Source organism: Pedobacter glucosidilyticus DSM 23534 (assembly GCF_000425145.1).
GTDB classification, from domain to species: Bacteria; Bacteroidota; Bacteroidia; order Sphingobacteriales; family Sphingobacteriaceae; genus Pseudopedobacter; species Pseudopedobacter glucosidilyticus.
Genome location: NZ_AULF01000011.1, coordinates 1 through 115,343, shown reverse-complemented (window position 1 = coordinate 115,343; position 115,343 = coordinate 1). Strand labels below are relative to the sequence as shown.

Sequence of the window (115,343 nt, the reverse complement as noted above, 5' to 3'; positions counted from 1 at the left end):
TTTCATCAGCGCAAGCGGTAACCGTTTTTACACCAACTAACGGGCAGCCTAATTCAAGAAATATTTGGGCACCAGAACTATTCTTCTTAGATAACAAATGGTATATCTATTACACAGCGGGTAATGGCGAGGACAGAACACAGCGTACTTGGGTACTAGAAAATAGTAATGCCGACCCAACTACCGGAACTTGGGTAAATAAAGGTAGAATTTTTAATACCGATACTGATTTTTGGGCTATTGATGGTACCGTTTTAGAACATAATGGCCAAAGGTATTTTCTTTGGTGCGGAAGACCAGACCCAAATAATGCAGATTTAACACAAAACATTTACATCGCAAAGATGACCAATCCTTGGACATTGGAAGGCTCATCTACCCGTTTAACTACGCCGCAATTTGCTTGGGAGAGAAATGGTTTTGGCGTTAATGAAGCTCCTCAGGTTTTAACCATCAATAACAAAGTATTTATGGTTTATTCTGCAAGTTTCTGCGGAACAGATGATTATGCATTGGGGATGATGAGTTTAAATGATGGCGGTAATCCTCTAAATTTAAACGATTGGGTAAAACGCAATCAGCCTGTTTTTACTAAAAAGCCGCAAAGTGGAGCTTACGGGCCAGGGCATAATTCTTTTTTTAAATCGCCAGATGGCAACGAAAACTGGATAATTTACCACGCAAATAGTAATCCTAACCAAGGTTGCGCAGAACAAAGAAACGTGAGGATGCAAAAGATAACGATAGGTACAGATGGCTTCCCAAATTTTGGAGAGCCTGTAGCTATAGGTTTACAAATTACAAAACCTTCAGGAGAGAAATAATATGAAAATACAATCTAAATATATACACAGTTATGTGTTGGTGTTGATGCTATTCTTTTGGTACCAGCCCCTAAAAGCCCAAACATTTACTAATCCATTGCTAGAGGCCGGTGCAGACCCTTGGAGTATTTATAAGGATGGTTATTACTACTATACCCATACTTTACAAGACAGCATAGTAATTTGGAAAACCAAGAATTTATCTGAATTAAAAAACGCAGAAAGAAAAACCATTTTTGTACCTCCGGCAGGAACCAACTATTCTAAAGAAATATGGGCACCAGAAATTCATTTTATTGAGGGTAAATGGTATGTGTATTTTGCTGCTGATGATGGTAATAATCAAAACCATAGAATGTATGTTTTGGAAAATAATGCTGCCAATCCTTTTGAAGGAAATTGGGTATTTAAAGGAAAAGTACATGACAAAACAGATAAATGGGCTATAGATGGTTCTGTATTTTACCACAAAAATAAGTTGTATATGGTGTGGTCTGGTTGGGAGGGAGATACCAATGGAAAGCAAGAAATTTTTATTGCCAAAATGAAAAATCCTTATACCATAAAAGGTAAACGCTATAAAATATCAACACCACAATTAACATGGGAGCTTCATGGAGATTTAAACGACCCAAATAATCCGCCACATGTAGCTGTAAATGAAGGTCCGCAAGTCCTGAAAAATGGAGCTAAAACCTTTATCATTTACTCGGCAAGTGGTTGTTGGACAGATTTTTATGCCTTAGGGATGCTTAGTCTAAATGGTAAAAACATCCGTAAAGCTAGTTCATGGGAGAAAAACCAACAACCTGTTTTTAAACAATCGCCAGAAAATGGCGTGTATGCACCGGGGCATAATTCTTTCTTTAAATCTCCTGATGGTACAGAAGACTGGATATTGTATCATGCAAATTCGGCTCCGGGTCAAGGTTGCGGTGGTCACAGATCTCCACGAGCACAAAAATTCACTTGGAATGCAGATGGTACACCAAACTTTAACACCCCTGTTAAGACAGGAATAGCACAAAAAAATCCCTCTGAAAATAAATAGGAAACAAAATTTTAGCAGATATGAAAAAGAAAAACATCATTAAACTGATACTTTTATTCTTGTGTTTAAGCAGCGCCATCAAAGCACAAGATACTACGGTAAGTGTTATTGGCAAAGTATGGCCAATAGAAAAAGCAAAAGCTTGGTATAGTAAACATAAATGGATAAACGGGGCTGATTTTTTACCAAGTACCGCTATCAATCAATTAGAAATGTGGCAGGCCGAAACTTTTGACCCAGCTACCATAGATAAAGAATTGGCTTGGGCAAAAAACATTGGCTTTAACACCATGCGAGTATATTTACATAGCATAGCTTGGGAAAAAGATCCATCGGGTTTTAAAAATAGGGTAGGACAATACCTTTCTATAGCTCAAAAACATGGTATCAAAACCATATTTGTTTTTTTTGATGATTGCTGGAATAAACAAGGCTTCGCAGGCAAACAACCAGAACCTAAAATAGGTATCCATAACTCTGGTTGGGTACAAGACCCCGGAGACCCAGCTTCAAAAAATGCCAGTAATTTTCCGGCTTTAGAGAAATATGTAAAAGATGTGATGACGCATTTTAAAACCGATGAAAGAATATTATTATGGGATTTGTATAATGAACCGGGAAACTCAGGTAAATTAAATACATCATTCCCATTATTAAAAAGTGTTATAACTTGGGCTAGGGCAGTAGAACCACAGCAACCTATAAGTATTGGTCTTTGGGCATGGAATTTTCATGCATTAAATGCCATGCAAGCTTTAAACTCTGATATCATCACCTATCACAATTACGAAGAGCCAGATTTACATAAAAGAGTAATAGATATGTTAAAAGCTTTTGGCAGACCCATGATATGTACAGAGTATATGGCAAGAACCAGAAATAGCAGATTTGCGAACATCATGCCGATGCTTAAGAGAGAAAATATAGGCGCCATAAACTGGGGTTTGGTAGCAGGTAAATCTAATACCATTTATGCTTGGGATACACCTTTAGAAAACGGAGAACAACCTATAGAATGGTTTCATGATATCTTCAAAAAAGATGGTACACCTTACCGTAACGATGAAGTAGAACTGATTAAAAAGTTAAACGAAATCAAGTAAATGCATTAACTTAGAACACATACTATTTAAAGCCAATTTAATGCCTCCATATTTCGTAAAATCATGTTTTATTTGGTTGCTTTTGCTTTGCCTGGGCTCTCAGGATGCACTAGCACAAAAAATGTTTTTCAGAAATTATACCGTTTCAGACGGTTTATGCGCCAATACCATTTGGGATATTGCGCAAGACGAGCAAGGCTTTATGTGGTTTGGTACTAAATATGGCTTAAATAGGTTTGATGGTTACGAGTTTAAATCTTTCCAGTTTAACAAAAATGTAGCAGGTACTATTGGGAATAACTTTATCAGAAAAATTTTTAAGTATGATAAGTTCACCTTTTGGATAGGTACGGATGAAGGTATTTATATTTTTGATCTTAAAACAGAAAAATTTAAGCTTTTTGAGCCCTTGGGGAAGATATTCATCAATGATATTTTTAGGTCTAAAAAAGGACAAATTTGGATAGCAACTAAAGAAAAAGGCGTTTATAGCTATCAGCCTAGTTCAAATAAACTTATTCAGTTTAGTCATCGCCCAAAGGTAAATAACAGTATTTCATCTAATGAAGTATCAAAAATTATTGAAGATAAGGCTGGGCATATTTGGATAGGAACCTATGGCAAAGGTATAGATGTGCTTAACCCCAAAACCAGAGAGATGAAGCATTATAAAGCTTCTTCTGCACCCGGTAGCCTTTCTAATGATGTTATTTTAGATTTATATCTTGACCATGAAGGGCATATTTGGGTGGGTACCATGTCTGGTGGACTTAACCTATGGGACGAGGAAGCCCAGAAATTTAAGGTTTACCAAAAATCTGGAAAGCAAAGTATCAGTGATAATATCGTAAGAAGTATCTATCAGCCAAAACCAGGACTTCTTTATTTAGCAACAGAAAAAGGGCTTAATATCTTCGATATCAAAAGCAATAAATTTGTTAATTATCAAAATAAAAATAATGACCCCTACAGTTTAAGTGATGATGCAGTTTACCGAGTTTTTAAAGATAAAGAAGGTGGTATTTGGGTTGGGACTTATTTTGGTGGTTTAAACTATTATCATGAAAAAGCCCTCGGTTTAGAGTATTATTACCCTTCTGGGGTTAGCAATTCGCTTTCTGGAAATGCCGTAAGTGCTTTTTTAGAAACCAGAAACGGAAATTTTTGGATAGGTACAGAAGATGGGGGCTTAAACTTATTTAACAAGACTGATAAGACTTTTCAGAAATATCCTTTTAGTAAAAATCAGGATTCTCTTTCTTACCATAATATTCATGCCCTTTACGAAGATAAAGCTGGCCATATCTGGATAGGGATGTATACCGGTGGATTGAATATTCTTAATCCCAAAACAGGGAAAATAAAGCGTTATAAAAGTAAACCATCAAACCCAAAAACTTTAAGCGATAATAGTATTTATGCTATAGATGAAGACCGCGAAGGAAGAATTTGGGTATCAACCATATCAGGTTTAAACCTGTACCATCCAGAAAGCGATTCTTTTATTCGTATACAAGAAAAATATTTAGCTAAAAGCTGTATCTATCAGGTTTATCAAGATAAAGATTTGGTTTTATGGATAGCTACTTATGATAATGGCTTAATCAAAATTGATAAAAAAGGTAAGCTTAAACAATACGCCTATGCCCCCAAAGAGGGCGCTATAAGTTCTAATAAAGTTATTTCTATTTTAGATGATGATAAAGGCAATTTATGGCTAGGTACAGATGGTGGTGGCTTAAACGTTTTTAATAAAAAAGCAGAGAAATTTACCGTTTACGACGAACGTTATGGCATTACAACAGATGTTGTTTATGGAGTGCTAAAAGATGAAAAATCTAACCTTTGGATATCTTCCAATAGTGGTATTTTTGAGCTCAATACTCTTAATAATACCACTCGTAATTTTGGACGATGGGATAACCTGCAAAGCCAGCAATACAACTATAAATCTTATTACAAAAGTAAAGATGGCAAGCTGTATTTTGGAGGTATAAATGGTTTTAATGCTTTTTATCCGCAGAAAATTAAAACTGCTACACAGCCTACTAAGGTAGCATTTACCAATTTCCAATTGTTTAATAAAGATATTGATTTATCAGATGATGATAGCCCTATCAAGCAAACCATAAATTTTGCTCAAAATATAGTCCTTAATCATAATCAATCTGTTATCAGTATAGAATATGCCGCTTTAAGCTATGTTTCGCCAAACAAAATCAGATATTCTTTCATTATGGATGGTTTTGATAAAGATTGGAATAATGTTGGTTCGCAAAGAAAAGCTACTTATACCAATTTGCCTGCCGGAGATTATGTTTTTAAAGTTAGAGAGTCTGATACCGCCACGGGAAATACCACCAATATCTCTACTGTACAATTAACCATTTTACCACCATTTTATAAAACCATTTGGGCTTACATGGTTTACGCCATTTTAGCCATCCTATCCTTTATCCTCTTCAAAAAATACGCTACAGAAAAAGCTAGAAAAGAAAATGAAATTAAGCTAGAGCGACTAAAAAATAAAAGCGAGCAGGATTTCTACAAGCAAAAGATAGAGTTCTTTACAGCAATGGCACATGAAATTAGAACGCCACTTTCTTTAATTATAGCACCATTAGAAAGGTTATTAGGTAAAAAACAAAAAGACCCAGAAAGCGAAGAGCAACTTCAAATTATGGAAGAAAACTCTGATAGACTGTTAACTTTAGTTAACCAGCTGTTAGATTTTAGAAGAATAGAAAGTGATATTTTTGAGATACACAAAGAACAAATAGAGCTGGTTTCTTTTATCAATAATTTAAAAGAGCGCTTTTCTTCTATTTCTTATCAAAAAGGTGTCGATTTTTCTTTAGAAACTGCTCACCAACATTTAGAAATGATGGCAGACCCAGAAGCCTTGATGAAAATCATGAGCAACCTCTTGATTAATGCTTTTAAGTTTACCAGAAAAAAAGTCAGTATCAGTATTAATGGTATAGCAATGATAGATAACCAAGCTATGGTTTCTATTTCTATTGAGGATGACGGTATTGGTATCCCTAAAGATCAAATCAACTCTATTTTTACCAAGTTTTTTAAAGTAAGCACTGCAGAACATCAATACAGTAATCTAGGCGGTACAGGTATAGGTTTGGCATTAGCTAAATCATTAATAGAAAAGCATCAAGGAAAATTATTGGTAGATAGCCAAGAGGGTTTAAAAACTGTTTTTACCATTTTAATTCCTTTTCAGGAGAAAGAAGAAGTACAACACGCTTTAGATAGGGTTGAAGAACTAGAATCAGAGCATCATGATGGTAAACCAATTGTTTTAGTGGTGGAGGATGATCAATCTTTACTCAATTTCTTGTCTCAAAGTTTGGTTTCAGAAGGTTATCATCCTATTAAAGCAAATAACGGGCAGGAAGGTTTAAAACTGTTAGAACAACATCATGTAGATTTAATTATTTCTGATGTGATGATGCCTGTAATGGATGGCATAAGTTTTTGTAAAGAGGTTAAAAACGATATCAATTACAGTCATTTACCTATTATTTTACTTACAGCAAAAACCAATTCAGATGCAGAAATAGAAGGTCTAGAAAGTGGTGCTGATGCATATATTGCTAAACCTTTTAAATGGAAGCAATTATCTTTAATAGCTCGTAATTTAATAGAGCTTCAGGCTAATTTAAAGCAACGTTTTGCGCAACATCCTTTTGAGAGTACAGAAATTTTAGCGTCGGGTACTAAAGATAAAAAGTTCTTAAATAAGCTTATAGAAGCTATAGAGTTGCGTATATCAGACCCATTACTTTCTGTAGAAGAGTTAGGTAAAGAACTGGGTTTAAGCAGGTCAAGCTTATATAAAAAGGTAAAAGGTATGACAGGCCATGTACCTAATGAGTTCATCAGAGTTATAAGGCTAAAGAATGCTGCTAAATTATTAACTACTCAAGATTATAATATCTCTGAGGTTGGTTATATGGTTGGCTTTAGTTCGCATTCTTACTTTTCTAAATGCTTTTATCAGCAATTTAAATTAACACCAACAGAATTTGCCGACCAGCATCGAACAACAATTCAAACTAATACTTAATGAAAATGAATATTTTAAAAATAAGCTTTATGGCTATGTTAGCTTTGCTGATATATGCTTGCCAACAACCCAAAACAACACAAAATAGTACACAAGAACAGCTACCTAACTACGCAGCAGCTTTTGATACCTTGATAGATGGAAAAGAAGTTAAGCTTTATCAATTGGTGAATAACAATAAGATGAAGGCGGTATTTACCAATTATGGTGGTAGGTTGGTGAGTTTATTAATCCCAACAACAGACACTTCTTTTGTAGATGTTGTGGTAGGCTTTAAAAGTATTGATGATTATATAACATCTACAGAACCTTATTTTGGTGCTACCATTGGGCGTTACGGCAACCGTATAGCAAAAGGTAAATTCTCTATAGATGGGGTAAATTATCAGCTAGCCATAAACAACCCTCCCAATAGTTTGCATGGTGGTAAAAAAGGTTTTCAATATGTAGTTTGGGATGCTAAACAAATAGATAATCAAACTTTAGAACTTAGCTATCTATCTCCAGATATGGAAGAAGGATATCCTGGTAATCTAGCTGTTAAAGTAATATATAAGCTTAATGATGATAATGAGCTAATCATGCAATATGAAGCATCAACAGATAAGAAAACTGTTGTTAATTTAACCAATCATGCTTTCTTTAATTTAAATGGCGAGGGAAGCGGAGATATATTAAACCATCAATTACAAATAAACGCTAAAGCTTTTACGCCTGTTGACAGTACTTTAATACCTACCGGAGAAATAGTACCTGTAAAAAATACTCCTTTTGATTTTACAGAGCTAACGGCTATTGGAGCCAGAATTAATTTACCTGATGAGCAATTAAAAAATGGTAAAGGTTATGACCATAATTATGTTCTACAAAGCAAGCCTTCTGAAAAAATGATTTTGGCGGCTAAAGTTATGGGTGATAAAACTTCAATCAATATGGAAGTTTTTACAACCGAGCCGGGCTTGCAGTTTTATAGTGGCAATTTTATGATGAGTAAAAACTCATTTAAAGGAGGGGCTAAAGATGATTTTAGGACAGCATTTTGTTTGGAAACACAACACTTTCCAGATTCCCCTAATCAGCCAGCTTTTCCTTCCACTATATTAAAGCCTGGGGATCTTTATAAAACACAGTCTAAATATCGTTTTAGCTGGTAAAAATAATACCATCTAACTTTCTGCTTTTTAGAGTTAGTTAGATGGTTCTTTGGTGAGATTGTTAGACTTAAATATTATTTAATATTATAAAACGATACCTTAAACATAAAATATTAATTTTCTGGCATCTTTCTACCTATTACTTATACTCCTAAAAAAGAGCCCCTCAGGCGATAGAGGCAGACAAATACCATCACAAAGAAAACTAAGCTAACAAACATAATTTTTATCCTAACAAATAACAATCACCACCCAGCTCCGTGTCCTCTGCGCCCTCCGCGGTTAAAGCATTAAAAGATAAAAACTCACCGTTAAGTTAATACCTAACCAACCACCTAACCATCTAACCACCTAACCATCTAACCATCTAACCACCTAACCATCTAACCACCTAATCCCTAATCACACTCCGGAACGGTAAAAGTCCAGGTTTGTACTTCACCATCAGGTACTAGATAGTTCTCTGTTTTACTGTACTGCCACCAAAATTTACCTCTAGGTTGTATGTTCTCGCCTAGCTCTCGCATGGTTTCGCCTTCAAATAAGCGACCATTTACCATCACATACTGTATGCTTTCTGTATTTCTGATATCTTCCAGTGGATTTTCATTCAATACAATTAAATCTGCTAGTTTGCCTTTCTCTAGAGAGCCAATTTCTTTGCTCATACCTAAATAATCTGCACCGTTAATGGTAGCAGCTTTAAGAACTTCATGAGCGCTCATTCCGCCTTGTACTAGCATCCATAATTCCCAGTGGGCACCTAAACCTTGTAATTGCCCATGCGCACCTAAATTTACTTTGGTACCACCAGCAGCTATTTGATTTACGGCTTTAGAGACTTCTATATGGCCATAATCGCCATATTCAGAAGTATTTCTCCTTCTAGATCTCGGGTCTATGATAGAACGAGGAACAAATTCTGCAAGTTTTTCATTCTCCCAAACATTGGTTCTATCGTACCAGTAATTCTCTCCAGACTGCGCCCCATAAGAAACAATTAAAGTTGGGGTATAAGCCGTTTTACTGGCATTCCAGAAAGTGGTAACATCTTTATAGATAGGCACTATAGGGATATTGTGTTCTATACCGGTATGCCCGTCGGCAATCATATTCATGTTATGGAAAAAAGTAGAGCCACCTTCTGGCATCACTTCCATTTTAAGTTCTCTAGCAGCTTGTAAAACTTGTTGCCTTTGCTCTCTTCTAGGTTGGTTATAAGATTTTACAGAAAAAGCACCAACCGCTTGCATCCTTTTTAAATGAAACCTGGCATCGTCTATATTATTGATAACGGCTTTAAAATCACCATCTGCACCATATAATATGGTCCCTGTAGAATATAATCTCGGACCTACTAAACGGCCTGATTTAATCATTTCTGCCTGACTAAACACCATTTCTGTATTGCTTGAGGGGTCATGAGCGGTGGTAACCCCGTAAGCCAGATTGGCAAAGTACGACCAATCTTGTTGCGGACTGATACCATCCGGACTGGTGTGTAAATGTGCATGTACATCAATAAAACCAGGGATAATGGTTTTGCCATACATGCCATAAACTTTTGCATCAGCCGGGATATTAACTTCGCTTTCTTTGCCCAACGCTATAATTTTGTTGTTTTCTATAAGGATAGTGCCGTTTTCTATCACTTCTTTATCCTTCATGGTAATGATTCTGGCACCTTTTAAAGCAATTTTACCGCTAGGTACAGCTGTTTTAAGTTTTAAATCAATAGGTAAACCTAAGCTATCTGTTTTGGTGATTTTGCTGCCCGGTTCATCTACAAAATCAAAAGCATCTTTAATTTCTCGGGTATAATATTTCGGCCCTAAGGTCCAGTGGATAGCTTTACTATCTTTACTCCAATGTACATAGCTGCCTGCATCTTTGCTAAGCTTTTTAAGGGGATAGGCTTTTTGATTGGCAGATAAATCTATGTTTTGAACGTTTTGGAGTAAAGGTACTAGATACACATTAAACAATTCCTGAAAAGCTAGCCATTTACCATCCGGACTAGGGATAAAATCTGTTGTGTAGGTAGAGGTATAATGAGTTTTGTTGTGGTTACCATTTAAATCGCAGCTGCTTAATGTTTTTTTACCATTTTCTCTGGCTTGGTAATAAATGCGGTTATCTTGCTCATTAAACATGGGTTTTGTACCTCTCTTGGTGATGAATGTTGCTTGTCCGCCATTAGCAGATACCACATAAATTCCGGGGTTCTTACCAAAAGTGTACCCTAAAACATCATTCCCAACACCTTTTACATATACAATTTGGTCTCCTTTGTTATTAAATTTTGGCGAATAGTAAAAGCCACGCTCCGGACTGATGGTGGTGCTTCTTTTTGTTTTTAAATCTATTTTTTGGATAGTTCCACGGAGCTCATCGTTCCAGGTAGTGTACACGATAAATTTTCCGTCAGGACTAAAAGAGGGTTCAAACTCCCAATCGCTTCCATTGGTTAACCTTTCTACTTTTCCGCTGGGCAGGGTTTTGGTGTAAATATATCCTGCAGCATTAAAAGCTACCATTTTACCATCGGGAGAGGTAGCCAACTGCCGGATCATTTTAACATCAAAATCATCAGTAAAAACAGTTTGGTTAAACCTTACAGCATCAGCTATATTTTGTTTAACGTTTACTTGGAAAGGAATTTCAGAAACCATTAAATTTTGTACATCAACTTTTTTGATTTTCCCTTTGGCATAAAAAATTAAAGAGCGGTTATCTGGTGTCCAGTTAAAATTGGGGTATACGCCAAAAATTGCCCAAGCTTCTTGCTGGTCTCTGGATAAATCATCATAAACAGGATATTCTTCTCCGGTTTCTAGGTTATGCACAAAAAGCTGAGACTTTAAACGTACTCGTTTTACAAAAGCTAGCATTTTACCATCTCTGGAAACTTGCGGACGAACAGCACCACCTGGTCCTCCCACTATTGTTTCTATACTACCGTCACTAAAATTGAGTTTTTTTATGGCATAAATATCACCGTTAGGATCTTTATTGTATTGGAAATAAGGGCCCGGACTAACATCCTCGCTAAAATAAACCGATGCGCCATCTGGTGAAGTATGTGGTTCGCCTAAATCTTGCTGGTCGTTTTTCCTTTTGGTGAGTTGGATACCTTCTAAGCCGCCAGAAATATGATACATCCATAGCTCGCCAGCACCTAAAGAGCGGTAGCCGGTATAATGCTTTCTGGCGATGATATATTTGCTATCAGATGTCCAAACGGCATTATTTAGCAGGCGGAAGTCTTCTTTAGTAACTTGTTTTTTTCCTGTACCATCACTATTCATCATCCAGATGTTATCGCCACCACTTTTATCGCTGGTAAAAGAAATATATTTTCCATCGGGCGAGTAGCGTGGTTGTACTTCCCAAGCAAAGCCGCCAGACAAAAGCTCTGCAGTGCCTCCCATAGCTGGCATCCTGTATATATCGCCTAATAAATCAAATATGATGTGTTTTCCATCCGGACTAACATCTAAATTCATCCAGGTTCCTTCATCGGTAGTAAAAGATAATGGTTTTAAAGCAGTACCCGGTTTTTCTATATTCCATTTTTGATTTTCTTGTGCTAACGCTGCCGTAGCAAAAGCACAAAGAAAAAGACTTAGTTTTAGAAAATTTTTCATCACAAATACATCTTAATAAAGCTGCAATTTAATAAATTTTATAGCTTTGGTAGGCTTGGCTTCTTATGACGATACATGAAATTTTAAAGCAATATTGGGGTTACGATAGTTTTAGACCACTTCAAGAGGATATTGTAACTGCCGTATTAAACAAAAATGATACATTGGCACTGCTACCTACCGGAGGAGGTAAATCTATATGCTTCCAGGTTCCGGCTATGGCTATGCCCGGTATTTGTATTGTAGTTTCGCCATTAATTGCCTTGATGAAGGATCAGGTAGAGAATTTACAAAAAAAAGGAATCAATGCCATAGCCATCATATCAGGCATGGGAAAACGGGAGATTGATATTGCTTTAGATAATTGTGTTTATGGGCCTGTTAAATTCTTATACATATCGCCAGAAAGATTAGCTACCGATTTGGTGCGGGAGCGCATCAAGCACATGAAGGTAAATTTGTTTGCGGTAGATGAAGCCCATTGTATATCGCAATGGGGCTATGATTTTAGACCTCCTTATCTACAGCTTACCGCTATCAGAACTTTGCATCCAGAGGTACCCATGTTGGCTTTAACAGCTTCGGCTACAGAGCAGGTACAGGCAGATATCATGCAAAAGCTGGATTTTAAACATCCAAAGGTTTTTAGAAAAAGCTTTGAGCGTACTAACCTTTCTTACTCGGTTTTAAACCTGGAGAATAAGCTTCAAAAATTAATTGAAATATGCCAAAAAGTACCCGGAAGTGGTATTGTTTACGTAAAAACCAGAAAAGATACCGTAGAAATTGCCAAATATCTTTACCAACATGGTATAAGCGCTAGTTATTACCATGCAGGTTTAGATGCCGATGCTAGAAGTAAAAGCCAACAAATGTGGATTAGCAACCAGCTCAGGGTAATGGTGGCTACCAATGCTTTTGGTATGGGGATAGATAAGCCCGATGTGCGTTTGGTGATACATTATGAGATGCCTGAAAGTTTAGAAGCTTATTATCAGGAAGCAGGTAGGGCAGGCAGAGATGAGCAAAAAGCTTTTGCCGTTTTACTCTATCAAAAAATAGATAAATTGGTGTTTGAAAAACGCTTTGAGCAAAATTTCCCACCACTGGATGAAATCAGGAGATATTACCACTTATTATGTAACTATTTACAGATACCTTTTGAAGCCGGTGAAGGCGTGATGTATGAGTTTCATGTGGGTGATTTTTGTCAGAAATTTCAGCTCGATGTTATTACCGCTTTAAGTGCTATAAAAACCTTAGAGCAAAATGGTTATATAACTTTAAGCGAGCAGGCTTTATTGCCCAGCAGAATTCAGTTTTTGGTTAACGGAGAGGATTTATACAAATTTCAGGTAGAGCAAGCTCGTTATGATTTATTTATCAAAAGTATTTTAAGAATATATGGTGGTGCTTTTGATTATTTTGTGGCTATCAAAGAGGTTGATTTAGCCTCTAAAAACCAAATCAGGTTTGATGATGTGGTGAAGATGCTGCAAGAACTGCATGATTTGGGGGTGATTAGCTACATCAAAAAAACAGATAAGCCTTTGTTAACTTTCTTAAAACCACGTTACAAAACTGAAGACTTATACCTTGATTTTAACTTTTACAAAGAAAGGAAAAACGTTTACCAAACTAAGATGACTGCCATGCTGGCTTATGTAACGCAAGACAAATGCAGAAGCGAGCAAATTCTATCTTATTTTAACGAAACAGATACCAAAGCTTGTGGCATTTGCGATGTTTGTATCCATAAAAAAAGAAGCCTTTTAAAAGCCAAAATGATGGCAACAGTTTTAGAAAACCTGGCCGTTAAACCATTAAGTTTGGAGGATTTGGTAAAAACTATAAAAATGGGTTCAGAGAAGGATAAACTAAACGTGATAAGACTTTTACTAGAAGCCGGAGATATTTTTAAATCTGAAGAGGGATATCAGCTTAAGCAATAATGTAAATGTAATAGCTTGTATAACTGTAGCTTTTTGATGCTTGTTGCGTTTGGTTTTTCTTGTTCCATATTTTTTCTTAAACGAGACTTTAAACCTGCTAACAAATGCCATAAACCAGTTTTCTTAAATAATAAGTAAATACGGATAAGCGGTATTTCTTTCAAAATAATTTCATATTGTGGCAATTGCATCAGTTGTGCCAGATTTTGAACAGCGTCCTCAGTATCTGCCATAAATTGCTGATTTGTTTTTAACTGTAGATGGATAACTGGATTATCGAAATTTTTGATGGTATAACCTTTAGCCTTTGCCGTTAAGCCAAAAACAACATCTTCATAACCATAATGGGTTAAGCGTTCATCAAATTGTAGGGCTTTAAAAACTTCCTTTTTGATAAGGAAATTAGAGCTATGAAAAGCTTGTTTTGAGGCAAGCATTTCTACTTTAGTACCGTAATAATGGTGTAATAAATATTCCTTATTTAAGCATTCGGGATAATTGCGTAAGCCACAAACAAGATCGGCAGCAGGGTTTTGTTGAATAAAATTGAGGTAGTTTTTGATAAAGTTAGGATTTTTGATACAGCTATCACCATCTAAAAATAATAAAAAAGGGTAGGAGGCTTTTGCTGCTAAAAGATTTCTAATGGCCGATCTTCCGATGTTTTTATCCAAAAAAATAATGTTAAAATATGGCTTATTAAACTGGTTTAAGTAGTTTTTATAGGAACTTAAAGAGGCATCATCAATAACAATAATTTCGAAATCTAAGGATAAGCTTAAACACTGCTGTTCTAATTCTGTAAACAGCGTTTGGTTAATGAAATTATAATGCGGAACAAGTATAGAAAGCACTTTGCAAAATACAACTCTTTAAGCTTAATTAGATAATGCTCTAAAACGTAAAAATTTTATCACTATTCAATTTATTGATAAAGAATATTTTATAATTGTTTTAAAGATGCTTAAATTTATATTATAAGTTACAGTACCCGATATGCAAAGGTTAAACAAAGGGTGTCGTAGCTTATTTTAATTCGTTTTTTATTTCTATCTATCCAGAGAGAGCACTCTGTTTCTGGAGTGCTCTCATTTTTTCATAATAACCTTAATGATAAATATAACCAGTAGGGTAAAAACAATCCAAAAGCTTAAGATTAAATAAGCTATGTCATGCGTGTAAAGCTGGCTAGAAGCCATTAAAAAAATAGAAATGGTGATAATAAGTAAAATGATAACAATGCGCATATAAATAGACATGCTGCAATATTAAGGGTATCTTACTTATTACTTAAGCTTTTGCTTAATTAGACTATTATTAATGTGCTTATGAGTTATAAATTTAAACGATTTGACTTTTTAGATATATTTTTTATTTGTTGAGATAACTCTTTAGGATTTAATCCGTAAGCTTCTTTAAAAATTCTAGAAAAATAACTTTTATTAACAATACCTATTTGGGCTGCTATCTCACTAATATTTAATTCTCCTAAGATGAGCTGATCGCGGGCAAATTCTAATCTCAAATTTCTAAGATAATTATTAACAGATGTGCCAAACAAATGCTGGAAACCTTCTTGTAACTTGGTTGTATTGGTACCTACTCTTTTAGCTAAATCTTTAATTGTAATAGGGTTGGCTAGTTCTGTTTTAAGAATATGTGCTGCTTCTTCAATTTGTCTTAAATCTGCTTTCCTAAGTATTTGTTTTCTCGAATCGTTACGCTGGTCGTCTTCAAAATCTTGAATCTGTATGCTTAAAATTTCGTTAGCTTTACCTTCTAAAAGCAATCTTCTGGCAAAGCCTGTTTGTTTAGACGAGTTAATATCTTGTATACATTTAGCCATGGCCAAACTATAATTACCATGGTAATAAAATAAATGTTTAGCTCTTAAATCCTTAAAAACACTTCTTAACCTTTTATCTAAATTATTAATATCGCAGTCTATTTTGGCTTTAAAATCAGTACGGTTTATTTCCAAACTATTCATCCTAATTTGGATGTTTTTAGGGTAGATTAAAACATGTCCGTTTTTAGAAGAGCTGGAAACAACCACATTCTGGAATTGGTCTATTTGATGGAGGTCTTCTTTTTCTTCAAATCTATGTTTTAAAAAGCCCTCGCTGCAATAAATAAATTTTAAAGGGTGGATATTGTTCAAAGAGAAATGAATACTTACCTCTTCCTTAAAAAAGCAATTATATTCTATAAGTCCAAAACCTTGCGTAAAATTAATTCCTCTAATTAATCCTTTACCATAGGCTGTGGGGATGTTTAAGATATATTCGTTACAGTTCTTATCATAAGAAGTTTTCATTTCTTCTGCTAGGTTGGCTATTACATCTTTAAGAGGTAACGATCTTACATAGAGCTCTATCATGGGATTAGTAGTTATAAATTTGTTATTTAAATCAAATAAATACTTACAATTCAATTGCCAGAAATGCCAAAAAGGTTTAAAAACGAAGGATAAAATGTTTGATTTAAAGCAGTTTAGATCTTGGAATGATTTTTTAAGTATTTAATCAACATTTACTAAATAATTGATACACTTATGAAAACATCCATTTTAACAGCAGCAATACTAGCAGGTTCTTTTGCTTGTGCTACAACAGTACACTCATTGTATGATAATACAGTCATTTATAGTCATCAGCTTCGGGCGGATACTGTAGATATGGGGAAGAAGAATAAAAATAACCAAAGTAGTAGAGATACAACAAGGAAGCCTATTTTAAAATCGGCACCTGTACCTGGTGGTTCTTCTATTCCTGATCCTAAATACCCTATACCTCCTTATCCAACGGATACGGTTAAAGTAAACCCCGATGCAACTAAAAATCCCAATAAACAGCCGGTTTTGCCTACTCCTGTACCTACTCCAAGTCAGCCTAATCCGCCAACATCATCTCCTGTTCCTATACAGCCTGGTACGCCACCACAACCTTAATGGCATTAAAAAAAGGGATAGCTGATGATAAGCGTATCCCTTTTTCTATAATCTAACAAAAATGTTTAGAGCGCCTCAGAAACTACTTCTTTAACTTCTGGAACCATTCTTTGTAGTAAACTTTGGATACCCGATTTTAAGGTAATGGTAGAAGAAGGACAGCCACTGCAAGAGCCTCTTAATTCTACAGTTACGATACCATCTTCAAAAGATTTATAACTGATAGCACCACCGTCTTGCTCTACAGCAGGCCTTACATAATCATGTAAAATTTGCTGAATTTTAACTTCTACCTCTGTACCTTCAAAATTCACATTCTCATCCTGTACTTTTTCTTGTACGTTGTATTCTGATTCTACAGCACCCTTAACAAATTCTTTTAAAATAGGCTCAATATCATTCCATTCCGCATCTTCTGTTTTGGTTACCGTAACAAAATTACTAGCGAAAAACACGCCGTTAACAAAACTGAATTTATATAACTCTGATGCAAATCTTGATGCAGATGCACTTTCTTTATTAGGGTAATCTACACTGCCGTTGATTAATAATTTATTAACAATGAATTTCATTGTTGACGGATTAGGTGTTGATTCTGTATATACGGTAATATTCATATCCTTAATATTTTTAACAAAAATACTATCCAAATACCTAACCCTATCATGTAGCTTTAGTTTTTACTTCATCATGACTGTTTATATTAAACTAAAAAAGCCAATCATACCATAGTCATGGTTGATGATTGGCTTTTAAGAACTTTATGCGCTGATATGCTTTAGGATTAAGTCTTCAAAAAGACATTTTGAAGAAAAAATCTATGATTTACGTATTTTCAGTAGCGAAAATCATCATTTTAAGTTTTTCCTCTGCCTCGTGTAATTCTTTAAGCATCTTGTTTTTATACACATCCGTTTGGTTTTGAATCTCCGGAATAAGCTGTTTATAGTAATGGATACCTTGTTCTAACTGCGCTCTAAACTTAGTGTAGTATTTAACCTTTTTGTCAGATAAATCTTGCCAGCTCATACTGATATCTTTTTTTAGATGCTCTATATACAAATTAAGCTCGTTAATAAACATGTTAGAGCGCTCTATACCAGCCAGTAAATTGATTTTTCCATAAATGTGTTTTACCATCTCATCTAAAGAAAACTTGCCAGAAAAATAAGCAATATTAGGACCAGGGCAAATGGTTACTGCTTTGCTTTCTTTAGGCTTTATCATCTCGTTTTTTAAGTAAGCAGAGGTTACTAAACCTTCGCAAAGGCAAATTTTCTCTGTTACTTCATTTATTTTGGTTTGTAACGCTAGTTCATCTAAACCACTGTTTTGAAGCGATTTTATTTTTAAGTTTTGATATTTTCTAGAAGCCGTACAAATAGGTTCTTTGGTAAATTCGGTATTAGAAACTAAGTATTTTTTGGTACAAGGGCTTCCAGGTTTTCCTTTTGCAATACGCTCTAAACGAAGTTTTTCGGCAGTAGTTTTTCTGAAATTATTGAAAGGAACACCCAAAGGCGATGAGCCGCTGATGTAAAAATCCTCTCGGGTAGCTTCAGATAAATTGTTAAGTGTTTCTTCATCCACATTGGTAGCATCCGGAACCAATAAGAACGGACTGCCCCAGCCCGTAGCATCTAACTCATAATGCTTTAATAAAAAACTGTCTTCTGCTGCTGTACCTATACCACCTTGTACACTTATTTTCATTTGTGGTATTTCTATATCGCCAGTATAACCTTTTGCCAATAGCGCATTTTTATACATCCCGGCAAGCTCGGCAAGCATTTCTTGTCTTTTTACCTTAAATTCTTCTAAAATAGGGCCTAATAAATAACCCTCAGTAGCAAAGGCATGGCCCCCACAATTTAATCCTGATTCTATCCTAAATTCTGAAACCCATAAACCTTTTTTAGCTAAGAATTTAGCTTGAATCAGAGCCGACCTAAAGTCAGAAACTTTTAATATGATTGTTTTTTGAAGCTTTTGATGTTCATCAGGATAAAAATCCTTAAAATTCTCTAGATGAGCATATAGTTTTGGATTCATCCCGGCAGATAAAACCACGCCAGCATTTAATTTACTCTCCGCAAAACCTTGTAAAGAAGCCAACGCATCACTCAACTGCTCTTCACCATGGATAGGGCTATTCATTTTATCCACTTTAGCCATAATATTTACATCTATGGCTCCTTTTTGCATGTTATCTTTTAATTGCTTTTGTACAATCGCTTTTATTTCATCATCTTGAATGTTAAGCATTTGTAAATAAGTTTTTTTAAGTACAGCGTGATCTGGTTGTAAATCAAAATACCTTGTCAAATCTGTACCGGGCTCAAAAGCTTGTTGTTTTAAAGCTTCAAACTGTTTATCAAGCAAGTCTTGCATCAAATTTAAATAAGCAGTAATTCTTTTGGCTCTAAAATGCGGTTCGTTATCTTGAATAGGGATATAGTTTTCCTGGTTTTGCTTTGCGTGGTATGCTCTCATTCTTTCTATTAAATGATCATCAACAATAGATACAACAGAAGAAATACCATAACGGCCTACTTTTAGCGGCGTATCAACAGAATATGCTAAACCTAAAACAGGAATATGAAATGTATGACTCATTAAATTATTTTTTTTTACGAAATACCGATTAATAATCCTTTTAGAATATGATTTTAGTCACTTAAGCTTTATTTTTTGGTCATATTTAGAGATAAAAGAAACCTTTTTTGATGACGATTGTCATTTTTTATAAGCTTAAAATAAAGCTATTTTGAGCCATAAAATTTAGCCACATGGATGTTCATTATATCAGTGCCGCAGAGGCCGTTAAAGCAGTAAAGTCAGGAGATAGGGTGTTTTTACATGGAAGTGCTGCAACACCTGTACACCTTATAAAAGCCTTACAACATAGGTATCAGGAATTGGAAAATGTTGAATTGGTTAGCATCACCACTTTAGGAGATGTCAATTTTAATGATGAAAAATACAGAAATAGTTTTTTCTTCAATTCCTTATTTGTATCGGCAAATTCCAGAGCGGTAGCTAATAGCCAGTTTGGCGATTATGTACCTGTATTTTTAAGTGAGATACCTATCCTGTTTAACGAAAACTATTTACCTATTGACGTAGCCATTATTCAAGTATCCGTACCCGATAAACATGGTTATTGTTCTCTAGGAACATCGGTAGATATTGCCAGAGCAGCCATAGAAAATGCGAAGTATGTCATCGCTCAGGTTAATCCTTTTATGCCCAGAACACACGGAGATGGTTTTATCCATATCAATAAAATAAATGCCTTAGTTTGGCAAAAGGCAGAGCTTCCAGAAGTAGATTATGCTACAAAAGCCAGCGATGTAGTGGTGCAAATTGGTAAAAATGTGGCTTCTTTGATAGAAGATGGTTCTACCTTACAATTAGGAATTGGTAGTATTCCAGACCAAGTTCTAAAAAATTTGGTAAACCATAAAAATTTAGGTCTGCATACCGAAATGCTTTCTGATGGAGTAATCCCATTGATAGAAAGTGGCGTTATTGATAATAGTATGAAGAAGCTTAACAGAGGTAAAACGGTTACCTCTTTTATGGTTGGTACCAGAAAATTGTATGATTTTGTGGATGATAATACATCGGTAAGGGTGATGAATATCAATTATGTAAATGATACGAGTGTTATCCGCCAAAACCCTAAAGTAATTGCTATCAATAGTGCCATAGAAATTGATTTAACAGGTCAGGTTTGTGCAGATTCTATAGGAACGTACCAATTTTCTGGTATTGGTGGGCAAATGGATTTTATCAGAGGTGCATCTTTATCGCAAGGTGGTAAACCTATTATTGCTTTGCCATCAACTACCAATAAAGGAATCTCCAGAATTGTTCCTTTCTTAAAAGAAGGTGCAGGTGTGGTAACCACCAGAGGACATGTACAATGGGTGGTAACGGAATATGGTATAGTAAATTTGTATGGAAAAAGTTTAAAACAAAGAGGAAGAGCTTTGATAGAAATAGCACATCCAGACCATAGAGAAGCTTTAGAGAAAGCATTTGAGGAGCGATATAAATAATCTTCATAAGTATTTTTATTAGTAATACTTTTAAGATAAATTAGCCAAATGGATAAAGAGGCTTTACTGGAAGCAATTATTAATAACGCTATTGATGGGATCATTACCATTGATACAACAGGATTAATAGAAGCCATTAACCCATCGGCCTGTGAACTGTTTGGTTACCAGGTTAATGAAGTAGTAGGTAAAAATATATCGATGTTGATGCCAGAACCTTATAGGTCTCAACACGATGGTTATATTCATCGTTACCACCAAACGGGCGAAGCACATATTATTGGGATTGGTAGAGAGGTAACTGGGTTAAGAAAAGATAAAAGCCAATTTCCATTCAGGCTAGCCGTAAGTAAAGTGCAGTACAAAGGTAGGATAGTTTATACCGGATTTATACACGATTTAAGCAGAGAAAAAGACGCCGAAGAGCAATTAAGAAAATACACATCAAGACTAGAGCATTTAGTAGAAGAGCGAACAGAAGCTTTACAATCTATTGTTGCACAGTTACAAAATGCCAAAGAAGAGGTTAGTTTATCTCTTGAAAAAGAAAAAGAACTTAACCAATTGAAAAGTCGATTCGTATCCATGGCATCGCATGAGTTTAGAACACCTTTAAGTTCTATACAACTCTCTGCATCGTTGATAGAAAAATATGCACAGGAGTATCAAAATCCTAATATTGCCAAACATGTGGGCAAAATAAAAGTTGGTGTGGGCAACCTTACCAATATCCTTAATGATTTCTTATCTCTGGAAAGGCTAGAAGCTGGTAAAATTAATCCACAAGCAGTACCTTTTGATTTGGTGAAGCTGGCAGAAGAAATTACCGAAGAAATGCAATTGATAGCCAAGCAAAATCAAAATATCATTTATCAACATACAGGAAAAAGCAGCTTGGTTACTTTAGATGCAGCCTTATTAAAAAATTGTATCATCAACCTAATCGCTAACGCTATTAAATATTCTGGCGAAAACACCTTTATAGAGTTTAATACCGAGCTGGATGAAAAACGCTGTATGGTGATGATTAAAGATGATGGTATTGGTATTCCTGTAAATGATCAAAAACATTTATTTGAACCTTTCTTTAGAGCCAATAATACGGGGAGCATCCCGGGTACTGGTTTAGGATTAAATATTGTTAACCGTTATATTAAATTGATGAATGGCGAGGTGGAGTTTGAGAGTGCAGAAAACAAAGGCGCTAAATTTACCCTGATTTTTAATCTTTAGCATGAAAAAGAAAATCCTGATTATAGAAGATAACGAGGATATTAGAGAAGGTACAGCCGAAATTTTAGGCTTGGCTGGTTATGAAGTTGAGACTGCTGTTAATGGCAAACTTGGTGCTGATAAAGCCCAAAAATACCTTCCAAATTTAATTATTTGTGATATCATGATGCCAGAACTTGATGGTTATGGTGTTTTATACCTGCTGAATAAAAATCCGGAAACGGCTAATATTCCTTTTATTTTTCTGACGGCCAAGGCAGAAAGAGCAGATATGCGTAAAGGAATGGAGATGGGAGCAGATGATTATCTGATTAAGCCTTTTGACGATATGGAGCTTTTAAATGCTATAGAAAGTAGGCTTAATAAAAAGCAAAAACAAGAAGCCTTTTACACAAAAGGTTTAAAAAGTTTAGAAGACTTTGCCTCACAAGTAGAAGATAAGCAGGACTTAAAATCTTTAATCTCGCAAAAGAAAATAAGACAGGTTAAAAAGGGTCAGATTATTTATTACGACCAAGACCATGCTCAAGGTATCTATTTAGTGCTCGAGGGTAAAATTAAAACAGTTAAGTTAAGTGAAGATGGTAGAGAACTTTTAACCGGAATTTACCATGCCGATGAATATTTTGGTGTGCATGATGCTTTGATAAGTCAGTTGCATACAGAAACTGCCGAAGCTATAGAAAATAGCAGCATTTGTATGTTGCATAAAGACCAAGTGAATGCGCTGTTAAATAATAATACAGCGGTTGCCATGCAGTTTATCCAGTTACTTTCTGCGCACATTCATCAAAAGGAAGAGCAGTTGGTTCAATTAGCTTATCATTCTGTAAGAAAGCGTTTGGCAGAAACTTTAATGCGTATCAGAGAAGTAAATAAAAATCAGGATATTTTTAAAATTTCTAGAGATGATTTAGCCGCGATGGCCGGCATGGCAACAGAAACGGTGAGTCGTACCTTAAGCGATTTTAAAGAGGAAAAACTGATAGAGAAAAAAGGAGGTGAGATACACATTATAGATGTAAACCGTCTAAAAAATATGAAAAATTGATTTTTATCACTTTTCTTGCTGACTACACTCATGTTACAATAGGAATATAGCAGGTAGCTTTGCTTGTATAAAGCGAAGCAAATGAAAGTTGTAGTTTACAGTACGAGGTCTTTTGAGAAAGAGTTGCTGGCAAAAGCCAATCAAAAAAAGCATGATATTACGCTAATAGCTAATCCTTTAACTGATGAAACTACATCTTATGCAGAAGGTAAGGATGCAGTTGTAGTTTTTACAAGTGATGATGTTTCGGCATCTGTTATCCAAAAGCTTGCCCATTACGGTGTTAAGTATATTGCCACACGTTCTGTAGGTACAGATCATATTGATAAACAAGCAGCGGCTGCAGCCAATATTAAAATAGCTAATATCCCTTCTTACTCGCCACACAGTATTGCAGAACACGTGTTAACGCTTGTATTGGCTTTAAATCGTAAAATTTTATTATCAACAGAAAGAAGCAAAAACTTCGATTTTAGGTTAGATGGTTTGGTAGGTTTTACCTTGTATGGTAAAACTGTAGGTATAATAGGTTTAGGCGAGATTGGCTTGATTACAGCAAAAATATTTAACGGTTTTGGCTGTAAAGTTTTGGCTTATGACCAAGTAAAACATCAGCATACCGGTATAAAGCATGTGGGTTTAGAAGAGCTTTATGCTAAATCAGATATTATTTCTTTACATGTTCCTTTAACTGATGAAACTAGGCATATCATCAATGCAGAGCATCTCGCGAAAATGAAAACTGGTGTAATGCTCATCAATACCGGAAGAGGTGGTTTATTAAATACCAACGATGTTTTGCAAGCACTTAAATCTGGCAAGATTGGAGCTTTAGGTGCCGATGTTTATGAATATGAACACGGCTTATTCTTTGAAAATCACCATCAAGACAAACAAAAAGATTGCTTATTGCAGCAATTATTGGCTTTCCCTAATGTGATGATAACACCACACCAGGCTTTTTTAACTAAAGAAGCCTTACAAGAAATAGCACAACTTACCATAAAAAGCTTAGACCTTTGGCAAGAAAATAAATGTGTAGGTAAGGCCTGCGCATGTGCTAAAAATTGTCAAAAGGAAGCTGCCAAAATAAAGCAATTATCACCACACCAATCCTAATATGCTTAGTCAAAATATCACAACTAAATATACGGTACCTGTACCTAGGTATACCAGTTATCCTACGGTTCCGTTTTGGGATGAAAGTACTTTTAACAAATCTTTTTGGTTGCAAAAAGTTAAACAATCTTTTGATATCAGCAATCAGAATGATGGTATAAGTATTTATATCCATTTACCTTATTGCGAAAGTTTATGTACTTATTGTGCCTGCAATAAGCGTATTACTAAAAACCATGGGGTAGAAGAACCATATTTACAAGCTGTTATAAAGGAGTGGAAATTGTATAAAGCTATTTTTGGTGCTCAACCTCAGTTAAAAGAAATACACTTAGGCGGTGGGACACCAACATTTTTCTCGCCAGAAAATCTAGCGCTTTTAATCTCAGGTATTTTAGAAGATTGTATCATTCATGAGGATGCAGAATTTAGTTTTGAAGCGCATCCGGCAAATACCACTCTCGCACATCTTGAAGTATTACACGCTTTAGGTTTTAAAAGATTAAGCTTAGGTATACAAGATTTTGATGAGCAAGTACAAATCATGATCAACAGAATACAGTCTGTAGAAGAGGTATATATCGTAAGTAAACAAGCCAGAGCCGTAGGTTATACTTCTATAAATTTCGATTTAATATATGGTTTGCCCTTACAAACCGTTGCTAGCCTTACAGCTACGATAGAAAAGGTTATCGGCTTAAAGCCTGATAGAATTGCTTTTTATAGCTATGCGCATGTCCCTTGGGTAAAATCTGGTCAGCGCAAATTTACCGAGGCCGATTTACCTGATACCCATTTAAGGCAAAAATTATATGAAAAAGGCAGAGAAATGCTTCTTGCTGCTGGTTATTTAGATATCGGTATGGATCATTTTGCTTTTGCCAATGATAAGTTAAACATAGCTGCACAAAACAAAAAGTTACACCGTAATTTTATGGGTTATACCCATCAGTACACCCGTTTATTGGTTGGTTTAGGCGTTTCTTCTATTAGCGATACCTGGGATGCCTTTGCCCAAAATGTTAAAAGCGAAGAGGAGTATTTGACTTTGATTAATGCCGGAGAAATACCAGTAGTAAAAGGACATGTGTTAAATGAAGAGGATTTATTAATCAGGAGGCATATTTTAAATATCATGTGTAAAGGTGTAACCACCTGGACTAATGAAGATTTACAAAACAATGCTTTCAGAGAAAATTTATCAGGATTACCAGAGTTGGTAGAAGATGGTTTGATCATTCAGGAATATCAATCTATAAAAGTTACCAAAATAGGAAAACGCTTTTTACGAAATGTTTGTGCTGTATTTGATGCTCGCTTGCAGGCAACTAAGCTAAATAAGCCACTATTTAGCATGGGCTAAGGTTATAGAAATAAAATCTGAATGTCATTTAATAAATGGCATGATTGTGGTTTCTTGTTTCTTTAAAATATCTCTACTAAATTAGTAGAGAATTAAAATTTTAGAATTATGTTAAGACTAGGTGATGTAGCTCCAAATTTCAAGGCAAAGACCTCTGAAGGAGAAATTGATTTCTATGAATATTTAGGTGATAGCTGGGGTGTGTTATTTTCGCATCCGGCAGATTATACACCGGTTTGTACAACAGAATTAGGTCGTACAGCAGCTTTAAACGATGAGTTTGCTAAAAGAAATGTAAAAGTAATGGCTTTAAGTGTTGATTCTGTTGAATCTCATAAAGGTTGGATAAGTGATATTAATGAAACACAAGGTGTAGAAGTAAATTTTCCTATCATTGCTGATGAAGATAAAAGTATTTCTGAAGCCTATGGTATGTTGCATCCTAATGCATCAACAACTTTTACAGTAAGGTCTTTATTTATTATAGCACCAGATAAAACTGTAAAACTCATTATATCTTACCCTGCATCAACAGGTAGAAATTTCCAAGAAATTTTAAGGGTAATAGACTCTTTACAGTTAACCGCTTACCACAGTGTTGCTACACCAGCAGATTGGAAAGATGGGGAAGATGTAGTGGTTGCGCCAGCTATTAAAACAGAGGATATTCCGGCTAAGTTTCCAAAAGGTTTTAAAGAAATTAAGCCATATTTAAGAACAACTCCGCAACCTAATAAGTAATTTTTATTAAATCTGTTGTTTTTAGAATATATTTTATATTTTAGAGATTAAGAAATAAATAGAATTACAATCTTTCTTAAATTATTTTACCCAATCAGTAAGAAATTTAGGTCTGATTATTATTAAAACACTAAAATTAATTATGAAAACGGGTAAAGTAAAATGGTTTAACGCTCAAAAAGGTTTTGGCTTCATTATTTGCGATGGAAAAGACATTTTTGTTCACTTTAAAGATGTTATTGGAGGGGTAAATGCCATCTCAGACAATGATGATGTAGAATTTGAGATTGCTGATGGTAAAAAAGGTCCTCAAGCTATTAATGTAAAGAAAGTTTAAAAACATAAAGCTTTAAAATGTTCCGAAAGTCCTGAATAATGTTCAGGACTTTTTTATTTAACATCCATCCTAATAGGGTTTAACACGATTTGTTTCTGCATAAATCATCAGATTTTTAAATCCTCAACTTTAAAATGTTAGAAGGTGTTTTTAAACCGTTAATGAAAAATATGTTTAGTGATGAGATAATTAATTTGATAAAAATTAATAAATAAGTTTTTAATCGGTTGTATGTAGCAAAGGTTTTAATAAAGCTACATTGTATTATTAAAAATATTCAATAAATTTGAATAAATCTGATCTCCAAGAAGATGTTGCTAAGCCATAAAGAGGAAGATAAATTATTGTTATTACAAATGCAGGAAAACGATGATAATCTTGCGTTTGATACCCTTTATGATAAATATTGGGAGCAAATGTATAATGCAGCTTACAAACGCCTAAAAGATGCTGATTATGCAAAAGATATTACACAAGATATTTTTCTACAATTATGGCTTCGCCGCAAAGAGCTTTCTATTGATAATCTGGTTTCTTATTTACACACATCAGTAAGAAATAATGTTTTTAAATGGATGGAAAAGGAGCAAAGATATACACCAATTCCTGAAGTTTTAATTCAATTAGGCATAGCTAAAGACCAAACTGACGCTGAAATACTAAGAAAAGAGTTTTTAATTAAGTATGAGCGATTGATAAACTCTTTAACGCCATCACAACAAGAAATCTTTAGGATGAAATATCAGGAAGATTTAACAACACAACAAATAGCAGATAAGCTTCAAATCAGTAGAAAAACGGTTCAAAACCAATTAGGAAAGAGCATGGCTCAACTAAGAGAATCTCTCGGACCTTTATATTTGATGTTCTTACTTCAAAATCTTTAATTTTTTTTATTTCTCGTGGGACTTTTCGTTTCTCGGCGGTCATATCTTTAAAGGCTCATTAAACTAAGAGTCGATACAAGATGAATCCAAAGGAATTTTATAAAATTCTTCGAAAATATAGGCTAGGAGAAGCAAGTCAGGAAGAAATAGACTTTCTAGATGCTTACTATAACCTTTTTGAGGTAGAGGAAAATGTGTTAGATGGAATGCAAGATGAGGCTAAAAGCCAATTAAAAGATGCTATAAAGGCAGGTTTGAGTGAACAAATTGCTGCGGAAGAGCGTAAAAGCTCTTCCAAAGTAATTTGGATGAAAAAATGGTTGATTGCTGCATCTGTGTTATTATTTACGGGTGTTGCTTCTTATCTGTTTTTTAAGCAAAGCGGTAGCATAGAAACAGGTAATCCAAAAGTGAAACTTGCAAAAGTTGAAATTAAACCTGGTGGGAATAAAGCTGTTTTAACTTTAGCAGATGGTTCATCAATAATCTTAAATGATAAAGAAGATGGTTTAATTACACAAGATGCCGGTGCAGAAATAGTAAAAACTAAAGATGGTCAAATTGTATATCATACCAAACAAGCAAACCAATCTGCGGCTATAAATATGATCAGTACGCCGCGTGGAGGGCAATATCAATTGACTTTAGCAGATGGTACCCAAGTATGGCTTAATGCGTCTTCATCTATCAAATTTCCTACAGTTTTTACCGGAGCAGAACGTAAGGTTGAAATTACCGGAGAGGCCTATTTTGAAGTTGCTAAAAATATACATAAACCTTTTAAAGTGGTATCAGCTCATCAGGTTATTGAGGTATTAGGTACGCATTTTAACATCAACACTTATGATGATGAAAGTGCTGATAAAACCACGCTTTTAGAAGGCAGCGTAAGGGTACACAAGCTTAATATGCAAGGAAAAGAAGAAAATATTTCTGCTGTGCTTAAGCCTGGCCAGCAAGCTGTTTTAGCCAATAACGCTAAAAGCTTCAAAGTATCAGCAGCAGATGAAGAAGCCGCCATAGCTTGGAAAAATGGATATTTCAAATTTAACAGAGATAATATCCAAACCATTATGAGGCAGGTTTCCAGATGGTATAATGTGGATGTAGAGTATCGTGGAAAAATATCAGAAGATTTATTTGTTGGAAAAATTAACAGAAGCGAAAACGTAACAGAAGTTTTAAGAATTCTAGAACTAAGTAAAATCAATACAACCATAAAAGGTAATAAAATTATTATAACCAATTAATCATGTTTAACCTAATTTATAAATGATATGAAGACATAAGTACTGTTATTAATAATCCAACAAAAAAACCGGATGTGCTACCAACACAACCGGCTTAAAGGAAGCTTTATAAAAAAGCTATTTCCGGTTTGGATTAACCCTTAAAAAATTCTGTGGAAGGAACTTAATCTATTAACCCAAACTTTACAAAAGTATGCAATTAAATGTTTACGGTAAAATCCGGAATGTATCCGGATTATTCCCTTCGAAAATGTTTCGTATTATGAAACTGACGGCCATCTTATTAACACTTGGATGTTTACAGCTTAGCGCAAAAAGTTTTTCGCAAAGTATTAGTATTTCTGGAAAAAATATCTCTTTAGAAAAAGCACTTACTACCATTGGCGAGCAAAGTGGCTATTTCTTTTTTTATAAGTATAATGAGTTGGTAAATGCCAAACCAGTTACTTTAAATTTAAAAGCAGCAAGTCTTGAAAAAGCCTTGCAGGTAAGTTTTAAAGGCCAGCCTTTTAGTTATTCTATTGAAAATAAAACGATTATAGTTAATAAAATTGAAATTAAACCTGAGCCTAAATTACCTGTAGATATTAAAGGTAAAGTTACCGACAACACTGGGCAGCCCTTACCAGGTGCATCCATAAGAGTTAAAGGTTCTGATAAAGTTACCCAAACTGATATCAATGGTAACTTTAGCTTAAATGGTCTTGCAGATAATGCAGTTATTGTAGTAACCTATACTGGTTTTGTGTTGCAAGAAATTGCTGTAGCTGGTAAAACTAATATCAACATAAGTTTAGTAGAAGATAGCCAGAATTTAAATACAGTTGTAGTAGTAGGTTACGGAACTCAACAACGTAAAGATGTAACAGGTTCTATCAGTTCTATCAATGCACAAAGAATTAAAGACCAACCTGTAGTGAGTTTAGATAACGCTATGGCTGCACAAATGGCGGGTGTACAAGTTACCCAAGCTACAGGTGCACCAGGTGGTGGTTCTACTGTTAGAATTAGAGGTGCAGGTTCTTTAAGCGCCGGAAACGAGCCTTTATATGTGGTGGATGGTTTTCCGGTTACTAATGATTATAACCAAAGAAATAATCCTTTAAATACCATTAACCCTGCTGATATTGATAATATTCAGGTTTTAAAAGATGCATCAGCAACAGCAATTTACGGTTCCAGAGGGTCTAATGGTGTGGTTATCATTACTACAAAATCTGGTAAAAGTGGTGTTTCTAAAATTGATTTTAGCGTAAATACAGGCGTACAACAAGTAGAAAAAACTTTAGATGTATTAAATGCTAGGGAGTATGCTTATTTTATTAATGAAGCTAGAAATAATGCTTGGGTAAACTCCGGACCTGGTCGTTCTGCTTCAGATCCTAATTCAGCTCGTTTAAATAACGTGATGTACTTATTGCCAGCTGTATTCTCAGATCCAGAATCTTTAGGCGAAGGTACTAATTGGCAGAATGAGATTTTTAGGACTGCACCTATGAGCAATTATCAACTGAACTTTTCTGGTGGTAATGATAAAACCAGATTCTTTGTTTCTGGTGGTTATTTAGCACAAGATGGTATTATCCTAAATTCAGACTTAAAACGCTACTCTTTTAGAGCTAATGTAGAATCTCAGTTAAATAAAAGAGTAAAAGTAGGAGCAAATTTAACGCCATCGTTCACTTTCTCTAATCAAACTTTAGCAGAAGGAAACTGGCAGGGAGGTGGCATTATCCAATCGGCCCTAACAGCTGCTCCTCATTTAACGCCATACGATGCTAATGGAAATTATACACAAATTACAGGACAAGGAGTAGGAACTAGCGAGGTTGATAACCCGGTAAAAATTGCTAAAGAGTATTTCCAGCAACAAAACACTTTAAGGCTATTAGGTACTGCCTTTGTGGACGTAAACTTAGCTAAAGATTTAAATTTCAAAACTTTAGTAGGTGCTGATTTTAGAAATTTTGATCAGGATGTATTCAATCCATCTATCATTAACCCTAATAGTACCAATGCAACAAAACTTCCTGTAGGTTCTTATGAAGAGTCTAACAGCAGAAACTGGTTATCAGAGTTTACTTTAAATTATAAGAAAACATTTGATAAACATGCTTTTGATGTATTAGCAGGTTATACCATTCAAAAAGAAAGAACAGATTTAACTAGTTTAAGTGGAAGCAACTATGCCAGCGATGTTGTAAGAACAATTAATGCCGCTGGTTTAGTAACTGTAGGTGCAGCCTCAGGTCCTCAAGAGTGGTCTTTATTATCTTATATCGCTCGTTTAAATTATAGTTATAACGATAAATATTTGTTAACTGCAACTTTCAGACAAGACGGTTCATCTCGTTTTGGTGGTGATAATAAATGGGGAACTTTCCCTTCGGTATCTTTAGGATGGAGGGTTTCTGAAGAAGATTTTCTTAAAGATGTAAATTGGTTAAGCGAGTTAAAAGTTAGAGCTAGTTATGGTTTAACAGGTAATAACTTTATCACTAACTATGGCTCTGTAGGCTTAACAGGAATAGAAAATTATATTTTTGGCCCTAGTGGAGGTATCGTAAATAACGGTATCAGACAAACCACCATTGCTAACAGTCTTTTAGGTTGGGAGAGAAACAAACAGTTTGATGCTGGTCTAGAGTTTGGTTTGTTACAAAACCGTTTCTCTATGTCTTTTGATTATTACAACAAAACTACCTCAGACTTATTATTAAACGTACCTGTACCTACTTTAACAGGATATAGCGAGGCTTTAAGAAATATTGGAGAAATTAATAATAAAGGTTTTGAGTTTACTTTAGTTAGCCGTAATATGGTTAAAGAATTTAAATGGACTACTGATTTTAATTTCTCTACCAATAACATTAAAGTGGTTGCATTAGGTCCTGATGGTTCTCCTATTTTAAGAAGACAGCCTACTTTTGCGGCTGGTAATACCCACATTACTGAAATTGGTGGAGCACCTGGCTCTTTCTTTGGTTACAAAGTTGTGGGTATTTATCAAAATGCTGATGATGTTGCTAATAACCCAGCGGTAGAAAACGCTTCTGGTGCAAAAATATCTAAGCCAGGTCAGTTAAAATTTGCTGATGTTAATGGTGATGGTAGAATTACTGCAGACGATAGAACAAGTTTAGGAAGCCCTTTCCCAGACTTTACTTACGGCATGACTAATAGTTTCGCCTACAAAAACTTTGATTTCGCATTTACACTACAAGGCGTACAAGGTTTTGAAGTTTTAAATGCAGCTAGAAGGTTTTATGGTAATTATGCAGGTTCTTACAATGTATTAAGAAGTACTGCAAATGGTTGGAAATCAGAAACCGACCGTGGAGATGGTGTAAGCCCTCAAATTGATCGTAATTTTGGTGCTTTAGGTGTTGCGTCTGTAATTAATAACGTTACTTCTCAGTTTGTAGAAGACGGTTCTTTTTTAAGAATCAGAAATATCACTTTAGGATATAACTTACCAGCATCAGCTCTTAAAGCCTTAAAAGTAGCCAATGCCAGATTAAGCTTTACCATCCAAAACGCTTATACCTTTACTAAATACGAAGGCTATAACCCAGAGGTAAGTTTTGAAGGAGCTAATCCTTTAGTACCAGGTGTTGATTCAGGAGGTTATCCTTTAGCTCGCACCTTTATGTTTGGATTAAATTTTGGATTCTAATACAGTTATAGACATGAGAAATATTAAAACATTATTCACTGCAGGCGTAATTGTATTACTTTCTGCAAGTAGTTGCAAAAAAGATTTTTTAGAATTAGCACCTATTGCCCAACAAAATGCTAATAACTATTACAAGACTGGAGATGACATGAAAAATGCACTCACAGCAGCTTATGGAGGTTTACAGTATGCGGGCTTATACTATTCTTCTATGCACATCATTGGTGATTTGCGTTCTGATAACACAGAAATTACCAATGTAAACGCCGGAGCAGATTTAGACGCTGTAGACAAGTTTGTAAACTTACCTACAACCTCTATCAGTAGTACTACATGGGCGGGCCATTATCAGGCTATACAAAACACCAATATTGTGATAGAGAAAATACAGGCTGTAACCATGGATGAAAATTTAAAAGCCAGATACATTGGCGAAGCTAAATTTTTAAGAGGTTTAATGTATTTTAATTTAGTTAGGATTTTTGGTGGTGTGCCCCTTGTAACAAAAGTAATTGTTAATCCACAGGAAGGTTATGATTATGGTAGAGAAACAGTTGCAAATGTATACAACCAAATTATTACAGATTTAACTGATGCCGAAGCAGTTTTACCTTTTGAGTATACCGGAGCGGATATAGGCAGAGCTACAAAAGGCGCTGCGATGTCTTTATTAGGAAAAGTATACTTAACTCAAAAAAGATGGGATTTAGCGGCTCAAAAACTTAAACAAGTTATTGATGCGCAGGCACAAACCAAATATCAGTTATTACCATCTTACGCTAGTGTATTTGGTATAGCAAATGAGAATAGTCGTGAGTCTATTTTTGAAGTTCAATTCAAAAGAGCATCTAACGGAGAAGGAAGTCCGTTTACTAACCAATTCGCACCTATAGGTTCTGGTGCAGCAGTTGTTACAGTTGGTAATCCACTTGGGCAAAACATTCCAACAGCAGAAATGAACAATGCTTATGAAGCTAATGATGCTCGTAAAGCTGTTTCAATGCGTACTAGTTATGTACTTAACGGAAATACAGTTAACCATAATTACATTGTTAAATATTCTGGTACTCCGGCAGCTAACATAGATGGTGATAATAACTGGATTGTTTTAAGATATGCTGATGTACTTTTAATGTATGCAGAGGCTTTAAATGAGTTAGGTTATATTGCTGATGGACCTGCATTTACTTATTTAAATCAGATTAGAACAAGGGCGGGTTTACCTAGTAAAACCAGTAATAATGCTAATTTAGCTTTAAGAGTAGCAGACCAAGCAGCTTTCAGATTAGCTATAGAGCAAGAGAGATTTGTAGAATTAGCTTTTGAAGGTCACCGTTGGTTTGATCTGGTGAGAACAGATAGAGCTTTAACACTTTTAGCGTCTAAAGGAATGGAAGCTCATGAAGCTTTATTCCCAATCCCGCAAACACAAATTGATATTAATCCATCTAAGATTACACAAAACCCAGATTACGATTAATTTCTAATATTTAAATAGGGGCTAAAATCGTTCTTTACGTTACAAACAGTATTTGTAATTGTTAAGTAAAACGAATGATTTTAGCCCTTTTTATATAGTTTATTTCCCCCAATTTATTTATTCTCATGAGAATTTTAAGTCTGCAATTGCTTATTTTAATTAGTATGAGTTTTATTGTTAAAGCTCAAAACAACCCACTTACACTTAACCAAAAAGATACTGGTTATAGAGGGATATGGTATAGCAACCAGCCTTCTAATGATGAATATGTATATAAGTATAGCGGAGGTTTAGGTACCTATCCAGCCAACCACTATCCGTTTTCTATTTATGTTAAAGAAGTTGATAAAACTTTTTTTTGTTATGGAGGAAGTGATTCTTCTGGGAAAACATTATTACACACCATTTCTTATTTTGACCATAAAAAAGGATTAGTCCCAAAACCTACGGTAGTTTTAGATAAGAAAACAGATAATGCCCATGATAATCCGGTGATGAATATTGATAAAGACGGATATATATGGCTTTTTTCTACAGCACATGGCACCAATAGTCCTTCTTACATCCATAAAAGTAAAAAGCCTTACGATATTAATGAATTTGAAGAAATTAAAGCTACCAAACTAATTAACGGAGAAATAGTAGCTATGAATAATTTTTCTTATTTACAAACTTGGTATCAGCCTAATAATGGTTTTATTAATCTGTTTACGCATTATGATAGAAAAGTTATTCTTGGTCAGCCATCTAAACCAAGAAGAACAATCAGTTACATGACGAGTAAAGATGGTGTTCATTATTCTGAATGGAAAGATATAGCAATTATAGAAGAAGGACATTACCAAACCAGTGGAAGTTATAGGAACACTGTGGGCACAAGTTTTAATTTCCACCCTATTAAAACAGGAGAGAATGGTTTAAACTATAGAAGTAACCTTTACTATATGCAAACTTCTGATTTTGGTAAGAGTTGGCAAAATGCAAAAAACGAGACACTAAGCGTACCCTTAAAAGAAATTAATAATAGTGCTTTAGTTAAAGATTATTACAGCCAAGGATTAAATGTTTATATTAATGATTTAGCTTATGATGAAACAGGGAAACCTGTTATTCTATACCTAACCAGTAAAGGTTATGAAGCAGGACCAGAAAAAGGTCCGCGTACTTGGCATACCGCTAGATTTACCGGAGAAAACTGGGAAATTAATCCGATAACTACTTCTGGTAATAATTATGATATGGGTTCTTTATATATAGATGATAAAGGTATCTGGCGAGTAATTGGACCAACCACCATGGGGCCTCAACCTTATAATACAGGCGGAGAAATGGTAATGTGGACGAGCAAAAATCAAGGTAAAAGCTGGAAGAGTAGGGCTTTAACTGTTAATAGTAAATATAATCATTCTTATGCCAGAAGACCTGTAAATGTTCATCCAGATTTTTATGCTTTTTGGGCTGATGGACACGGGAGAGAAAAATCAGTTTCCAGATTATATTTTTCTGATATAAAAGGGCGTGTTTATCAATTACCAACAGAAATAAATACTGATTTTGTTAAGCCAATCCGTGTAAAAAGAAAGAAGTAGCATCATAACTTTAAAAGGATAGTCAAAAAAAAAATATTAAAGAATTTTCAGTTGCTTTTTAATTTTTTTTATAACTTTCAAATCTTAAATAATTAAATGTAAAAGATTAGGTTATGCCAATTATACCTACAACCCTTACAAACAGAGCTTTAAGCTTAATAATATTGCTTTCTGTTGTATGGTGTTCCTGTTCTAAGCCAGAAAACAAGGATTTAACTTTCTTAGATAATGTAAAACTAGAATCTAGTATTTTAAAGGTAGAGACTCTTCAAGATAGTTTAGAAGTACCTTGGGATATTGCTATAACGAATAATAATTTTTTATTTTTTACAGAGCAATATGGAGCTATATCTTACATCAATCTAGAAACACATCAACAACAAAAGTTATTGGTTATACCAGAAGTTTGGCATCAAAGAACTGCGGGTTTATTAGCCATGGCAGTTCATCCAGATTTTAAGCAAAATCCTTATGTATATGTGCATTATACTACAAAAACCGATACTTTGATATTTAATAAATTGGTAAGATATACTTTTAAAGGCGATACACTAGAGTCTCCAAAAGAGTTGTTAAAAGTTAAAGGTTTTAAAGCACATAATGGAGGGCGTATAACTTTCTCAAAATCTGGTAAAATACTTTGGGCAACTGGCGACGCTTATCATGGAGATGAATCTCAGGACTTAAACTTTTTGAATGGTAAAATTTTGCGTTTAAACCCCGATGGCAGCATACCAGCAGATAATCCAGATCCTAAAAGTTACGTATGGGCCAGAGGTTTTAGAAATATGCAAGGCATTACCGTTACCAACAAAGGAAACGTATTTACATCTGAACATGGAGATGCCATCGAGGACGAAGTAAATTTGATAGAAAAAAATAGAAATTATGGTTGGCCAGCTATAGAAGGTCTACATAATTTACCAGAAGAAATTGTTTTTGCTAAGGCAAATAACACCAAAGAGCCAGTTAAATCTTGGACTCCCGTAATTGCTCCTGCTGGTATCGCGTATTATGGTTCTGCAAGTATTCCCGAGTGGAATAATAGCCTACTATTAACTACCTTAAAAGGTCAAAGTTTACGTGTTTTAAAATTAAATGAAGAGGGTAAAGCCATCGTATCCGAAGAGATATTTTTTGAGAATTATTATGGGCGTTTGAGAGATGTATGTGTGGATGCAAATGGGGTAATTTATATTTCAACAAGTAACAAAGATTGGAAACCTCAAGTTGATTTTCCTTTACCGGGAGATGATAAGATATTAAAGATAAGTATATCCGATAAGGTATTAAAAAATCCTTTGACAGGTTTAAAGGCCCAAGCAACGCTACAACACTTAAATGCGGCACAACTGTATCAAAGTTATTGTGTATCCTGTCATCAGGCAGATGGAAAAGGCGTAAAAGATGTTTTTCCAGCTTTGGCAGGTTCTGCTATGGTAAATGGTCCTTCAACAGGTCTTATAAAAGCGGTGTTAAACGGAATCAATAGAAAGGAAAACCCCCAGAAAATGCCAAATTTCGCTTTTTTAAAAGATCAGGAGTTGGCAGATATTCTTAATTATATCAGACAAAATTGGGGCAATCAAGCCTCTAAAATTAACGAAACAGAAATCGCACAAAACCGCTAGTATGGAAGAACAAAATCAGCAAAATAAGCTGGTGAAATTATTAAAAGGCCTAGGGCCAGGTATTATTACAGCAGCTCTGGTTTTTGGTCCAAGTAAAATGACCATTACTTCAAAACTTGGTGCAGAGTATGGCTACTCAACCCTTTGGGTGGTTGTAATTGCTATCTTCTTTATGCTCATTTTTACCAATATGGGGGCTCGTATAGGCTTAAGTAGCGAAAATAGTCTCTTATCTCAAATTAAAGTAAAATGGGGTAACAAAGCTGGATTAATGATAGGGTTCGGCGTGTTTTTAGTCACCACATCTTTTCAAGCAGGAAACTCTATAGGTGTAGGTATTGCCATTGCAGAAGCCAGCGGTACTAAAGCGTGGATATGGGTTTTAGTCTTCAATATCTTAGGCATTGCATTGTTATTTTTTAGAAGTTTTTATAAAACCCTAGAACGTTTAATGATTGCATTGGTAGGATTGATGCTTTTCTCATTTTTAACAACTTTGTTTTTGAGTAAACCTTCTTTAACTGGTATTGCTGGTGGGTTTATTCCAAGTTTTCCAGTGGGTTCAACGGGTTTGCTAATAGCTTTTATGGCTTCTTGTTTTTCTATAGTAGGGGCTTTTTATCAGGCTTATTTGGTACAAGAAAGCAGAAAGCCTGGCGCCAAACCTCAAAAAAACAGAAGCGCAACAGGGATATATATTTTAGGGATTATGAGTGCAGTTGTCATCATTTGTGCTGCTGCTGTATTACATCCGCAAGGAATAAAAGTAAATTCTGCATCAGAAATGTCTAAAGCTTTAGAGCCATTATTTGGGACATACGCAGCTGATTTATTTTTAGCAGGGTTATTTGGCGCCTCTTTTTCATCATTAGTAGGTAACGCTACCGTTGGCGGTAGCCTTTTGGGCGATGCTTTGGGTTATAGCAGTAAATTAAGTTCTAAAGCAGTAAGGTTACTGATAGCTTTAGTAATGGTTTGTGGAGCCAGCATTTCTCTCATCTTTGGAAAGTTACCTTTAGAACTTATCATTTTTGCACAAAGTGTTACCATATTTTTAGTTCCCATTATAGGTATAGCCATGTTTTCTATTGCCAATGACAAGAAAATGATGGGTGAAAATGTGAATAATAGTTTTGCTAAAGTAGGTGGAGCTATAGGCTTAGTACTATTAAGCTCATTGGCAATTTGGAATTTTTACGAGCTATTTATTAAATAATTATAAGATTAAGCAAGAAACGAATGAAAGATTTAGAAAAGTTAGAATCTGAATTATTAGCACCATCGGCAGCATTAATTGCTGATATGGCTAAAATAGAAGGAGATATTATTCTTTTAGGCATTGGTGGTAAAATGGGCCCAAGTATGGGTAAACTAGCTGTTTCAGCAGCTAAAGCCGCGGGTATAAACAAAAGAATTATTGGTGTTTCGAGATTTTCTGATGCCAAAGCAAAAGCAGCATTAGAAGCTGTAGGTATAGAAACCATTTCTTGCGATTTATTAAATGATGCGGAACTACAAGCACTCCCTGATGCCAAAAATGTGATTTACCTAGCCGGAAATAAATTTGGTACAACAGGTAAAGAAGGTTTTACTTGGGCTATGAATGCTTATTTACCGGGTAGGGTAGCAGAAAAATATAAAAACTCAAATATCGTAGCATTTTCATCAGGTAATGTTTTACCTTTTGTACCAGTAACATCTGGCGGTGTTTCTGAAGAAACTACACCAGAGCCTATTGGCGAGTATGCGCAGTCTTGCTTGGGCAGAGAACGCATTTTTGAATATTTCTCTCAAAAAAATCAAACACCTACACTTATTTATCGCTTAAACTACGCTGTAGATTTTAGATATGGTGTGATGATGGAGCTTGCAAAATCTGTTTTAGAAGGAAAAGAAATTGACCTGCGTACAGAAAACGTGAATGTGATTTGGCAAGGAGATGCTAATGAAATTGCTATACGTTCTTTATTACATTGTGAGGCGCCAGCAAAAATGTTAAACGTAACAGGTCCTGAAACCCTATCTATTAAATGGATAGCCAATCAATTCGGGAAAATTTTTGGTAAAGAGCCTAAGTTTATTTATGAAGCAGAAGGTACAGCATTACTTAATAACGCATCAGAATGCCACAGGTTATTTGGTTATCCTAAAGTTACGGTAAGAGAAATTATAGATATCACAGCAACCTGGTTACAACAAGGTGGTGAAGAGTTTGGTAAAGCAACACATTTTCAAGAAAGAGGAGGTAAATTCTAATGAAATTATTATCAGAAGAGCTAAAAAGACATTTACATTTTGGAACGGTTATTCCGGCTCATCCATTGGCATTAAATGCAGATAGAACATTAAACGAATTTAAACAAAGACAATTAGGCAGATATTATATGTCCAGCGGTGCTGGGGGTATAGCCGTTGGCGTACACTCTACCCAGTTTGAAATCAGAGACCCAGAAGTAAATCTTTTTGAAACGGTTTTAAGATTAGCGTCAGAAGAAGTTGCCAAAGCAAATTTAGACCGACCTTTTATCAAAGTTGCAGGTATTTGTGGGCCAACAGCACAAGCCGTTAAAGAAGCAGAAATAGCTTTAAAATACGGTTATGATATTGGCTTGCTAAGTATGGGAGGTTTACAAAACTGGTCTGAGGAACAAATCTTAGAGCGTGTTAGAGCTGTTGCTGCTGTAATGCCAGTTTTTGGTTTTTACTTACAGCCATCTGTAGGAGGTAGAATATTTAGCTATGATTTTTGGTTACAATTTGCTGAGATTGAAAATATTGAAGCCATTAAATGTGCTTCTTTTAATCGCTACCAAACGTTAGATGTTATGAGGGCGGTAAGCCATTCCTCAAGAAGAGACAAAATAGCGATGTACACCGGTAATGATGATAATATTGTGGCTGATTTGTTAACTACCTACCGTTTTGAGGTAGAAGGAAAAACTTTTGAAAAACAGTTTATTGGTGGCTTATTAGGTCATTGGGCAGTTTGGACACAAAAAGCTGTAGCATTACTTGAAGAGATAAAAGAACATCGGGCAAACCCAACAGCACAAAAGGCACATGAACTCCTGATTAAAGGTATTGAAGTTACAGATGTTAATGCCGCATTGTTTGATCCATCGCATGCTTTCCACGGCTGTATACCAGGAATTCATGAGGTTTTAAGAAGACAAGGTTTACTAGAAGGAAGGTGGTGCTTAAACCCTAAAGAAGAACTTTCTGATGGCCAAATGGAAGAAATAGATCGTGTTTATAAGGCATACCCTCACTTAAACGATGACGCTTTTGTAAGCGAATTTTTAAAAAACGATAAGTAAATTATGAACTTAAAATATATGCTTACGCTAGTAATAGCGACTGGTATTTCTTTGGCTACTTTTGCGCAACCTAAAACAGGTAAGTTTACCAACTTGGGTCCGCAAGTATTTGCTGCCATGATACAAGGAAGTATCTTTGTTGAAGATACACTAGGAAACCCCTTGGTTTATACCGTTGTTAGAGGGGAGCCAGCCCATTTACTGGCTTTTGATGTTAAAAGTAAAAAAATGCTTTTAGATAAAGCTTTACCAGAATCTGATGGTGTTTGGGATATGGCACAAGCTAGTGATGGTTATTTATATATCCCAGGTGCAGGTGGTAATCTTTTTAAACACAAGCCCGGTACACAAGAGGTTGAAGATTTGGGTACCGCTTTAAAAGGCGAAACTTATTTGTGGAACCTTACGGCAGGTAAAGATGGTGAAGTTTTTGGTGCTACCTATCCTGGCTGCAGGGTTTTTAGATATCACCCTAAAGATGGTTTTTCTGATGTTGCAAAAGGGCCTTTGGTTGCTGGCGAGAATTATGTAAGAAGCTTGGCCTACCATGCCAAAACCGGACTTTTATATGCAGGTATTGGTTCTCATGCTCATTTAATAGAACTTAATCCGATAAGTGGCGAAAAAAAGGAACTTTTACCCAAAAAATATCAAGACAAAGAGTTTGTATACAGTTTAGAAATTGTACCGGGTAAAAACGGATCCGATCGTCTTCTAGCGCTCTTAACCGCCGGAAGTACCACATTGGTATATAATTTAAAAACTAAACAAATAGAGCAGGAAATTCAAGATATAGACATGAAAGCTGTTGCTTCTGACCAAAAAGGCAAAGCAGCTTTTTATACAGCTAAAGGTTCGTTAATGAGTTTTAATGCATCAAAATCTGTTAGTTTAGCAGAGAAGCTTTTGGCTGATGTTGGTACGGCTAATGCAATAAAAATTATTAAAGATGATGTCTATATATTAACATCAGGAGCCAATTTAGTTAAATACAGTCTTAAAAATAAAACCTCAGAGAAAACTAAATTAGCTATTCCGGCACAACCTATTCCTATCAATGCTTTGCTTTACGGTCCTGATGGTAATATCTGGATGGGAGGGTATTTAGCTGGCGGACATGCAACTTACCATCCGGTTAGTGGTCAGAAAAACAGATTATCCGGTTTAGATCAAACCGAAGGTATGGCCTCACAAGGCGAAAATATCTATTTCGGAATTTATCCAAAAGGTAAATTTTACCAATACCATACGCAACAGAAATGGGATTTGAAAGCTAATAATCCAAAAAAGCTTGGTGAAATAGAAGGACAAAGTAGATCTTTTGCGGTATTAAGTATTCCAGAACGCCAGCAAATGGTTTTTGGAATGATACCTGAGTATGGTAAACTAGGGGGGGCTTTGATTACTCTTGATGTGAAAACGCAAGAATTAAAAGCTTTTCATGAGCCTATAAAGCAACAAGCTATTTCTAGTTTAGCTTATACAGGCAAAGAAATTTTAGTAGGTACAACCATTTCTGGAGGTTTAGGTATTATGCCAGCCACCAAAGAAGCAGTTCTTTTCTCATGGGATTTAGATAATAATATGAAAACCCATGAACTAGTACCTGTACCTAATGCCACTGCAATAACTTGTTTAATAAACGGACCTGATGGACACATTTGGGGAGTTGCCGATGGTACTTTGTTTATTTACGATGCTGTTAAAAAAGAAGTACAATCAACCCATAAATTATATGATTTTCCGTCTTTTAAAAGCCATATCTGGAGAAGTGCTTTCTTAGCTATTCATCCTTCGGGGATGATTTATGGGACAGGAAATAGCAACTTTTTTAAACTCGACCCAAAAACTAAAGAAGTTACCATTTTAGATAAAGGAGCTAGTTTATTAGCTATGGATGCTTTAGGAAATATATACTTTAAAAAAAATACCGATTTATGGAAATATACGCCATAAATTAAACAAGCGTTTGTTTTAAAAGATGCTTTAAGATGATATCAATACCTAAATTAAATCATGATGAATAAAATATTTTTAAGCTGTTTAATCCTACTATCAGGTTTTGGTTTAAAAGCACAACCCATAGACATAAACAAATTAGAAGTAGAATGGACTTTATTATCCAATAATTATGAAGGTAAAAATCAGTTTACAGCATCTTTTATTATCCATAATAAAAGTCAACAAATTTTGCCAGCCAGCGGTTGGAAGCTTTATTTTTCGCACCCTAGAAAAGCTACCCAAGTAATTACTAAAAATGCTGTTATAACAACTATTAATGGTGAGTTTTGTAGTTTAACACCTCATGCAAATTTCAAAGCCGTTTTGCCTGCAACAAAAAGTGTGATCACTTATGTGGCAGAAGGTAAAGCTTTAACTTATTCTGATGGACCAGGAGGCTTATACTTGGTTTTTGATAAGGATCCAAAAAAAACTTATAACATTGTAAATTTCAAAATTAATGCTGTTCCAAATCAAGAGAAAGCTAAATTGAAATTATCTCCAGCATCCATCTATCAAAAGAATGAAGCCATAAAAAATGAAACATTATCAGCCAGTAGGATAATTTTACCATCTCCAATAAATACTGTTAAACTACAAGGGCAATTTGTTTTAAGTGCAAAAACTGTTTTAGTTTTTGATGAATTTTTTAGTCATGAGGCTAAACTTTTACAAGATGATATTGCCCAGTTTTTAGGCAAAAAACTGACAACTAATAAAGATTTATCAACACCTGTTATCATCTTTAAAAAAGTAAATGGTTTAGCAAAAGAAGCCTATCAGTTAAAGGTTAAACCTGATTCTATCATCATTACGGCAACACAAACAGCAGGTGCTTTTTATGCCATACAATCATTAAAAATGCTGATGCCTTTATCAGTTTGGAAAGCAAAACAAACTCAAATTGCTATTCCTGCTGTAGAAATTACAGATGAGCCGAGGTTTGGTTACCGCTCTTTTATGTTAGATGTAGCCAGAAATTTCCAAACTAAGGCTCAAGTATTAAAAGTTTTAGATTTAATGGCACTTTATAAGTTAAACAACCTGCATTTTCATTTAAATGATGATGAAGGCTGGCGCTTAGAAATACCTGCTTTGCCAGAACTTACGCAAATAGGGGCAAAAAGAGGTCATACTTTAGATGATAAGCAAAATTTGCAACCTGCTTATGGTTCTGGACCAGATACGAGTGCTCTCCCTGGAAGCGGTTTTTATAGCAAAACAGATTTTTTAGAAATTTTACGCTATGCAAAAGCCAGACATATCAATATCATCCCCGAGATAGAAACCCCTGGACATGCCCGAGCAGCTATAAAAGCTATGGATGCCCGATATGAGCGTTTCATGAAAACAGGTAATCCATTAGAAGCTAAGCGTTATTTGTTAAGAGATACAGCAGATATTTCTATATACAAATCTGTTCAGGGCTATCATGATAATGTCATGAATATTGCCTTACCATCTACATATACCTTCATAGAAAAAGTTGTGGATGAAATTATAGCTATGTATCAGCAAGCAGATGCGCCATTAAAAACTATCCATTTAGGTGGGGATGAAGTTCCAGCGGGTGTATGGCAAAAATCGCCAGCTATACAAAACCTTATGCAAAAAGAAAACATCAAAGAGTATGATGATTTATGGTACTATTATCTGGCAAAAGCCAACACCATCTTAAAGCAAAAAGGCTTATACCTTTCTGGTTGGGAAGAAGTAGCTATGCGTAAAACTAAACTAGATGGTAAAAATCATTATATCGCTAATCCAGATTTTACGACACAAAATTTTCATACTTATGTATGGAATAACGTTTGGGGTTGGGGACAAGAAGATTTAGCATACCGTTTAGCCAATGCAGGTTATAAAGTTATTTTAGCTCCTGTAACAAATTTTTATTTTGATTTGGCTTATGAAAAAGACGCTGATGAACCCGGTTTATATTGGGGTTCTTATGTTGATGTAGATAAACCTTTCTATTTCAATCCGTTTGATTATTATAAAAGTGCTAAAGAAGATTTACAAGGCAATCCGTTAGATAAATCTATTTTAAAAAATAAAGAACGCCTAACAGCTTACGGACAAAGCAATATTGTTGGTTTACAAGCCCAAATTTGGTCTGAGAAAATAAGTGGTCCGAAGCAATTAGAATATATGCTATTACCTAAATTATTAGGTTTTGCAGAAAGAGCGTGGGCTGCCGAACCTGTTTGGTCTTCTACAGCAGATAGTGTATTGGCACAAGAAGCTTATACACAAGACTGGAATTGGTTTGTAAACCTTTTGGGTAAAAGAGAGCTACCACGTTTAGACTATTTAAATGGTGGTTATCAGTATCGAATACCTGCAGTTGGTATTCATAAAGAAAGCGGATGGATAAAAGCTAATTTTCAATTTCCGGGTTTTACCCTAAGATATACAACAGATGGCAGCTTGCCAGATGCAAATAGTACAGTATACACCAAACCTTTTCTGTATAAAGGAACTGTAAACTTTAGAGCTTTTGATAGTAAAGGCAGAGGAGGAAGGGTAAGTAGTATTTTAAAAGATTAATAAGCTTGATGTTGACCTTGTCTTTTACAAAAGCACCTATAAAATAGTATATAAACAAATTTTGACTAATTGTTAGATAATACCGTAAATGTTGGAGTTGTGCTACCTGATACAAATAAAGTATAGTTTTTATTAGCTAAAAAGTTATAATTGGTGGTTAAAATAGGATTTGTAACCCCAGAAACAAATATATTTAAGGTTGAGCCAGGTTCTACCTCAATATAATTAGATGCTGTTTTAAAACTTAAATTGCTAATTAAAGCAACATCATTATTGTTTCTGATGGTAATACTTGAGTTTTGGTTGGCATAGCTAAAATGTATAAATCTTACTCTGGCATTGTTTAGTGCAGATGGTGTACGATTATCCTCAACCTGTAAAGCTGTATTTTGAGTCCCTCCTGTAAAGAAAAAAGTATAATACCTATTTGCATTAATGTTTAAAGAGGAAGATGAGCTTACCAAAGAAGTACCCATATTTTTAAACTCTATTTTGCGATTGCCAGCAGGTAAAGCGCTATACCCCGTACTTTCTAAATATCCTAAAGGTATAATGGTGGATTTTATATCATCGAAATAAATATCTTGCTTTGCAGAGCCCTCTAAAACGTTTATAATGTTTACCTGTGCAGTACCACCAGTGATAGCACCATCATCAGAACTACACGAAGCTAGTAAGAGTGTGAAGATGAAAAGTTTAAAAATATGTTTCATAGTATTTGGTTATTTATGGAGTTTACTAAAAAAATCCCAAAGTACAATACCCGTACTGATAACGATATTGAAAGAATGTTTAGTGCCAAATTGAGGGATTTCTAAACAAGTATCTACTTCTTTCATTACCTCATCACTCACGCCATTTACCTCGTTTCCAAAGAATAAAGCAAATTTCTGATTATTTTCTGGTTGATAATCTAATAAAGAAATGCTGTTTTCTGCTTGTTCAATAGCTACAATTTGATAAGACTGTGCTTTTAATTCTTCAACAGCACCAGCAACATGATCAAAATATTTCCATGGAATAGATTGTGTTGCACCCAAGGCGGTTTTTTCTATTTCGCGGTGTGGTGGTTGGGCTGTAATACCGCATAAATATAAAGCTTCAACAGCAAAACCATCTGCTGTTCTAAAAGCAGAACCTACGTTATGCAAGCTTCTTACATTATCTAAAACCACAATAATGGGTAGTTTTTCTTGTTGTTTAAATTCCTCAATTGATGGTCTGTTAAGTTCATCAAGCTTAAGTTTTCTCATGCCCTAAAGATACTATGCTTTTTCTTTATCAAATTGCTGTAAACAGATAAATTTAAAAGATATTTGCAACCTAAAAACTTGATATGCTAGAAAAGCTCCTTCAAAAATTACAAATCACAAAGCTAAATGAGATGCAAAATGCAGCTTTAGAGGCTATTGCACAAAAAAATGATGTGATGGTGCTGTCTCCAACAGGTTCTGGTAAAACATTAGCATTTCTACTACCAATAGTAGAAAAATTAAATCATCAAATAAAAGGTGTACAAGCTATTGTAGTGGTTCCTTCCAGAGAATTGGCGATGCAGATAGACCAAGTTTTTAGGCAATTACAATCAGGATATAAGATAACATGTTGTTATGGTGGGCATTCTACGAAAGTAGAAAGAGGCTCCTTATCAGATGCTCCTTCGCTTATAGTAGCTACTCCAGGCAGATTAGCCTACCATATCAGAGCAGGTAATTTTGATGTTTCATCTGTTAAAACTTTGGTTTTAGATGAATTTGATAAATCATTAGAGTTGGGTTTTGAGGATGATATGGCAGAAATTGTTTCATCCTTATTTAAATTAGAACAAAAAGTGCTTACTTCTGCCACTCAGTTAGCAGATTTTCCAGCATTTTTAGAGCTTCAACAATTAAAAATACTTAATTTTTTAAATGATACAGAGGCTATACCGGATATTAAAACGGTTATCTTACAATCAAAATCAAAAGAGAAGTTTAATATCTTAATGGATGTTCTTTATAGAAGCAAAGAAGGCCAAAGTTTAGTTTTTTGTAATCATAGAGATGCTGTAGAACGCATTACTTTAATGTTGGCAGAGCGAGGCATTGTAAATGGGGTTTACCACGGAGGTTTAGTACAGCAAGACAGAGAAAAAGCACTTTTTAAATTCAGAAATGGTACTTATCATATTTTAGTTACTACAGATTTAGCTTCCAGAGGGTTAGATATCCCTGAAATAGAAACAGTTATTCATTACCAAATTCCGCATACACTTGATGCTTTTGTGCATAGAAACGGCAGAACAGCAAGAATGAAAGCCAGTGGTAAAGCTTATTTATTGCTATCAGAAGAAGAAACTATTCCGCCTTACTTAAAAGAATACGAGTTTACTGATGCCATAGTGGAAACACATGAGATTACCTTAAAAGCTACAGAATGGCTTACATTTTATATCGCAGGAGGAAAAAAAGATAAGTTAAGTAAGATAGATATTGCAGGTTTATTGCATAAAAAAGGTGGTTTATCTAAAGACGAGGTAGGCTTAATAGCTGTTTATGACCAGATGTCTTATGTAGCTGTAAAAAGAGAAAAAGCAAAAGAAGTCTTAAAAAAAGTTATCCAAGAAAAAATTAAAGGCAAGCGCTATAAGATGGGGATAGATGAGTAAATAAATATGAATATATTTGATGCCACATATTTACTAAAAGTATGTGTGTTAGCCAATATTTTTAGCTCTAATCAATTAAATGACACAAGAGGAGTACATCAATCTTTATGAAAAATATCAGGAAGGAAAACTTACTGATGAAGAAATACGTGATTTTTTAGCATATAAAGACGAGTTTGAATTGGTTGATTACCCTTGGGACAATCAGAAAATGGGTTCCAAAGAAAATATCCAGGCTGATATTTTTAACCAAATTTCAAGTCAGATCAATCAAAAACCAAAGTCTAAAAATGTTATATGGCTAGCAGCAGCCTCTATTTTATTAGCTGTTTTTTCTTTACTTTTTTATTTCCAACTTAAAGATACCGATACAAGTAAAAATAAGATTGTAGAAAATAAATTGAATCAAGGTGAAATAAGACCCGGTAAAAATACAGCAGTTTTAAAACTTTCTGATGGTTCTGAAATAGCTTTAAGTAAAACCAAAGATGGTTTTATTAAATACGATGGTAATGCTAGTATTAATAAAAAAGCTAATTTACTGAGTTACAAAGGCAATGAAAATCGTGGCGAAACTGTATATAATGTAATTTATACTCCAAAAGGAGGGCAATATCAGGTTGAGTTAGAAGATGGAACTAAAGTTTGGTTAAATGCAGCTTCATCTATACGCTTTCCTACTGTTTTTAATGATGATAAAAGAGTTGTTGAACTAAGTGGTGAAGCTTATTTTGAAGTAGCTAAGGATAAAAGCAGGCCATTTAAAGTTTTGGTTAAAGATGCTTCTGCTGCAAATAAAATGGATGTAGAAGTTTTAGGAACTCATTTTAATATACAAGCATACCATAACGAAGATTTTAAAACAACTTTAGTTGAGGGTGCTGTAAAAGTTAGCAATCCATTACAAAAAAGTTTTATTCTTAGTCCAGGAGAGCAATCGAGTCTCTCCGCTAAATTAGAAAATTTAACAGTTAGCAAGGCTAATATCAAAGAGGCTTTAGCTTGGAAAAACGGTTTATTCATTTTTAATAAAGAACATATTACAACCATCATGAGTAAGATAGCAAGATGGTATGATGTAGAAGTTGTTTATGAAGGTAATATGGATAAAAAAGAGTTTGTAGGAACAATTTCAAGAGAGGAAAATCTTTCAGAAGTATTAAAAACACTTGAGCTCACTGGAACCATAAAATTTAAGGTAGAAGGTAGGAAAGTTATTGTAAAATAGCGTATCTTGCTGTAGTACAATTACTATTAACCAATTTACATAAAAGGTCTTATTTCGTGAATTACTTTAGAGATGGCGACCGCTTTAGTCAACTTTATGGCTTGTTTAAAATTTTAATAAGCTCCAACTTCCGGAGGCTTATCCTGATGGTATTTTTCTTTTTGTTAGCAACAACAAAAAATTATGCCCAAAAGATCTCTTTGTCAGAAAAAAAAGCCTCTTTAGAAACTATATTTCAACTTATAGAGCAGCAAACTCTCTATCGTTTTACTTTTAATACCATAATTCTTGAAAAAAGCAGACTGGTAGATATTAAAATCAAAAATGCTGAGATTGGAGAGGTATTAGATTTGGTTTTTAGAAATCAGCCTTTAACTTACACCATAGTAAAACAAAACATCATCCTTAAAGAAAAAGAACCAAGCAACCAAGAGTTGATAGTAGTTTATGGAGTAGTATCAGATGAAAAAGGAGTTGTATTTCCAGGGGTCAGAATCAGTATCAAAAGTAAAAACATCAATACTTTAACAGACCAAGAAGGGAAATATAAACTTGTTTTAGCAGATATAAGAGACCAGATTTTGAGTTTTGAAGCCCTTGGCTATCAAAAGCAAGAATTCATCATTCAAGATAATTTTAATATAGATGTACAATTAAAACCAGACCTTAAAATACTAGAAGAAATTATTATTGTTGGTTACGGTGAGGTAAATAAAAGAGATTTAACAGGCTCGGTTGGGGAGGTTAATATGAAAGACCTTACTAAGGCACCAGTAAAATCTTTTGACGATGCTTTTGCCGGACGTGTTGCCGGCGTACAAGTTACCTCTCCAGACGGACAACCAGGTGCTGTACCCACCATCATTGTAAGAGGAGGAAACTCTGTTACACAAGATAATTCGCCATTGTATGTTATTGATGGTTTTCCTATAGAAGATTACAACATCAACGCCATCCATCCGGATGATATTGCTTCAATAGAAGTTTTAAAAGATGCTTCATCAACAGCAATTTATGGTGCCAGAGGCGCTAATGGAGTTGTTATCATAAGTACTAAAAAAGGAGTAAAAGGAAAATCTGTTTTTAACTTTAATAATTACTATGGTTTGCAGGGAAATACCTCGCAAATAGAACTTATGAAGCCCTATGAATTTGTTAAATACCAACTGGAATTAGATTCGGCCACAGCCACAAGTATTTACCTGCAAAATGGTAAAACATTAGAAAGTTATAGAGATGAGAAGGGCATCAATTGGCAAGATGAACTTTTTAGAGAAGCACCCATGTCTAGTTCTTATTTTGCCGTAAGAGGGGGTAATAAAGACAATAGTTATGCTTTTTCAACTTCATTATTTGACCAAAAAGGAACTGTAATAGCTTCGGGCTTTAAGCGTTATCAAGCCAGATTAGTTATAGAACAAAGTTTAAATAAACGCTTGAAAGTTGGGGTAAATGCTAATATGAGTGGTTTAAAAAGTTATGGCACCATCTTTACCGGAAGCAGAAATACATTTCTTAATGTTTTAATCAATACCTGGCAGTACAGGCCAATTGCGGGTAATTTAGCTATAGATGAGCTTTTAAATAATGCACAAGACCCAGCAGTTGTATCTGCCACCAATTACCAGTGGAATCCGGTGCTTACCGCAACCAACGAACTAAGAGATAGGGTTAATAACCTCCTAACTTCCAATGTTTATGGTACTTATGATATCAGTTCCTCTTTAAAATTAAGGATGACAGCAGGCTTAAACTTAAGTAAATTAAGGAACGATGAATTTAATAACTCAAAAACTAGACAAGGAAACAGCTCAAGCCCATTGGGTCAGCGTGGTGTAAATGGTTCTGTTACTTTTACAGAGCTTAGTAATTTGATTAATGAGAATACACTTACTTACCAAAAATCAATAAATAAGAAGCATTTTTTTACTGTACTTTCTGGTTTTACAGTACAGGAGAATAAATTTTCTTATTATGGTTCGGGCGCTATCAGAATACCAAATGAAGCTTTAGGGATTGGAGGTTTAGCCCAAGGTGTACCAGTGGCCATTGCATCAGAAAATGCAGAAAACAGGTTACTTTCTTTATTAGGGAGGGTAAACTATAATTATAAATCAAAGTATTTGTTTACAGGTAGTTTTAGGGCTGATGGCTCATCAAAATTTACCGGAGATAATCAATGGGGGTATTTCCCATCAGGTTCTTTTGCATGGAATATAGCACAAGAAAAATTTATGCAGGGGCTTCATTTTGTTTCAGAAACAAAATTAAGATTAAGCTATGGTTTAACTGGAAACAATAGAATTAGCGAGTATGCTTATTACGGTGCCATTACCCAAGGAGGTAGCAATTCTTACATACCAGGCGGAACTTTTATCAATGGGGCTTATGTTTCTAATTTAAGTAACCCTGATTTAAAATGGGAGAGTACCGCCGAATTTGATTTAGGCTTGGATATAGGTTTTCTTAACCAGCGTTTCACCTTAACTGCCGATATCTATAAGAAGAAAACAAACGATTTATTGTTGAATGCACAATTACCCACATCCAGCGGTTTTAGTAATGTTTTTCAAAATATAGGTGCGGTAGAGAACAAAGGTTTAGAGCTTACTTTACAATCTTTCAATATCAGAAAAGATAAATTTAAATGGAGTACCTCATTTAATATATCTTTTAGTAGAACTAAGCTGGTTGGTTTGGCCCAAAATCAAAAAGAACTATTAAGTACAGTAAGATGGAACTCTGGAAACGATTATGCACAAAATCCAGCTTATATAGCCAAAATTGGCCGTCCCGTAGCCATGTTTTATGGTTACATTTGGGATGGTGTTTACCAGTTTGATGATTTTGATAGAACTGCTAACGGGGCTTATTTATTAAAAGCAGGTATTCCAAACTATGGTAATCCAGGACAAAGTATACAGCCTGGAGACATCAAGTATAAAGATATCAATGATGATAAAGTAATTGATATACAAGACAGAACAGAAATTGGAAATCCAAACCCTAAGTTTTTTGGTGGCTTAGCCAATAATATCAACTATAAAAATTTTGATTTACATATTTTTATGCAGTTTGTTTACGGTAATGAGGTAATGAATGTAAACCGCTATTTAATGGAAGGTGGCACAACTACGTTGGGTGCCAACCAATTTGCAAGCTACCAGAACCGTTGGACACCAGAAAATCCATCAAATGAATATTTTAGAACAAGAGGATGGGGCCCATCTGTTTATTCATCAAGAGTTATAGAAGATGGTTCCTTTATTAGATTAAAAACCATAAATTTAGGTTATAAAGTAGAAAATAAATTTTTACAACGTTTAGCAATAGCCAATTGTAGAGTTTATTTAGCTGCTCAAAACCTTGTTACAATAACAAAATATTCAGGTAATGATCCAGAAGTTTCAGTATTTGATTCCGCTCTAACTCCAGGCTTAGATTATTCTGCATATCCAAGAGCAAAGGTGGTAACTTTAGGTTTAGATATTTCTTTTTGATATGAAAATTCTAACAGCCATAGCGTTTTTATTTTTAATAATACATAGTTCTTGCGAGAATTATCTGGATACAAAACCTATTAATTTTGTAACACCAGACAATTTTTACAATAACGAAGAAGAATTAACAGCTGCATTAATGGCTGTTTATTCAGAATTGGGGAGTACAACAGATGGTACATATTCCAGATTTTTATCTTTAGAAGCACCCTCATCTAATGATGAGATGGTAAGAAGAGGCGCCAATACAGAGTCTGCTGCCGATGCCTATAATGCAAGTGCTTCTTACGATAGATTTTTTACAAGCTGGACAACTCTTTATTCTGGAATACAAAGAGCTAATTTATTACTAGAAAATATTGATAAAGCCTTGGTAACGCCAGATATCAAAAATAAAATAAGAGGCGAGACCTTATTTTTAAGAGCTTTTTATCATTTTATTTTAGTGTCTTATTGGGGTGATGTTCCTTTAAAATTATCCTCAACAAATTCATTAAACCAAATTTATATAGCCAGAACACCAGTCAAACAAGTTTATGATGCGGTAATTAAAGATATGACTGCTTCTTATGAGCTGGTTGATGAAATTACAACCTTTAACCATGCGGGCAGAGTATCCAAAACTGCTGTTGCAGGTATTTTAGCCAGGGTTTGTTTGCATGCAGCTGGGCGTTTGCGAGATGCTTCTTACTATCAAACTGCAAAAGATTGGACATTAAAAGTAATTCAATCTGGTATACATAGCCTTAATCCAGATTATAAGCAGATTTTTATCAATCACAGTGCAGATATTTATGATATTAAAGAATCTATCTGGGAAGTAGAATTCCAACATGATAATGGCTTGCAAAGAAATGAAGGAGAGCGTTTTGGTTCTACTATTGGTATCAGAAATAACGATGATAAAACAGGTTTTATGCAAGGTAATTATACCGCCACAGGCGTATTATTTAGTTTGTATGAGCAAGGCGATGTAAGAAGGGATTGGAATATTGCACCATTTTATTATCCAAATTTTGATAGAAATAATCCAGCAGTACAATATCCATCTAATTACAGATGGGGCCGTTATGTTGCTAAATGGCGCAGAGAATATCAAACCAAAGAGTATAATAAAAACTTTGGAGGCACCAATTGGCCACTGTTAAGATATGCTGATGTTTTATTGATGTTTGCCGAAGCCGAAAATGAAATAAATGGAGCTACCCCTCAGGCCTATGAGGCTATAAATTTGGTAAGACGGCGGGCTTATCAGTTACCTGCGGAGCAAAATAGTACAGCAGATTTACCTCCCAACTTATCCAAAGAATCATTTTTTAATTGGATAAAAGATGAAAGAGCAAGAGAGTTAGCTTTTGAAGGGCATCGTAAATTAGATTTATTAAGGTGGAATTTGCTTACCACCACAATGCAACAAATGCTTACACAAATTACTACAACAGCACCATCAGGTTCAAATACAAATTTAGGCTATTCTGGTAGGGTAGCTACTCTAAGACCATATCAAAATTTTAGTAACCGAGATTTGCTTTTCCCAATTCCAACACAAGAATTATCATTAAATAGCCTCATGAGACAAAATACAGGATGGTAGATAATTTTAAAAAAAATATCTACGCTATGTGTGTTTAGGCATTTATAATACTCTTTACTATCAACAGCTTGTTAAACCAATTTTAAATCTGTTTGCATAAAGTTGAAGATACACTCCTCATAATCATATCAGATTTAGACTTATGATGATTAATCTAAATAAACACTCTCAAGGTATTTAAATGCCTGTGTATTGCGATTAATTAACCAATTATAACCTAAAAATGAGAAAAATGATTCAAAAACAACAACCAAGAAATGTGCTTTCTTTGTCTTTGCTTTTAATAGCGGGACTATTTACCGCATGTGAAAATGATTTGCAACCACTTATTGGCGAGCAAAATGAAACCACACAAGCCAGAGCAGTTTACAGTACCAGAACCGTAAATTGGAACAACCGCACTGATGGAGCCTATACCGAAGCTGAAGCAGATACAGATTTTGGAAACGTTTCTGGCTGGAATGAAGCCAGAGCATATAATTCTTCGGGTACCGCCCGGGTAAAGCTAGAACCTAATGCACTTTCTAACGAAGGTGGTATGATATCAAATATTGATATTTCTGATGGTAGCGAGTACGAATTGCAATACGATGTTAAATTTCATAGTCAGTTTGATTGGAGCAGAGGTGGAAAGGTAGGTTTTGGCTTTAAAATAGGAGACGGTAATACCGGATGTGATAAAGCTGATGATGGTAATGGAGGAAGTGCCAGAATCATGTGGTATACTGATAATAATGGTGTAACTAAGCTGAAACCATACATCTATTATAAAGATATGCCAGGTAATTGTGGGTATGATTTTGGCAAAGTTTATCCAGCATCTGGAAGTATCCAAAAAGGGAGCTGGTATACCGTTAAAATATATGTAAAAAGCAATACAGGTAGCAATACAAATGGTAGGTTAAGGGTTACTATAGAAGGCGATACCATATTAGATACCGCTATCAGATGGACAACTAACGATGCTAAACGTTTAATCAATACCATGCCTTTTACCTCATTTAGAGGAGGAAGCGATTCTTATTGGGAATCTAGTACGGTAGGATATATCTATTATGATAACTTATCGTGGACTAAAATAAACTAATTAAAAACATTTAAAAGGTTAATTAATCAAGCCAGATGCTGAAATTTTTCAGCATCTGGCTGTTTTTAAAAATGAAAGCACTTAAACTATTTCTATTATTGTTTTTATTACACGCTAACATACAGGCACAAAACCGTATAGAAATAGATTTATCTATGGCTTACCAAACAGATGATTTTAAATGGGCTATCGCTGGCAATAGTCAAGGTCAAAATCCAAATATTTTATCAGAAGTTAGTTGGCAAAACTTACAAGGCCCTACTTATTACCTAGGAATTTATTTACCCATATTCTCAAAAATTGCTTTACAAGCATCTTATGACCAATTTTTTATTTTAAATGGCCGCGTAAACGATACAGATTATTTAGAAGATAATCGTACCAGCCCATCCTTTACTGTAGATTTGGAAAGTAATAAAGGATATAGCAGAAATTTTCAATTGGGTTTAAGCTATCAATGGCAATTAAATAAAATCAAGCTAAAACCAATATTAGCTTATAATTTATCACAGCAATTGCTTTATCTGCAAGATAATAACAACTTAAATAGCAGTTATAAAACCAACTGGTATGGTGTTATGGCTGGTTTAAATGTAAAATATCCATTGCTTAAAAGCTTAGAATTTAGCCATACCCTTGATTATAACCAATTAAAATATAGAGCAGTTGCCAACTGGAATTTAATAGAAAACTTTGCTCAGCCAGAGAGTTTTAAGCATTACGCTAATGGTTATGCCATTTCCGGCGCTACTAAGGTCATGTATCTGTTTCATTCAAAAATTAATCCATTTGCTTTTTTTAGACTCCAATTATGGAATACAGGTAAAGGCATAGATAAGGTTTTTTATGCCAACGGAACGCAATCATATACTCAATTGCAAGATGTTACCAGAAAAAGTACTGCATTAGGTATAGGTATTAATTATAAACTATAAAATAAACGCATAAAAATGTTAAAAAGAATCGCACTGATTTCTCTATTTCAAGTTGTATTAGGATATGCCAAAGCACAAGAAATAGCTCCACTATGGAAAGATTTTTTAGAAGCTAAAAAAACAGGTAAAGAAGCTGTTTTACCAGATTTTTCTTTTGCAGGATATCATTTTTCTGAGAAAAACATCCCTGATGTTAGCAAGCATAAATATTTTAATGTGAAAGATTTTGGAGCTATACCCAATGATGATAAATTTGATGATGAAGCCATCCAAAAAACAATAAAAGCCGCAGAAGCTTACCATAAACCTGCGGTTGTGTATTTTCCGGCAGGTAAATACCTCATTGCTCCTGATGAAGACGCTAACAAGTACATCAGCATACACAAAAGTAATATCATTTTAAAAGGAGAAGGAAGCGGAATTAATGGCACAGAAATATATCAAGCCAATAAAAGAGTAAATGGTCGTCAGTTTATTTTCAAACCCAACAATGCCAAACCTGAAAAAATTACCCAAATTATAAAAAATGCCAAAAGAGCAAGTTTTGAAGTTACAGTTGCCGATGCCTCTACCTTAAAAGTTGGGCAAGATATCATCATTAACCACAGGAGCGAGGCTTATACCAAACAATATTTTGCGCCTTTAAATTTGAAACCACAATGGACTAGACTTTTTGGTGATCAAGGTGGGATGTTGATTTTTGAAATCCATACCATTACTAAAATAGAAGGTAACAAGGTGACTTTTAAAAATCCTATTCATTTGGATATTAACATGATTGAGGGCAAAAGTTGGAATATTTTAACTTATCCATCTATTGAAGAATGTGGTATCGAAGATATTTTATTTACCAGTAACTGGAAAAGCTATCCAGAAGAATTTGTCCATCATAAAGATCAAATTCATGATTATGCTTATGAAGCCGTTGGGATGGAATTTGTAAAAAATAGCTGGGTAAGAAATTGTGTTTTTCAAGATTGGAATGAAGGAATACATATCAAGTCTGGTTATCAAATAAGTATTCTGAATACCCATTTCAGAGGCAAAAAAGGACATGCTTCTGTACATGCAAGGGCAGGTTATGGGGTTTTAATCAAAAATTGTTCTTTTAATGGAGCGCAGCATCATGGTGCTGGTAATGGTTATAGCGCCGTTAATACAGTAATAACACAATGTACTTTGGGTAAAGATCAAAATTTTGATATTCACTCGGGCCAACCTATAGCAACTTTGTTTGATGCTATAGAAGGTGGTGTGTTTTATAATCTCGGCGGACCAGAACCTGGTTATCCACATCATGGCAAAGATTTAGTACTTTGGAATTTTAACCACTCGGCAGAAAAAAATCAACATTATAATTTTTGGGATGAAACCAGAAGAAGGAATAATACCATAGCACAACCCATTTTAGTAGGTTTTACATCTAACACCACCGTAACATTTGAAAATATTGGAGTTAATCAATCGCAAGGGAAAAATGTATTACCAAAATCTTTATTTGAAGCACAATTAAAGTTAAGGTTGGCTAAATAGGCTAATACTATCATATCTTAATTAATCACGTATCTAAAAAAAAATATGAAACAGCTACTCCTGTTAAAAGTGATTTGTTTATTAATGTTTTTAAATATTTCAAAATCAAGTGCCCAAAAAACTATTGTTGCTATTAAAGGGAACGAGTTTTATATCAACGGAAAACCTACCTACCAAGGAAGATATTGGCAAGGACATAAAATACAAGGTTTATTGATGAACTCTAGGATGGTACAAGGTGTTTTTGACGATTTAAACCCAAATACGAGAGATACCTTCGCTTACGCTGATACTAAAAAATGGGATGCAGAAAGAAATAACAGAGAATTTATAGCCAACATGCCTCTATGGAAAAGTTACGGCTTAAATTGCTTTACCCTTAACATGCAAGGTGGAAGCCCATTTGGCTATGGTAATTTTGATTTTTATAATCCCGGTTTTAAGCCTGATGGTTCTTTGCATCCTGCATATATGAAACGTTTAGATCGTATTTTAAAAAAAGCAGATGAGCTAGAAATGGTAGTGATATTGGGTTTTTTCTATTTTGGGCAAGATCAAAGAATAAAAGATGAAACAGCAATAAAAAATGCTACAGACAACATGGTAAACTGGCTGTTTAAAAAGAAATACAGAAATGTGATTATAGAAATAGCAAATGAAAGTGGTATACCCAGATATGACCATGATATTTTACAACCCAACAGAATTTCAGAACTTATTTTAAAAGTTAGAAATAACAGCCAAAATGGCTATCGTTTTTTGGTAGGAACAAGTTTTGCAGGTAAAAAAATACCTCATAAAGAAGTTATAGAAGCATCAGACTTTATATTGATACATGGTAATGGTGCAAAAGAACCTCAGCAAATTCAAACTTTAATAGACGGTACAAAAGAAGCAATGGGTAACAAAATAATGCCTATTGTTATCAATGAAGATGATCATTTTGACTTCGATAAAGAAGATTATAACATGTTAAGAGCGATAAAAAATTACGTTTCTTGGGGTTATTTTGATTTTAGATTTAAAGGAGAAACCAATTACAAAGAAGGTTTTCAAACCATTCCGGTAGATTGGGGAATCAATTCAGAAAGAAAAAAGACTTTCTTTAATAAAGTTAAAGAAATAACAGGAGTGCGTTGATGCAATCAAAATAATTTATCAAACATTATAAATCGTAAAAACAAATACATGAGAAAAATTAAAAGTATTTTAATAACATTCGGCATCTTAACACCTATCCTTACCTTATGTTCATTAACATTAGTTAAACCAGATGATGGCTTTGTAAGACTCTTTAATGGTAAAGATTTTGATAACTGGACTTTAACCTTACGTAATAACGATGCTGAAATGGCAAAGAAAGTTTTTACCATTGATAAAAAAGGCGTAATACATGTTTTTAAAGATTTTCCAGAAGGTTTTGGTAGCAAAACCGATTTAAATGCAACTCATGGCATGATGTGGTCTAAAAAGAAATACAGCAAATTCATTTTTAAGTTTGAGTATAAATGGGGTAATACACTTTTAAACAATTCCCATGTATACCAATACGATGCTGGTTTTTATTACCATTGTAAAGAACCTAAGATTTGGCCTGTTGGAGTCGAGTATCAGGTACGCTACAATCATATAAACAACATCAATCATACAGGTGATTTTTGGGCGCCTGGTGATCTAGTAAGATTTGATTGGACTGCTGATAAAGATGATAAGTTTGCATTTATAAAAGACGGGGGGCAACCAGTACCCAGAAAAAAAGGCGAACATGCCGCAAGTGCACAAGCTAAATTTAATGGTTTAAATGGTAAATGGAATACTTGTGAAGTAATAGTGATGGGCTCTAAATATGCTATCCATAAGTTAAATGGTAAAGTAGTTAATTATGCTACCAATTTAACTTTAGAAGAAGGTATTATTGGTTTACAATCTGAAACTGGGGAAATTTTTTATAGAAATATCATGATTAAAGAGCTAAATACTGATATCCCTGCTGAAGAGTTTTTAAAATGAGGTGGTTTAAAAAATATCAAGCAATTTTATAGAAATTAAAATAACAAGATTGTTTTTTAAACAAGTTCTAATATGTTTAAGTGCATGTGTTAATTGGTTTTCTACAGTACGTTTAGAAATATTAAGTTTTTTAGCAATTTCATCATTAGAAAGGCTTTCTTTTCTACTCATGATAAAAATTTCTCTGCATCGTTTTGGTAAAGCTTTTAAATAGTCATCTAACCTATTCTCTAGCTCTAGGTATTTAATTTTATCATCAATTGGGTTTGAGTTTTCTGATTTATCATCTAAATGGTCATAATTCTCTACCAATTCTAACTTAGATTTTTTTAATGTTTTTAATTTTTTATACACATGGTATCTTGCGGCACTTGTTAAATAAGCCTGCAAGGATGCTATTTCTAATTGGTTTTTTTTATTCCAGATATTCAGAAATAAATCATTTACAATTTCTGAACAAGCGTCTTTATCTTTCAAATATTTAAAAGCTGTAGTAAAAACTTTAGACCAATACCTATCAAAAAGGGTTCTGAAAGCCTTTTCGTTATGTTGTTTTATAAGTTTCCACAATTCGCTATCGGTCAGTTTCTCGTATCCTATCATCGCTTTTAGCTGGTAAGCTTTACATTATCTAACATAAAAAAATCAATGATGATACCGTAAGACTTATAAAGTCTTATGAGTATTTCGCTCTCATACAGTTTTAATTGGTCTCCAAATAAAGCAAAATATACAGTCATAAAAAAATTTAAATTTTTATGTGTGTGTTAAACGCTTTGGGTCTCTCTTATTTTAAATAGCAAGCCTAAACTCAAGGCTTATTGTAAAACCAATTAAATTAAAGATAATACTTCAGTTTGATGAAATATTAACATGATGATGATTTGCTTATAGGTGAATTTTATTTCATTTTTTTCTTTAAGGATTGATGATTTTTTAAACTGATTTAATTAAGTTGATGATGAGACCACAATTATTAAAAGTTACTTCAGGACCTGTACATTCTTTTACAGTAAGACAGGATTTGCTACCCAATATCGATAAGTTGCATTACCATGCAGAAATTGAACTTATTCAGATTGTGAAGGGTAGGGGAACACAATTTATTGGTGATAGTATTAAAAGATTTGAAGCAGGAGATATATTTCTTATTGGTTCTGGTTTGCCACATAATTTAAAATATGATGGTCCTTATGTACAAGAATCAGGAAAATCATTAACAGAATCAAGAGTAATACAATTTCATGAAAACTTTTGGGGAGCATCCTTTTTAAATCTACCTGAGAATAAAATTATTCGCGATTTATTAGAACAATCTAAGCGTGGCATACAAATAAACGGTTTAACAAAAATTAAAATAGCAGGATTTCTTGATAAGTTAATTGATGCCGAAGGTCCAGATAGAATATTACTGCTAATTTCTATCTTACAAATTATAGCCAAAGCAGCCGAAGATGTTTGTTTGTTATCATCTATAGGTTTTAATAATGAAGTTAAAGATTTTGAAAATCATAGAATGACCTTAATTTATGAGTATACTTTGGCCAATTTTAAAAAGAAAATACAATTAGAAGAAATAGCTAAAATTGCGCATATTAGTCCTCATTCTTTTTGCCGATATTTCAAATCCAGAACCAAGAAAACTTATTCTCAGTTTTTACTCGAAGTTAAAGTTGGGCAAGCTTGTAAACTGATTATGGAGAATGATTTAAGTATCAAAGAATTATGTTATGAAAGCGGCTTTAACAATTTTGCCAGTTTCCATAAATACTTTAAAATTATTACAGGTTTAAGTCCTTTAAGCTATAAAAAGGAATTTAACCAAAGACAACCAGCAGCCTAATTCGAAGAGTATCCAATTTATAGTAGATCATGATTGAAGAATACCAAAAAACAGGTAAGTTTACTAAACAGTTAAGGGCTATGCTTACAATTTGCCTAGTTTTTATTTGCCAGTTTACATGGTCTCAAGAAAAACCCAATATATTATTTTTAATTATTGATGATTTAAACGATTGGGTTGCTATATCCAATAAATTTCCGGGAGTTAAAACACCAAATATTGATAGGTTAGCCAAATCAGGAACCTATTTTGATAAAGCTTATAGTCAGGCTCCGCTTTGTGGGCCTTCAAGAGCTTCTTTTTTATCAGGTTTATTACCATCTAAAACTGGCGTTTACCTCCAGATAAAAGATGCTGATCTTAAACAATATCTCAATGATCAATTTCAGGCTGATTTTCTACCCAATTATTTCTCTAAAAATGGATATAAAACTTTAGGAGTAGGTAAGATTTTCCATAACGGAGAAGGTATTAATGCCTTTGATGAATATGGCGGTAAGTTTGAAGTTTATGGACCCTTGCCAGAAAAACGTATCAATTATGACCCTGCTTGGTTTGGGCAAAAAGGAACACAAACAGATTGGGCAGCTTTTCCAGAAAAAGATGAGCAAATGCCTGATTATAAATATGCCAATTGGGCTGCCAGCCAGTTAACTAAAAAGCATGAAAAGCCATTTTTCATGGCGGTGGGTTTTATAAGACCGCATGTACCTTGGTATGTTCCTCAAAAATGGTTCGATTTGGTGAAGAACTCGCCTACACAAATGCCTCCATACCTTAAAACAGATATGGATGATGTTCCACAAATAGGAAAAGCTATTACAGAAGTTCCAGAAATGCCAACTACAGAATGGGCAATTCAAAAAAATAATTGGAAAGATATGGTGCAAGCTTATCTAGCTTGCATTGCTTTTGTAGATGCTCAAGTAGGTAAAGTGCTTGATGCCTTAGAAAAATCGGCTTATAAAGACAACACTTACATTGTTTTATTATCAGACCATGGTTATCATCTTGGAGAAAAAAATAGGTTTGCCAAGCATTCTTTATGGGAACGCTCTGCCCATGTTCCACTAATTATCAGTGGCCCAGGTTTGCAACAAAACAAGATAAATCATAACCCGGTAGGTTTAATAGATATTTATCCAACTTTGGTTGATTTAAGTGGCATACCCAAAAATCAACAGAATCAGGGTAGAAGTTTAGCTCCGCTTTTAAGAAATCAAATCAAACATTGGGATTATCCGGTTTATTCATTCTATGGTACCAATAATGTATCCGTTTACAAAAACAAATATCATTATATCAAATACGAAGACCTTTCAGAAGAGTTTTATGATTTAGAGAAAGACCCAAAAGAGTGGATAAATAAAGCGGAAGATTTAAAAGAATCAGTTTTATTAAATTCCTTCAGAAAGTTAGCACCAGCCAAAACAGCACCTTATGCACCAAACTCTATGATGGAAGGTAATGCCTATTTCAAATCTAAGAAACCTTAAAATTTTAATCTCTTGAAGTATTGTTTACTATATCTGTTGATTTTTTTGAATACTGCTATTGCGCAAGATTTGGCCCAAATCAATTTTAAAAATATTAATGATTTAGAAAACTGGAAGTTATCTTTTCAAGATGATGGAATAAAATCATGGCAAAAAAAGTGGTTCTTGGATGGTTTAAGAGCAAAGGTCGAAAATTCTAAACATGGTTTATTATTCAGTGCCGGAGATGTGGATGGCGATGATGCCTGCCATGCGGTTTTATGGACAAAACAATCTTTCACAGGCGATATTAAGATTACTTATAATTATACCCGTACCGATACAAGGCAAAACTGGGTAAATATCATTTACATTCATGCAACCGGAATTGGAGAAAAACCTTACGAGAAAGATATTTCTAGATGGAGCAATTTAAGGATGATACCTTATATGTCTTCCTATTTTAAGTACATGAATGCTTTACACATCAGCTATGCGGCTTATGATGATGATTTACCCAAAGGACAAGATTATATCCGTTTAAGGAAATATCCGGTAACACCAAAAGCAAACTTCTCTAAAACTACAGAAATAGCACCCTCTTATTTTGATACCGGCTTATTTGTGCCAGGAAAAGAATATCAAATTACCATAATAAAAAAAGCTAATTATTTTTATTTCCATGTAAAAGGAGATGGGAAAGAGAAGTTATACAGCTGGGATATATCATCGGCATTAAATATTAAAGAGGGAAGAGTAGGACTTAGGCACATGTATACTAGGGCAGCACTATATAAAAATTTCAAAATCTATACCCATAATTAAATATGAAAAAAATAACCATAGTTAGTTTAACATTATCCCTTTTTATGATGGGTCTGTGCCAACGTTTGCATAGTCAGAGTTATTATCAAAATCCTACCTTAAAAGGCTTTTATCCTGATCCATCAATTTGCCGTGTTGGTAATGATTATTATATGGTAACCTCAACTTTTGAATACTTTCCGGGGGTACCTATTTTCCACAGTAAAGATTTAGTTAATTGGAAACAAATAGGTCATGTGTTAAACAGGCCATCTCAACTTAATTTAGATAGTGTAAGAGCATCAGGCGGTATTTTTGCCCCTACCATAAGATACCATAATGGTATTTATTATATGATTACTACTTTGATAGGAACAAAGCCAGGTGGTAATTTTTTTGTAACTGCAAAATCTCCTACAGGCCCTTGGTCAGAACCTCAGTGGCTACCTAAAGAAGCCATTGGGATAGATCCATCTTTGTTTTTTGATGATGATGGAAAAGTTTATTATACCGGAAACAAAAAGCCAGTAGACCAAGCTCAAGTTACCCGCTACAGGCAAATATGGCTGCAAGAAGTAGATTTAAAAAATAAAGCTTTTGTAGGCGAACGTAGCATTATTTTAGAAGAGGGCGCATTGCATGGAGCCGAGAATGCGGAAGCACCACACCTCTATAAAAAAGATGGTTATTATTATTTAATGGTTGCCGAAGGCGGAACTTTTGAAAACCATGCGGTTACCATTTTTAGAAGTAAAAATATTTTTGGTCCTTATGAAGGCAATAAGAAAAATCCAATCCTTACCCATCGTCATTTAGGATTAAATTATCCGATAACGTCTACAGGGCATGCAGATTTGGTAGATACCCAAAACGGAGATTGGTGGATGGTTTTATTAGCTGTAAGAAAATATGGGGGCTTACATTATAATTTGGGGAGAGAAACTTTTTTAGCAAAGGTAGAATGGCAGGATGGATGGCCGATTGTAAACCCCGGAGAAGGAAAAGTTTTGGCTCAACAACTAAAACCTAATTTACCTGCTTTTAATATCACCCCAGAAAATTTAAGAGATGATTTTACTACAGATACACTTTTTCATTATTGGAATTTTTTAAGAACGCCAAGAACAAATTTTTGGTCGCTTTCTAAAAGAAAAGGCTATTTAAGAATTCAACTGGAAAAAGAGCAAATCACAAATTTAGTATCCCCATCTTTTATAGGAAGAAGACAGCAAGACACTTCTTTTCTTGCAGAAACTTCACTTCAGTTTAATCCTAAAAAAGAAAATGAATTGGCTGGTATGGTGTTGATGATGAATAACAATTTTCAGTACCGTTTAGAGAAAATTTTACAAAATGGTAAACCACATGTACAATTGATTAAAAGGTATAAAGGGGTAGATGAAGTAGTGAATACCATTGCGGTAGAAAAGGGCGATTTAATCATGGGGATTCATGCTAAAGGTCAGGATTTAGATTTCTATATCAAACAAAACGGAACCACACAGAACTTAGCAACAAAAGCAGATGGTAGGATACTAAGCGTAGTAAATACAGGTGGTTTTACAGGCGTTTACGTAGGTCTTTATGCCAGCTCTAAAGGTGTAAAATCATCTAATTATGCAGATTTTGATTGGTTTGACTACAAAGGATTATAATATTTTATGGCTACATCACATGGTTAATTTTAGGTATATTTTAATAATAAGTATCAGCTTTATTTTGCTATCCAATACTTTTCTTAATGCACAGGAAAAAACAAAGCGTCCAAATATTTTATGGATTACTTGTGAGGATATGAGTGCTAATTTACCTATGTACGGCGATTCAACCGTTAAAACACCCTATTTAAGTAAGTTTGCAGAACAAGCTGTTAAATACACCAAAATGTATGCAGTTGCTGGTGTTTGTGCACCAAGCAGGTCGGGTATTATAACTGGGATGTATCCTCCGGCTATTGGTACACAGCACATGAGAACAGGTACTGGTAATGAAAAAGATCCATCTATCCCAAGCTATATGGCTGTTACCCCAACAGAGGTAAAAGCTTTTCCAGAGTATTTAAGAGCCGCAGGTTATTACTGCACCAATAACCAAAAAACCGATTATCAAATAGGAGAGCCTTTTACCGTTTGGGATGATTGTAGTAAAGATGCCCATTGGCGTAATCGACCAAAGGATAAGCCTTTCTTTGCTGTTTTTAATATCAATGAAACGCATGAATCTATGATCTGGAAAAATGCGAACAGACCTCTAAGGGTAGATCCGAAAGCCATAAAATTACCGCCGTATTATCCAGAGAGTGATATTATAAGAAGAGATATAGCTCGTTATTACGATAATATTATGCTGATGGATAGCATTGCAGGTAACATTTTAAAACAGTTGGAAGACGATGGCTTGGCAGAAAATACCATTGTTTTCTTCTTTAGCGACCATGGCGCTGCTTTACCTTGGTATAAAAGAGAAGTTTATGAAAGAGGATTACATGTGCCTTTTATGGTGAGGTTTCCTGATGGCAAGTTGGCCAATATTACCGATAATCAGTTGTTAAGTTTTATGGATTTAGCACCAACTGTTCTTTCCTTAGCTAATATTCAGTTGCCTGAGCATTTTAACGGACAAGCTTTTTTAGGAAATCAAAAAGCTGAAAGCCCAAGACGGTACATTTTTGCAGCTAGAGATAGATTGGATGAACATTATGATTTAGTAAGAACTGTTAGAGATAGTAAATTCCAATACATCCGCAATTACCAGCCAGAAAAGTTGAATTATATGGATGTTGGTTTTCGTAAGCAAATGCCTTTAATGGTAGAAATTCTGAAGTTAAGAGACCAACAAAAACTAGATAGTATCCAAAACAGATGGTTTAAAAGTAAATCCGTAGAAGAACTTTACGATGTAGAAAACGACCCTTTCGAGTTAAATAATTTAGCTCAAAACCCAGCTTATGCCGCAAAATTACAAGAGCTAAGAGATGTGCAAAACAATTGGTCTTTACAAATAAAAGATAAAGGTTTTATGTCAGAAAAAGATATGGTGCGTTTGATGTGGCCTGGTGGGATACAACCTGTTACAGCTAAGCCAGTTGCACAAATAACCACGCAAAATAGAAGTATTCTGGTTTCTTTAAGCAGTTCTACAAACGGAGCTTCTTTAGGTTATAAAATTGGCGATAATGGTTCGTGGCAATTATACCATCAGCCTGTAGCGGTAAAAAAAGGAATTAAAGTCTATGCCAAAGCTATCCGCTATGGTTATAAAGAGAGTGAGGAGATAATGATAAGCACAAATTAATCAAACATGAAGCGTTTTATAATATTTTTAAATACCATTGTTTTGATGTTGATACTCAACAATAGTTCAGTATATGCTCAAACCAAATCTACTTTTCAAAATCCTATTTTAAAAGGTTTTTACCCAGATCCATCCATTTGTAGAGTGGGAGATGATTATTATATGGTTACCTCTAGTTTTGAGTATTTTCCGGGTATACCCATTTTTCATAGCAAAGACTTAGTAAATTGGCAACAAATAGGTCATGTTTTAGATAGACCATCCCAATTAAATCTTGATAAAATACATCCTTCGGGAGGGATTTTTGCGCCTACCATACGTTATCATAAAGGAACTTTCTATGTAATAACAACTTTAATCACCAATAAAAATAATACAGGTACAAACTTTTATGTAACAGCAAAATCTCCTGCTGGGCCTTGGTCTGAGCCTAACTGGTTAAAAGATGCACCAGGTATAGATCCATCTTTGTTTTTTGATGATGACGGAAAAGTTTATTATACCGGAAACAGAACTCCTGATGATAAACCAACTGGTTCTAAATACAGACAAATTTGGATTCAGGAATTAGATACCATTAAAAAACAATTGGTAGGTAAAATTACAGTAGCTATAGAAGAAGGTGCATTACATGGCGCTGTTGTGGCAGAGTCTCCGCACATGTATAAAAAAGATGGCTATTATTATATCATGATTGCCGAAGGCGGTACCGGTATAGACCACGCTGTAACCATTTTTAGAAGTAAAAATCCGCTTGGACCTTATGAAGGGAATAAGAAAAATCCCATCATTACGCATCGTCATTTAGGTAAGCAATATCCTGTAGCTTGTATAGGGCATGCAGATTTTGTAGAAACCCAAAATGGCGAGTGGTGGATGATTCTCTTAGGCGTAAGAACTTACGGTGGTTTTCATTATAATTTGGGCAGAGAAACTTTTCTTACACCTGTTACATGGCAAGAAGATTGGCCTGTGGTTAATGCAGGCGTTGGTAAGGTATTACTAGAAGAAAGAAAACCTAATTTACCAGCTTTCACCACTAAAAAAGAAAATACTTTTGATGATTTTAATAGCGATAGCTTACAGTATTACTGGAATTTTCTGCGTACACCAAGAAGTAAATTTTGGTCCTTAACAGATAAGAAAGGTTACATATCCTTACAGCTAAGAGCTCAAACTTTGGTTGATGTAGATCATCCATCATTTGTTGGTAGACGCCAACAAGACACTTCTTTCTTTACAGAAACAAAAATGCTTTTTGAGCCCAAAGCAGCACACGAAAGTGCAGGTTTGGTGGTTATGATGAATAATAATTTCCATTTCAGGGTTGAGAAGGTTTTAGAAAATCAAAAGCTTTACCTAAAACTGACCAGAAGACATGCTGGTAAAGAAGATATTATAGCTAAGCAAGCCATTACAAATGGTGAAATTATTTTAGGTGTAAAAGCTATGGGGCAAGATTACTCGTTCTACTTTAAACAAAATAACAACACGGTTTTACTGGCAGAAAAAATAGATGGCAGAACTTTAAGTAGGGTAAATACAGGGGGTTTTACCGGAACTTATATTGGTTTATATGCCAGTTCAAATGGTTTAATATCAAAAAATAAAGCATTTTTTGATTGGTTAAACTATCAGCAAATAAAATAATCCAACATGATATGAAACCTAAATTTTTAGCTTTTTTAAGCTTAAGCCTTTTGTCTTTAACGGCTGTTGTTGCACAAGATAAAAATAAGCCCAATGTATTATTTATTGCGGTAGATGATTTAAAACCTTATTTGAATTTTTATGGCTATACGGCAGTAAAATCTCCAAATTTAGATAGGCTGGCAGAAAAAAGTACCGTTTTTATGAGTAATTATTGTCAGCAAGCTGTATGTGCACCAACCAGAGCAAGTTTATTAACTGGCTTGCGTCCAGATAGGACACAGGTTTGGGATCTAAAAACCCTCATCAGAGATAAAACGCCAGATGTTATTACTTTACCACAACTCTTTAAACAAAATGGCTATACTACGGCTGCATTAGGTAAAATATTCGACCAAAGAAGTGTTGATAAAAAGCATGACGAAGCTTCTTGGTCTGAATCCTATAAAGGAAAGTATAAATATCCAGAACCTTATGGAGCTCCACTTTTAAATCATTATCAAAACCCTGAAATGAAGAAAAAGTATGCAAATGCAGAGGAAAAAGATATGGCTGAGGTAAAAGTTTCAACAGAATCTGCCGATGTACCCGATGATGCTTATGCAGATGGTGCAATGGTTAATGAAGCTATTCAAGATTTAAAGAAATACGGTAGTGCTGGCAAACCTTTCTTTTTAGCTGTAGGTATTCGTAAACCGCATTTACCTTTTGTGGCGCCAAAAAAATATTGGGATTTGTATGATAGAGACAAAATAGAACTTGCAAAATGGCAAAAACCATCTATAGATGGACCAGCTATTGCTTATCATAATTCAGGCGAGTTTAGAGGTTATAGTGATATCAAAGCTTTAGCTAAAGAAGATGAAGCCTTAAATTTAAGTGCCGATAAACAAATAGAAATTATACATGGCTATTATGCAAGTATCAGTTATATTGATGCATTAATAGGTAAACTACTTGATGAATTAAAAACATCTGGATTAGATAAAAATACAATTATTGTTCTTTGGGGAGACCACGGTTGGCATTTTGGCGATCACAACCTTTGGAATAAACACTCTACTTTTGAGCAAGCTACAAGAACTCCTTTAATTATTTCAATTCCAGGCCAAAAGGAAAAAATTTTATACAATCATCCTACAGAGTTTGTGGATGTTTATCCAACTTTAGCAGAGCTAGCTCAAATTAAAACCCCTCAAGGTCTTGATGGTAAAAGTTTAGTACCTGCTTTAAAAGGAATACAAACGCCAATCAAAGATTTCGCTATAAGCCAATATCCACGTAAGGATAACCACATGGGTTATGCCTTAAGAACCAAACAATACCGTTATGTAGAATGGATAAAAGATTTTAGAACAACAACCAATTTCAATAAAACTCAGGTGAGTGCTATGGAGTTATATGATTATGAGAAAGACCCTCTAGAAACAAGAAACCTTATTAACGACCCTGCTTATAAAAAAATAAAAGAAGAGCTAAGCCGCAAAATGCATGCTTTTTATGCAGAACAAGCCGCAAAAGTTAAAAAATAAGCTAACCACCAATATATCTCAAGAATGAAAAATTTAAAATTATTAGTAAGTATTGTATCCCTAGGGTTATTAAGTGAAGTCTCGTACGCTCAAGATGTTAAAAGTGCTTTTGCACATGCCGAGCTACAAGCAACAGAAATGATCAAGCAAGTGAAGCTGGCAAAAGAAAAAACTCCTTTTAACAGTAAAAATGAACCTTTAGTTTCTCCGCGTACTCTAGAAGATGGCGAGCTTAAATTAGTTCCGTCTAGAGATTGGACAAGTGGTTTTTTCCCCGGAGAATTATGGTATTTATACGAATATACCAAAAACCCTAAATGGTTAAATGCAGCTAAAATTTTTACTGCCGATATAGAAAGAGAAAAATTAAACGCAACTACCCACGATATGGGTTTTAAAGTGTTTTGCAGTTTTGGAAACGCATACCGTTTAACTAAAGATAATTATTACAAAGATGTTATCATACAATCGGCTAAAACTTTAGCGACCAGATTTAACCCTAAAGTTGGTGCTATCCGCTCTTGGGATCATAATGCGGATAAATGGGATTTTCCTGTTATCATAGATAATATGTTAAATCTTGAGCTTTTATTTGAAGCAACCAAGTTAACAGGCGATTCTTCCTTCCATAAAATTGCTGTTACGCATGCTAATACCACGTTAAAAAATCATTTCAGACCAGATTATAGTACTTACCATGTCATCAGTTATAACCCTCAAACAGGTGCTGTAGAAAAGAAAAATACACATCAAGGTTATTCTCATGAATCGGCTTGGGCCAGAGGGCAAGCATGGGCATTATACGGTTACACCTTATGTTACCGATATACGAAAGACAAAGCTTACTTAAAACAAGCAGAGAATATCGCCAAATATATTTTTACACATAAAAACCTGCCAGCAGATTTAATTCCTTATTGGGATTTTGATGCACCTGAAATTCCAAATGAGCCAAGAGATGTTTCTGCTGCAACAGTTATAGCATCAGGTCTTTACGAGCTTAGTAAGTATAGTAACAATAATAAGTTTTATGTAGATAAAGCCAATACCATTTTGAAGAATTTAAGTACAAAATATATTGCTCCAAAAGGTACTCATAAAGGTTTTGTATTGTTACACAGCACAGGTTCTAAACCACATAATGGCGAGATTGATGTGCCCATTATTTATGCAGAATATTACTATTTAGAGGCGCTATTAAGATTTAAAAATTTATAAGAAACAGATATGAAAAAGTACTTAAGTATAACTGCTTTATTAATTGTTGTGACGTTAGTTGCGGCAAGTTTTCAAACACCTAAAAATGTTTTAATCATTGGTGATTCTATCTCTATAGGATATACACCATTTATTCAAAAAGCACTAACTGGTGTTAATGTAGAGCATAATCCCGGTAACGGAGGTCCTACTACCAGAGGTGTACAAAATATAGAAAAATGGTTGGGAGATAGAGAGTGGGATGTGATTACCTTTAATTTTGGTTTGCATGACATGGTACACAGAGATTCTTCAAACAAATATGATGTGGTAAAAGGTAAAATCAGTGTTCCTTTAGTGGATTATAAAAAAAACTTACAAATCATCGTAGATAAATTAAAAGAAACCACAGCTAACCTAGTATTTATCAATACCACCACAGTGCCAGAAAATGCAGCTGGCAGAAAGGTAGAATCTCCGTCTCAGTACAATAAAGTAGCATTAGAGGTTATGAAAAAGAATAAAATTGAAGTTTTAGATCTTTACAAGACATCTTTAACGGTGCATCCGGCTAATTCTAAACCAGGTAATGTGCATTATACAGAGCAAGGTTACGAGTTATTAGCTCAACCTATTATTGATAAAATTAAATCACTTTTAAAGAAATAAACAAAGCTCAATAATATGAAAATCATTAAAGCTCAACATCCAATATATAAAATTGGTATAGTATTATTAAGTGTATTGATACTCTCTTTTACTTATTTTAAAGAGTCTAAGTTTTACACTGTAAATAAAGATGGAACGCTAACCTTTAAACCCGATGAGCAAGGAAATATCATTCCTGATTTTAGTAGGGTAGGTTACCACATGGGAGATAAAGAAATCCCCAATGTTAAAGTAGTTAAAACCATTTCGCCTGCTGGCGATGGAAGTAGCCAAGAAATTATCCAAAAAGCTATAGATGAAGTTGCGGCTATGAAGCCCGATAAAGATGGTTTTAGAGGTGCTATTCTACTTAAAAAAGGAGTTTATAAAATACCAGGGGCCATCACTATTAAAACCAGCGGAATTGTATTAAGAGGTGAGGGTAATGATGCTAACGGAACAAAATTGATAGCTACAGGAAAAGACAAGCGTGTTTTAGTACAAGTTTCAGGCGATGGAGTACCCAGAGAAGTAAAAGGTACAAGAACTACATTAATAGAAGATTATGTGCCAGTAGGTAGGTTTTATGTGGAGGTAGAAAAGCCAGAAAATTTTAAAGTTGGCGATGAAATTATCATTTACAGACCCGGTACCGATGCTTGGATTAAAGACTTGCAAATGGATAAAATTATAGAAAGACCAGGTACCATCCAATGGGATGCTAAAGGGTTTAATTTAACATTTGAGAGAGCCGTTACAGCCATCAAAGGCAATAAAATATATATTAACCAACCTATAGTTATGCCATTAGAAAAAAAGTATGGCGGTGCAGAAGTTTATAAATTTACTTTCGCCGGTAGAATACAAGAAGTAGGGGTAGAAAATATATTATTTGAATCTGAATATGCTTCGGATACGGATGAAGAGCACTCTTGGAAAGCTATAGAATTTGATAAAATTGATAATGGCTGGGTTAGAAATGTTACATCTAGATACTTTGCTACTTCTTGCGTAAATGTTGATAGATATGCCAGATATGTTACCGTAACAGATGCTAAATGTTTAGATCCAAAATCGGTTATTACCGGAGGTAGAAGATATAGTTTTAATGTTGATGGTGCTTTTAATTTGGTTAAAAACTGCGAAACTACAGAAGGAAGACATGATTATGTAAGTGGTGCTAGAACCATGGGCCCAAATGTATTTTATAATTGTAAAGCATCTAATACGCATGCAGATATTGGCCCACACCACAGATGGTCTGCCGGTGCTTTATATGATAACATTGTAACCGATGGTGAAATAAACATTCATGACCGTGGCAACTGGGGTTCTGGACATGGTTGGGTTGGCACTACTCAAGTTATTTGGAATTGTAAAGTAAAAAGAGCAGCTGTACAAACTCCATGGATTTCTGGTAAAAACTATTGTATAGGTTTAGTAGGAGAAAAATATGAAGGTAGGTTAGCAGGAAAGCCTGATGGTGAATGGGAAAGTTTAGGACAACATGTACAACCGCAATCTTTATACATCGCTCAATTAAAAGCAAGAAAGCTTAACAAGTAATTTGATTTTTTTAAATAAGATACTCATCATATAAACTTAACAATAGCTTGGTATAATTAACTTCCTGATGATTTAATGATTAACCATTGATAATCGTGTGTTTAAATTAGGCTAATATCAACTATGTTTTTTTGCTGAAAACATAGGATATGAGAAAAATTTACAAATACGCCTTATTAAAATGTGCAGCTTTATTAGCCCTAAGTATTTCGGTTAATGCGCAAGTTAACAGAACTTTGGTTTTCAGGCCATCCGCAGGTTCTGATGATGCAGGAGAAACAGTAGCAGGCGGCTCTGGTACTGTTGGGCAAATGGATTTAGGAAGTTCTGATTTGGAATTGATGACCGATGGTACAAAAAAGCAAACCATAGGTATAAGATTTACAAATGTTACTGTCCCACAAGGAGCAGTAATACAATCTGCATTTATATGCAGGGAGAAAAAGATGCATTAAACACCCAAGAATTAGCTGGTTTTAACCTTTTTATGGGGAAAGGTAAATGCGGCAGCTGTCATTTTCTACCTTTATTTAGTGGTGCTGTACCACCTTTATTTGAGAAAATGGAAAGCGAGGTTTTAGGTGTTCCTGCCAATACAGATACCATAAATGCCAAAATAGATGCAGATTTAGGCAAATACAATCTGTACAAAATTCCACATCAGAAACATGCTTTTAAAACGCCATCATTAAGAAATATTGCGCTTACCGCACCTTATATGCACAATGGAGTTTACCAAACATTAGATGAAGTGATAGATTTTTATAATAAAGGAGGAGGGGCAGGCTTAGGGATTATTTTAGAAAATCAAACCCTATCACCAGATAAACTTCAACTCTCTGAAACAGAAAAAAAACAGCTTATAGCTTTTCTAAATGCTTTAACAGATAAAGCAGTTTATTAGCATACAAACTTATTTAACACCTTCGTATTAAGATGATGTTAAAAATGAGCTTAAATACTGTTAATATTTTACATTATTCATAAAATTTATCTTAAAAATGGCGATATGTATGTTTTAAATTATATTTGGTGAAATGTGCCCATAAATTTTTAGGCTAAATATAAGAATGACGATTATTTCAGAAGCTATTTTAAATAAATACGAGGCAGTAATAGGCCTTGAGGTTCACGTTCAGTTATCTACAAAGTCTAAGGCTTTTTGTTCAGATTCAGCAAGTTTTGGAAACGAACCAAATACCAATATCAGTCCGGTTTCTTTAGGTTTGCCAGGTGCTTTACCTTATACCAATGAGGCTATGATAAAAAGTGCAGTAAAACTTGGCTTGGCCATACAGTCTGAAATTAATCGTTTTAACTATTTTGACAGAAAAAACTACTTCTATGCCGATTTACCAAAAGGCTTTCAAACAACTCAGGATAATCAACCTATTTGTAAAGGCGGTAAGCTAAAGATTATCCTGCCAGATGGCAGCTCTAAAGATATTTTACTAAACCGTATCCACATGGAAGAAGATGCTGGTAAAAGTATTCATGATTTAGATCCAAAATATTCTTACATAGATTTAAACCGAGCCGGTGTACCGCTACTAGAAGTGGTAAGCGAGCCTATGATTTCTTCTGGTGAAGAAGCTGCCGCTTACTTAACAGAGCTAAGAAAACTAGTCCGTTACCTGGATATTTGCGATGGTAATATGGAAGAAGGCTCTATGCGTTGCGATGCCAATATTTCTGTACGCTTAAAAGGCGAAACAGTTTTAGGCAAACGTTGCGAAGTTAAAAATCTAAATTCTATCAAAAACGTTCAAAAAGCAATAGAATATGAAATTACACGTCAGATTGAACTGATAGAAGAAGGGATCGTGATAGAGCAAAATACCTTAAATTTTGATGCCAATACAGGTATCACAACACCTTTACGCTCTAAAGAAATGGCTAATGATTACCGCTATTTCCCCGAGCCAGATTTACTACCCATATCATTAAGCGAGGCTTATATTCAAGAAATAGAAGCGGCAATGCCAGCTTTACCAGAGCAATTGGTTGTTAAGTTTACACAGGAGATGAATTTACCTGAGTATGATGCTCGTGTAATTACAGCAGAAAAAGCTATGGCCGATTATTATTTAGCCATAACAGATAGTTGCGAAAATTGTAAAGCAGCCTCTAATTGGGTAATGGGCCCCATAAAATCATATTTAAATGATAAAGGCTTAAGCTTTTCTGATTTCAATGTTGCCGCTGATAAAATTGCCGCTATCATAAATCTGGTTGAAGTCGGTAAACTAAATAACAATCAAGCAAAAGATGTACTATTCCCAGCGGTTATCCATCATGCTGATAAAGATGTACAGGATTTAGCAGAAGAACTAAATTTAATCATCAATGATAATCAAGATGAATTAGAAGGTTTTATTGATGCTACTTTAGCTAAATTTCCTGATAAAGTAAAAGAATACCATAACGGTAAAAAAGGCGTTCTAGGATTATTCATGGGCGAAATAATGAAAATTTCAAAAGGTAAAATAGACCCTAAGAAGGCAAATCAATTATTAATCAGTAAAATAGAAAGTTTAAGATAATGGGTAAAGGAATTATAGTTTTTTTGTGTTTGGCCATTGGTTTTATTTCATGTAAAAACAAAACCGAATTTGTGATAAACGGTGCAGTAAAAAATAAAGGAGAAGAACAAAAAATCTATTTGTACGCAAGCAATAATATGGGGCAAATGAGTCCCGTAGATTCTACTTTTTTTGATGAAAACCAAGAGTTTAAATTAAAATATAAATCAGAAAATCCAGATTTTTTTCAGTTAGTGATAGGTAATAAATCTTACATGCTAATAGCTTCAAATGGTGATGAAATAGATTTTAAAACTAATTTAAGAGACAATTCTGGTGCATATCAGGTAGAAGGTTCTGAAGAAGCAGAAAAAATTACTGCCTACAATAAAATAACCACCACATTTACCAGTAAAACTGGTACGATGGCTGAGCAGTATAGCAAGATGATTGCTGGTAACCCCAATAAAAAAGATTCCTTGATAGCAGATTATACTGTAAAATCTCAAGAAATAGCAAAACCTTTCCTCAAAGATTCATATAATTTTATTGAAGCTCATAAAGAGTCTTTAACTGCTTTTTTTGCAGCCAACGTGATGATGGGAGTTAATCCAACAGCTTATGAATCACAATTAATAGCTTATAGTAAAGAAGCAAAAGCAAATTTTCCTAACCACCCAGCTGTACAAGCTTTTGCACAACAAATGGATATGGCTAGTAAAACCGCTATAGGCCAGCAAGCACCAGAAGTTAGTGCTGAAACTCCAGATGGAAAAATCATCAAACTATCTGATTTTAAAGGTAAATACGTGTTGTTAGATTTTTGGGCAAGTTGGTGTGGTCCTTGCAGGCAAGAGAATCCTAATATCGTAAAAGTTTACCAACAGTTTAAAAGTAAAAATTTTACAGTTCTTGGTTTTTCGTTAGATGATGATAAAAATAAATGGCAACAAGCTATTAAAGCTGATAAGCTCAATTGGACACATATCTCCGAAATGAAACAGTGGGATTCTGAAAATGCCCGTTTATATAATGTTAACGCAATACCAGCTTCTTTTCTCATCAATCCGGAAGGAAAAATTATTGCCAAAAATCTTAGAGGAAAAGAACTAGAGACGTTTTTGCAGAAAACTTTATAATAAATGTTTAGTTTTAAGTTTGATTTCTAACAAATTGTTGTTAAAATAGTATGAACTTTAACAATTTGTTAATATTGGCTTAACTAAAAAATTCACTTAAGCTCATAAATTAGCTACAAATAAAAAAGCATGAACGTTAACAAGCAAAAAATTTTAATTGTAGATGATGAACCGGATATTCTGGAGCTTATAGAATATAATTTACGTAAAGAAGGATACCATGTAATTACGGCTAGTAACGGACAAGAAGCAGTAGCAGAGGCTCGTAAACATTTACCAGATTTAATCATTTTAGACATCATGATGCCTAAGATGGATGGTATAGAAGCTTGCAGAATTATGCGCTCTATGCCCGAGTTTAAGAATACTTTTATGGTTTTTTTAACAGCTAGAAGCGAGGAGTATTCTGAAATTGCGGGCTTTAATGTTGGTGCAGATGATTATATCGCTAAACCTATCAAGCCCAGAGCCCTTATCAGTAGAATCAATGCTATTTTAAGAAGAAATGTGCAAAACGATGAGGTTGTAGAAAATAAGGTAGAAATTGGAGATTTAGTAATCGATAGAGAGTCTTTTTTAGTTTACCAAAATGGAAATAAGGTAGTTCTGGCAAAGAAAGAATTTGAACTTTTATATCTTTTAGCATCAAAGCCTGGGAAAGTATATACCCGTGAAGTAATATTAAAAAATATCTGGGAAGATTCTGTCGTAGTAACCAACAGAACGATTGATGTACACATCAGGAAGTTAAGAGAAAAATTAGGAGATAATTACGTGAGTACTGTTAAAGGCGTAGGATATAAATTTGAATCTTAAGTTTTTAATTAGAATATTGACATCATAAGTAACTTCTCACAGTACAAAAATCTATAAAATAGATTCAAACAGAAATAAAAAAGCCTCTATTGATAAACAATAGGGGCTTTCTTAAAATAGTGATTTTTTAGCTTATTATGCTAATACCTCAGAAACTAAATCAGCAGCCTCTTTTAGTAAAATAGCAGAGAAAACTTTTAATCCAGATTCATCAATAAGTTTTTTAGCTTCTTCTGCATTAGTACCTTGTAAACGTACAATAATTGGAACGCGGATATCGCCAATTTCTTTATAGGCGTCAATTACACCTTGTGCAACTCTATCACAACGTACAATACCACCAAAAATATTAATTAAGATAGCTTTAACGTTAGGGTCTTTCAAAATGATGTTAAAAGCAGCTTTAACTGTAGTAGCATTTGCGGTACCACCAACATCTAAGAAGTTTGCAGGCTCGCCACCAGCAATCTTAATGATATCCATTGTAGCCATAGCTAAACCAGCACCATTAACCATACAACCTACGTTACCATCTAATTTAACGTAGTTTAAATTAGACTCAGAAGCTTCAACCTCTGTAGGGTCTTCTTCTGTAGTATCACGCATAGCCGCATAATCCGGATGGCGGAATAAACCATTATCATCCAAGTTCACTTTAGCATCAACAGCTAAAATTTTATCATCAGATGTTTTTAAAACCGGGTTAATTTCAAACATAGAAGAATCTGTAGCTTCATAAGCTTTATACAAAGCAGCGATGAATTTAGTCATCTCTTTAAAAGCATTTCCAGATAAACCTAAATTGAAAGCAATTTTTCTAGTTTGGAAACCTTGTAAGCCAACTTTAGGGTCTATTTCTTCTTTAAATATTAAATGAGGTGTGTGTTCTGCCACTTCTTCAATGTCCATTCCACCTTCGGTAGAATACATGATGATGTTACGACCTCTAGAACGATCTAACAATACAGAAACATAAAACTCTTTAGTTTCAGACTCTCCAGGGTAATAAACATCCTGAGCAATCAATACTTTATTAACTTTTTTCCCTTCGGCACCGGTTTGAGGTGTGATCAACTGCATTCCAATAATATCAGAAGCTCTTTGCTTAACCTCATCTAAATTTTTAGCTAGCTTTACACCTCCGCCTTTACCACGTCCGCCTGCATGAATTTGTGCTTTTACCACAACCCAATCAGAACCAAAATCTTCTTTTAACTTTTTGGCTGCTTCAACAGCTTGTTCAGGTGTATCTGCTACTATACCTTCTTGGATACGTACGCCAAAACTTTTAAGTATTTGTTTGCCTTGATATTCGTGAATGTTCATCTCATAAAAATTTGCCGTGAAAATACAAATACAAAGCTATAAATGAAACCTAAATAGAAAAATAATTGGATAATTATGGTTTTTTTTAACTTATAAATGAGATTTAAGCTCAACACTTTTCTTTTTGATGATTTATGGTGATAACATTTTGGCATAAAGCATGTCAGAATTTTTGATCGCACTAGGCATCTGCCTAAAAAGTTATAGTTTTGTATATGCTTAAAGCGCAATCCATCAAAAGAAAATTTGGCGAGTTATCAATCCTTAAAGGAGTAGATATACAAGTAGCTAAAGGAGAAATTGTAAGTATAGTAGGGGCTTCCGGGGCAGGAAAAAGTACTTTATTACACATCATAGGAACTTTAGATAAAGCTGATGAAGGTTCTGTAGAGATAGATGGTATAGCTATAAACCAATTAAATGCCAAAGCCTTAAGTAGCTTTAGGAATAAAAATATTGGATTTATTTTTCAGTTCCACCATCTTTTACCCGAGTTTACAGCTCTAGAAAATGTTTGTATACCTGCTTTTATCGCTAAAACCAGTAAAGCTGAGGCCGAGAAAAGGGCTTTAGAGCTACTAGCTATTTTAGGATTGGAAGATAGGGCGAACCACAAACCAGCAGCACTTTCTGGAGGCGAGCAGCAAAGGGTAGCTGTTGCTAGGGCTTTAATTAATAAACCAGCTTTAATTTTAGCTGATGAACCTTCAGGTAATCTAGACTCTGCAAATGCTAAAGAATTGCATCAGCTGTTTTTTAGTTTGAGAGATCAATTTAACCATACTTTTATTATTGTAACCCATAACGATGAATTAGCCGAAATGTCTGATAGAAAAATCACGATGAAAGACGGCTATATATTTTCTTGATTTTGAAAAAAGTACTCATTACCGCAGCGTCAAATGCTAATGCTTACCAATTGGCTTATCATTTACCTCATCATGAAATTTTATTTGCTGATACCGAAGGTCAAAAAATCATTATTCCAGATGGAAATAAATCATCATTTGCGCATGAGCTATTAAGTTTATGTCTTGATTTAGATATAACGCTCGTTTTTCCTTTAAAATTAAGCGAGCAAAAAGCTTTAGCAGAGGCTAAAGTATTGTTTGAAGAGTACGGAATAAGCTTAGCTTTACCAGATTTGATACAAGCTCAAAAAATTCATCAACTTAAACATCTTCATTCAGAATTAAGCATTCCATATGAAACAGTAGTAGATTTTGCCTCATTTTCTAAAGCTATCCTAGCTTTAGGATATCCAGAGAAAAAGATTGCTATCAGCCAATATGAAGGCATAGGAGATTTAATTATCATTAAAGATGATGTTAAAAATGATTTTTTTAATGGTTTAAAATTCATGCCTTTTACTTTAGCTGCTAAAGTTTTAAACCAAAATCCATTTACAAAAATTCATGTTTATCCATTGCATGGAAATATGCAAGCGGTGCGGTTTATAAAATTAGCAGAAGACTTTGTTTGTTTAAATCTTATTTCTGATGAGCTTAAAGAGCTTATACAAAGTTTAACAACTAATTTGTCACTTTTTGGTTTTTATGAGTTGTTTTACTGCGAGGATAAAATCATAAGATTAAATTTAGTAACTGTTTTATGATAAATTATAAGGATTTAGATGCCCATAAAAAGGCTTTTATATTTGAGTTAGATGATGTTTTAATTCCAGAAAAGGATTACGATTTACAGGTTTATTATCTCTTTGCCAATTTTGTAGAATACCTTGAAACTTTTCCGCCAGCACAAGACATGGTTGATTTTGCCAAAAAGCGTTACGAAATCCATGGTAAAGATGGAATGTTTAAGGCTATACAAGAAACTTTTGGCATTGCATTAAAGTACGAGGAAAATTTAAATTTACTTTTTACCAATGCCCGTTTACCTTTAAAATTATTGTTATACAAAGAGGCTTTAGAATTGTTACAAGAAATTGTTGTTAACAGGAAAGAACTTTACATTTTAACATCAGGAAACCCTGTTACACAACTAAATAAAATTACCCAAACCGAGTGGAACGGTTTAGAAAAATATCTGAAAGTTTATTTTGTAGATGAGTTTGAGGTAAAACCCTCATCTACAAGTCTTCATTTTTTATTGGAAGAAAACAAGTTAGCAAAAACAGACGTTATTTACTTTGGTAAAAATGCTTTAGACCAGCAGTTTGCTTCACATGCAGGCGTTGCTTATCAAGCTTTAGTACCATGAATTTTTTATGGCTAAAAGCCAATAATAAAACTCTGTTTATGAGTTTTGAATTTTTTATTGCTAAAAGCCAGTAATAAAAACTCTGTTTATGAGTTTTTTCGTAAGTTTATATAAATCTATTTGGTATGTTTAAAAGAGTTTATGCAATAGCATTTTTGATAGTAATAAGTTTTGCTTCTTGCAAAAAAGATAAAGCTACATCTGGTAATGATACACCTACACCAACTACAAATAGGGCCGAGCTTACTAAAGACTCTATATTTTTATACGCCAAGCAAGTTTATTTATGGAATGATGCTATTCCTGAATATAGTGTAGTCAAACCAAGGGATTTTAAGTCATCAAGCAATCAGTTGGATAATTTTAATACCTTACTTTTTAGATTAACACAATACAAAATTAACCCCACTACAGGTAGGGCTTATGAGTTTTATGACTTTAACGATGATGGAAGGGCAGACGAGCCAAAGTTTTCCTACATAGAAGATTTAGTTGCCAGTGGGCAAATTGCTATCGCAAATCCTAAAAAATCATCAGTTGACTTAAATGGTGAGGGTAATGATACTGGTTTAAACTTTTCTTATAGAGGTTCAGAAACAAATTATAACATAATTATAAGCTATGTATCTCCAGGTTCTCCGGCAAAACTTGAAGGTTTAAATAGAGGAGATACAGTTTTAATTTTAAATGGTGTAAGATATGGTAGTAATTTTTATGGCGAAATAAATAATATTATTGATTTATTAGATGCAAATACAATAACTGTATCTGGAAAAAAAAGAGGTACTGGAGTAAGTTTTAATTTTACTTTAAATAAAACAAAATATAATAGTACACCTATTTTAAAGGATACTATATTTACAGAAACTGGAGGAAAAAAAATAGGATATTTTGCTTATGCTCGTTTTTCATCTCAAACAAATTCTATTCCTGCTTTAAATGCTGTGTTTGATAAGTTTAATACTGCTGGTGTTACAGACCTGATTGTCGATTTGCGTTATAATGGTGGCGGATTCGTGTCGACAGCAGAGCATCTAGTAAACTTAATCGTACCAGCCCAACATAACGGTAAAAGGATGTTTACTGAGTTTTTCAACGCTACAATGAGAGACAAAAAAGCCATTATCCTTAAAAATCAGCCTAGAAGAAATCAAGATGGAAGCATTGCTAATGGTAACTATTTTGATAATGCTGATTATAGTATTGCCAATAATACAACGAATATTACTAAGAATGGGGGTTTAACCGATGTAAATAGAGTAGTGTTTATAACGGGACCAGGTACTGCATCATCTAGCGAATTGGTTATTAATTCTTTAAAACCCTATTTAGGGGATAATTTAAAAATTGTAGGTGAGCAATCTTATGGTAAACCAGTTGGCTTTTTCCCTATCAGGATAGATAAATATGATGTTTATTTCTCTATGTTTGAAACTCAGAATTCATTAGGACAGGGGGCTTATTATGATGGTTTTGTGCCAGATAGAGTTGTTTCTGATGATGTAAGAAGAGATTTTGGTGATAAAGCAGAGCTTAATACAGCACAAGCTATCAATTTTATTAAAAACGGAAGTTTTAGCTCTTCAAATGTAGCTAGTACAAAAGGTGCATCTGTAAGTAATAGCTCTTTAAATAGCATGAAATCTTTAGATACTAAAGACGTTTTCTCAAGAGAATTTAAAGGAATGATTGATTATCCCGGTAGGAGATAACTAACATTTTCAAATATATTTTTTACAAAGATTAGAACACATAGTTGCTATATTGAGCGTTATAAGATTAATAATAAACTCTAAAAATTAAATTATGGTAACCGGACTAATTGCGAAAGAAGATATCTTAAATTACAAAATTGTTCATGCAGTAGATCATCATAATGAAGAATTACAAGAAAAGCTTGTGAATGCTGTGCGGTTAGGAAATACTTTTAAATCTAAAGTTACCATTACTTTTATGACTGCTGATGGTCCTAAAAAAGTAGAAACAACTGTTTGGAATGCTACAAAAGAGTATATAGAATTAAAAGGAGGCATTTTGATAGCTACCAAAAGCTTGTTAGATATTACTTATTAAAGACTTAAGAATACTGAAGCATGTAAAATATTATATATAAAGTAATGTTTATTTATAATTTTATTTGAAGACGATTCCACCATGTAAAATTTTATGTTCCACCATGTTTACCACCACAATAAAAATTTAAAACGGAATAAAACGGAATGTGACGAAAAAAAGAAAGCCATACTGCTTTTGACAATATGGCTTTAAAGGATTAAAAACGCTTTTCTGCTCATTAAACGCAGATTTGGTTTTTTATTGTTGTGGTCGCATTTGGATTCGAACCAAAGACCTACTGCTTAGAAGGCAGTTGCTCTATCCAGCTGAGCTATGCAACCATCATTCAAAACAATAGTTAAGAATTGCTGCAAATATAGGCTTACAAATCATATTCTGCAATATTTCTTAAAAAAATCTTGAAAAATATCGCAAAACTTTCATCCTTAATTATTTATGAAATCTAAATGCAAAAGACCGATGATGGTACTTTATCAGCATATCATCGGTCTTATCAGTTTTCTTGAACTTATTCGGCTTTTCTTTTTTCTTTAATCATTTCACCCATCTTTGCTCGTCTTTCTTTCATAGCTGTCTTTTGTTCTTCCGTAAAAGTTGCTTCTAATTTTTCTCTCATCGCTTTAGCTTGCTCTTTTTGTTTAGCAACCATCTCTTTTTGTGCTGGCGTGTAACTTGCTTCTAAGGCTTTTCTTTTAGCCATCATATCTAGCTCTTGATTGGCCATAATTGCTTTTTGCTCTTCCGTAAAAGTTGCTCTTAAAGCTTCTCTATCTGCCTTTTGTTGTTCCATATTGGCTTTGGCTAATGCTTTTTGTTCTTCTGTCATATTGGCTACAAGCTCTTTACCAGGGCCACCACCTTGTGGACCTTTTCTTTTTGCAACTTCTTGTGCTTTAGAACTCAGGGTTACAACTAGTAATAGCATACCAGCCATAGAAACTTTTTGAATTAATTTTTTCATCATCATGGGGTTTAAAATTTTTATATAGGTAAGAGTATAAATCATAACAATGGTTTAATATCACCATCTACTCAATAGCGTTTTTAACAAAAATTAACACCTGTAGGCTTTAACTTTCTTAATAGTTCTATTTGTTGTTTTAATTAACAGAAAGGTTTGTATTTTTGGCCTTTATCAAAAACATCCGATTGAATATGATTAAGAGAGAAAAAGTTAAAAATTTGCTAGCAGCTACCACATTTGGCGAAGAGGTAATAGTAATGGGTTGGGTAAAAACGTTTAGAAATAACCAATTTATTGCTTTAAATGATGGCTCTTGTATGGCCAATTTGCAGGTAGTAGTTGATTTTGAACGAACTCCGGATGAAATATTAAAGAAAATTACTACAGGTGCAGCTTTAAAAATTACGGGTAAATTAATTGAGTCTTTAGGTAAAGGCCAAACGGTAGAAGTCAAGGCAAGCTCAGTAGAAATTTTAGGAGAAAGTGATGCAGAGAAATTCCCGCTGCAGCCTAAAAAACACAGCTTAGAGTTTTTAAGAGAAATTGCGCACTTACGTTTTCGTACCAACACCTTTAATGCGGTATTTAAAATCAGGCACCATTTAGCTTTTGCCATACATCAATTTTTTCATGATAGAGGATTTGTTTATTTACATACGCCAATCATCACGGCTTCTGATGCAGAAGGTGCCGGTGAAATGTTTAGAGTAACCACTTTAGATTTTGATAAAACCCCACGTACAGAAACTGGTGAAGTAAACTTTAAAGAAGATTTCTTCGGTCGCTCAGCTAATTTAACCGTTTCTGGTCAGTTAGAAGGCGAGCTTGGTGCGATGGCTTTAGGGGAGATTTATACATTTGGGCCAACTTTTAGAGCAGAAAACTCTAATACCACCAGACACTTAGCAGAGTTTTGGATGATAGAGCCTGAAGTAGCTTTCGCTGATATTGAAGACAATATGAACCTGGCAGAAGACTTGCTCAAATATGTCATCAAACACGCATTAAATAACTGTAAAGATGAATTAGAATTTCTGAAAAACCGTTTGTTAGAAGAAGAAAAAAATAAACCACAAGCAGAGCGAAGTGAGTTTAACCTGTTAGAAAAGTTAAACTTTTGCTTAAACAACAATTTTGAGCGCCTAACTTATACAGAAGCTATAGAGATTTTAAAACGCTCTAAGCCAAACCAAAAAAAGCAATTTAATTATATTATTGATGAGTGGGGTGCTGATTTACAAAGTGAACACGAAAGGTATTTGGTAGAAAAGCATTTCAAAAAGCCAGTAATATTAACTAACTATCCGGCAGATATCAAATCATTTTACATGAGACAAAATGATGAGGAAATTAATGGTAAAAAAACCGTTGCTGCTATGGATATTTTATTCCCAGGGATAGGGGAGATTGTAGGAGGTTCGCAAAGAGAAGAAAGATTAGATAAATTAACCCAACGTATGCAAGAACTGGGTATCCCGCAAGATGAATTATATTGGTACTTAGATACGCGTCGTTTTGGTAGTGCACCACACGCTGGTTTTGGTCTAGGTTTCGAAAGGTTAGTTCTTTTTGTAACCGGTATGACTAATATACGGGATGTAATTCCATTTCCTCGTTTTCCAAAAAATGTAGAATTTTAATTTTAATAAAGAAGGCCGGATGAAAATCTGGCCTTCTTCGTTTCATGTTAAGTAATCATTTTTAAGGATGATATGATTACTTGATATATGATATGATATGATAGAGTGAATAGCTTTATTAACTTACTTTAACTAAAGTAGTAGCATTTCTTTTCCTAAATTGTTCTAACTCGGTTGCTAAAATTTGCTTTAGCTCCATGTCAAACCTTTTGGTATTAAAATTTATCATATTATCTTGATGGTTTTGACGGAATTTTTTAACATCTTCTCTTAAAATAGAGAACAATTCCTGGTCAAACTTTCTTATTATATCTTTAGCTGCTTCAGTTATCATAGTTTTCATAATTTTAATTTTAGATTTGTTAACACAAATACGAATACTATGCCATTCTAACTCTTAAAAGAGTATTTTAGCTAAATATTTAAGGCTACTAAATAAAAAAATAGCTTTTTACACCTTTAAATGCAGCTTTTATGCGTTTATAGGCATAAAAATTGTATAGCATACTATACAATCAGTTTTGTTTTAAATAAGGAAGAATACCATGCTGTTACGTATTTACGAGGAAAATCCAAACGAAAAAGCAATTGAACAAGTAGTACAAGTGTTAAAAAAAGGTGGAATTATCATTTACCCAACAGATACTGTTTACGGATTAGGTTGCGATATTACCAACAGCAAAGCCATAGAAAAAATTGCTCGTTTAAGAGGGATAAAACCCGAAAAAGCCAATTTTTCTTTCATCTGTTACGATTTAAGCCATATATCAGATTATATTAAACCCATAGACAATACCACTTTTAGAGTTTTAAAAAAGGCTTTACCAGGGCCATTTACCTTTATTTTTAATGCAAGTAATAAAGTTCCAAAGCTTTTATCTAGTCAGAAAAAAACAGTAGGTATCCGTGTTCCTGATAATCTTATAGCCCGCTGTATTGTAAAAGAGCTGGGTAATCCTATAGTCTCTACATCTATTCATGATGATGATGATATTATTGAATACTCAACAGATCCGGAATTGATTTACGAAAAATATAAAGATCAGGTTGATTTGGTTATAGATGGTGGCTATGGCGATAATATAGCTTCTACAGTTGTGAGCTGTTTTGATGGCGAGTTTGACATCATCCGTGAAGGAAAAGGAGATTTAGCCGAATTTCTGTAGCCCTTAATTTTCATCAAAAATTACTTAATATGCCGAAACTTATTAATTTAAAAATCTTTAAAAATTTTTTCGAATCTCAATCTGCCGGAGGAATACTCTTGATGGTATGCGTAATCATATCTCTGATTTTGGCTAATACAGCTGTAGGTCCTGCATTAGAAGCTTTGTTAAATACACAAATAGGTTATCATTCTGAAAATATTCATTTACAATATCCTGTATTGTTATGGATTAATGATGGCTTAATGGCGGTGTTTTTTCTTTTAGTGGGCTTAGAAATTAAAAGAGAGCTGGTAGAAGGAGAGTTATCATCTATTAAACAAGCAAGCTTACCTATTTTTGCTGCCATAGGTGGAATGTTAGCGCCAGCTTTAATTTATACACTCATCAATTCATCTGCGCCAACATTACACGGTTGGGGTATCCCTATGGCTACAGATATAGCTTTTGCCATAGCTGTAATTTCTTTACTAGGAAATAAGGTGCCCTTATCACTAAAGATATTTTTAACTGCTTTAGCTATTGTAGATGACTTGGGAGCAATACTTGTTATTGCGTTTTTTTATACTGAAGAATTACATTTAAGCTATTTGCCCTATATTTTAGGAGTTTTAGCCATATTGTTTTTACTTAATTACTTCAATGTACAAAAGATCTGGATGTACATCATTCCAGGGGCATTTTTATGGTACTTTGTTCATGGTTTTGGCGTTCATGCAACAATTGCAGGTGTTTTAACAGCATTTTTTCTACCTACTACAGAAGATGATAAAGAATCTCCTTTAGAGAAGTTAGAACATGTATTGGTCAAGCCAGTAAATTTTTTAATTATGCCCATATTTGCATTAGCCAATACAAATATCAAGTTCGAATCTACCATGTTAGATGGCCTTACAAGTCCATTAAGCTTAGGTATAATTATAGGATTGTTAATTGGTAAACCGTTAGGCATTATGCTGATGTCTTTTATAGCAGTAAAAATGAAAATAAGCAGTTTACCCTTAGGTGCTAGATGGCAACAAATTTTGGGATTAAGTTTATTGGCAGGTATTGGTTTTACCATGTCTATTTTTATAGCATTATTATCATTTTCTGAGCATGATTACCAGATACAAGCTAAGTTTTCTATCCTCATAGCTTCTGTTTTAGCCGGTATATTGGGTTTTTTTGTGTTAAACTCTATAGCAAAACAGCAGCAAGAAGTTTAAAAATTGAAATTTTACAAGTATAATTTTGAAAAAGCTAGAATTTCTAGCTTTTTTTGTTTTATTTTTTTGTTATTTTAATAAAAATTATTGTATTAATGGGTTTGTTGAGTATTTTTTATGAAATTTTTGTTTATTTGTAATGAAAAAATCAATATAAACATTAAAATTATAGAGAAATGAGAAAATTAAGCCAAAATATCTATAAAAAATTCATAGAAGCTGAGTCTAAAGGTGGGATTATACTTATTTTATGTATGGTTCTTTCTATTTTAGTAGCTAACACCTTATTAGGTGATTATTTAATTAACTTATTAAATTTTGAATTTGGTTTTGAAGGTTTTGGATTAGATTTAAAATATAGCACCTTAAGTTGGATAAATGATGGTCTGATGGCTGTTTTTTTTCTATATGTAGGGCTAGAAATAAAGAGGGAAATAGTAGATGGAGAGTTAAAATCTGTTAAACAAGCTTTTTTACCTATTATAGCGGCATTAGGTGGTATGTTAATGCCAGCAACGTTATATTTTTTGTTTAATTATGGTGCAAAAACAGAAGGAGGATGGGGAATTCCAATGGCTACAGACATTGCTTTTGCTATTGGAATATTAGCTGTTTTAGGGAACAGAGTTCCAAACTCCTTGAAGATATTTTTAACAGCTTTAGCTATTGTAGATGATTTAGGAGCCATCGTAGTAATTGCTTTATTTTATACTTCAGATATTCATTTTAACTACTTATTATTAGCTTTAGGTGTTTTTGCTTTCCAAATGTCTTTAAATTATTTTGGTGTTAGAAAAGTAGTATTTTATATCATACCAGGTTTAGCTTTATGGTACTTTATACATCATAGCGGTATACACGCTACTATCGCAGGTGTACTAACAGCTATTGCCATTCCTGCAACAAGCGAGAAAAGAAAATATTCTCCAATGGAAAAATTAGAACATGCTTTAAGCAAACCAGTAGGTTATGTGATTATTCCTTTGTTCGCATTTGTGAATACCAATATTAGGTTTGAATCAGCAATGTTAGATGGGGTATTTAGTCCTTTAGGTTTAGGTATCATAGCTGGTTTATTTATCGGAAAACCTCTTGGTATTACTCTAGCTTCTTGGATTGCAGTAAAACTTAAAGTAGCTAAAAAACCAAGATTAGCGAGCTGGAAACAGGTTATAGGTGTTGGGATGTTGGGCGGAATAGGTTTTACCATGTCTATTTTTGTATCGCTCTTATCATTTTCATCACCTTTATTTCAGCTAGAAGCTAAATTCTGTATTTTGATAGCATCATTAATATCAGCAGGCGCTGGATATGTTTATCTTAATATACTAAGTAAGAAATCAGCTAAAAATGAAAAAGTTGAAGTTCTTCAGGTATCAGAAACTCAACTTATAACGGATAATTTAAAAGTAGCTTAAACAGTTGTTTGCATAATTTATAGAAACCTTTGGTTTATTCGAGATTTACAAACAATCTCCATAATCCAAGGGTTTTTATCATTTAATATGATCCTCAATATAAGAGATTAATCATCTATATCATGTTTATGTTTCCTGTTGTAAGAAAATTATTGAGTAGAATTTCTAATAACCAGTTGAGTATCAAGCATCTTAGTGATAGCTTTCCAGTCTTTAACATCTCTATTAATTTGGTCTATCAAAAGTTCTGTAGCAACTTTCCCTATTTCCTCTACAGGTTGCGCAACTGTTGTTAAAGGAGGGTCTATAAAGGCCGAATAATTATCATTACTAAAGCCAGCTACGGCGATATCTGTTGGTATTCTTATTTTTTTAGATTTAAGTATCTGAATAACTTCTATAGCGGTAGGATCATTAATAGCAAAAATAGCATCTGGTTTATTAGGTAAATTAATTAAGTGGTTGACATAAATTTTAACTTTATCTAGATTTAAATCATAAGGGATAATCAATTCCTCATCAATGTCTATTTGATGCTTTTTTAAAGCGGCTAGATAACCTTCTTTCCTTTTTCTACTGATGATGAGATTGTCTGGACCAGCTAGATGCGCTATCCGTCTTTTTCCTATTTCTATTAGATGTTCGGTTAATTTAAATGCACCCTCAAAATCATCAACAATAACTTTAGGAACTATCATCTCATCGCAAACACGATTAAAAAATACAATGGGAATTCCTTTTTTTTCAAATCTTTTAAGATGATCAAAATTTCGAGTTTCTTTTGTCATAGATACCAATACACCATCAACCCGGCTACTTAGCATAATATTAACATTGCTAATTTCTTGGTCATAATTCTCATTAGATTGGCAAATAATAACATTATAGCCAGCTCTATAAGCAGCTTCTTGACTGCCTATAATCACTCTGGAGAAATAAGAGTTCACCAATTCTGGTACTATAATGCCAATAGTATTGGTTTTATTAGTAACCAAACTAATGGATAGCATATTCCTTTGATAATCCATTTCCTGCGCAAGTTCTAACACTGCCTTTTTAGTTTCAGGATTAATATTGGGATGATTTGTAAGAGCTCTAGATACCGTAGATTTAGAGATATTTAAAGCCTTAGCAATATCTATAATGGTTACCTGACGACTTTTCATTTTGAATATAGTTATAATTGGTTAGCTAAATTTAGTTTAAAAACTTAATTGTTCTCTTTTAATTGGGACAGAAATAGTAGAGAATAAAAATTTTCAATTGGGAATGTTCCCGTAATTGGGAATGTTCCCAAATTTCAGCTTCTTTCTAAACATGATTTTTTATAGGTGATATAAAATAGATTTGAACAAATAAGCTTAAGGTTATTAAACCAAAACCTAAATAGATTCAAATTATATGATTAAGGGAGATTCTGAGATAAAACGGAGTTTGTTAAAAAAAACAATCCAAGCTGATTTATTAGTTGTTGGAGGTGGACTGTCAGGAGTTTGTGCTGCTATTACAGCTGCTAGGGTAGGTGTTAAAGTAGTTTTAGTACAAGATCGTCCGGTTCTGGGAGGTAATTCTAGTAGCGAGGTTAGGTTATGGATTTTAGGTGCAACTTCACACTTAGGTAATAACAATCGTTGGTCTAGAGAAGGTGGTGTTATAGATGAAATATTAGTAGAGAACACATATAAGAATAAAGAAGGAAATCCTTTAATATTTGATACCATCTTACTTGATAAAGTTGTTTCTGAACCTAATATTCAATTGTTTTTGAATACAGTAGTTTACGATTTAGATAAATCTTCTCCTCAAGAAATATCATCAGTAAAAGCATTTTGTAGCCAAAACTCTACCGAGTATGAGTTTAAAGCTAATTATTATTGTGATGCATCTGGAGACGGAATTATAGGTTTCCTTTCTGGTGCGGCTTTTAGAATGGGCGCAGAAAGTATGGAAGAGTTTGGGGAGAAATTTGCGCCTGCAAAAGAATATGGTGAGCTTCTTGGTCATAGTATTTATTTCTACAGCAAAGATGTGGGTAAGCCAGTAAAGTTTAGTCCGCCCGAATTTGCTTTAACTGATATTACCAAAATTCCACGTTTTAGAAATTTTAGCTCTAAAGATTATGGCTGTAGGCTATGGTGGTTAGAATACGGAGGCAGGCTAGATACCGTTCATGATACTGAAGAAATTAAATGGGAATTATGGAAGGTTGTTTATGGTGTATGGAATTATATCAAAAATTCAGGCAATTTTCCTGATGCAGAAAACTTAACTTTAGAATGGGTTGGTGCCATCCCTGGTAAGAGAGAAAGCAGAAGATTTGAAGGTGATTATATCATCAAACAACAAGATGTTGTTGAGCAAAGAACACATTTTGATGCTGTTGCTTATGGCGGTTGGTCTATTGATTTACACCCAGCAGATGGCGTTTTTAGTGAAAAGCCAGGTTGTAATCAATGGCATGCTAAAGGTGTTTATCAAATTCCATTTAGGAGTTTATACAGTAAAAATATTAGTAACTTGTTTTTAGCAGGAAGAATTATTAGCGCAACCCATGTGGCTTTTGCTTCTACTAGGGTAATGGCAACTGGCGCACATATTGGCCAGGCAATTGGTATGGCTGCTAAAATTGCTTTAAAACATAAAGTATCACCAAAAGAAATCTTAGAGAAAAATCATCTTGAAGAATTGCAGCAAGAGCTTTTAAAAACAGGTCATCATATTCCTGGTGTTCTACATCAAGCTCAAGATGATTTGGTTCAATCTTCTCAAATTGCTGTATCAAGTACGCTAAGTTTAGATAGTCTATCTGCAGATATATTAAAGAGTATGGATTGGTCTATGGCGCAAATGGTACCTCTAAAGGTTGGTCGTATTCCAAGTATGTACCTCCAAGTATATGCCATGGCTGATACTCATTTGGAAGTAGAATTAAGATTAAGTACTAAACTAGGAAATTTTACCCCTGATGATATCTTACAAAGCAAAACCATCGCTGTTAAAGCTGGCCAACAAGAAGTCTTGATAGATTTTGATGAAACAATAACTCAAGAGCAATACGCTTTTATTGTTTTTAAAAAGAATCCAGAGCTTAAAATTTATTTTTCAGAAAAGAGAATAACCGGAGTCTTATCTGTTTTCAACGCGGTTAACAAGGCAGTATCCAATTTTGGAAAACAAACACCTTCAGAAGATATTGGTGTAGATGAATTTGAATTTTGGTGTCCGCAGAGAAGACCAGAAGGCCATAACTTAGCTTTAAGATTTGACCCTTCAATAACAGCTTTTGATAAAGAAAATATAAAAACAGGTATTTATAGGCCGTCTGTACAGCCTAACGCTTGGGTAGCATCTTTAACGGATGAAAAACCATCCATAACCATAACTTGGGAAAAGCCTGAGGCTATCAAACAAATAGATTTATTTTTTGATACCGATTTTGACCATCCGATGGAAAGCGTATTGATGGGGCATCCAGAAGATGTTATGCCATTTTGTGTAAGAAATTATATCATCAAAGATGATAAAGGTTTAGTAGTTTTTGAGAAAAAAGATAATTATCAAACTGTAAATACCATTCGTTTTGAAGAAGTTTTGCAAACATCTTCATTACATATAATTTTACAACACCCATCTCCACAGGTGCCTGCATCTTTGTTTGGAGTAAGATGTTATAAAGCATAATTAAACTTAAATTATAAACATATACATTAATGGCGCAACTAGATTTTGTGGTAATGGCAGTTTTTGCCTTACTCATTTTTGCTATAGGCTTAACGTTTACTAGAGTAGGAAGTAAAAGCGGACAGGCATTTTTTGAAGCAGGAGGTGAGACACCATGGTGGATTAACGGCTTATCACTTTTTATCAGTTATTTCTCTGCTGGAACTTTTGTAGTTTGGGGTTCTATAGCTTACAGTAGCGGTTTAGTTGCTAATGTGATACAACTTACCATGGCCATAAGTGGCTTAATTGTAACCATTTTTATTGCCGGAAAATGGAAGAAAACAGGTGTTGCTACTGCTGCTGAGTATATGGGGAAAAGGTTTGGATCTAAAGAAAAGCAGTTTTACACTTACTTAACTTTACTTTTAAGCTTATTTACTACAGCTGCAGTTTTATATCCGGTGGGTAAAATGGTATATGTAGCTACACCTTTTACATTAAACGAATGTATCATTGGTATAGGTTTAATTATTGTTTTATATACCGCAGCTGGTGGTTTATGGGCTGTTTTGGTAACAGATGTAGTGCAATTTGTAATACTATCAGCAGCTGTTATTATTGTTATTCCTATTGCTTTAGACAATATCGGTGGTATATCAAACCTGATAGAGAAAGCTCCAACAGGATTTTTTGAGCCTTTTAATCAGGAATATACTTTTGAGTTTATGCTGGCTTTTATTGCTTATCAAACCTTTTATATAGGAGGCAATTGGTCTTATGTACAGCGTTACACAAGTGTTTCTGATGTTAAGAATGCTAAAAAGGTATCAGGTATTTTTACCATTTTATACTTGTTTAGCCCGCTTATTTGGATGCTGCCACCGATGATTTATAGAATCATCAATCCATCTTTAACAGGTTTAGAAACAGAAGGTGCTTACATGATGTTGATACAAACCGTTATGCCAGCAGGTTTAATAGGTTTGGTTTTAGCTGGGATGATTTCTGCAACATCTAGTAAAGCAAATACCACTATTAATATGGCCGCTACAGTATTTGCACAAGATATTTATAAAAATTTAATAAGACCCGCAGCTGGTGATAAAGAAGTTATTTTTATAGCCCGATTTTTTACCTTATTATTTGGCATTCTTACCATTTTAGTAGCCATTTGGATACCAAGCGCAGGCGGTATTGTAGAAGTAGTTTTAAGTACAGCTTCTATAGCAGGTGGAGCTCTTTTTGCACCTATCATTTGGAGTTTATTCTCTAAAAGATCTACAGGCTTGGCTGTTGTAACGGCAACCTTATTGGCCTTAAGTATTAACTTTTTCTTTAAAGTGATAAGCCCTTCTTTACTAGACTTAAAGCTCAATAGAGCATGGGAAACTGCTTTAGGTATGGGTATTCCAACCTTTGTAATGCTGGTATTTGAATTTTACTATAAATCTAAAAATCTGGTTTCCGGAAAATATTTAGCTATGCAGCAAGAGGTTAATGTATCAGTTGCTGTATCTCAAGAAACTCATGATGAAGCTGTTAGTCAGAATTTATTTGGTGTAAGGGTAATAGGTTTGTCTATGGCTTTTGTAGGGATAGGTATCAGTATTTTGGGCTATTTAGCAAATAATTATGCCACTATAGTATCAACTGTTGGCGCTGTAATTTTTGTTGCCGCTTTATGGATTATTTACGTTTCAAGAAAAAAATAACATGATGATGAGGGTTAAGGTTTATCTTTTAGTACTCTTTTGCTTTATACAAACTTTTTTAAGTTTTGCTCAAGAGCTTAATTTAAAATCTGATTGGCGCTTTAAAACAGATCCTAATCAATTGGGCGAGCAGCAAAAATGGTTTTCTAAAGTTTTTGATGATAGCTCTTGGGAGTTGGTACAAGTTCCGCACCTGTGGGATTTGCAAAACGAATATGCCAATTTTAAAGGTAAGGCCTGGTACAGAAAAGATTTTACTTTAAATCGTTTAGATAAAAATAAAAGAGTTTTTATAGAGCTTGGCGAGATAGGGATGAGCTATACCCTTTACATTGATGGTAAAAAAGTAGGCTATGTTTTAGCAGGTAATTATCTGGAAGATTTTGATGTAACAGATTTATTGTCTACTGATGAAAATCATCAAATCACTTTGGAAATAGATAATACTTTAGGATGGGGAGCTTATTGGAGTTGGGGTGGCATCAGACGATTTGTAAAAGTATCTCAAAGAAACCCAGTTTTTATTCATCGTCAAGAAATTATAGCTCAGCCAGATTTAAACAAACAAACTGCTACTGTACAAACTGCTATTTTTATTAAAAATAACTCCTCTAAAAACGAGCTTGTTAACTTAAATCAGCTCATTAGTTTAGAAGGTAAAGAAGCTGTCAAAAGCAATAAAAAGGGTATTAACATACCAGCACAATCAGAAATTAAAGTTTTATTGAAACATACTATAAACGCTAAATCCTTGAAATTATGGCATTTCGACCATCCAAATTTATATGAAAGTAAATTAACGCTTTCATACGCTAAAACGGATATAGGAAGTTTAACAGATAGGTTTGGAATTAGAAAGGTAGAAATTAAAAATCAACAGCTTTATCTTAATGGAGAGCAAATAAAACTAGCCGGTTATAATTGGGTAGCAGATGATAGAGCTACTGGAAGCGTTTTACCTGCTTACAGGTATAAAGAAGATATAGATTTGATGAAAGCCGCAGGAGCAAACATGGCTAGACTTTCACATCGTCCTCTTCCTAATGATGTACTTAATTATTTAGATGAAGTTGGGATGCTCATCATCTCAGAATTTAATAATTGGCCTCAGTTTATGAACGGAAAAAGTGAGGAACCTAAAATTTTTGCTCAAAAACTTATTCAACAAAGTTTTAATCATCCTTGTATTATTGGTTGGAGTGTAGGTAACGAGAATGGAAATCTTAAAGAGTTTCCAGATGTAAATGACTATACAAAAAACATCATCTCTTACATTAAAAAAGAGTTAGATAGCACAAGATTAGTTGCTTATGTGTCTCATACTGCTGATTATCAAGATAATGATGCCGCACAATTTGGAGATATAGTTCATATCAATAAATATGGTAATTATGAAAAAGCCGTGGATGAACTTACCAAACGCTATCCTGATAAAGCTATTTTCATGTCGGAGTATGGTGGTCATGCAGATAATTTGATTTACGATACGCCAAATAATACGCTATTTAAGTCTTTAATGGTTGATAAGCTAAGCGATAAAAATAATCTCATTGGCTATTCTATCTGGACATTTAATGATTATAGGAGCACCTATCAGTCTCCAAACTTAGCAACAGCTACTCCGGTTCATCAAAATAGGCAATGGGGCATTGTAGATGTTTATAGGAATAAGAAAAGAGCTTTTAGACAGATGCAAAACTTTTACGCTCCTGTAAAGGCTATCGCTATAAAAGTTAAGAATGAAGAGGCAGAAATATCTTTAGAACCTCGTAGTAAACAAGATATTCCAGCATATACTTTGAAAGGGTATAATTTAGTTTGGGAACTTAGAGATGTAAATCATATCAATCTAAAAACTGGATTTATAGCCTTAAAAGACATTAAACCAGGTGATGCTGCTGTAAAGTCTTTAATTAAATGGTCTTCATCAACGGCAGTATGTTTAAAAGTATCACTTTTATCATCAACCGGATATAGTGTTAAAGATACTGTGGTGTTTTTTAGAGAACCATTAACGCCTCAAATTAAACATTTTATTACAGCGTCAAATGCAGCCAGAATCATTTTTGATAGAGATGAATTTGCAATAACTTATAAGGCTTATTATGAAACAGATGGGGTAGTGAAGTCTACCGAGTCAACCACTGATCATTATGTAGACCTTAATCAACTTATCATTGGTAAAACCTATAAAATTTGGTTAACCGCTACTAATAGTTTTGGAGAAAGTAAAGCATCAGAAATTAAAATATTTAAGCCTGAAGCGGGCTTTAATAGTCTTCCTCCAATTATTTGGCAATCACAAGCGGCGTCAGAAGCTTTTGCTGTAGGTTACAGCCATTATTATTCCGATGCGCTCTACAAAATTAGATATGGAATTTCAGAGAAAGATGTGGAAAGTTGGAAAACCATCAGCACTAATAATTTCAGTATGATGAGGGTTCCAAATCTAAAAAATGGACAAACCTATTATTATCAAATTTCTAGAAGTCCGGTTTTTTATCCAACGGCAAATCAATGGAGCGAAGTGATGAGTGTGACACCTTATGCGGGCGAATTTAAAAAGGATACCTATGTTCATGGTTTTACTCAGCAAGATGATAAGCTATTGGTGAGTTTTAAATCTATAAAAAACGCGATTTCTTATGAACTGATTTGCGAAACTGATAAAGGCATAGTCAATTATAACATTAATAAATCGGCCGTTTCTTTTGCGATTTTAAAGCTCCAAAAAAATACGATTGTAAAGAGCGTGAAATTAAAAGCCAGCATAAAATATGAGAATTAAGCTTCAATTATCCGTCATATTAATACTAAGCCTTGTAAGCTTCAATATTTTCCCTCAAGAATATATTGTAAAATTTCAAAACGAAGGATACAAAGAAACAGGTTCTTGGCTGTCTGGAGCAGGCATAGGCTATGAAAATACACCACCAAGATGGTCTAATACAGAGCTATCGACAGTTACTTGGACGCCAAAATTACGAAAATCGGGTCTTTATGAAATATCAGTTTGGATACCATCACATCCAAGTAATGATAAGCAAACCTTGTTTTTAATTGGTCATGAAGGTACAATAGATAGAAAAAGTGTAAACATGAGTGCTCCAACGGGTTGGGTAACCTTAGGCGAGTATAGCTTTAATGCTGATGGAACTGAGTTTGTGAAAACTTTAGTTAATGGAAGTTTGGTTAGGGTTAATACAGTTAAGTTTACCCTCGTTAAAGAAACAAAAGCAAATAGCTTACAACCCATGGATGCTTTTCTGTTTCCAGAACCTAAAAATACCGATTTAAAAGAAATAACTCCGGTTGATGGTTTTGAAATTACAGGAAGTTGGATGATGAGCGCTTTAAAAGGTCCACTTAAGAAGGAGCCATTTACCATAGTTTCCAGAAAAGTTGGAAGTACAGCTTTGTGGAATCCTAAATTATATGCACAGGCAGAGATAGAAGTTTATGTTTATCAGGTTTATTCTCCATTTGGTAATGATGATCCTGAAGCTTTTTATGAAATAGTTCATCATGGTAAAAGAGACTCTGTGAAACTAGATTTCACTAAGAAAAATATGGGCTGGGTATATTTAGGTAAGTATGATTTTGCTGGTGAAGGTAAAGAGTACGTAAAGCTTATTAAGAGGACGCCCAACGTAAGTACTAGGGCAGGTGCGGTAAGATTTGATATACTTAACAGCAAAGAAAATGCAACTATCAGGGTTTGGGAGTCTATTTATGTAAACGCCAATGATGTCAAACCTGTTATGAAAATAATAAACGCTTATAATTTTAAAGATTTAGAAAATCATCCTCAAAGGGAAGCTTTTGGGATAATGGTTAAAAGAAATATTGTTAAATCTAATAGTTCAGATAATTTTGGCGTGAGTAATAAAGTAACTAAAAGAGAGTTTCTGGATTACCTAAATAAGCTTATAAGTATTCCTTATCCAAAACAAATAAATCTTGAAAGTCTAACTGATATAAATTTTATAATATCATTATTGGCAAATGCTTTAAAATCTAGTCCGAAAAATTTAGAATGGCTAGATAAGACCTTTAAATATTCAAAAAATATTACTCAGCAACAGGCTATAGATGCTCTAAATAAAACAATTTTTGTTGATGAACTCCAAACTTACAAGAGTAAAAATTTAACCAAATTAGAGGTTACGCTTATTTTGAAAAAGTTTGCTGAGCATTTTATATGGACAGGCCCTCCAGTAAACCAACAATGGAGTTTAACTTTTCAAGATGAGTTTGATGGCAACCAGTTAAACTGGGATGTTTGGGATTCTCAAAACGGGCCAAGCCATCATATATTATCTAGCAGATGGAAAGAAAATGTAAGTGTTACTGATGGCTTGTTAAAGTTGGTTACAAAAAGAGAGCAACGTGGTGGTCAAGAATGGACATCAGCTCATGTAGGTGTTAAAAAAGATGTTTTTAAACAAGCTTATGGTTATTGGGAAGCAAGATACAAATATGCTGAGGCTTCTGGTTTGAATCAGGCTTTTTGGATGAATGGCTTTTATGATGGTAATAAAGGTCAGAGAGCATTTGAAATAGATATCAATGAAGGTCATTATCCCGAATTTATTAACGCAACATTACATACCGGAAAAAATAATCAAGGTGTGCAGGAGAGTATCGGTAAAAAATATGCCACAGGTTTAGATCTAAGCAAAGATTTCCATGTTTATGCATTAGAGTGGACACCAGAAGAACTTATTTTTTACTTTGATGGAGTTGAAATAGACCGTAAACCTGTTTGTAATGCACATCTTCCAGTATGGCCGTTTTTTAGTACCGCTGTCATTAATTGGGCTGGTCCTTTAAAAGATAGTATGAGTGGTAAAAGTATGGATGTAGATTGGGTACGTATTTATCAAAAGAAATAAATCAATTAAACAAATTAAATAATTATGAAAAAGGCATTTTTAAAATTATTGGTTGCTTCAAGTTTAAGTTTAGCAGCTTCGGAAGTAAAAGCACAAAATTTAATTACTATTAATAATAGTTTTGAGCAAGGTAAAATAGGTTGGAATTTTTCTGGAACAAATACCCAATTGATAAATCAAGACGGGCATACGGGTAGTTCATCTCTTAAATTGGTTTCTAAAGAAGGCAGTTTAACTTATTTCTATACCGAACCAAAAGTCCAAAAATTTACATTAAGTGCAGGTAAAAAGTACGAGCTAAAAATGTGGGTGAAACCTTTAACAAAAATAAGAGAAGTAGAAATTAGAGTTTATGCAACTACTGGTTTTAAAGCAGAACAAGATATAGCTGAAACTTACAGAAATAAAAACTTAAAGGTAAACGAATGGCAAGAAATCAGTATTCCATTTACTGGTAAGGATTATCCAGAAGCTAAATTTTCAATAGCTATAGGCGTAAGTGAAGTTTTATTTGACGATATCATGTTGGTTGAAGTAAAATAAGCTTCAATATTTTATAACCCAAAATTTATATCATGAAACTGATTAATGGATTAAGCCACAGACTTTTTATTGCCTTAATTTTAGTGATAAACTCTTCTGTGAGTATAGCTCAACCAGATAAATCCACACCCTCTATGCTTCCTGGGAATGCAAAAGATTGGAAGTTGATTTGGAACGATGAATTTGATTATGAAAATAAGAATTTAGATAAGGAATGGGAATCTCAAAATGGTCCTAGCGGGCATATTCTATCAAGCAGATGGAGAGATAATGCTATCGTTAGTGATGGTACTTTAAAACTCATCAATAAGAAAGAGCAAAGGGGTGGACAAAATTGGACATCGGGTAATATCTGGACAAAACAGCAATTTATGTATGGATATTATGAGTGTAGATATAAATATGCAGCAGCAGAAGGTACTAACAATTCCTTTTGGTTAATGACAAAAGGTATTGAGCCTAAAGAAGGTAAAAAGTTTGAAATTGATATCAATGAAGGCCATTACCCTAATGAGATAGCTACCAATATTCATAATTGGAGCGATCTATACATGAAAGATGGTAAACAAAGGCACCCTTCTGATTCTAAGACTTTCAATTTTGGTACAAGACCAGATTATACGATACAATTAGAAATACCTATCGCTACCACTAAAATACGTTTTACTTCAACGCATAATGCTCATTTTAATATTGGAGAATTTAACATTTATAATGTTAATCCTAATGGTTACCCAAATTTATTAACTAGTAATAAGCCTACTGATGGTTTAATAAACTTTAACAAATTACCTGATACTAAAATTACCGTAAGTGGTCAGTATAAAGAGGGGACTACATTTAGCAAGGAAAATATGCTCGATGGTAAACTTGAAACCAGATGGACTTCTCAAGCAAAAGGCGAGAAATGGATAGAATTTGAATTTGCAGAAGCTAAAACTATAGGTTGTATTAAGTTTGTGAATGGCTGGTTATCAAATGGAACCTGGCAAGGTCTCATCAATAATTATAAAGTTGAATATTGGGATGGCAAAAAATGGATAGAAATGTCTTCGTTTGATTTAGATAAAGGCACCTATAATTTTGCGAAAGAGTTTCATACTTATGGTTTAGAATGGACAAAAGATGAACTCGTATTTTATTTTGATGGTAAGGAAATCAGGAGAGAAAAGAACACATTCTGCTGGAGTCCATCTCCGATATGGTTAAGTTTAGCCATAATTCCTTGGGCAGGAAATATTACAGATGCTATTGACGGTACACAAATGGAAGTAGACTATGTAAGGGTCTATCAAAAAAAGTAATTTTTTTAGTATAAGCTGTGGATTAAGCTAAAATCAGTTGGTATTACGACAGCTGATTTTTTTTGTTTTTACTCAATAAATTAAATATTTTCTGATAAGGATGATTTAAGTAGGCTAAGTGTCTTGGGAACATTCCCAATTATTGGGAATGTTCCCAGTCTGTTTTATTCCTTTCGGTATGAGTTTTCTGAGTTTCCTACTTATATATTTGATATGCAATTAATTCTTCTCCAAAAAGAATATTGTTAATTATAAAACCAAATAAACCAAATATTATGACTAGATGTTTTAATAAGTTTCTTAACCTATTATTTTATTTAAAGAATCATCGAAACCAACTGGAATTGAAATTTCTTGTAGTTCTGTTTATTTTAAGCATAGGATCTTCTGCTTTTGCGCAATCTAACCTTATCACTGTAAAGGGTAAAGTAACAGATGAAGTAGGCTTGGAGTTACCAGGCGTTACAGTAAATGTTAAAAATGAGCAGTTAAGCACTATTACTGCTAATGATGGTACTTATACCATAAGAGTAAGTTCTAAAAATGCAGTTTTAGTTTTTTCTTTTTTAGGTTTTTCACCCTTAGAAAAAACAGTTGGTAACCAAAGCACTTTAAACGTTTCTCTTGTACCTAGTGCTAGAAACTTAGATGAAGTTATTGTAGTGGGTTATGGAACTCAAAAGAAATCAGATTTAACAGGGTCTGTATCCTCTATCAGTGTAAAAAACAACGATGCAGGAGCTTATAGCAACTTCCAGCAATTAATAGGAGGTAGAGCTCCCGGGGTAGTAGTTAGTGAAACATCTGGTCAACCGGGCTCTGGTTTAAATATTGAAATTAGAGGTACAAACTCTTTAAACTTTTCGTCACAACCTTTATATGTGGTAGATGGTATTCCTCTAGATATTCCAGATGTTGGTTCCTTATCAAATGCAAATACTTTAAGTGCTTCTGCCGCTAGCCCTTTGTCTGCCATTAATCCAGCTGATATTGCTAGTATAGAAGTATTGAAAGATGCATCAGCTACAGCTATTTACGGTTCTAGAGGAGCTAACGGAGTTGTTTTAATTACCACAAAATCTGGTGTAGAAGGTAAACCAAAAATTGCTTTAAATTTTTCTAATGGATTTACAGATTTATTAAAAGACCTCGAACTTCTAAATTCTCAAGAATTTGCTCAATTAGCAAATGAAGCTTATACTTACAGAGGGCTAACCTCCGGAGTTCCTTTTCTAGAAAGTGAAATAGCAGCAGGCTTACCAAATTATAATCATCAGGATGAAATAACGCAATCTGCACAAACAAGAGATTTAAACGTAAGCTTATCTGGCGGAGACTCAAAATCTAAGTATTATTTATCCGGTCAATACTTTGATCAGGAAGGTATCATCACTTCAACCAGTTTAAAAAGATATAACTTCAAAATTAATTATGATAATAATGTTTCTCAAAAACTAAAAGTATCAACCAGTTTAAATATCTCTAATAGTGCTGCTACCGGAAACGTAGCCAATTCTTTTGCAGGTGGATATTTAAATAGTGCGTTGGTATGGGCACCAACAAGCCCTTTAATCAACCCCGATGGTACTTTTAATCTTGTTAGAACTTACCAATATGGCACATCGGTTTTTCAAGATTTAGCTATTGGTTCTATTTATTATAATCCAAGGTTTAGCCCTACAGTTGTTGCTTCTCAGATAGATCCGAATATCAACAATCCTCTTTCATTTTTAAGGGGGGTTACGAATGATAATACTTCAACCCAAATATTAGGTAATCTAGGACTCACCTATAGTATTACTAAGGATTTAAAATTATCGGGTCTATTAGGTGTTACCACTTATAGCTCTTTATTAGAAAATTATATTCCAACCACAGTACCAAGAACTTTTACATTAAGAGGTATAGCTTCTGTAGGGAATTTACAAAGCAGAAAACTTTTATACCAAACAACTTTAACTTACGATAAAAAAATAAAGAAACATTTCTTTAATTCTGTAATTGGTGCAACATTAGAAGATTTTGAATCTAAAACCCAAACAGCAGGTACACAAAGTTTTACAACAGATGTTACGGGCGTAAATGCGATACAAGCAGGTGCGGTAGTACAAATTCCTACAACTGATGTAAATGATTATAAATTAGTATCTACCATTTTTAGAGGAACTTACCATTACAACTATAAATACTATTTAACACTTTCTGCCAGATATGATGGATCTTCAAGGTTTGCACCTGGTAAACAATTTGGTTTTTTCCCATCTGTTGGTGCTTCTTGGAGGGTGACAAAAGAAAACTGGTTCCAAGTTGATGCGATTAACGAATTAAAATTAAGAGCTAGTTACGGTATCATAGGTAACCAAGCTGTAGGCTCTTACAATACCTTAGCCACTCTAAGCTTTGCAGGTGCTGTTTTTGGCTCTACCGCAAACACTGGTTTTGCACCAAGTCGTATTCCCAATCCAGATTTAACCTGGGAACAAACAGCACAAGCCAATATCGGTATAGATCTTAACTTATTCAGAGATAGAATAGCTTTTACAGCTGATGCCTATCAAAGAAAAACTTCAGATTTATTATATCAGGTTACTTTACCCGGAAGTTCAGGTTTCCAAAATTTATTAAGCAACGTTGCTAGTATTAATAATAGAGGTTTAGAGTTTTCATTGTCCTCTGTGAATATCAAAAAAGATAATTTTACATGGACTACCGACTTTAATATTTCTTTTAATCGTAATAAAGTTGAAAGACTCTCAGGTGCTCAAGGCGAGTTTTTACCAGTTCAATCATTAATTGGTAGCGCATTTTTATCAAGAATACAACCCGGACAACCTATTGGTCAGTTCTTTGGTTACCGAACCATTGGTATCTGGACTGCTGAAGATATTTTAACAAAACCAGTAAACTTCCAAACAGGGGTAAGAGAAGGTGATAGGAGATATGAGGATATTAATAATGATGGTCTTTTAACTGATGCTGACCGTGTTCTGATAGGTAATGCTTTACCAAAATATACAGGAGGTTTTACAAGTGCATTTAAATACAAAAATTTTGATTTATCCACTTTCTTTAGCTATTCTGTAGGTAATGATATATTTAACCAGCTAAGCTGGAATTTAACAAACCTGAATGGCTTTAATAATGTTACAAGAGATGCTTATAACCAAAGATATATTCCAATAACGCCAGATACAGATCCAGCAAGAGTAGAGGCTATTAGGGCAAATAATAGAACAACAAAAATTATGGCAGCTGGTGCATTTTTAGATCCTAGAGAAGTCACAGATTTATTTGTGGAGAAAGCTTCTTTTTTAAGATGTCGTGATATTACGTTGACTTATCGCTTCAACCCTAAAGTTATTAAGTCATTAAAACTTTCTAACCTAAGTTTATATACAAACCTGCAAAATATGTTTACCATAACTAAATATCAAGGCTTCAATCCAGAAATCAGTTCGGGTTCTGGTTTAGCTAGAGGTTTAGATAATGGGGCAACTCCACTAGGAAGAACCATTAGATTAGGTATTAATGTTGGATTATAATAAGAAATAAGATGAAAAATATATATAAAGTAATTTGTTTAGGATTAGGATTGTTTTTAGCATCCTGCGAGAAATTTCTAGAAGAAAATCCTAAAAGTTTAATTTCTACTACAAACTTCTATCAAACTAATGCAGATGCTTTAGCTGCTGTTAACGGTGTTTATGCTGCCATGAGACCAGATGTTACGGGTAGTATTGACCCTATATGGTTTGCAGAGGTTACTACTGATGACGGTGCTTTGGGTGGTACACCAGTAGGCGAGCGAGTGGAATTAGATAATTTAGTATATTCCGCTCAACACAGCTTTATCCAAAGAATTTGGAATACGGCTTATAACGTTATTAATAGAGCAAATACTGTTCTTGCTAACGTAGATAGCGCAAAAGTAACCCCTGCCTTGGTAAGACGTGTACATGCAGAATCTAAATTTCTAAGAGCGTTTTATTATAGCAGATTGGTACAGTTTTTTGGAGATGTCCCTCTTTTATTAGAACCCAGTACTTCTGCTAATATTTATCCACCAAGAACCCCAAGAGCACAAATTTTTGCTCAAATTATAGAAGACTTAAAATATGCTGAAGCTAATCTAGAGAATAGATATGCCTATAACGATCCTATTAATGGAGGCAGAGCAACCGCAGGAGCAGCTAAAGCTTTATTAGGTTATGTATATGTAGTGATGGCTGGAGCACCTACTAATGATGCTAGTAAATGGCAATTAGCTATAGATAAGCTTAATGAAGTTATTACCAATAAAGCAGTATATGGTTATGAATTAATGCCTGTTTACAGAGATATATTTGATGTTACTAAAAAAACTACCAATACAGAGTATGTATTTTATTATAACGGTACATCAGGTCTTTCTGCTTCATTATTAGCATATACCAGATTGCAGAATTTTTATTTCACATTTACCACGGTAGTACCAACAACAGAAGTAAGGACTACTTTATACGAAACTGCTGATCTAAGAAGAACTGTTAATATGGGAAGAAAATCTGGAAATACCATTGTACCTATCACAAACACCACTGGTACACCCATTATTACTAAATATATTACATCCAATTTAGCAAATAGCGCTGATAGCAATAACGATTTCCATATCATAAGATATTCTGATGTTTTACTTTTATACGCTGAAGCTTTAATAGAAAGAGGAGCGGCAAATGATTTAACGGCAGCTTTAGATATTATTAATCAAATAAGACGTACTCATGGCGGTACAACTCTACCTCTTTTAACTTTTACTTCTCAGGATGATTTACGTCAGAAATTAAGAGTAGAAAGAAGAAAAGAGTTACTTTTTGAAGGCCATAGATGGTATGATTTAGTAAGATGGGGAATATTTGTGCCAACAATAAAAGCACATTTAGCGGCTCAGAATAACAGACCAATTACAGATTATAATTATGTTAATGATAATGTTTTGTTGTTGCCATTACCAAATTCAGACTTTGTAGCAAATCCTAATTTAAGACCTCAAAACCCAGGTTATTAATATTATTAAAATGAATAAAAAGATTATTTTTTCCTTCTTACTAAGTTGTTTAAGCCTGTTTTCAGTAGGCCAAGACATTAACTTTAATCAATGGATTACAAAAGTACCGTCTTATGCCAAGTTTACAGATCCCGGTTATCAAGTTTGGTGTGGAAGCATGATAAAAGGAGATGATAATCAATTCTATTTATTTTACAGTCGTTGGCCCGATAGTTTAAAACATACCAATTGGGTAACACATAGTGAGGTAGCATTGGCGGTTTCTAAAAATCCATTAGGGCCGTATAAATTTTTAAAAGTTGTATTGCCAAAAAGAGATAAGAAATTTTGGGATGCCGATGTTACCCATAATCCCACCATACATAAGTTTGATGGTAGATATTACCTGTATTACATGGGTAACTATGGTAATGGAGAGTTTTGGAACAACAGAAATCATCAGCGTATAGGTGTTGCGGTTTCAAAATCTCCATTAGGTCCATGGAAAAGATTTAAAAAACCATTAATAAATATCTCTGATGGTTACGACTCTTTAATGGTTAGCAACCCAGCAGTATCTAAAGGTTTAAATGGTAAATATGTGATGGTTTATAAAAGTGTTGGACATGGCCCTATGCCTTTTGGAGGCAAAGTAAATCATAGGGTGGCTTTTTCTAAAAATCCTGCTAAAGGATTTATAAAGCTTCCAAATCCGATTTTTACTAAAGATACAGTTAAGTTCCCCGCTGAAGACCCTTTTATCTGGGTGCAAAACAATAAATACTGGGCTTTAGTTAAAGATTTTAGTGGTTCTTTTACTAAGCAGGGTCTGTCTATTGCTTTGTTCGAGTCTGATGATGCCATAAACTGGAAAGTAGCCAAAAATGCTTTAGCCTCTAAGATTGAAATTCCTTGGGAAACAGGCTTAGAGAAAGTTAAGAAACTAGAAAGGCCTCAGCTTTATTTTGAGAATGGTATACCAAAAATACTATTTGCGGCAGTTATGGATGCTCAAGATAAATCCTATACGGTTGCAATTCCGCTAAATTTAAGTAAATAGTTGCGTTGAGACTAATACATAAATTATCAAGGTATTAAATATATTTAGTAAGAATAAAGCGTAATTATGCTGAAAAAATACATTCTTATTCTGGCTTTTTCAGTTATCTTTTTTTCTTTAAATGGACAAAGCTTACCTATTTTTAAATCCGGAGATAGAGTTTGTTTTGTAGGAAATAGTATTACACAAGCTGGAGATTTTCATCATAACATCTCGCTTTTTTATGCAACACGTTTTCCCGAAAGAGAAATTACATTTTTTAATGCAGGTATATCTGGTGATGTAACTCAAGGTGTAATTAACCGCTTAGATCAAGATGTTTTTATTCATGACCCTCATTACGTAATTATCATGATTGGTATGAATGATATCTCGAGAGAATTATATGCAAAAGGTTTGAAAAGTCGGGAGAACGACCTTAAAAAACTTAAAGCAATTGAACTTTATAAATTCAATTTAGATAGTATCATTAAACGTATCATGTCTAAAAATATGAAGGTTGTTTTACAAAAGCCATCCATATACGATCAAACTGCCGTTTTAGAACGTTTTAACAATTTTGGAGCTAATGATGCGCTGAAAATTTGTGCCGATTATATGGGGGAACTGGCTCAAAAATATAAAATACCTTTTGTAGATTATTGGACAATTATGTCTAATATAAATAAACAAATTCAGCTTTCTGATTCATCTGCAACCATAGTTAGTCCTGATAGGGTACATCCAGGTGCACCTGGTAATTTTGTAATATCTTATCAATTTTTGAAATCTGCTTTTTCAAGCTCAGTAGTTTCGAGCTTAATCATCAAAAGAAGTAAGAAAAAAACTGTTAAAGCCAGTATAAACTGCGAGATAAAGGCTTTGTCTCGAAAAAATGGGATATTAAGTGTTCAATACAAAGAGAAAGCGCTCCCTTATCCTATTCGGGACGACCAATTAAAAGCGCTTAATTGGACAGATTTTATACATGATTTTAATCAGCAATTATTAATCATTGAAAGTCTTAAAACAGGAAACTATCAACTTAAAATTGATGAGGAATTTATAGCATATTTCACTCATCAAGAACTTGAAAAAGGTGTAAATCTGGCTAATTATTTTACTCCGCAGATGAAGCAAGCCATTCAAATTAGGGAAAAATTTAATGAGCTTTGGAAAGTAGAGGCAAATCAAAGAACAATAAAGCATATAGAGTTCATGCATCTCAAAGATTTTGAATTCAAAAGCGATTTAAATAAAACCAAAATTTTTCTCGATTCTCTTCATCGCCACAAATATTCTGGGGCAAGTTATAGCACTTATCTTAAAACTCAATTTGATAAATATGTTATCCTAAAGCCTTCAGAATACTTATTTTCTGAGCAAATAGCAAGTTTAAGAAAACAAGTATATCAACTTAATAAGCCTGTTATTCATCATATCCAAATAATAAAGCGATAGTAAGTTGTGGATGTTCTGAAAAATTCCCTAAATAATTGGGAACGTTCCTAGAAATTGGGAACATTCCCAATCAAAATTATTTTTTGATTACAAGAATAAATATCGTAACCACGATAAATTTGATGTAATCTAAAAAGATATATCTCAACCAATTAAACTTAAAAAGCATGAAAAAAATTTACGCATTAACTCTTTTTGTTTTTATTTCTTTAGCCAGTTTTGCTCAAAGCGTGGTTATTAACAAAGTTTTTAATTCTGGGCTTACCGGTGGTAATGAAGATGCTATAGAGTTAATCGTTGTTGGTACGCATCCTCTTGCTCCAGTAGACTTAAGAGGGATGCTAGTAAAGAACTATACGAGTAATGGAACGGTAGATGGTGGCTGTTATACTTTTACAACTAATGCTTTATGGTCTAGTGTTAAATCGGGTACTATCATCGTATTAAGAAGAAATGTTACTTCAACAGATACTGATATCTCTGCTGCTACAGATTTTAATTTAGCGGTAAATTTAGATGATCCTACATATTTTACAGCAGGCACTGTTACAATGAATATTGCAAGTGTAGATATGGTTATGCTTAAAGCAGCTGGGAGTGCTTACGCTGGAGAAGCGGGTTCTATACATGCGGTTTCTTTTGGTAATTCTAGTGCTACTACTCAATTTAATAATGTTACAGGTCCTAAAATGAGATCAACAGCTACAGTAGGAACTGGAGCTATTGGTATTGCACAAAATTTTAATGGTTCTCTTGTAGATTACAGCAACACAGCTGGGTTTGTAGTTATTGCGTCCTTAAGTACTGATATTTCTAGTGGAAATATAGTTTTAGGTAGCCCTAGTGTTTTAGCGAGCGGAAATTCTAGAAATAGAAGGTTTGTAAATATTCTAAGGCCAAGTGTAGTTATCGAGTCGGTTTATAATAGTGGGCAGGCAAATGGTATTGGCGATGTTATTAAACTCAAAGTTTTAAGTGCTAATGCTTTAGATATGAGAGGGATGTTTATCAAAGATTTGAGAACAAACGGTACCGAATCAAACATTTATTATAAGTTTAGCGATGCTACAGGTTCTATTTGGGAGAGTGTTCCATCAGGTACGGTTATTACTTTAACAAGAGCAGTTTCTGGAACAAGTGCTGATGTTAACAGTGCTGATTTAACCTTAGATGTTTTACTAGCTAATACAGCCCCGGTAGGTAATGTTGAATTTAATTCTTCTAATACAGATGCTACAAACTTCTTAGATATTGATGAAAACGATATGTTGGTAATACAGCCAGTAGCCGATAACAATCTTTCACTTACAGGCGAGTCTATTATTACTCATGCTATGGCTTTTGGGTCTGTATTTTCAACAGTAGGTTCTAAATATGACTTAATTGGTTTTGGGCCTAAAGTTGGTATAGCTAGTACTTTGGTTACTGATGCTAGAATAGCTGTTCAAAATACCACCAGCCCAATTAATTACTATAATAGTAATTTGGCCATTACACTGAATGTTTTACCGGTAGAACTCATAACTTTTACTGCAGAAAAACAATTCAATTCAGTAAATCTTAAATGGAGTACGTTAACGGAATCTAACAATGCTAGATATGACATTTATAGAGCAGCCAATGGTACTGATTTTATTAAAATCACTTCTATAAATGGAGCTGGTACTTCTTCTAATGTTTTAAATTATAGCTACATAGATAATAATCCTTTAGCTGGAGATAATTACTATAAACTTGTTCAAGTAGACCGTGACGGCACAGAAAAAGTGTTAAAAGTTATTGTATTTGAGAATAGTATACGAGCTTTTAACGCTTATGTAAATAACAATAATCTTTTTATCAATGCTATTTCATCTAAAAATCAAAGAGCGGCAATTTTACTTTCTAATTTGTCTGGTCAGGTTGTTTATAACCAGGCTGTTGTTTTACAAAAAGGAGATAATGCTTTCGCTTTAGAATTAAAAAATAACGCTTCATTTTATATTCTTAAAGTTCAGTTTGATGATGATGTTATCGTTAAAAAGTTAGCTTCATCTACTTTTTAAGTATACAAGAATATTACACGCTTATAAACAGCATTTAAATCTCATTTAAATGCTGTTTATATATCCTTTAAAGTATCAAAAACTTTAAGATACTCATAGAAATATATACTAAAATAAATGAGAAATTCAAGAGGTTTAATTTGGATTACCGCGAGCTTATGCACTTTGTTTTCTTGTGAAGAATCTCCTTTAATTTCTGCTCAAGACGATAAAAGTAATAGTTTAAATACAATTTCAAATACTACGGGTACTTTTGGTCCTCCTGTAGGGCAGGGTTATGAATTACTTTTTGAAGACGAGTTTGATGGCAATGCTTGTGGTTGTAATTGGTATCCAAGGGTTGATTCTACTTATGCTAATGGTAAATCCAGAAACAGAGCAGAAAATGTTACCATTACCAATGGTATGGTAGAAATTAGATACAGGCAAATTAGTAATAATCCTGTTATCCAAACCGGAGGGGGCTTAATAAGTAGACAAACTTTCGGTTATGGTTATTATGAAGCTAGGATGAAGTTTTTTAAAGATTCTAGAGGTTTTCATCAATCTTTTTGGTCTTTAGGCGCAGGTGTAAGCAGTTTTACAAGAAATATGTTTGAAGCAGGGTTACTTCCTCGTTTTAATACAGTTATTGAAATAGACGGTGTAGAATTTGATTCTAAACCGGGCTCTCAATTAGAAGCTAATAACTTAACTTATATCCCCATCCGTAGAAGCCAAGGAGCAAGAAGAATGGGGCAACCAGTTAATGAATGGACAATTATTGGATATGAGTGGCTACCTGGAAAGATTAAATATTATGTTGATGGCGTCTTGAAAGATTCTATTAACCTGATAGGGGATTTTAATGTTTATGCGCCACAAAATATATGGATTACAGGATTAGCAACACCAACTTATGTTAGTCCAGAAACCTATTATTTTGATTTTGGCGGACATGAACCCCTAACAAATCCTGATGCAAAAATGCAGGTTTCTTATGTTAAATATTGGGCAAAACGTAGCGTGGGTTTAAATTTATTAGGTAACAATTCTTTTGAATATGTACAACAAATTAATCCAACTACAACAAGAGGGTTGGATGATCCAATAGCTTGGATAGAGCCCTTTGCACCTTTTCAGCCAGGTTTTAACAGAGATGCAAGTAAAGTTGAAGTATCAGCAGATGCTAAAGATGGAAATAATAGGTTGGTACATCAAGCAAGTACACCTTATTTAACCACCACCAAACAAACATTATATGCCATACCTAATGGTTTGTATAAGCTTACAGCCTGGGTTAAAAGTTCTGCACACGTCATACCATCTCATATGAGTTGTGCCGGTTATGGACATACAGAAAGATTTGTAAATATTCCTACCTCCAATGATTGGGTACAAATTACAATTGATAATATCAATGTCACCACTAATCAGGCTGTAATAGCTTTACATTCTAATGCCCAAGCTAATGAATGGATTTATGTTGATGATGTACAATTTGTAGCCAAATAAATGCTAATTTAATTTGTGTTGAAATGATAATGATAGATAATATAAATAAAATCAGTTTTTTTAGAGTAGGGATAATATGGCTAATCTTCATGATGAGTTTTTTTTTAACTTATGCTCAGGTTGATGAACCTGCAAGATGGTATCCTAAATTAGCAAGTCATGAATATGTAAACCCTGTTATATCTGGTTTTTTTCCAGACCCATCTGTTGTAAAAGTAGGAGATACCTATTACTGTGTCAATTCTACATTTGAATATTTTCCTGGTATCATCATATCGAAATCTAAAGATTTAATTAACTGGCAGCAAATTGGACATGTATTTACCAAAAGCGAAGATTTAGATTTAACCTATTATTTTGATGCTATGGGTATTTGGGCTCCGGATATTTCTTATCATAACGGAGAGTTTTATATTTTCTATTGCAAAGTGCAGCTATCTAAAGATAGGAGTACCAATGTTAGGGGTAACTATATGGTCAAATCTTCTAATATTTTAGGTCCGTGGACAAAGCCGGTACAATTAACAGATAATGGTAATGATCCATCGCATTTTGTATCTCCACAAGGAGAGCATTATATGCTTTATGCAGCTGGTATACCTCAAGGCAACGGAACCAAAATCGTGAAACTAAATGCTGATTGTACCAAAATTATAGAAGGACCATTTTGGTTAGAGACAGAAGGTAAAAAAGCGGCTCCAGAAGGACCTCATTTACTGTTTAAAGACGGCTATTATTACCTCACTATGGCAGCATCTGGCGGATTATTTAATGGTCATCATATGCTTGTTGCCCGATCAAAGAATATTTATGGACCTTATGAAAATTCCCCTTACAATCCATCATTAACGCAGAAAAATCCTCAAGCTATTAATTTTCATCAAGGTCATGGTAAAATATTCTCTACACAAAATAACGAGTGGTATACCATGGTTCTGTCGCAACGTTGGCTACCCGGTACTATTAGAGGTCATAAGGCAAGAGGTATAAGCCCTTTAGGTAGAGAAACATCTTTGATACCTTTAAATTGGACTGGCGATGGATGGCCAGTTGAAACCCCAACAAGACAAGCCTTAGATATTGCCCATAAACCTAATTTACCTTTTACTCCTGTCATCAATCCAGCATCAGATGAGTTTAATGATTATACATTAGGTATTCAGTGGCAATTTAGACGTAATCCTGTTTACACGGATTATTCTTTGAAAGAAAAAAAAGGACACCTCAGAATATATACGGGTAACTTTGATATTGATACCATTAAGGGTCGAAACTTAATTGTACAAAGAGAACGATGGTTAAAGTATACAGCCAGTACAAAAATTTCTTTTAAACCAGAAACCATAGAAGAAGCAGGGCTTACCTGCCATTACGATACCAAAACTTATTTACGTTTAGGCTTACAAAACAATCAGGGTAAGTTAAAATTGGTTCTAGAAGAATGTAACTATGGTAGGAAAAAAGTGATATCCGAAGTATTAGATGTAAAGCTAAAAGCATTATATCTTAAAGTTGATGTTAACATGCTTAAAAGATCTTTTTTCTATAGTTATGATGGTAAAAATTGGTTGCCAGCTGGTGTAGTAGAAAATGCTTCTTATCTAAGTGATCAAGGTACACCAAATTGGGGTTTTATGGGTACAATGGTAGGTTTATATGCTTTTAATAAAGGTACAGGTAAACGTATTCCGGCAGATTTTGACTACTTTAGAATGGAAGCGTTTAAAAATTAATATAAGCTGACTAATTAGTCAAGCCTTAAAAAGTCCAATTTAACTTTACAGGGTATAATTTATTGGGATGATCTTGCAGATTTTTTTTGGTCAGTTTATCAAATACCCACATTAGAAGGAGCTGCCATTGTAAAAAGAAGCTGGCAAAAGATGATTTCCATTTATTCATCATCCTTTTGAAGTTAAAAGCAGCAGCAGCAAGCATAATATTGATATTATCGCCCACTATTCCTTTATAAAAGTTGCGGTTTAATCTGTGATCTTGTTTGATGTGTCCGATAATGGGTTCTATGGATGCCCTTTTGCGATGTAACTTTCTAAGTTTATTAGCCTGAT

General features: G+C 34.1%; 85 protein-coding genes and 1 tRNA gene (1 of these 86 running past the window's edge). 71 read left to right on the top strand and 15 right to left on the bottom strand.

Annotation, left to right across the window (positions count from 1 at the left end; all coding sequences use genetic code 11):
- The 5 genes in view from H510_RS0104570 to H510_RS0104550 are tightly spaced (at most 40 nt apart) and all read left to right on the top strand, a layout consistent with a single transcriptional unit that may run on beyond the window.
- A protein-coding gene (locus H510_RS0104570; protein WP_036691895.1) for a glycoside hydrolase family 43 protein crosses the window boundary here: on the top strand, window positions 1–824 show its 3' portion. Its footprint begins 238 nt before the window's first position; only the last 824 of its 1,062 coding nucleotides appear in the window; its start codon lies off the left edge, out of view; the stop codon is at window positions 822–824.
- Window position 825: 1 nt separating this feature from the next.
- Complete coding sequence (locus tag H510_RS0104565) at window positions 826–1,875, top strand: glycoside hydrolase family 43 protein (protein WP_026903229.1); 1,050 nt, start codon at window positions 826–828, stop codon at window positions 1,873–1,875.
- A 20-nt stretch (window positions 1,876–1,895) separates the two neighbouring features.
- Window positions 1,896–2,978, top strand: coding sequence for a cellulase family glycosylhydrolase (locus H510_RS0104560; RefSeq protein WP_036691892.1), 1,083 nt, complete (start codon window positions 1,896–1,898; stop codon window positions 2,976–2,978).
- 40 nt (window positions 2,979–3,018) lie between these two features.
- On the top strand, window positions 3,019–7,062 hold the full coding sequence (locus H510_RS0104555; RefSeq protein WP_081659185.1) for a hybrid sensor histidine kinase/response regulator transcription factor: 4,044 nt from the start codon (window positions 3,019–3,021) through the stop codon (window positions 7,060–7,062).
- Window positions 7,062–8,216 (top strand): galactose-1-epimerase, encoded by a 1,155-nt coding sequence (locus H510_RS0104550; RefSeq protein ID WP_036691891.1) that lies wholly within the window; start codon window positions 7,062–7,064, stop codon window positions 8,214–8,216. The genes H510_RS0104555 and H510_RS0104550 overlap by 1 nt, the downstream gene beginning before the upstream one ends.
- 398 nt (window positions 8,217–8,614) lie before the next feature.
- Here H510_RS0104550 and H510_RS0104545 read toward each other — a convergent pair whose 3' ends face one another.
- Entirely contained in the window at window positions 8,615–11,863 is a 3,249-nt protein-coding gene (locus tag H510_RS0104545) for an amidohydrolase family protein (protein ID WP_036691888.1), read from the bottom strand.
- A 65-nt stretch (window positions 11,864–11,928) separates the two neighbouring features.
- Between H510_RS0104545 and H510_RS0104540 the strand changes: the two genes are divergently transcribed.
- Complete coding sequence (locus H510_RS0104540; RefSeq protein WP_026903224.1) at window positions 11,929–13,815, top strand: RecQ family ATP-dependent DNA helicase; 1,887 nt, start codon at window positions 11,929–11,931, stop codon at window positions 13,813–13,815.
- Here the strand turns inward: H510_RS0104540 and H510_RS0104535 are convergent.
- Both H510_RS0104535 and H510_RS0104525 read right to left on the bottom strand, forming a co-directional pair.
- On the bottom strand, window positions 13,800–14,669 hold the full coding sequence (locus H510_RS0104535; RefSeq protein WP_026903223.1) for a glycosyltransferase family 2 protein: 870 nt from the start codon (window positions 14,667–14,669) through the stop codon (window positions 13,800–13,802). The two genes, H510_RS0104540 and H510_RS0104535, sit on opposite strands and share 16 nt — an antisense overlap.
- 479 nt (window positions 14,670–15,148) lie before the next feature.
- Complete coding sequence (locus tag H510_RS0104525; protein WP_026903222.1) at window positions 15,149–16,195, bottom strand: helix-turn-helix transcriptional regulator; 1,047 nt, start codon at window positions 16,193–16,195, stop codon at window positions 15,149–15,151.
- Between the two features lie 174 nt (window positions 16,196–16,369).
- On the opposite strand from H510_RS0104525, the gene H510_RS0104515 reads away from it, so the two are divergent.
- The gene (locus tag H510_RS0104515; protein WP_026903221.1) at window positions 16,370–16,765 is read left to right on the top strand and encodes a hypothetical protein; all 396 of its coding nucleotides are present in this window, start codon (window positions 16,370–16,372) and stop codon (window positions 16,763–16,765) included.
- A gap of 65 nt (window positions 16,766–16,830) precedes the next feature.
- Here the strand turns inward: H510_RS0104515 and H510_RS0104510 are convergent, their stop codons facing one another.
- Both H510_RS0104510 and H510_RS0104505 read right to left on the bottom strand, forming a co-directional pair.
- Window positions 16,831–17,382, bottom strand: a complete 552-nt coding sequence (locus H510_RS0104510; RefSeq protein WP_026903220.1) for a NifU family protein — start codon at window positions 17,380–17,382, stop codon at window positions 16,831–16,833.
- Between the two features lie 208 nt (window positions 17,383–17,590).
- Window positions 17,591–19,381, bottom strand: a complete 1,791-nt coding sequence (locus H510_RS0104505) for a hypothetical protein (protein ID WP_026903219.1) — start codon at window positions 19,379–19,381, stop codon at window positions 17,591–17,593.
- A 173-nt stretch (window positions 19,382–19,554) separates the two neighbouring features.
- Here H510_RS0104505 and H510_RS0104500 point away from each other — a divergent pair, with 173 nt between their 5' ends.
- From H510_RS0104500 to H510_RS0104415, 18 genes are all read left to right on the top strand, one after another.
- Window positions 19,555–20,829 carry an acetyl-CoA hydrolase/transferase family protein gene (locus H510_RS0104500; protein WP_026903218.1) on the top strand — a complete coding sequence of 425 codons (1,275 nt, stop codon included), beginning with the start codon at window positions 19,555–19,557 and terminating at the stop codon, window positions 20,827–20,829.
- Between the two features lie 48 nt (window positions 20,830–20,877).
- Window positions 20,878–22,062, top strand: coding sequence for a PAS domain-containing sensor histidine kinase (locus tag H510_RS0104495; protein ID WP_026903217.1), 1,185 nt, complete (start codon window positions 20,878–20,880; stop codon window positions 22,060–22,062).
- Between the two features lies 1 nt (window position 22,063).
- Window positions 22,064–23,113, top strand: a complete 1,050-nt coding sequence (locus H510_RS0104490; protein ID WP_026903216.1) for a response regulator — start codon at window positions 22,064–22,066, stop codon at window positions 23,111–23,113.
- Between the two features lie 81 nt (window positions 23,114–23,194).
- On the top strand, window positions 23,195–24,232 hold the full coding sequence (locus tag H510_RS18255) for a 2-hydroxyacid dehydrogenase (RefSeq protein ID WP_051291042.1): 1,038 nt from the start codon (window positions 23,195–23,197) through the stop codon (window positions 24,230–24,232).
- Between the two features lies 1 nt (window position 24,233).
- Window positions 24,234–25,595, top strand: coding sequence for an oxygen-independent coproporphyrinogen III oxidase (gene hemN / locus H510_RS0104480; RefSeq protein WP_026903215.1), 1,362 nt, complete (start codon window positions 24,234–24,236; stop codon window positions 25,593–25,595).
- A gap of 105 nt (window positions 25,596–25,700) precedes the next feature.
- Window positions 25,701–26,336: a peroxiredoxin gene (locus H510_RS0104475; RefSeq protein ID WP_026903214.1), complete on the top strand. Its 636-nt coding sequence runs from the start codon at window positions 25,701–25,703 to the stop codon at window positions 26,334–26,336.
- Window positions 26,337–26,478: 142 nt separating this feature from the next.
- Window positions 26,479–26,673, top strand: a complete 195-nt coding sequence (locus H510_RS0104470; protein ID WP_026903213.1) for a cold-shock protein — start codon at window positions 26,479–26,481, stop codon at window positions 26,671–26,673.
- 311 nt (window positions 26,674–26,984) lie between these two features.
- Window positions 26,985–27,560: an RNA polymerase sigma factor gene (locus H510_RS0104465; protein WP_036691884.1), complete on the top strand. Its 576-nt coding sequence runs from the start codon at window positions 26,985–26,987 to the stop codon at window positions 27,558–27,560.
- An 80-nt stretch (window positions 27,561–27,640) separates the two neighbouring features.
- Window positions 27,641–28,810, top strand: coding sequence for a FecR family protein (locus H510_RS0104460; protein WP_026903211.1), 1,170 nt, complete (start codon window positions 27,641–27,643; stop codon window positions 28,808–28,810).
- A gap of 262 nt (window positions 28,811–29,072) precedes the next feature.
- On the top strand, window positions 29,073–32,486 hold the full coding sequence (locus H510_RS0104455) for a TonB-dependent receptor (RefSeq protein ID WP_051291047.1): 3,414 nt from the start codon (window positions 29,073–29,075) through the stop codon (window positions 32,484–32,486).
- Window positions 32,476–33,966, top strand: coding sequence for a RagB/SusD family nutrient uptake outer membrane protein (locus H510_RS0104450; RefSeq protein WP_245584789.1), 1,491 nt, complete (start codon window positions 32,476–32,478; stop codon window positions 33,964–33,966). Before H510_RS0104455 ends, H510_RS0104450 begins: the two co-directional genes overlap by 11 nt.
- 125 nt (window positions 33,967–34,091) lie before the next feature.
- Window positions 34,092–35,555, top strand: a complete 1,464-nt coding sequence (locus H510_RS0104445; protein ID WP_026903208.1) for a BNR-4 repeat-containing protein — start codon at window positions 34,092–34,094, stop codon at window positions 35,553–35,555.
- Window positions 35,556–35,668: 113 nt separating this feature from the next.
- Entirely contained in the window at window positions 35,669–37,186 is a 1,518-nt protein-coding gene (locus H510_RS0104440; RefSeq protein ID WP_051291041.1) for a PQQ-dependent sugar dehydrogenase, read from the top strand.
- Between the two features lies 1 nt (window position 37,187).
- Window positions 37,188–38,402 carry an Nramp family divalent metal transporter gene (locus H510_RS0104435; protein ID WP_026903206.1) on the top strand — a complete coding sequence of 405 codons (1,215 nt, stop codon included), beginning with the start codon at window positions 37,188–37,190 and terminating at the stop codon, window positions 38,400–38,402.
- A 23-nt stretch (window positions 38,403–38,425) separates the two neighbouring features.
- Window positions 38,426–39,442 (top strand): NAD-dependent epimerase/dehydratase family protein, encoded by a 1,017-nt coding sequence (locus tag H510_RS0104430; protein WP_026903205.1) that lies wholly within the window; start codon window positions 38,426–38,428, stop codon window positions 39,440–39,442.
- Window positions 39,442–40,503 carry a dihydrodipicolinate synthase family protein gene (locus H510_RS0104425; protein WP_026903204.1) on the top strand — a complete coding sequence of 354 codons (1,062 nt, stop codon included), beginning with the start codon at window positions 39,442–39,444 and terminating at the stop codon, window positions 40,501–40,503. The genes H510_RS0104430 and H510_RS0104425 overlap by 1 nt, the downstream gene beginning before the upstream one ends.
- 18 nt (window positions 40,504–40,521) lie before the next feature.
- Window positions 40,522–42,459 (top strand): ligand-binding sensor domain-containing protein, encoded by a 1,938-nt coding sequence (locus H510_RS0104420; protein ID WP_051291046.1) that lies wholly within the window; start codon window positions 40,522–40,524, stop codon window positions 42,457–42,459.
- A 60-nt stretch (window positions 42,460–42,519) separates the two neighbouring features.
- Complete coding sequence (locus tag H510_RS0104415) at window positions 42,520–45,054, top strand: family 20 glycosylhydrolase (protein ID WP_026903202.1); 2,535 nt, start codon at window positions 42,520–42,522, stop codon at window positions 45,052–45,054.
- Window positions 45,055–45,119: 65 nt separating this feature from the next.
- On the opposite strand, the gene H510_RS0104410 is transcribed toward H510_RS0104415, so the two are convergent.
- On the bottom strand, window positions 45,120–45,767 hold the full coding sequence (locus H510_RS0104410; protein ID WP_026903201.1) for a DUF4397 domain-containing protein: 648 nt from the start codon (window positions 45,765–45,767) through the stop codon (window positions 45,120–45,122).
- A gap of 9 nt (window positions 45,768–45,776) precedes the next feature.
- Window positions 45,777–46,307: an RNA methyltransferase gene (locus H510_RS0104405; protein WP_026903200.1), complete on the bottom strand. Its 531-nt coding sequence runs from the start codon at window positions 46,305–46,307 to the stop codon at window positions 45,777–45,779.
- 83 nt (window positions 46,308–46,390) lie between these two features.
- On the opposite strand from H510_RS0104405, the gene H510_RS0104400 reads away from it, so the two are divergent.
- The 9 genes from H510_RS0104400 (at window position 46,391) to H510_RS0104360 (ending at window position 59,588) form a co-directional block, all read left to right on the top strand.
- Entirely contained in the window at window positions 46,391–47,701 is a 1,311-nt protein-coding gene (locus H510_RS0104400; protein ID WP_026903199.1) for a DEAD/DEAH box helicase, read from the top strand.
- Between the two features lie 79 nt (window positions 47,702–47,780).
- Window positions 47,781–48,929: a FecR domain-containing protein gene (locus tag H510_RS0104395; RefSeq protein ID WP_026903198.1), complete on the top strand. Its 1,149-nt coding sequence runs from the start codon at window positions 47,781–47,783 to the stop codon at window positions 48,927–48,929.
- A 200-nt stretch (window positions 48,930–49,129) separates the two neighbouring features.
- Window positions 49,130–52,429, top strand: coding sequence for a TonB-dependent receptor (locus tag H510_RS0104390; RefSeq protein ID WP_162143054.1), 3,300 nt, complete (start codon window positions 49,130–49,132; stop codon window positions 52,427–52,429).
- Window position 52,430: 1 nt separating this feature from the next.
- Window positions 52,431–54,023: a RagB/SusD family nutrient uptake outer membrane protein gene (locus H510_RS0104385; RefSeq protein ID WP_026903196.1), complete on the top strand. Its 1,593-nt coding sequence runs from the start codon at window positions 52,431–52,433 to the stop codon at window positions 54,021–54,023.
- Window positions 54,024–54,255: 232 nt separating this feature from the next.
- A complete protein-coding gene (locus H510_RS18250) occupies window positions 54,256–55,110 on the top strand; it encodes a polysaccharide lyase (protein WP_081659189.1) in 855 nt (284 codons plus the stop codon).
- A 71-nt stretch (window positions 55,111–55,181) separates the two neighbouring features.
- Window positions 55,182–56,045, top strand: coding sequence for a hypothetical protein (locus H510_RS0104375; RefSeq protein WP_155977832.1), 864 nt, complete (start codon window positions 55,182–55,184; stop codon window positions 56,043–56,045).
- 15 nt (window positions 56,046–56,060) lie between these two features.
- Window positions 56,061–57,578: a DUF4955 domain-containing protein gene (locus H510_RS0104370; RefSeq protein WP_026903193.1), complete on the top strand. Its 1,518-nt coding sequence runs from the start codon at window positions 56,061–56,063 to the stop codon at window positions 57,576–57,578.
- 45 nt (window positions 57,579–57,623) lie between these two features.
- Window positions 57,624–58,718 carry a glycoside hydrolase family protein gene (locus H510_RS0104365; protein ID WP_026903192.1) on the top strand — a complete coding sequence of 365 codons (1,095 nt, stop codon included), beginning with the start codon at window positions 57,624–57,626 and terminating at the stop codon, window positions 58,716–58,718.
- Between the two features lie 48 nt (window positions 58,719–58,766).
- Window positions 58,767–59,588 (top strand): 3-keto-disaccharide hydrolase, encoded by an 822-nt coding sequence (locus tag H510_RS0104360; protein WP_026903191.1) that lies wholly within the window; start codon window positions 58,767–58,769, stop codon window positions 59,586–59,588.
- A 6-nt stretch (window positions 59,589–59,594) separates the two neighbouring features.
- Here the strand turns inward: H510_RS0104360 and H510_RS0104355 are convergent, their stop codons facing one another.
- The gene (locus H510_RS0104355) at window positions 59,595–60,191 is read right to left on the bottom strand and encodes an RNA polymerase sigma factor (protein ID WP_026903190.1); all 597 of its coding nucleotides are present in this window, start codon (window positions 60,189–60,191) and stop codon (window positions 59,595–59,597) included.
- 5 nt (window positions 60,192–60,196) lie between these two features.
- Window positions 60,197–60,328, bottom strand: coding sequence for a hypothetical protein (locus H510_RS20540; RefSeq protein ID WP_281168237.1), 132 nt, complete (start codon window positions 60,326–60,328; stop codon window positions 60,197–60,199).
- Window positions 60,329–60,546: 218 nt separating this feature from the next.
- Here H510_RS20540 and H510_RS0104345 point away from each other — a divergent pair, with 218 nt between their 5' ends.
- From H510_RS0104345 to H510_RS0104275, 15 genes are all read left to right on the top strand, one after another.
- Window positions 60,547–61,431, top strand: coding sequence for an AraC family transcriptional regulator (locus H510_RS0104345; protein ID WP_342662615.1), 885 nt, complete (start codon window positions 60,547–60,549; stop codon window positions 61,429–61,431).
- A 29-nt stretch (window positions 61,432–61,460) separates the two neighbouring features.
- On the top strand, window positions 61,461–62,927 hold the full coding sequence (locus H510_RS0104340) for a sulfatase (RefSeq protein ID WP_155977830.1): 1,467 nt from the start codon (window positions 61,461–61,463) through the stop codon (window positions 62,925–62,927).
- A gap of 45 nt (window positions 62,928–62,972) precedes the next feature.
- Window positions 62,973–63,731, top strand: a complete 759-nt coding sequence (locus tag H510_RS0104335; protein ID WP_162143053.1) for a DUF1961 family protein — start codon at window positions 62,973–62,975, stop codon at window positions 63,729–63,731.
- A gap of 2 nt (window positions 63,732–63,733) precedes the next feature.
- Window positions 63,734–65,365 carry a glycoside hydrolase family 43 protein gene (locus H510_RS0104330; protein WP_211226544.1) on the top strand — a complete coding sequence of 544 codons (1,632 nt, stop codon included), beginning with the start codon at window positions 63,734–63,736 and terminating at the stop codon, window positions 65,363–65,365.
- Window positions 65,328–67,004, top strand: a complete 1,677-nt coding sequence (locus tag H510_RS0104325) for a sulfatase family protein (RefSeq protein ID WP_211226543.1) — start codon at window positions 65,328–65,330, stop codon at window positions 67,002–67,004. Before H510_RS0104330 ends, H510_RS0104325 begins: the two co-directional genes overlap by 38 nt.
- A 6-nt stretch (window positions 67,005–67,010) precedes the next feature.
- Entirely contained in the window at window positions 67,011–68,654 is a 1,644-nt protein-coding gene (locus H510_RS0104320) for a glycoside hydrolase family 43 protein (RefSeq protein ID WP_211226542.1), read from the top strand.
- 11 nt (window positions 68,655–68,665) lie between these two features.
- A complete protein-coding gene (locus H510_RS0104315) occupies window positions 68,666–70,186 on the top strand; it encodes a sulfatase (protein ID WP_026903183.1) in 1,521 nt (506 codons plus the stop codon).
- Between the two features lie 24 nt (window positions 70,187–70,210).
- Window positions 70,211–71,404 (top strand): glycoside hydrolase family 88 protein, encoded by a 1,194-nt coding sequence (locus H510_RS0104310; RefSeq protein WP_026903182.1) that lies wholly within the window; start codon window positions 70,211–70,213, stop codon window positions 71,402–71,404.
- Window positions 71,405–71,413: 9 nt separating this feature from the next.
- Window positions 71,414–72,052, top strand: a complete 639-nt coding sequence (locus tag H510_RS0104305) for an SGNH/GDSL hydrolase family protein (RefSeq protein WP_026903181.1) — start codon at window positions 71,414–71,416, stop codon at window positions 72,050–72,052.
- Between the two features lie 15 nt (window positions 72,053–72,067).
- A complete protein-coding gene (locus H510_RS0104300) occupies window positions 72,068–73,597 on the top strand; it encodes a hypothetical protein (protein ID WP_036691880.1) in 1,530 nt (509 codons plus the stop codon).
- A 149-nt stretch (window positions 73,598–73,746) separates the two neighbouring features.
- Window positions 73,747–74,052 carry a hypothetical protein gene (locus H510_RS0104295; RefSeq protein WP_026903179.1) on the top strand — a complete coding sequence of 102 codons (306 nt, stop codon included), beginning with the start codon at window positions 73,747–73,749 and terminating at the stop codon, window positions 74,050–74,052.
- A complete protein-coding gene (locus tag H510_RS0104290; protein WP_026903178.1) occupies window positions 74,028–74,501 on the top strand; it encodes a cytochrome-c peroxidase in 474 nt (157 codons plus the stop codon). The genes H510_RS0104295 and H510_RS0104290 overlap by 25 nt, the downstream gene beginning before the upstream one ends.
- A 166-nt stretch (window positions 74,502–74,667) precedes the next feature.
- Entirely contained in the window at window positions 74,668–76,140 is a 1,473-nt protein-coding gene (gene gatB, locus H510_RS0104285; protein WP_211226541.1) for an Asp-tRNA(Asn)/Glu-tRNA(Gln) amidotransferase subunit GatB, read from the top strand.
- Window positions 76,140–77,258, top strand: a complete 1,119-nt coding sequence (locus tag H510_RS0104280) for a redoxin domain-containing protein (protein WP_026903176.1) — start codon at window positions 76,140–76,142, stop codon at window positions 77,256–77,258. The genes gatB and H510_RS0104280 overlap by 1 nt, the downstream gene beginning before the upstream one ends.
- A gap of 129 nt (window positions 77,259–77,387) precedes the next feature.
- The gene (locus H510_RS0104275; protein ID WP_026903175.1) at window positions 77,388–78,074 is read left to right on the top strand and encodes a response regulator transcription factor; all 687 of its coding nucleotides are present in this window, start codon (window positions 77,388–77,390) and stop codon (window positions 78,072–78,074) included.
- Between the two features lie 135 nt (window positions 78,075–78,209).
- Here the strand turns inward: H510_RS0104275 and sucC are convergent, their stop codons facing one another.
- The gene (gene sucC / locus H510_RS0104270) at window positions 78,210–79,400 is read right to left on the bottom strand and encodes an ADP-forming succinate--CoA ligase subunit beta (RefSeq protein WP_026903174.1); all 1,191 of its coding nucleotides are present in this window, start codon (window positions 79,398–79,400) and stop codon (window positions 78,210–78,212) included.
- Between the two features lie 215 nt (window positions 79,401–79,615).
- On the opposite strand from sucC, the gene H510_RS0104265 reads away from it, so the two are divergent.
- The 5 genes from H510_RS0104265 (at window position 79,616) to H510_RS0104245 (ending at window position 83,693) form a co-directional block, all read left to right on the top strand.
- On the top strand, window positions 79,616–80,269 hold the full coding sequence (locus H510_RS0104265) for an ABC transporter ATP-binding protein (RefSeq protein ID WP_026903173.1): 654 nt from the start codon (window positions 79,616–79,618) through the stop codon (window positions 80,267–80,269).
- Between the two features lie 2 nt (window positions 80,270–80,271).
- A complete protein-coding gene (locus tag H510_RS0104260; RefSeq protein WP_036691877.1) occupies window positions 80,272–81,015 on the top strand; it encodes a hypothetical protein in 744 nt (247 codons plus the stop codon).
- Window positions 81,012–81,620, top strand: coding sequence for an HAD hydrolase-like protein (locus H510_RS0104255; protein WP_026903171.1), 609 nt, complete (start codon window positions 81,012–81,014; stop codon window positions 81,618–81,620). The genes H510_RS0104260 and H510_RS0104255 overlap by 4 nt, the downstream gene beginning before the upstream one ends.
- A gap of 125 nt (window positions 81,621–81,745) precedes the next feature.
- Window positions 81,746–83,332 (top strand): S41 family peptidase, encoded by a 1,587-nt coding sequence (locus tag H510_RS18245; RefSeq protein ID WP_036691874.1) that lies wholly within the window; start codon window positions 81,746–81,748, stop codon window positions 83,330–83,332.
- 94 nt (window positions 83,333–83,426) lie between these two features.
- Window positions 83,427–83,693, top strand: a complete 267-nt coding sequence (locus H510_RS0104245) for a hypothetical protein (RefSeq protein WP_026903170.1) — start codon at window positions 83,427–83,429, stop codon at window positions 83,691–83,693.
- Between the two features lie 249 nt (window positions 83,694–83,942).
- Here H510_RS0104245 and H510_RS0104240 read toward each other — a convergent pair.
- Together H510_RS0104240 and H510_RS0104235 are read right to left on the bottom strand one after the other, a co-directional pair.
- Window positions 83,943–84,016, bottom strand: a tRNA-Arg gene (locus H510_RS0104240).
- Between the two features lie 188 nt (window positions 84,017–84,204).
- Window positions 84,205–84,663, bottom strand: coding sequence for a hypothetical protein (locus tag H510_RS0104235; RefSeq protein WP_162143052.1), 459 nt, complete (start codon window positions 84,661–84,663; stop codon window positions 84,205–84,207).
- 188 nt (window positions 84,664–84,851) lie between these two features.
- Here H510_RS0104235 and asnS point away from each other — a divergent pair, with 188 nt between their 5' ends.
- A complete protein-coding gene (gene asnS / locus H510_RS0104230) occupies window positions 84,852–86,300 on the top strand; it encodes an asparagine--tRNA ligase (RefSeq protein ID WP_026903168.1) in 1,449 nt (482 codons plus the stop codon).
- 118 nt (window positions 86,301–86,418) lie between these two features.
- Here asnS and H510_RS0104225 read toward each other — a convergent pair whose 3' ends face one another.
- Entirely contained in the window at window positions 86,419–86,643 is a 225-nt protein-coding gene (locus tag H510_RS0104225) for a hypothetical protein (protein ID WP_026903167.1), read from the bottom strand.
- A gap of 202 nt (window positions 86,644–86,845) precedes the next feature.
- Between H510_RS0104225 and H510_RS0104220 the strand changes: the two genes are divergently transcribed.
- The 3 genes from H510_RS0104220 (at window position 86,846) to nhaA (H510_RS18240) (ending at window position 90,092) form a co-directional block, all read left to right on the top strand.
- A complete protein-coding gene (locus H510_RS0104220) occupies window positions 86,846–87,466 on the top strand; it encodes an L-threonylcarbamoyladenylate synthase (RefSeq protein WP_026903166.1) in 621 nt (206 codons plus the stop codon).
- A 29-nt stretch (window positions 87,467–87,495) separates the two neighbouring features.
- Complete coding sequence (gene nhaA, locus H510_RS0104215) at window positions 87,496–88,674, top strand: Na+/H+ antiporter NhaA (protein WP_026903165.1); 1,179 nt, start codon at window positions 87,496–87,498, stop codon at window positions 88,672–88,674.
- A gap of 176 nt (window positions 88,675–88,850) precedes the next feature.
- Window positions 88,851–90,092 carry a Na+/H+ antiporter NhaA gene (gene nhaA / locus H510_RS18240; protein WP_081659184.1) on the top strand — a complete coding sequence of 414 codons (1,242 nt, stop codon included), beginning with the start codon at window positions 88,851–88,853 and terminating at the stop codon, window positions 90,090–90,092.
- A 149-nt stretch (window positions 90,093–90,241) separates the two neighbouring features.
- Here the strand turns inward: nhaA (H510_RS18240) and H510_RS0104205 are convergent, their stop codons facing one another.
- Window positions 90,242–91,258: a LacI family DNA-binding transcriptional regulator gene (locus tag H510_RS0104205; protein WP_026903164.1), complete on the bottom strand. Its 1,017-nt coding sequence runs from the start codon at window positions 91,256–91,258 to the stop codon at window positions 90,242–90,244.
- Between the two features lie 268 nt (window positions 91,259–91,526).
- On the opposite strand from H510_RS0104205, the gene H510_RS0104200 reads away from it, so the two are divergent.
- The 13 genes from H510_RS0104200 to H510_RS0104140 all read left to right on the top strand — a co-directional run bounded on the left by H510_RS0104200 (window position 91,527) and on the right by H510_RS0104140 (window position 115,007).
- Window positions 91,527–93,773: an FAD-dependent oxidoreductase gene (locus H510_RS0104200; protein ID WP_245584787.1), complete on the top strand. Its 2,247-nt coding sequence runs from the start codon at window positions 91,527–91,529 to the stop codon at window positions 93,771–93,773.
- A 29-nt stretch (window positions 93,774–93,802) separates the two neighbouring features.
- Window positions 93,803–95,467: a sodium:solute symporter family protein gene (locus H510_RS0104195; protein ID WP_026903162.1), complete on the top strand. Its 1,665-nt coding sequence runs from the start codon at window positions 93,803–93,805 to the stop codon at window positions 95,465–95,467.
- Between the two features lies 1 nt (window position 95,468).
- Window positions 95,469–98,255 (top strand): glycoside hydrolase family 2, encoded by a 2,787-nt coding sequence (locus H510_RS0104190; protein WP_036691866.1) that lies wholly within the window; start codon window positions 95,469–95,471, stop codon window positions 98,253–98,255.
- Complete coding sequence (locus H510_RS0104185; protein WP_026903160.1) at window positions 98,245–100,362, top strand: golvesin C-terminal-like domain-containing protein; 2,118 nt, start codon at window positions 98,245–98,247, stop codon at window positions 100,360–100,362. The genes H510_RS0104190 and H510_RS0104185 overlap by 11 nt, the downstream gene beginning before the upstream one ends.
- A 24-nt stretch (window positions 100,363–100,386) precedes the next feature.
- A complete protein-coding gene (locus tag H510_RS0104180) occupies window positions 100,387–100,905 on the top strand; it encodes a carbohydrate binding domain-containing protein (protein ID WP_026903159.1) in 519 nt (172 codons plus the stop codon).
- A 32-nt stretch (window positions 100,906–100,937) separates the two neighbouring features.
- The gene (locus H510_RS0104175; protein ID WP_036691863.1) at window positions 100,938–102,209 is read left to right on the top strand and encodes a family 16 glycosylhydrolase; all 1,272 of its coding nucleotides are present in this window, start codon (window positions 100,938–100,940) and stop codon (window positions 102,207–102,209) included.
- Between the two features lie 344 nt (window positions 102,210–102,553).
- Window positions 102,554–105,751, top strand: coding sequence for a SusC/RagA family TonB-linked outer membrane protein (locus H510_RS0104170; protein WP_026903157.1), 3,198 nt, complete (start codon window positions 102,554–102,556; stop codon window positions 105,749–105,751).
- Window positions 105,752–105,762: 11 nt separating this feature from the next.
- Complete coding sequence (locus H510_RS19490; protein ID WP_026903156.1) at window positions 105,763–107,256, top strand: RagB/SusD family nutrient uptake outer membrane protein; 1,494 nt, start codon at window positions 105,763–105,765, stop codon at window positions 107,254–107,256.
- Between the two features lie 10 nt (window positions 107,257–107,266).
- Window positions 107,267–108,295, top strand: a complete 1,029-nt coding sequence (locus tag H510_RS18230; protein WP_036691861.1) for a glycoside hydrolase family protein — start codon at window positions 107,267–107,269, stop codon at window positions 108,293–108,295.
- Window positions 108,296–108,361: 66 nt separating this feature from the next.
- The gene (locus tag H510_RS0104155; RefSeq protein ID WP_026903155.1) at window positions 108,362–109,735 is read left to right on the top strand and encodes an SGNH/GDSL hydrolase family protein; all 1,374 of its coding nucleotides are present in this window, start codon (window positions 108,362–108,364) and stop codon (window positions 109,733–109,735) included.
- 167 nt (window positions 109,736–109,902) lie between these two features.
- Complete coding sequence (locus H510_RS19485) at window positions 109,903–111,780, top strand: autotransporter outer membrane beta-barrel domain-containing protein (protein WP_051291039.1); 1,878 nt, start codon at window positions 109,903–109,905, stop codon at window positions 111,778–111,780.
- Window positions 111,781–111,897: 117 nt separating this feature from the next.
- Window positions 111,898–113,274: a glycoside hydrolase family 16 protein gene (locus H510_RS0104145; RefSeq protein WP_026903154.1), complete on the top strand. Its 1,377-nt coding sequence runs from the start codon at window positions 111,898–111,900 to the stop codon at window positions 113,272–113,274.
- An 89-nt stretch (window positions 113,275–113,363) separates the two neighbouring features.
- Complete coding sequence (locus H510_RS0104140) at window positions 113,364–115,007, top strand: glycoside hydrolase family 43 protein (protein ID WP_162143051.1); 1,644 nt, start codon at window positions 113,364–113,366, stop codon at window positions 115,005–115,007.
- A gap of 25 nt (window positions 115,008–115,032) precedes the next feature.
- On the opposite strand, the gene H510_RS20475 is transcribed toward H510_RS0104140, so the two are convergent.
- Window positions 115,033–115,343, bottom strand: a 311-nt coding sequence (locus H510_RS20475) for a transposase (RefSeq protein ID WP_036691858.1), incomplete at its 5' end; no start/stop codon positions are given.

Excerpts from the sequence above, each read along its gene's own strand:
- H510_RS0104410 (WP_026903201.1), bottom strand. The coding sequence starts at position 45,767 with ATGAAACATATTTTTAAACTTTTCATCTTCACACTCTTACTAGCTTCG.
- H510_RS18250 (WP_081659189.1), top strand. The coding sequence starts at position 54,256 with ATGATTCAAAAACAACAACCAAGAAATGTGCTTTCTTTGTCTTTGCTT.
- H510_RS0104180 (WP_026903159.1), top strand. The coding sequence starts at position 100,387 with ATGAAAAAGGCATTTTTAAAATTATTGGTTGCTTCAAGTTTAAGTTTA.
- gatB (WP_211226541.1), top strand. The coding sequence starts at position 74,668 with ATGACGATTATTTCAGAAGCTATTTTAAATAAATACGAGGCAGTAATA.
- H510_RS0104420 (WP_051291046.1), top strand. The coding sequence starts at position 40,522 with ATGCTTACGCTAGTAATAGCGACTGGTATTTCTTTGGCTACTTTTGCG.
- H510_RS0104325 (WP_211226543.1), top strand. The coding sequence starts at position 65,328 with ATGCAGATTTTGATTGGTTTGACTACAAAGGATTATAATATTTTATGG.
- H510_RS0104455 (WP_051291047.1), top strand. The coding sequence starts at position 29,073 with ATGAAACTGACGGCCATCTTATTAACACTTGGATGTTTACAGCTTAGC.
- H510_RS0104290 (WP_026903178.1), top strand. The coding sequence starts at position 74,028 with ATGCAGGGAGAAAAAGATGCATTAAACACCCAAGAATTAGCTGGTTTT.
- H510_RS0104305 (WP_026903181.1), top strand. The coding sequence starts at position 71,414 with ATGAAAAAGTACTTAAGTATAACTGCTTTATTAATTGTTGTGACGTTA.
- H510_RS0104320 (WP_211226542.1), top strand. The coding sequence starts at position 67,011 with ATGAAGCGTTTTATAATATTTTTAAATACCATTGTTTTGATGTTGATA.
- H510_RS0104405 (WP_026903200.1), bottom strand. The coding sequence starts at position 46,307 with ATGAGAAAACTTAAGCTTGATGAACTTAACAGACCATCAATTGAGGAA.
- asnS (WP_026903168.1), top strand. The coding sequence starts at position 84,852 with ATGATTAAGAGAGAAAAAGTTAAAAATTTGCTAGCAGCTACCACATTT.
- H510_RS0104140 (WP_162143051.1), top strand. The coding sequence starts at position 113,364 with ATGATGAGTTTTTTTTTAACTTATGCTCAGGTTGATGAACCTGCAAGA.
- H510_RS20540 (WP_281168237.1), bottom strand. The coding sequence starts at position 60,328 with ATGACTGTATATTTTGCTTTATTTGGAGACCAATTAAAACTGTATGAG.
- H510_RS0104345 (WP_342662615.1), top strand. The coding sequence starts at position 60,547 with ATGATGAGACCACAATTATTAAAAGTTACTTCAGGACCTGTACATTCT.
- H510_RS0104510 (WP_026903220.1), bottom strand. The coding sequence starts at position 17,382 with ATGAATATTACCGTATATACAGAATCAACACCTAATCCGTCAACAATG.
- H510_RS0104445 (WP_026903208.1), top strand. The coding sequence starts at position 34,092 with ATGAGAATTTTAAGTCTGCAATTGCTTATTTTAATTAGTATGAGTTTT.
- H510_RS0104425 (WP_026903204.1), top strand. The coding sequence starts at position 39,442 with ATGAAATTATTATCAGAAGAGCTAAAAAGACATTTACATTTTGGAACG.
- H510_RS0104315 (WP_026903183.1), top strand. The coding sequence starts at position 68,666 with ATGAAACCTAAATTTTTAGCTTTTTTAAGCTTAAGCCTTTTGTCTTTA.
- hemN (WP_026903215.1), top strand. The coding sequence starts at position 24,234 with ATGCTTAGTCAAAATATCACAACTAAATATACGGTACCTGTACCTAGG.
- H510_RS19485 (WP_051291039.1), top strand. The coding sequence starts at position 109,903 with ATGAAAAAAATTTACGCATTAACTCTTTTTGTTTTTATTTCTTTAGCC.
- H510_RS0104310 (WP_026903182.1), top strand. The coding sequence starts at position 70,211 with ATGAAAAATTTAAAATTATTAGTAAGTATTGTATCCCTAGGGTTATTA.
- H510_RS0104545 (WP_036691888.1), bottom strand. The coding sequence starts at position 11,863 with ATGAAAAATTTTCTAAAACTAAGTCTTTTTCTTTGTGCTTTTGCTACG.
- H510_RS0104245 (WP_026903170.1), top strand. The coding sequence starts at position 83,427 with ATGGTAACCGGACTAATTGCGAAAGAAGATATCTTAAATTACAAAATT.
- H510_RS0104435 (WP_026903206.1), top strand. The coding sequence starts at position 37,188 with ATGGAAGAACAAAATCAGCAAAATAAGCTGGTGAAATTATTAAAAGGC.
- H510_RS0104430 (WP_026903205.1), top strand. The coding sequence starts at position 38,426 with ATGAAAGATTTAGAAAAGTTAGAATCTGAATTATTAGCACCATCGGCA.
- H510_RS0104565 (WP_026903229.1), top strand. The coding sequence starts at position 826 with ATGAAAATACAATCTAAATATATACACAGTTATGTGTTGGTGTTGATG.
- H510_RS0104340 (WP_155977830.1), top strand. The coding sequence starts at position 61,461 with ATGATTGAAGAATACCAAAAAACAGGTAAGTTTACTAAACAGTTAAGG.
- H510_RS0104500 (WP_026903218.1), top strand. The coding sequence starts at position 19,555 with ATGGATGTTCATTATATCAGTGCCGCAGAGGCCGTTAAAGCAGTAAAG.
- H510_RS18245 (WP_036691874.1), top strand. The coding sequence starts at position 81,746 with ATGTTTAAAAGAGTTTATGCAATAGCATTTTTGATAGTAATAAGTTTT.
- H510_RS0104440 (WP_051291041.1), top strand. The coding sequence starts at position 35,669 with ATGCCAATTATACCTACAACCCTTACAAACAGAGCTTTAAGCTTAATA.
- H510_RS0104525 (WP_026903222.1), bottom strand. The coding sequence starts at position 16,195 with ATGATAGAGCTCTATGTAAGATCGTTACCTCTTAAAGATGTAATAGCC.
- H510_RS18230 (WP_036691861.1), top strand. The coding sequence starts at position 107,267 with ATGAATAAAAAGATTATTTTTTCCTTCTTACTAAGTTGTTTAAGCCTG.
- H510_RS0104300 (WP_036691880.1), top strand. The coding sequence starts at position 72,068 with ATGAAAATCATTAAAGCTCAACATCCAATATATAAAATTGGTATAGTA.
- H510_RS0104495 (WP_026903217.1), top strand. The coding sequence starts at position 20,878 with ATGGATAAAGAGGCTTTACTGGAAGCAATTATTAATAACGCTATTGAT.
- H510_RS0104400 (WP_026903199.1), top strand. The coding sequence starts at position 46,391 with ATGCTAGAAAAGCTCCTTCAAAAATTACAAATCACAAAGCTAAATGAG.
- H510_RS0104460 (WP_026903211.1), top strand. The coding sequence starts at position 27,641 with ATGAATCCAAAGGAATTTTATAAAATTCTTCGAAAATATAGGCTAGGA.
- H510_RS0104185 (WP_026903160.1), top strand. The coding sequence starts at position 98,245 with ATGAGAATTAAGCTTCAATTATCCGTCATATTAATACTAAGCCTTGTA.
- H510_RS0104220 (WP_026903166.1), top strand. The coding sequence starts at position 86,846 with ATGCTGTTACGTATTTACGAGGAAAATCCAAACGAAAAAGCAATTGAA.
- H510_RS0104375 (WP_155977832.1), top strand. The coding sequence starts at position 55,182 with ATGAAAGCACTTAAACTATTTCTATTATTGTTTTTATTACACGCTAAC.
- H510_RS0104505 (WP_026903219.1), bottom strand. The coding sequence starts at position 19,381 with ATGAGTCATACATTTCATATTCCTGTTTTAGGTTTAGCATATTCTGTT.
- nhaA (WP_026903165.1), top strand. The coding sequence starts at position 87,496 with ATGCCGAAACTTATTAATTTAAAAATCTTTAAAAATTTTTTCGAATCT.
- H510_RS0104515 (WP_026903221.1), top strand. The coding sequence starts at position 16,370 with ATGAAAACATCCATTTTAACAGCAGCAATACTAGCAGGTTCTTTTGCT.
- H510_RS0104275 (WP_026903175.1), top strand. The coding sequence starts at position 77,388 with ATGAACGTTAACAAGCAAAAAATTTTAATTGTAGATGATGAACCGGAT.
- H510_RS0104470 (WP_026903213.1), top strand. The coding sequence starts at position 26,479 with ATGAAAACGGGTAAAGTAAAATGGTTTAACGCTCAAAAAGGTTTTGGC.
- H510_RS0104330 (WP_211226544.1), top strand. The coding sequence starts at position 63,734 with ATGAAAAAAATAACCATAGTTAGTTTAACATTATCCCTTTTTATGATG.
- H510_RS0104415 (WP_026903202.1), top strand. The coding sequence starts at position 42,520 with ATGATGAATAAAATATTTTTAAGCTGTTTAATCCTACTATCAGGTTTT.
- H510_RS0104540 (WP_026903224.1), top strand. The coding sequence starts at position 11,929 with ATGACGATACATGAAATTTTAAAGCAATATTGGGGTTACGATAGTTTT.
- H510_RS0104190 (WP_036691866.1), top strand. The coding sequence starts at position 95,469 with ATGATGATGAGGGTTAAGGTTTATCTTTTAGTACTCTTTTGCTTTATA.
- H510_RS0104155 (WP_026903155.1), top strand. The coding sequence starts at position 108,362 with ATGCTGAAAAAATACATTCTTATTCTGGCTTTTTCAGTTATCTTTTTT.
- H510_RS0104255 (WP_026903171.1), top strand. The coding sequence starts at position 81,012 with ATGATAAATTATAAGGATTTAGATGCCCATAAAAAGGCTTTTATATTT.
- H510_RS0104235 (WP_162143052.1), bottom strand. The coding sequence starts at position 84,663 with ATGATGATGAAAAAATTAATTCAAAAAGTTTCTATGGCTGGTATGCTA.
- H510_RS0104385 (WP_026903196.1), top strand. The coding sequence starts at position 52,431 with ATGAAAATTCTAACAGCCATAGCGTTTTTATTTTTAATAATACATAGT.
- H510_RS0104365 (WP_026903192.1), top strand. The coding sequence starts at position 57,624 with ATGAAACAGCTACTCCTGTTAAAAGTGATTTGTTTATTAATGTTTTTA.
- H510_RS0104395 (WP_026903198.1), top strand. The coding sequence starts at position 47,781 with ATGACACAAGAGGAGTACATCAATCTTTATGAAAAATATCAGGAAGGA.
- H510_RS0104295 (WP_026903179.1), top strand. The coding sequence starts at position 73,747 with ATGAGAAAAATTTACAAATACGCCTTATTAAAATGTGCAGCTTTATTA.
- H510_RS19490 (WP_026903156.1), top strand. The coding sequence starts at position 105,763 with ATGAAAAATATATATAAAGTAATTTGTTTAGGATTAGGATTGTTTTTA.
- nhaA (WP_081659184.1), top strand. The coding sequence starts at position 88,851 with ATGAGAAAATTAAGCCAAAATATCTATAAAAAATTCATAGAAGCTGAG.
- H510_RS0104145 (WP_026903154.1), top strand. The coding sequence starts at position 111,898 with ATGAGAAATTCAAGAGGTTTAATTTGGATTACCGCGAGCTTATGCACT.
- H510_RS0104225 (WP_026903167.1), bottom strand. The coding sequence starts at position 86,643 with ATGAAAACTATGATAACTGAAGCAGCTAAAGATATAATAAGAAAGTTT.
- H510_RS18255 (WP_051291042.1), top strand. The coding sequence starts at position 23,195 with ATGAAAGTTGTAGTTTACAGTACGAGGTCTTTTGAGAAAGAGTTGCTG.
- H510_RS0104490 (WP_026903216.1), top strand. The coding sequence starts at position 22,064 with ATGAAAAAGAAAATCCTGATTATAGAAGATAACGAGGATATTAGAGAA.
- H510_RS0104265 (WP_026903173.1), top strand. The coding sequence starts at position 79,616 with ATGCTTAAAGCGCAATCCATCAAAAGAAAATTTGGCGAGTTATCAATC.
- H510_RS0104280 (WP_026903176.1), top strand. The coding sequence starts at position 76,140 with ATGGGTAAAGGAATTATAGTTTTTTTGTGTTTGGCCATTGGTTTTATT.
- H510_RS0104370 (WP_026903193.1), top strand. The coding sequence starts at position 56,061 with ATGTTAAAAAGAATCGCACTGATTTCTCTATTTCAAGTTGTATTAGGA.
- H510_RS0104555 (WP_081659185.1), top strand. The coding sequence starts at position 3,019 with ATGCCTCCATATTTCGTAAAATCATGTTTTATTTGGTTGCTTTTGCTT.
- H510_RS0104195 (WP_026903162.1), top strand. The coding sequence starts at position 93,803 with ATGGCGCAACTAGATTTTGTGGTAATGGCAGTTTTTGCCTTACTCATT.
- H510_RS0104175 (WP_036691863.1), top strand. The coding sequence starts at position 100,938 with ATGAAACTGATTAATGGATTAAGCCACAGACTTTTTATTGCCTTAATT.
- H510_RS0104550 (WP_036691891.1), top strand. The coding sequence starts at position 7,062 with ATGAAAATGAATATTTTAAAAATAAGCTTTATGGCTATGTTAGCTTTG.
- H510_RS0104560 (WP_036691892.1), top strand. The coding sequence starts at position 1,896 with ATGAAAAAGAAAAACATCATTAAACTGATACTTTTATTCTTGTGTTTA.
- H510_RS0104205 (WP_026903164.1), bottom strand. The coding sequence starts at position 91,258 with ATGAAAAGTCGTCAGGTAACCATTATAGATATTGCTAAGGCTTTAAAT.
- sucC (WP_026903174.1), bottom strand. The coding sequence starts at position 79,400 with ATGAACATTCACGAATATCAAGGCAAACAAATACTTAAAAGTTTTGGC.
- H510_RS0104355 (WP_026903190.1), bottom strand. The coding sequence starts at position 60,191 with ATGATAGGATACGAGAAACTGACCGATAGCGAATTGTGGAAACTTATA.
- H510_RS0104465 (WP_036691884.1), top strand. The coding sequence starts at position 26,985 with ATGTTGCTAAGCCATAAAGAGGAAGATAAATTATTGTTATTACAAATG.
- H510_RS0104360 (WP_026903191.1), top strand. The coding sequence starts at position 58,767 with ATGAGAAAAATTAAAAGTATTTTAATAACATTCGGCATCTTAACACCT.